Genomic DNA, 115343 nt, shown 5'->3' on the forward strand with positions numbered 1-115343 from the left:
GTCATGAGGGCTCCAAATTTAGATATTAAGGTAAGACTTGAGCATGATACCAAAGGATCACTATCCAAGTGAGGCAAAAATTCTACGCGTCGTCTCGATTAACGTAAATGGGCTACGTTCTTCTGTGACCAAAGGTCTGCTGGACTGGCTAGAACAGTCCGATGCTGATGTGGTCTGCATTCAGGAAAGTCGTATTACTCATGCCCAATGGACAGACAAATTTAAACCAGAAGGCTGGCATACGCATCTCTTTCCAGCAGAACGTGCAGGTTATGCAGGTACAGCAATCTATAGCCGACTCCCCTTTCTCTCGGTTCGAGATGGTCTGGGCTTTGAACTGGCAGATTCACAAGGGCGTTTTATTTGTGCCGAATTTGATTTAGGACTAGAGCAACCTGTACATATTGCATCGTTGTATTTACCTTCAGGTTCTTCAGGTGAAGAAGCGCAAATCCGTAAGGATCAGTTTTTAGATGAATACAAAAAAATCCTGAAGCAATGGCGTGATGAGAATAAATCCATCATTGTCTGTGGCGACTACAACATCGTACATAAACGGATTGACATTAAAAACTGGTCAGGCAATCAAAAAGCTTCAGGCTGCCTCCCTCATGAACGTGCATGGCTTGACCATATTTATGATGAACTGGGCTATGTCGATACCTTCCGTGTGGTGCGCCCTGAACCAGAACTGTATTCCTGGTGGTCAAATCGCGGACAAGCTCGTGCGAAAAATGTCGGTTGGCGAATTGACTATCAGGCGTGTTCACCTGACTGGAAAACGCGCACAATGAACGCATGGGTCTATAAAGACCAATGGTTTAGTGACCATGCACCTGTTATTATTGATTATCAGCTTAATTAATTTCTGTGAACACATGTTCACAAAACTACTAAAAATAACTTACATCCATTGTCGCCTAAAATGCTTTTTTCTGACATCACTTTGTAGCAATATACACGCACGGCACAGGGACATGTCAGGATGACAGCAAAAGGATAGGACGCCGTAGGATGAAGTAAAAATAAACTAAGTTTCTTAGATTATTTTTCAAGGATGTGACATCGGACGTTGTAAATGAGACCCGCATAATCAGGATGATCTAATGCGGGTTTTCTCTATTTGAAATACCCACTTTTCCCAACAAGATAAGCATAGCCGAAAACAGATTTTTTGGTTAAGCTCATTTGTCATATTGATAGATGAGTAATGAATATGCTGAAAATTTACGGTATCAAAAACTGTAATTCCATGAAAAAAGCCTTCGATCTGCTGAATGAATTAGGTTTAAGCTACGAGTTTAATGACTATAAAAAGCAAGGCATTGATACAACAACAGTCAAACAATGGCTAGATACCTGTGGGCAAGACCAGATCTTAAACAAAAAAGGCACCACATGGCGTAAACTCAGCGAAGCTGAACAACAGCAAGCGCTTGCGAACGAAGACAATCTGATTCAGGCACTCATCACACATACCAGTTTAATTAAACGCCCTGTGCTGCAAACTGCTCAAGGCTTCGTTGTTGGCTTCGATGAGGCTGCTTACCGCAACTTAAAGTAAAAAATAAAGCCTAGAGCAACACGTGCCTAGGCTTCACCTTTTTAAATATCAGGTGTTAGTGAATACGGTTCCAGGTCTGGTTACGTCCAAGCGCAGAAAAGCCCAAATACCCCCGAATTTTAAGCTGCTTGCCGCCGTTAATTAACTGACCTTTTAGGCTATAGGTTTTGCCATTTTTCGGATCAAGGATTGAACCATTATCGTACTGATTACCCCCCACATTTTTTAGACCACGTACAATCGTCACCCCATGTAATGGTTTGTTTTTGTAGGGACCTTCGCAGTTGGTACAGCTATTTTCTTCCCCAGGGGTCAGTACTTTTTGAATACTTGCAGACAATGTGCCATTTTTTTGCTCGGTAAAGACAACAATCGCTTTAGGCTTTTTGGTTTCATCATCAATAGTTTGCCAAACTGTTCCATTGAGCTGATCTGCTGCATGTGCAGCCATCGCGGCACCAAATAGTCCAAACGCAAGTAACATTTTTTTCATTATTTCTTCCCTAATCATCTGTAGTATTGCCAATCTTCAGTATTCAAAATACACCGCGAATTTGCAATTTCTCAGTGTGACCGTTTAGTGTTGCCTTGTAACAATATTTACAAGATCATCCTATATTGTGCTGTTCTCTTGCAAGAGGAAATATCAAGCAAGACCACATCAGATAAAAAGCCTAATAGACCTTAACCGTTTAAATGGAGCATTTTGCACTCCAATCACTGCGTTTTTTGTGTAAGTTGCTGCAAACGCTGAAGCAGTGCAGCCATTTTAAATTCACCTGTTAAACGCAAACTACGTTGTTCCTGATGTTGAATGTCTAAAAACAAATAGGTTGGTGGACCCAAAATATCCCATTGACTCAATAATGCCTGATGCGAAGCATCATACTGACTCAAATTCAGCTTGATCAGATAAAATGGCACAAGTGCCTGTTGTACCTGCGGTTGTGGCAAAATCTGATGTTCAATGGGCTGACATGCCACACACCAGTCAGCATAGACATCGACCACAATAGCTTGCCCTTGAGGCGCTTGTGCAAGCAACGCCTGAAATTCGACAGCAGTCTTGGCAACATGCCATTGCGCCTGAGTAGAGGTCCCAACAGTATTTTGACCTTGCCACCACTGGTATTGCTGGTAAGCGTATGCAGGCACCAGACTCAGCAGTAAAACTGCATACAGCCATTTTAGACCGCGCACATGTTTCACTGTGCCATAGAGCAAATAAGCAATAAAACTCACCAGCAGCAATACATTCAGGAGTTGCCACGCACTGCTATTCAAGACAGGGCGAATAAAATACAGCGCCAGCCCCAGCATAATAAATGCAAAGACTACCTTAACTTGCATCATCCATAGCCCCGCTTTGGGCAAGGCTCTGGAACCGAGCAAACTGACCAGCAGCATTGGGATTCCCATTCCCATGCCTAAGCTAAACAGTAAAACTGCACCATGCCATGGATTTTGGGTCTGAGAAATAAACAGTAAGGCGCCTGCAAGAGGTGCTGTCATACACGGCCCGACCAGCAAAGCAGAAATCACCCCCATGACTGAGGCGCCAAGTAAGGACCCCCCTTTTTGCATAGACTGTGCCCGATCTAAGTGATGTGTCCATGTCTGTGGCAACTTGATTTCAAACAGACCAAACAGGTTCAGCGCAAAGACCACAAATAACAAGCTAAATGCCATTAAAATGCTCGGCTGCTGTAACCAGCGCTGAAAGCTCAAGCCAAATGAAGATGCCACCACACCCAAAACTGCGTAAACCGATGCCATACTGCATACAAAGACCAGTGCAATACTCCATGCTTTTAAACCCTTATGCTCCCGAATCAAGAGCGAAGTCAAAATAGGAATCATCGGTAAAGAACATGGAGTAAAAGCCAGCAAAATGCCCAAGCCTAAGAACAACAGTAACCCATACACAAAAGAATGTTGACTGAGGCGCTGTGACCAGACTTCATCATCGGCAGTTAAAGCTGTTGCTGACTGGCTAGAATTGTCTGCCTTTGCTACTGGAGTAGTATTTAAAGTATTGGAACTGAGTGATGTAGATTGCTGCTGTGAAAGTTCAAGCAAACTAGACTGGGTATGCACCTGATCTTGCATACTGATCAGGCCATCGGCATCGGTGCGAATGGTGAGTTTTTGTGGTGGATAACACAAACGGTCTTTGGCACAACCCTGCCATGTCACCTGATAGCTCTGATTGGGTTGTGTTGGAATACTAAAACTGACCTGATTAAAGTACACCCAGCTTTGCCCAAAATTATCATCGTGCTGGGGCACGGCTTGCGGAAATTTAAGTGCGAGTTGCTGTTGTCCCTGCTGTACCGTAAATTTTTGCTGATACAGATAATAATGCGGCTGGATTTTCCAAGACAGTTGTGCCTGATGATCAGAGAGAGATTCCGCCGAAAACTGAAATGCCTGTTCAGCGGGCAACAACTCGTCGGCATGACTGAATACAGGAAAAGATACGATCAATAATAGGCAATATTGTAAGGCTAGCCACAATATTGCCGTTTTTTTGACATGCAACCGCATCGGCAGATCTGCTCATTGAATTTAGAACAGGTAGGATACGCCAAAACCGCCACTGTAGTCAGGTACATCGCCGCTCAAACCTACGCCAAAACTGGCATCGAATTGTGTGCGATTGTTAAGCTTGTAAACTAAACCTGTTGCCAACGAAGTCTGCTCAGCCTGGCTTTCCTGTTTACGATAAACAAACTGCGAAAAACCTGACCAGTTGCCAGCAATCTTATAACTTAAAGTCGGAATAGCCGTCCATGACCAGCGACCATCCTGCATTTCATAGAACATGGTGATACTGGTGTTCAGCAACTCATTTTGCTGATAAGCCACTGTTGAACCTAAAGTATAGGTATCTTGGTTTTCTCTAAAACCTCGATTACCTGTCGCAAAGGAGACTTTACCTAAAACCGCCATAGTCATTTGGTCATCTTGTAAATCAATGGCTTTTTTGATGCCTACAGATACATCTCCCAAACCATTATCATTGATTTTTTGACCTGCACGACGGATTTGTGTCCAAGCTGGCCCTTGCCAACCCAACTGCAATTCCATACTGTCGGTTAGCCCCGTACGAAAAAGCATGTCGGTCTGAATTATTGTAGTTTTCTCATAACCGTCAGCCGTACCCTGCTTTGTATAAGATACACTTGGCAAGCTCTGTTCCCATGCCAGTTGCCCGACTGGGGTAATACTTGTCCCAAAGCCTGAACCTGGACGGTCAAAAGAAAAATCAGTCGCTAGACTATGCATACTCACTGTTGAAGCAAGTGCGAATGCCGTGGTTTGCCATAGTTTCATAGATATTCTCAAGGATTAAGCGTTAAGTTAATTCTTTTGTCATTTTTGCACCATGCTCACGAAGCAACTGCAAAGTCTGCTTTTGCTCTGGCAAGGTTTGTGACCAATCGATTTCATCATAGTCACATTCAAAAAATAATTGGCTAATTGATGATAACACGGTTAAATCTTCATCATCCAACGTATTTGGGTTGACTTTTTCATCTAGCAACCGCTGCACTGCAGGAACACATGCTGCGCTGGCTGCATCCCAAAGTGGTCCATAAAATTCTTCCGCATCCCACAAATGCACATTGGCTTTCGCCTGAATCAAGGCATCTAAAATTTCAAGATGGGGCTGTAGTAGCTGCTGTTTTTGTTGTTCTGACAGAGGTTGTCCTGCCTCACAAGCATCACACAACGTTTCCCACCACTGGAACAAGCCATCACAGACCACGGTAATTGGCAAGCCTTTTTGAGGATCCATAAAATTAGGATCAAGCCCTTGAGATAACAGGTCTTGTACTTTGGCTGGGTCAAGTTGTTCAATGGCATCAATCAAGGCATGTTGTGATGTCGTTAGCATGATGGGTTCTCAATGGCAATGTGCTCAAGCCAGTTTAACAAGAAATCCAATATCAAAGGCAATAAAAAAAGCTCCCGAAGGAGCTTTTTTGGAAAAATCAGTCACTTAAGCTTCGTCTTCTTCTTCTTCAATTTCAAGCGGTTTAGCGCGAGGATTGTCTTTTTTCTCAATCACATGTTCTAGGCTACGTTTTAGGCGTTCGATTGCCCCATGAATTGCAGCATCCACAGTACCTGCTTTATGTGATACAGCAATCGGTTTCAATCCTGCTAGGCGTGCTTCAATCATGCAACGTAGGTCGTCATCTCCGCCCTTATCTCCATTTTCATCACTCAAATGTACTGAAAAGTGAGTAATACGTTCACTGTGACGTTGAAATTCATTCGTAAGTTCTGCACGTATATAGCCAATTAGACGTTCACTATTTTGGATATTTTTATCTGTACGGATTTCAATATTCATAAATTAATCCTCTCTTATTTCATCGATCTGCGCTGTGCAAAACAAAACAACCATCCATGTAAATGCACCTGAAACCTAATGATGCACGATGGTAAAAACACTTAAATTTATAAGCTTTTACATCTTCCTAAACAGAAGATGTTGTCACCATTTTTGCATATTGTTTCGGTGTCCTTATGTTTTAAATATCAGGCTATACTCGAAAATATGCAAGCATATTTTGCAAAAAAACGATCAAAAGGAAACCAACCGTGACAACTTCTTACTTGCGTGGTCAGGCACTCATCGATTGTATTCGTTCCACCCCCTACTCTCGTGACTTAATTGGCTATCATGGATCCCCTCCTCAAGCTCACTGGCCACATCAAGCCAAAATTGCGGTGCAATTCGTACTGAATTATGAGGAGGGATCTGAAAACCATATTGAGCATGGCGATGCAGGCTCAGAGCAATTTTTATCAGACATTATTGGGGCAGCCAGTTTTCCTGCCAAACACATGTCGATGGATTCCATGTACGAATATGGTTCGCGTGCAGGTTTCTGGCGTATCCATGAGGAGTTTCAGCGACGTAATTTACCCATGACCATTTTTGGTGTCGGTATGGCACTGATTCGTAATCCTTATGTGGTCGAAGCAATCAAGTCGGCGGGCTACGATGTGGCATCGCATGGGCAGCGCTGGATTCATTATCAAGACATGCCACTTGAACAAGAACGCCAATATATGGATCAGGCGATCAGCGTACTGGAAACGCTTTTTGGTGAAGCCCCAGTCGGTTGGTACACAGGGCGCGATAGCCAGAATACTCGCCAATTTTTAGCTGAATTTCCACAAATTCAATATGATAGTGATTATTATGGTGATGACCTGCCCTTTTGGACCACCCTGACCAACTCAGTAGGTGAAAGCCGACCACATCTGATTATTCCGTATACCTTAGAGTCCAATGATATGAAGTTTTGCTCGTCAGGTGGCTTCAACAGTGGTGAGCAGTTTTATCAGTATTTAAAAGATGCTTTTGATGTGTTGTATGCGGAAGGAGATACTGTACCGAAAATGCTGTCCATTGGGATGCACTGTCGAATTTTAGGCAAGCCTGGGCGCTTTAAGGCATTACAACGCTTTTTGGATTATATCCAGTCCCATGAACGGGTATGGATTTGTCGCCGTCAGGATATTGCCGAGCATTGGTATCAACATCATTATCCAAAGTAAAAAAATCTGTGTTGGCTCTTGCTTTTTAAGCCATGATTGCACATGTTTAAATAATTAAAAGCAACAATAAACTGGACATAATTATGCAACTCTCAGAATTCAACCAACTCTCCGAGACACAGGCGCAAGAATTTTTAAAACACTGTGTTCATATTTCTTCTTGGGTAAGAACACTTTCTGAACAACGCCCCTATCCAAGCAAGCACACCCTGATCAATGCAGCCGAGATGCAAACGGAAACATGGACATGGTCAGATATTAAAGCCGCACTAGATGCTCATCCACGCATTGGGGAACAACAGGCAAAACAGACCTTGTCAGCACAAGAGCAAGCTTTTTCACAACAAGAACAGGCTCTCGTTTATCAAGGTGTCGAGACTACTGATGCGCTGTATGAGGCCAATCTGGCTTATGAACAAAAATTTGGTTTTATCTTTTTAATTAAAGCCGTTGGTCTGACGCATATGGATATTTTTGAAGCCTTACAGCAACGTTTGCAAAATGACCTAGAGACTGAAAAACAGGTGGTTCATGAGCAGCTTGCGGGGATTGCTCTGCATCGTCTGGAACTGGGAATCGAAAGTGATTAGTACCCATATTTTAGATACGCATTTAGGCAAACCTGCTGCGGCTGTAACCGTGAAGTTATTTGAAGCAACCAAGCATACATTACTTGGGCAAGGACAAACCGATGCCGATGGTCGCCTGAAAGATTTTGGTTTGACTGCAATCGCAGCAGGCGAATATCAGCTTGAATATGAAATTTTACCTTACTTCGCATCTAAACAACTTGAGACTTTTTTCCCTAAAGTCTGTATCCAGTTTTATGTCGCAGATCCACAAGAACATTATCATGTGCCTTTACTGATTAGCCCATTCGCTTACTCTACCTATCGGGGGAGTTAAGCAGCAAATTGCTGACGACAAGGTATGATTCTGCCAAGCCGCAGGATTATACCAGTCAGACCAAATGGTCAAAATTAATTCATTTTCTGCACTAAATCCAAGCAGGATACTATGTAAAACCCTACTTTTTGCCGTGAGTTTTTTAATGGTGTTTTTACAGATGAATTATTAAAAAGCACATCACTCCTATTGTTCTCTCACACTTTCTCGGCTTTTCTGTCGTTTTTCTCAACGATCTGCTGTCGATTTGTCTAATCAATAGCTACATCCAAGCGAAATTTGTTTAAAATTGGTTAGTTTTTTGCATCTTGCTTGCAAACCAGTTTATTTTCGTGGGGAAGTCTACAATGAGCAACATTCGCCTTAAAAAAGCGCTTCTATTATGTGGTATTAGCAGCTTATGTTCTTCAGTTTTTGCATTGCCATTATCTAGCGATGACGCTTGTAAGGCCGCGAATGTCAGCGATTTTTCACAAATGTTTAGCTGTGGTACGGTTGAAGGTAGCTTACGTTTGGCTTCTTACTCAACCAACAATGCCTATTTTAGTAATATCAGCCAAGATACTACCTCTGCGGGTGGATATGTAAATTATAAAACAGCCCGTTACAATGGCTTCCAGGCAGTTGTCGGGATTGAAGGTCAAAATCGTCTTTCACATGGCTCTCATGATATCTCTGAATTGTCTGATGGCACCTTTGGCATTGGTGAAGCTTACTTAAACTGGACACAAGACAAATTCTCGGTGACGGTGGGTAATCAAAAACTTGACCTGCCATTTGTGGGTGATTACTCCTTCTATCGTGTGCAACCGTTCTTATATCAAGGCGTTGACATGAAGTACGGTGATGTCGATAACTTCGTTCGCGCTACCTATATTAATAAATACAAAAGCTACGGCGATGACAACTTTGCTCACCGTGACCGTTACAACGATGACCCATACTCAGCCGCAAAAAACACACGTCTTGATCATGTCGCCAGCTTTGGTCTGGGTAAAAAATTTAACTTGGATGATAAATACCTAAAAACTCAGGCTTGGGTAGAAAGCTATGAAGATTCATTCAACTTGTATTATGGCGAAGCCAATCTTGGTTTTAACAAAGTCAAATGGACACCTGAAGTCAGCGTGCAAGCCGCTTATGCCAATGACATTGGTGATGCGCAATTTGGTAAAGTTGACAGCACATCGCTCGGTGCTCAGTTGAAACTTAAACCAACAGAGAAACTGACTTGGCGTATTGGCTATGACCACGTATTCAAGAAAAATAATGCTTGGGGTCTAGGTAGTTTGCCAACACCTTATGCTCACAACACGTCTTCTGATCCGTACTTTGCACAGCCGTTCTTTACCAGTACTCAGGACTTAGGGCCTGGTGATTTCTACACTACAGAGCTTTCTTCTCCATTTGGTCAGAATGCTTTTGTCGGTACACGTTTAAGCTATGTTGCAGTGAACGATAGCTACAAAAAACTGAGCAGCCTCAACAATGACATGTATGAAGTAATGTTCTATGGTTTCTATAATTTCACAGGCTCTCTCAAAGGCTTGAGCCTGTCTGAATTTGTTGGCTTCCAAAAACTCCAAGGCGATGCCAACCTGTTCTTGCAAAACCGCTTTGGAATCACTTACAACTTCTAAGTGTCTTGGTATAACTACTGTTTCAACGGTAGTGCAATCTGACCAAGTTGTTAAAAAAGATGCCTCAAGGCATCTTTTTTATTGGTTTGCTGTTATTGTTTCAAATCAGGTTTAATCCAGTACATTTCCCACGATGTTATTGATAATCCCCTGCATAATATGTGGTCCCTGCTCCTGACGCAGTTCGCTATACCAAGCTTGTGTAGTTGCTTGATCTTTCATATGCGTCACATCACAGCGCTTGCGGGCACGTAACACCATTTCCTTGGTACGCTCATTACGTTTTTCTTGATAGCGTGACAAGGCATCTTGAATACCCAAAGTATTGATCTGTAAAGCACGCGCCAAATAAATCGCGTCTTCCATCGCCTGACAGCCCCCTTGCCCAATATCAGGAGTCGTACTATGCGCGGCATCACCCACCAACACCACACGACCTTTATAAAACTGTAGAAAGGGTTCAATGTCGTGGATTTCTACCCGATTGGTTTTTTGCGGATCCAGTCGTTCAATCAGGGTTTGCACTGGTGGGCACCAGTTTTGAAAATATTGTTTTAACTGGCTTTGATACTGGCTACGGTCATTCTCCAGACCCGCAGGTAATGGCACATCCAAAAAGAAATAAAAACGCTGATCTGCCACAGGCATCAGTGATGCTCGCTTCCCCTCACCGACATAAGTTGTCCATTGTTCAGCAGGCGCTAAATCCTCAGAAATATCCACCAGTCCATTCCAGTTGACGTAGCCTGCATAACGGCGCTGTACCTGCTCTCCAAGCACGTAAGCACGTGTTAATGAGTGTGTTCCATCCGCTCCAATCAAAAGCTCGGTTTTAGCCTCACTCCCATCAGCAAACTGAATTTTTACTCTATGTTCTTGTTGTTCTAAAGCCAGCATGCGCTTGCCCAAATGAATGTCCTCGCGACCAAATTCATCCATCAGCATATTTTGTAAGTCGGCACGCGAGACAGGATAAGGACGCTGCCCAACTTCCTGAATGAGCGGCTGCAAGCTGAACTGGGTCATGGTTTCCCCTGTCAGCCCATCGACATAAGCCAAATCATTCATTTGTCCGCCCAGTTTGGCGATTTTGTCTGATAATCCCAGATAGTTCAGACATTTAACCCCATTTGACCATAGCGAAATGGCGGCACCAACGGGAAGAATTTTTTCTGTTTGTTCATAAATGATTACTTTATGTCCGAACTTTTTTAGTGCAATTCCTGTGGTCAATCCTCCCATACCAGCACCGATAATCACAATGTCCATCTATAGCTCCTTTATATTTATAGCATTTGTTTAATTTTTGATGCCAAAAGCGTGCCATACGCGATATTTTGCGCTGAATGTGTTCAGTTACCGTAAAAACTGCCACATTTTTGCCAGTCTTCCCTAAGTAAACAACAATGCTAGTATAGGTAAAGGACTCATTTCAGTGACTAAAATAACAGCATACAGGAACCCTACATGGCAACCTTACTCGCCCCTGCTTTTGAACTTCCTACACATCTGGCGCATTTAACCAACCTTGCCGATGTGCGTATTGGTGCCCAAATTATTGACTGCTCCGATGAGTTCTTTGCAGAAGCGAAACGCATGCTCAATGCGGATGCCCCGATTTTTGCCGAAGACAAGTTTGATGATCATGGCAAATGGATGGATGGTTGGGAAACCCGCCGTAAACGTCATGCAGGCTACGACTGGTGTATCGTCAAACTTGGCGTGGCGGGCAAGATTTATGGGCTAGACATCGATACCACTTTCTTTACAGGTAACTATCCTGCTTCGGCTGCACTGGAAGCCTGCTATGCACCTGATGATCAGCTTGATCAGGCCGAATGGCATAGTCTGTTACCCAACAGTATTTTGGGTTCAAGCCAGCATCACTTTTTTGATATTGACTCAGATCAGGTCTTTACTCATATTCGCCTGAACATTTTTCCAGATGGTGGTGTAGCACGTTTACGTGTCTATGGTGAAGTGCAAATTCAGCTCCAAGACAACAACCAGACACTGGATTTACTGGCACTGGAAAATGGCGGACGAGTGATCGCCTATAGTGATGCACACTATGGTCATCCGCGTAATATGATTAACCCAGGTCGTGGTGTCAATATGGGTGACGGTTGGGAAACCAAACGTCGTCGTGCTCCTGGTTTTGACTGGTGTGTGCTGGCTTTGGGGCAAGCAGGTAGGATTGAAAAAATCGAGATTGATACTGCACATTTTAAAGGTAACTTCCCTGCCCAAGTGTCGATTCAGGCGGTGTATGTACAAGATGCCACTGACCCGCAACTGATTCCACAAAGCATGTTCTGGCCATTTTTACTCGAAGCGCAAGACATGCAAATGGATCATATACATAGCTATATCAATGAAATCTTGGCACATGAAAAAATCTCGCACATTCGCGTCAACATGATTCCAGATGGCGGCATTAGCCGCATTCGTTTATGGGGTAAGGTCACAAGATGAGTCAACTCAATATTCAGCTTGAACCATTAACCATCGAAAACTTCGCCGAATTCGGTGAAGTGATCGGTTGTACAGGGCATGATTTCTTTTATATTAATGAGGCGCATACCGAACGTTATCATGCCTTGGCACACACTGAAACCGATGTGGCAGGCAAGATCGGTATCAGTATTTTTCGTAATATCAAGACCACACTTTTGCCATTCAAGATTGATATTCTGGAACGGCATCCGATTGGTTCACAAGCATTTATTCCGATGCAGGGACAAAAATTCCTGATCGTAGTTGCGTCCAATTTAAATGCTGATCAACCTGACCTAAAGCGCCTTCGGGCATTTATTTCAGATGGCACACAAGGCGTGAATTACCGTGCAGGGACATGGCATCATCCCCTTCTGACGCTGGAAAGCCCAAGCGATTTTGCTGTGATTGATAGGCTTGGCACAGGGCACAACTGTGATGTGTTTGAGTTTGCTGAGCCTGTACTGATTCAAGAATAAAACCCTGAACAGGCTGTTTCGGTAGCCTGTTGCTAAATAACTGGAAAACATCAATTCTTTTGCTTTATGATCTTAAAATAACACAACATGACACTAGATCAAACATGGCAAAATTCTTAAATACCAGTGCAACCAATTTCTACCTTGAAGAACTGATTAAAAATGCCAAAGAGCGTTTAATTCTGATTAGCCCTTATTTACGTTTGAACGATCGTATTAAAGAATTACTGGAAGATAAAAACCGTCTGAAAATCGACATTCGGATTGTCTACGGCAAAAGTGATTTACATCCTGATGAAATTAAATGGATGCAGCGCCTCGACTATATTCGGGTCAGCTTCTGCAAAAACCTGCATGCAAAATGCTATATGAATGAGAATACCTGCATTATTAGCAGTTTGAATTTATATGAATTTAGCCAGATCAATAATAATGAGATGGGTATCTTAATTGAAAAACAACATGATGAGTCTGTGTTTCAAGATGCTTATGAAGAAGCACAACGGATTATTCGGATCAGCGAAGAAGTCCGCATTTCACTGGATGAAGTTCATAACCAAACCCAAGACGCAGAAGTCATAACTCAGGACAATGATGATGCTCAACAGAAACTAACGTCATCCAAACTGGCTGCCAAATACAAGTTAAAAACCCAAGATTTGCTAGATCTCTTTGTGGAGAAAGGCTTCCTGATTTTAAATGATCGTGGCAAGCATCAACTGACTGCACAAGGAAAATCTGTGGGCGGTGAATTTAAAACAAACCAGTACGGTGGCTATTTCCTTTGGCATACCGATATGCCGATTGAATAACATGTTTCTACATTTTCTCTACTTAGTCTTTGCAAAAGCATAAAACTTCTGCAATCTCGATTGGCTATAGTAGAAAACTTGTTTAGTGTGCCAACTTTTGTCCGTACCATGATGAAAAAATTGATTTTACTGAGCCTTGCTACCACAACGGCATTTTTAGCAGCCTGTAGCAGCAACCCTTCGGAAAAACAACTGGCGATGGCAAACCCTGCCAGTAAATACTGCCTAGAACAAGGCGGTAAACTGCGCCATCTAAAAGATGCCTTTGGCAATGAATCGTCCAACTGCAAATTACCCAATGGACAAGAGCAAGATGAATGGGATTTGTACCGAAAAACTCATCCATAAAAAAGAGGGCAATCGCCCTCTTTTTTATTCTATGCATTCGACTTCTTTCATACCCCTTTTTATTTCTCCCTATGGGAGAAAAATAAAGAGGGTGTAAAAAACTTTGACAGAAGCCTATTAAACCACCAAATCTGCCAGATTGCCTTTTTGCTCCAGCCAGTGCTTACGGTCAGCCGAGCGCTTTTTGGCAAGCAACTTGTCCAGCAAACTTGCCGTGAACTGCACATCATCCAGATCTAACTGCACCAAGCGGCGAGTGTTGGGATCCATCGTGGTTTCACGAAGCTGACTCGCATTCATTTCACCCAAGCCTTTAAAGCGGGTGATTTGCGGATTTTTAGTTTTAATCTTGGCTAAAATACTTTCTAACTCATCATCATCCAGTGCATAAAACACATCTTTGCCCGCATCGACACGGAACAACGGTGGCATAGCGACAAATAAATGCCCCTCTTCTACCAACGCAGGAAAGTGCTTCACAAATAAGGCACACAACAAAGTCGCAATGTGCAAACCGTCTGAGTCAGCATCGGCAAGAATACAGATTTTGCCATAGCGCAGTTCCGATAAGTCATCACTGCCAGGGTCAACCCCGATGGCAATCGCGATATCATGCACTTCTTGCGAAGCCAAAACTTCATCGGAAGAGACTTCCCATGTATTCAGGATTTTTCCGCGAATCGGCATAATCGCCTGAAAATTCTTGTCACGGGCTTGCTTGGCACTACCACCTGCTGAGTCCCCTTCAACAATAAACAATTCACTTTCTTCACGGGTTTGCCCAACGCAGTCTGCCAGTTTCCCAGGCAATGCTGGCCCTGCTACGATACGTTTACGCTCTACTTTTTTGGCGGCTTTTAGACGTCGACCGGCTTTGGCAATTGCCATTTCCGCGAGTTGGGTTGCGGTTTCAGCATTCTGGTTAAACCACAAGGCAAAGGCATCTTTGGCAATATTCTGCACAATGCCCGAAGCTTCACGGCTCGACAGGCGCTCTTTGGTTTGTCCTGAAAATTGTGGTTCCTGGAGCTTGAGTGACAAAATATAGTTCACTCCGTCCCAGACATCTTCTGCCGAGAGTTTCATGTTACGTGGCAACAAATTGCGCAGTTCACAAAACTCACGTAGCGCATCGGTCACACCTGCACGTAAACCATTGACATGCGTACCGCCTTGCGCAGTCGGAATCAGGTTGACATAGCTTTCCTGAATCTGCTCGCCACCTTCGACATTCCAGCACACAGCAAACTCACAACTGGCACGTTCAGCATCACCACGCGATACAAAAGCAGGCTGCGGCAAAATCTCGCGATCTTGCAGTTCATCCATCAAATAGTCGACCAGACCATTTTCAAACTGCCATTCGATTTTTTCGTTATTAATCTTGTCGATATAGCAAATTTTTAAGCCTGCCGCTAAAACAGCTTTGGCTTTCAGGTTATGTTTTAAGGCTTTTAAAGCAAATTTTGGATTGTCAAAATATTTACTGTCTGGCCAGAAGCGTACCAGTGTCCCTGTCGCACGTTTCGGTGCTTTGCCTTCAAGCACTTCCAGTGGCGTAACAGGCTCACCATGCTCAAATGCCATTTGGTATAAGTTACCCTGACGCTGTACCTCAACCTCAACACGATTCGACAGTGCATTGACCACAGAAATGCCGACCCCGTGCAATCCCCCCGAAAACTGATAGTTGTCGGTACTGAATTTGCCACCGGCATGCAGTTTGGTCAAAATAATTTCAATACCGCTTTGTCCATATTCAGGGTGAATATCGACAGGCATCCCGCGCCCGTTGTCCTGAACGGATAAAGAGCCATCCTCATAGACCGTGACACTAATCTGGTTGGCATGCCCTGCCAAAGCCTCATCCACCGCATTGTCGATTACTTCTTGCGCAAGATGGTTTGGACGTGTGGTATCGGTATACATTCCCGGACGGCGACGTACAGGATCTAGACCAGATAAAACTTCAAGGGATTGAGCCGTATATTGTGACACGTGATTATTTTTCCTTTGTAATCGATAAGGCTAAAAAGGTCAGTAGCATGGGAATTTTATCAGCAAAATTTTCCATGGCATGGTTTCCCCCCATTTCAGTCATGATCATGCTGGGGATTTGCGCCTGATTATAATAGCGTTGTGCTTCCCGATAATCCAAGACTTCATCACCTTGTTGCAATAACACCAACAATTTGCTGGCATCTTGAACAATAGGCACATCCATCGCTGCCAATTGCTGCAACTGAGACCGATCCAGTGTCCAGTCTGGTGTCACCTGTAGCGGAATCTGTCCCTGTCCAAACAGCCGCATAAACAAGGCGTAAGGATGTACCGCAGGATTGATCAACACTGCAGGACAAGCATATTGCAATGCCAGATGAGTTGCGTAAAACCCGCCCAAACTGCTCCCCACCAGCACGACATTTTCAAGTGCCTGAATATAACCTGCAACCTGTGCCAGCGCTTCCAGTGGCGGCATGTTCAGATCAGGCAAGTGTACACTATAGCTTGGACAATGGGCTTGGCAGTATCGTTTCAACTGCTGCCCTTTGACCGAATAAGCATTGCTGCGAAAACCATGTAAATAAATAATATTCATACGAATCAGCCATCAATTTTGTATTAAATCTACGTCATTCACTGCATGACTCCCTCGTGATGATTTAAACTGGTCTTGTAGGACAAAAGCAGGTTCAATCTAGGTAAAAATTGCATATGTTAAGCAAAGCAAAACCATAAATTATTGCCGTAGTATCAGACAATACTTGGTTAGCACAGTTATAGAGAGATCAAAGACTATGCCAAGTTTAACGCCACTACACGAAACTTATTGTCGTTGGGACGATACTCCACCAAGTCAAGCCGACTTGCTGGAGGGTTTTGCGCAATTTCTGACTACACCGAAACAAAACCTGTATGGTTTAATGCATAACATTCAGACAGAACTGTTGTCGAGTGTTTTAGGTTTAAGTGAAGAACATGTTCAACGCTTACAACGGATGCGTCTGATCAATCGGTTTAACCATACTGTTTACGAAGTCATGAGACAGTCTGGTAGTCACGTTATTGCACCTAGTCTACGAAAAATTCTGCAATATAATCCACAGCTTCGACAAAAATCACTCAGCCCGATTGCGCAGGAAGCTCTGAGTATACTCAATGGGATTGCAGGGGATTATTTCTTGCTCCAGCAAAATCCGCTGGCACTGCCCATGGTGCTCTATGATCATTATGGCGCGATACAACGAGGCGATGTTGGTGGGCGTGTCGTGATTTTTGTGCATGGTTTATGTATGAGCCACCGCTACTGGTCAAACCATCGTTATGAAGGCATTGGTGAGCGCTTACTGGCACAGCGTGATTACAATACCATGCTGTATCTCAACTACAATACAGGACGGCGCATTTCGGCGAATGGTCGAAGCCTGTCCAATTTGCTTGAAGATTTAATCGAACGTAACCCACGCATTCATTCCATTGATCTCATTGGGCATAGCATGGGGGGCTTGGTCTGCCGTAGCGCACTATTTTATGGTAAACAAGAACAAAAACACTGGTTTCATCGCACCCAAAATCTGGTGTGTATTGGCTCACCGCATCATGGCGCAGCATTGGAACGCTTTGGCTTTCGTTTACAGGAAAGTCTGGGGCGTTTTCCTTTGGTCAAAATTGCCCGTCATGTGGTCAATCTGCGGAGCAATGGCATTTTAGATTTGCGCTATGGCAGCGTGCGGGATGATGACTGGGAACACATGTCTGCACGTATCGGCTCCATGAATGATAGCCGAAAACCAGCACCACTCCCCTCACATATCAATACCTTTTTCATTGCAGGTACAATGGAATTTAAAAAAATAAAAACCAAAACCATGGCTGTGATTGGCGACTATCTGGTCAGTGTCAAAAGCGCGCTGGGCGAACACCCGAATCCGCGCTTTAACCTGAATCTACCCGACTCGCACAAAGCTGTATTTTATGGTTTAAACCATTTTAATATTCCGTATCATCCGAGTGTCGCCGAGCAGATTACCCGCTGGTTATATCCAAACCCTGAATTACCAGAACAAAACTTCTTGCATCGTCATGTGGTGGATTTGGGAATCTATGAACTTGATACCTTACTTGAAATGCAAAGTGAAGATTAAACGGAACGCAAGTGACTTGACGCATTTTTCTTCTGTGCCAGTGCAATCCCACACAAAATCATGATACCGCCCAATGTATGATACATCGTCCATTGTTCATGCAACCAGATCAACGCGATAATCGCAGTAAATACAGGCATCAGATTCATAAAAATACTGGTACGATTTGGCCCTAAATGCTGCACGGCCAGCATCCATAAAATTGGGGCACAGAGTGATGGAAAAATCCCTGCATACAGAACGCTCAACGCATTTTGACTGTTTAAGCCATCCAATCCCAAATAAACAATAAACGGCAGATGAAACAGCAAAGCAAAGGCAATCTGGATATACACACTGACCATGAGTGGCAGATTCAAACGCCATTTCTTTAAAAATACGCCATAAAATGCATAGAAAAATACGGCAACCACCATCAGCGCATCACCAAAATGATGCCCCGTAGTCAGCAAGGCTGCAAAATTGCCTTGTCCAATCACATATAACAACCCAAAAAATGACAAGGCACTGCCAATCAAGGCAAAGCGGTTGGGCATATCCCGAAGCAGTAGCATTGAGACAAAAATGGTGAACACGGGAATAAAGGCATTAATAATGCCCATATTGGTCGCCGAGGTGTAATGCGATGCGGTATAGGCAATCCCCTGATACAGCACCATGCCAAATGCCCCCAAAACCGCCAGTTGACCAATATGCTGACGGATCTGTTGGCGTGCCTGCCACACCCGATGCAGCATAAACGGTGTGAGCAATACAAAAGCAATCAGCCAGCGATAAAAACTGATACTGACAGGTGAAATGAAGTCAGAAACATAACGGGTCACGACAATATTCAATGACCAGATCAGCACGGCCAATAAAGGCAAAGCCAATGCCCACCACGGTGTTTTCTGATGCTGTTGCATAGCATTCTCTTGATCATGAATTAAAGGAATATTCTGACCATCGGCGGATTGAATTGAAATCCTGAAAATCCGACATCAATATAGTAAAGACGACACCTGAACCTAAAACAAATCCCAAACCCGCATGGCATGTTCAATCACTTTGTGCAGCTGTTCCTGTGTTGCACCATCACGCGCTTGTAAGGTTAAACCCTGAATCACCGTGGTATAAAAATCAGTCATTTCTTCAATCGGTGTGGTTGGTGCCAAATCGCCATCAACAATCCCCTGCTGCAAACGCTGCAACAGTTTTTGTTTCTCTTTTAAGCGTTTTTCCAGAACTTTTTGCTGGACATCATGCGTCTGTTCGGAACAATTGACCGCGGCAACAATCAGCATACAGCCCGCAGGTTTATTGGGCTGGAGTAAGCGCTGAATATGGTTATACAGATAAATTTCAAATGCGACCTTTGCTGTTTTCGCCTGCTCAAAAATCGGAATGATCGGACAGGCTTCATGCTCCAGATAATAGTCAATACAGCGATAAAACAATGACGCTTTATCCCCAAAACAGCTATACAAACTTGGTGCGGTAATTTGTAAAGCATGGGTTAAATCATTGATGGATGTTGCTTCATAACCATGTTCCCAAAACAACAGCATGGCTTTTTCCAGCGCCTGCTGTTCATCAAAACATTTTGGACGCCCACGTTTCTTTTTCATTGGCATATCTGCCTGTTGTACCGCCAAATCTGCTGTGTGTTCTGTCATACAGGGAACAACCATTTTTATAGCAATCGCTAATAAATTAATTGACGATTGGATTTTCTTCAACTATTTTATTTTATAGTGATCACTACATAATTAATTTTTACTTTGAAAACAGGATGCCTTTATGCCCACTTCCGTGGTCTCGGAACATCAATCTCCTTCAACTCAAGGCAGTTGGCTTGCCATTTTGACAGTTGCAATTGCTGCCTTTGTACTGGTCACCAGTGAATTTTTACCTGTAGGCGTACTCAATAATGTCGCCAGTGATTTACAGATTTCAACGGGTACAGCAGGTTTGGTCATTACCTTGCCTGGCGTCATGGCAGCGCTGGCAGCACCGCTATTGCCTGTCTGGTTTAAACAGCTTGATCGACGTTATGTGCTCATTGTATTGACTGCGATTATGGTAATTGCCAACAGCATTACCGCATTTGCCAGTAATTTTCATATTTTGCTGCTCAGCCGTCTGGTTTTAGGTATTGCCATTGGCGGATTCTGGGCAACGGCGATTGCCTTGAGTGGCAAACTTGCACCTGCCCAACTCCCGATTGCCAAAGCCACGGCGGTGGTCATGACAGGCGTGACTTTTGCAACGGTGCTAGGCGTACCGATTGGCACATGGCTGAGTAGTTTATATGGCTGGCGCAGTGCGTTTGCCATCAATGCGGGAATTGGTTTTTTGGTGTTGATTTTACAGATGCTGTGCTTACCTAAACTTTTACCTGAATCTGCGATTCGTTTTGCTGACTTGCCTGCGCTGCTACGTGTCAGTAAGGCGCGCCGCGGGATTGTGATTATTCTATTAATTGGTCTGGCACACTTTTGTGCTTATAGCTATCTGGCGCCATTTTTTAAACACATTGCAGGTTTTAACAGCGCGACGATTGGCAGCCTGTTATTGCTATACGGCATTGCAGGGATTTTTGGCAATGCTTTTGCAGGCTATAGTGGCAATCTCAATATTCGCTATACCCTTGCCTTTGTCGGTTTGTGTTTTGCCATCGTATTTTTTAGCTTTCCTGTATTTGCCGTACATCTGTCTGGCGCATTGGTCTTGACTGCGCTATGGGGCTTTGCCTTTGGTGCATTTCCGACGACAGCCAACATCTGGATGTTCTTGCATGCAGGTGATGCGGTAGAAAAAGGCATGCCGTTATTTGTCGGGATGTTTCAGGTCATGATTGCCGTGGGTTCATTATTTGGCGGAATGGTGGTTGACCACTATAATGAAACTACGCTGATTTACAGTGTCCTGAGTTTCATCGTCTTGGCACTGATTGCCTTATTTACCCTGACTCGAGGGTTGAATAATCCTAAAATGACTTGCGAATCCTAAAATATTGCCATGAACAATGCATCAAATCTCATTCAACTCAATGACATGGTTGAAATTCATGAGTTTTTCTTCCAAGCCAATGACCAGATTTCGATGCATTGCTGTTTATGGGGTGACTTTAACTTTAGCCTTGATGGTATTTTGCAACTCCAGATTGGCGATGCGCTGTATTTAGCTCCGCCAAATTATGGTTTGTGGCTTCCACCTCAAACCGAACATGACTCTATTGCCATCGACAAGCAGGTTACGCATTTTATTTGTATCCGCATTCATCCCTATTTAGCCAACAAGCTTAGCCCAGACACTCAAACGTTGGTCACCCGACCTTTCTTTCATGCATTGGTGAAAGAAGCCTTACGCATTCGGCATAGCCATCCACAGCAATATCAGCATTTACTGCAAGTTATTTATGACCAGATCTGCATGGCCGACTGTTATGATCATTACTTGCCACAAACCAGTCATCCTGTATTGCAACCCATTCTGGCGCAGCTCAATGATGTCTCAAATTTTCAGTACTCCATTCAGCAGATTCTTGCTGAATTTCGTATCAGTGAACGACATCTCTTACGCCTGAGTCAGCAAGAACTTAAACTGCCCATTTCCGAATGGCGTAACCGTGCCAAAATTGTTCATGCCATTTCTTTACTGAAACAGGGGCTTGCGATTAAACAAATTGCCTACCTGCTGGGGTTTCGGCATAGCTCCAGTTTTATTACATTCTTTAAGCGCTATTTAGGTAAAACACCTGCGGAAATGCGCCTTGAACATTAGTCACGCAAATCTACTTGTCTTTCATAAAAAATCATTTTAAAACATAACTCTACTTTTTAAGGATATGATGATGAGCCAGTCAATTTTGGATATTCCTGTAAATACCATTACAGGCGAAGAAACTACGCTTGCAACTTACCAAGGCAAGGTACTTTTAGTAGTCAATGTTGCCTCAAAATGCGGCTTAACCCCACAATATGAAGGTCTGGAAAAACTGTATCAGGCGAAAAAAGCTGAAGGTTTAGAGATTTTAGGTTTCCCTGCCAACAACTTCTTGGCACAAGAGCCAGGCAGTAACGAAGAAATTCAAAAATTCTGTTCTCTAAACTATCATGTGGATTTTCCACTGTTTGCCAAAATTTCAGTTGCAGGTGAAGACAAACATCCTTTGTATCAGGCCCTGATTTCGGCACAGCCTGAACGTATTGGCGAAGGTCCTTGGTGGAAAGATTTGGTCGACTACGGCCTAACACCGAACCCAAAACCTGAAATTTTATGGAACTTTGAAAAATTCCTGATTGGCAAAAATGGTGACGTTGTAGCACGTTTCGCGCCAGATATTACTGCGGATGACCCGCGTATTGTTAGTGCGATTGAAGCTGAACTTGCCAAATAAAAGATTCAGATCGAGTAAATCCATGATGGGTTTACTCGATGTTTTATTGATTTATGTTTTCACAAATACTAAGTAATTTATCTAAGTTTACATTTCACAGGCAAGTTTTCATGGTCTGTTCATGGTTTTAAAATTGTTCCAACAAAATCTTCATTCGCACCTACCATAAACCTGTTTAAATAAAATTATCGAAACAACAGCAATAACAAGTGGAGAATTTTATGAAACGTCTAGCCCAAGGAATTGTTTTATCTTTAGCTGCAACTTTAGCTGCAGGGTCAGTATTTGCTCAACCAAATGACCCGCACTATGTCAAACAAACCGTTACAACAACTGAGTGGCGCGTCGGTCATGCTGTACCGCCAGAGCATTTCAGACGTGCACATGCTGTAGATTATCGTCACTATAAAAGATTACATCACCCTGCACGCCATCAACAATGGTATCAAGTCAACCCGCATAAATACGTTTTGGTAAACACTGACAACCATCGTGTGATTAAAGTCGTTCATCGTTAATTTCAGACATAAAAAAGAGGGCATCTGCCCTCTTTTTTATTGCTTCTGATTTATAAAGCTAAATCAATCACAATGCGTCCATCAATCTTGCCATGTTCCATGCGCTCAAAAATATCATTAATATTTTCAAGCGGTTCAACACTAATATGTGCTTTGACTTTGCCACGCGCGGCAATATCTAGCGCTTCTTTTAAATCCAAACGCGTTCCCACAATCGAACCGCGCACAGTAATTCCCTCCAGTACCATATCAAAAATAGACAAATCAAATTTACCTGGTGGCAGACCGTTCAAGACCATTGTGCCGCCACGACGTACAATCGAAACTGCCTGTTCAAAGGCTTTCGGAGAAACTGCCGTTACCAACACACCATGACAACCCTCCCCTGAAGCTTTTAGAACCTCCTCTTTGACATTCACTTTCAGGGCATTAATTCCCACATCTGCACCCAGCTCTTTTGCCAATTCAAGTTTTGAATCATCTACATCAATCGCAATCACATTGAAGCCCATGGTTTTGGCATATTGAATCGCAACATGACCCAAGCCACCAATCCCTGAAATGGCAACCCAATCTCCTGTTTTGGCTTCAGTCATTTTCAAGCCTTTGTACACTGTCACACCTGCACACAAGATTGGCGCGATTTCAAACGGATCGACACCTTCAGGAATCACGCCAACATAATCACCATCGGCAAGGCAATATTCTGCAAAACTGCCATTTACCGAATAACCTGAATTTTGCTGTTTCTTACACAAGGTTTCCCAACCTGCATAACAATGATCACAATGCCCACAAGCCGAATACAACCACGGAATTCCTACTTTATCGCCCACTTTCAAATGAGTAATACCTTCACCGACTTCTACAATCTCTCCCACACCTTCATGCCCAGGAATAAACGGAACTGTTGGTTTGATTGGCCAGTCACCATGCATAGCATGCAGATCAGTATGGCAAACACCCGTCGCAATGACTTTGACCAAGACTTTACCTGCACTCACTTTCGGAATCGGAACCTCTTGAATTTCTAGGGGTTGATTAAATGCTGTCACTACAGCGGCCTTCATTGTACTTCCCATGTTATTCTCCTTATTATTTCTATTGGTGAAAATGACTATTATGATAGGTGCTAAATTTAAGAATCATTCTCATCCATAAAATAAAATGACATAGGTAGGTGCTTGGTAGGTTTTATGTAATTCAAAATTATGTTTTGAGAATTAATTTAACCAGCGAAAGCCCTTTTGAAATAGCCAGTTAGAAGATTAACTCCAAAATAGTGACGTTGATCTCCTCATTTTTCGACATGTAAATCATATGCAACTTATTCTTTTTATTGGGATTCAGGCGGCTGGGAAATCTACATTTTATCAACAATATTTTTATCGCACGCATTTGCGTATCAATCTGGACATGCTTAAAACCCGTCATCGGGAAAATATCATTTTTGAAGCTTGTCTTGCCTCAAAAACCAAATGTGTGGTTGATAACACCAACGTCAGCATCGAAGATCGTGCCCGTTATATTCAACGCGCACAGCAGGCAGGATTTCAGATTTTAGCTTATTATTTTGAAACGGCATTGAGTCATGCCTTGGAACGTAATGCCGAGCGCCAAGGCAAAGCCAGAATACCCGATCAAGGCGTGCATGCTACACATCGACGTTTACAAATCCCGCAGCTTAGTGAAGGATTTGATGAAATTTATAAGATAAAAATCAGTACACAAGGGCAATTTTCCATTCAATTGATTGCTGATCAATCGCAAGTTTAATCGGACTTTTGTGCTTCGCGCCATTGTTTAAATGCTGCAAAGATCGCTGCCTTTTCTGTAGTTGTCGCTTCATGCTGTTGCATAAAAGAAAAATCACCACGAAAAACTGCTGCAACAACCTGCTTAGCCAACTCAACAATACTGTCTCGCCCCTGTCGTTGATACGCTTCGATCTGCTGTGCAGTTAAATGCAAATCCCAGTTATAAGTGACTGCACTATTATCCACGCTCACACTCAAATACAGTTGTTGTTGGTCTTGGTACAATTCCCAAAAATGCGGTTCTATTTCAATGAGTTTCATAAAGTTCTACCTGACAGCGCTCATTTCTTTTATAACATAAAAAAGAGCAAATACAGGCACGACCTTGGCATAGCATCGGATGATTCAAAAGTAGTATAAAACATGACCAACAGAGTATTAGCATGGGATTTACCGAACGAGATACACATGGCACTACCATGAAACTGCCCATACTTTTTCGCTCATGCAGAGCAACGTACTGTTCTGTTGAAATGGCAAAAGCCTTACGTGATTCGCCCAAGAGATTTAGTCATTTGAAGGTTTATTTTATTCTAAATTTCAGGGCTTAAGACTGAGCTATATTTTTTAAAATTATCAATAAATTAAATATCTATGCTTAAATTTTCATAAAAAAAGCCACTCTTTCGAGTGGCTTTTTTTATCTCAAACCGTCTCTTATTGAGCGCGGTTTTTGATTTTACGGATAGTTTCAAGCTGAGCCGCAGTTTCTGCAAGAGCAGCCAATGCAGCAGCAGAGTCCAAATCACTTTTTTGGTTGGCAAGCAATTGTTCAGCTTTTTTACGTGCTTCCATAATTGCAGCTTCATCCAAGTTATCAGCACGGATTGCAGTATCTGCAAGAACCGTAATGACATGTGGTTGAACTTCTAACACACCACCTGATACATAGACAATTTCTTCTGTACCATTTTCCAACTGAACACGAATCGGTCCTGGTTGAAGCAAAGTTACAAGCGGAGCATGACCAGGCATAATACCCAATTCACCGCCTGCACCTTTCGCGATAAGCATAGTCACAGCGCCAGAGTAAATAGACTCTTTAACACTTACGACATCACATTGCATAGTCGCCATGAGATGATCTCCTTAAATTAGAGTTTCTCGGCTTTCGCAATCACTTCGTCAATACCACCAACCATATAGAACGCTTGTTCTGGAATGTGGTCGTATTCACCAGCTAGAAGACCTTTAAAGCCACGAATTGTTTCTTTAAGTGGTACAAGTTTACCAGGAGCACCAGTAAACACTTCAGCTACGTGGAATGGTTGAGAGAAGAAACGTTGGATTTTACGCGCACGGTAAACAACCAATTTATCTTCTTCAGCCAATTCGTCCATACCCAAGATCGCGATGATGTCTTTAAGCTCTTTATAACGTTGCAATACGTTCTGTACAGAACGTGCAATTTCATAGTGCTCTTGACCAACAACTAATGGGTCTAACTGACGTGAAGTTGAGTCAAGTGGATCGATCGCTGGATAGATACCAGAAGATGCGATGTCACGGCTCAATACTACTGTTGCATCTAAGTGAGCAAATGTAGTTGCAGGCGATGGGTCAGTTAAGTCATCGGCAGGTACGTATACCGCTTGGATCGAAGTGATCGAACCAGACTTAGTAGACGTAATACGCTCTTGAAGAACACCCATTTCTTCTGCAAGTGTAGGTTGGTAACCTACCGCAGATGGCATACGACCTAGAAGTGCAGACACTTCGGTACCTGCCAATGTGTAACGGTAAATGTTGTCAACGAACAACAATACGTCACGGCCTTTACCGTTTTCGTCTTTCTCGTCACGGAAGTATTCAGCCATAGTTAAACCAGTTAACGCTACGCGTAAACGGTTACCAGGTGGCTCGTTCATCTGACCGTAGACCATTGCTACTTTGTCAAGAACGTTAGAATCTTTCATTTCGTGATAGAAGTCGTTACCTTCACGAGTACGCTCACCAACACCAGCAAACACAGACAAACCTGAGTGAGCTTTCGCGATGTTGTTGATCAATTCCATCATGTTTACGGTTTTACCAACACCCGCACCACCGAACAGACCAACTTTACCACCTTTAGCAAACGGGCAAAGTAAGTCGATGACTTTAATACCAGTTTCTAAAAGGTCAGTAGAAGCCGCTTGTTCAGCATAAGAAGGTGCTTGACGGTGAATTGGCAAACGCGCTTCAGTCGCTACAGGACCAGCTTCGTCGATCGGGCGACCAAGTACGTCCATGATACGACCCAAACATGCTGTACCAACAGGTACAGAAATTGGTGCACCAGAGTTAGTTACGTTAAGGCCACGTTTAAGACCTTCGGTAGAACCCATTGCGATGGTACGAACTACGCCATCACCAAGTTGTTGCTGAACTTCCAAAGTAGTTTCAGTACCGTCAACTTGGAGAGCGTCATAGATCTTAGGAACGCTATTACGTTCAAACTCGACGTCGATAACCGCGCCGATGATCTGAATGATACGACCGCTACTCATTGCTGTCTCCTCAATTCAAACTAATAATGTTAAACGGCAGCGGCACCACCAACGATTTCAGAAATTTCCTGAGTAATCGCGGCTTGACGCAGCTTGTTATAAATAAGTTGTAGGCTCTTGATAAGGTCACCCGCGTTGTCGGTTGCAGCTTTCATTGCGACCATACGTGCAGATTGCTCACAAGCGATGTTCTCAATCACACCTTGATAAACCATAGACTCGATATAGCGAACCAATAAACCATTTAATAGCTCTTCAGCTTCTGGTTCATAGATATAGTCCCAACCGTATTGACGGTTCAGGCTCTCATCCGTATCAGCCGCAGCTAAAGGAACAAGTTGTTCAACTTTTTGATTTTGAGTCATGGCATTGACAAAGCCATTGGATACAAGATAAATACGATCTAATTCGCCTTTATCAAACGCATCTAACATCACCTGTACAGAACCAGATAACTGTTCAAGACTTGGCGCATCACCTACGTTCGTAGTAGCACCAAGCACTTTACCGCCGTAGTTTTTAAAAAACGAAACCGCTTTTTGACCAATTAAAGCAAATTGAACTTCAATTGACTGCTCTTGTTGTTGTTGTACGTGTTTAACAACTTTTTTGAACAAGTTAATGTTCAAACCACCTGCCAAACCACGATCTGAAGACACAATGATATAGCCAACGCGTTTTACTGGACGTTCAACCATATAACGGTGTTTATATTCAGGATTCGCTTGTACCAAATGAGCAATTACACGGTGCATATTTTCGGCATACGGACGGCCTTGAGCCATGCGCTCTTGCGCACGACGCATCTTAGAAGCTGCTACCATTTGCATCGCGCGAGTAATCTTTTGCGTGCTCTTGATACTAGCTACTTTGGCGCGAATTTCTTTTAAATTTGCCATACGCTTAACCTAGTATTCGAAAGCTCTTTCGAGCTTCCGAAGGTTGATCCGTGAACCAAACCTGACTAAGACTTAACTTAGTAAGTTTGAGTCGCTTTAAAGCTTTCAATACCTGCTTTGATTGCAGCTTCGATGTCTTTGTTATAATCACCAGTTTCATCGATTTTTTGCATTAACGCAGCATGTTCTGAACGGAAGTAAGCAATAAGCGCAGCATCAAATGCAACGATTTTCTTCACTTCAACGTCAGCCATATAGCCTTCGTTAGATGCATAAATTGAAACAGCTTGGTCAGCAATTGAGTAAGGAGCATATTGTTTTTGCTTCATTAACTCAGTTACACGTTGACCATGTTCAAGTTGCTTACGAGTTGCTTCGTCAAGATCAGAAGCGAACTGAGCAAATGCTGCCAATTCACGGTATTGCGCCAAAGCAGTACGGATACCACCAGACAATTTTTTGATGATTTTAGTTTGAGCAGAACCACCAACACGCGATACAGAAATACCCGCGTTCACCGCAGGACGAATACCCGCGTTGAATAATGAAGTTTCTAAGAAGATCTGACCATCTGTAATAGAAATTACGTTCGTTGGTACGAATGCAGATACGTCACCGGCTTGAGTTTCAATAATCGGCAATGCAGTTAATGAACCAGTTTGGCCTTTAACTTCACCTTTAGTGAATTGCTCAACGTAGTCAGCAGATACACGAGAAGCACGTTCAAGAAGACGTGAGTGTAAATAGAATACGTCACCAGGATATGCTTCACGACCTGGTGGGCGGCGTAAAAGCAATGAAATTTGACGATACGCAACAGCTTGTTTAGACAAGTCATCATAAATGATTAACGCATCTTCACCGCGGTCACGGAAATATTCGCCCATTGTACAGCCAGAATATGGAGCCAAATACAACATTGCTGCTGGATCGGCTGCCGCAGCTGCGACAACAGTCGTATACGCCATAGCACCAGTTTCTTCAAGCTTGCGCACAACGTTAGCGATAGTCGATTGCTTTTGACCAATAGCTACGTATACACATTTAATGCCAGAATGTTTCTGAGCGATGATCGCATCGATCGCCATTGCTGTTTTACCAGTTTGACGGTCACCAATGATCAACTCACGTTGACCACGACCTACAGGGATCATTGTATCTACTGATTTATAACCAGTTTGTACAGGTTGATCCACTGATTGACGCCAAATTACACCTGGTGCTACTTTTTCAACAGCATCAGTTAATTTTGCATCAATTGGGCCTTTACCATCAATTGGGTTACCCAAAGCATCTACGACACGACCTAAAAGTTCTGGGCCAACCGGAACTTCTAATACACGGCCTGTACAACGAGCTTTTTGACCTTCTTGAAGGCCTAAGTAGTTACCTAAAACAACGACGCCCACTGAATCCTGTTCTAGGTTCAGTGCCATACCAAATAAGCCGCCGTCGAATTCGATCATTTCACCGTACATTGCATCAGCAAGGCCGTGAATACGCACAATACCGTCGGATACCATAACAATGGTACCTTCGTTTTTAGCGGTCGCGCTGGTGTCCAGATCGCCGATACGCTGTTTAATGAGCGCACTGATCTCGGATGGATTCAGTTGTTGCATTGCGCTATACCTCAATCTTTAATTAGTTCAGTCTTCTATGCAATTAAGCAAGAAGACGTGTCCGCATTTTTTCAAGCTTGTTAAGCGCAGAATCATCTATCACTTGGTCGCCTGCACGAATAACCACACCTGCAATTAATGCAGGATTGACTTCTACAGTTACATCTACTGCTGCTTCAAAGCGTTTTTCTAACGCATGAGCTAGTAATTGTTCTTGTACAGAAGTCAACGGGAATGCTGATTCAATCACAACATCCACAGTATTGTTATTCTGTGATTTGAGTTGTTCGTATTCTGCAGCAATTTCAGGAAGCAAAGCCAAACGACTGTTTTCAGCCAGCAATGTCAAAAAGTTTGACACTGCCACAGTTTGGTCTTCGCCTAAAATTTTTGCAAAAAGACTAACCTGCTCAGCAGGTGTAAGCTCAGGGCGATTTAAGTAAGCTGAAAATGCTTCATCTTGCACCGCAGCACTGAGCAAATTTAGTGCATTTGACCAATTGTCAGTTGCACTTTGCTCAGAAGCGTAAGCAAATGCTGCTTTAGCGTATGGGCGTGCTAACGTCAAGAATTCAGCCATAATCTGCCTCTCTTAAAGTTTAGCAGCCAGCTGAGTCAGCATGGCATTGTGAGCTTCTGCGTCAACTTGCTGGTTCAGGATTTTTTCTGCACCAGTAACTGCAAGAGCAGCAACTTGTTGACGTAATTCTTCGCGCGCAGAATTGATTTCTGTATCAACAGCTTCTTTCGCTTGTTGACGAATACGCTCACCTTCAGCAGATGCCTGAATACGCGCTTCTTCGACCAATTGTGCTGCACGACGGTTCGCTTGTTCGATCAATTGAGCCGCTTGTGCTTTTGCTGCGTCTAACTCTTGCTTTACTTGTGCTTGCGCATCAGCAAGGTCAGCTTTCGCTTTTTCTGCAGCATTTAAGCCATCAGCGATTTTACGCTGACGCTCACTAATCGCATTGATTAGTGGTGGCCATACAAATTTCATGCAGAATGCGACAAACATCGCAAATGCAATTGCTTGACCAATCAATGTGAGGTTGATATTCATTGCTATTCCTCAATAGTTTAATTTAGGAATTAAGCTGATTAACCTACAAATGGATTAGCGAAGATGAAGAACAAGCCAATACCAACACCGATCATAGGCACAGCATCAAGAAGACCTGCGATTAAGAACATACGAGTTTGAAGTTGTGGAGCCAATTCTGGTTGACGAGCAACAGCTTCCAAGAAGCGACCACCTAAAAGACCAAAACCAATTGCAGTACCCAAAGCACCAAAAGCGATCAAAATAGCAGCAGCAATTGCAACTAAACCTGGAACGATAGACATGAAAAATTCCTCAGAGGTTAGGTTTATACCAATTAAATTAAAAAATTTTATGCCTAACCACCCTGTGATAGTTAGGCGTTACCATTAATGTTTTTCGCTTGCCATGCTCAAGTAAACGATTGTCAGCATCATAAAGATAAATGCTTGCAATGTAATTACAAGAATGTGGAAGATAGCCCAAGGCACAGACAATGCCCATTGGATCCAGAACGGTAATAATGCGATAAGGATAAAGATTAATTCACCCGCATACATGTTACCGAATAGTCGTAGAGCCAATGAAACTGGTCGTGCAAGGAAGGTTACTAATTCCAAGATTAAGTTCACAGGAATTAGACACGCTTTTGCAATTGGATTACTTGGGTTAAATGGGTTAAGCGCCAACTCGCCAACAAAACCACCAATGCCTTTCTCACGAATGCTATAGAACAAGATCAGTACAAATACAGACAATGACATACCGAGGGTAATGTTCGGGTCTGTAGAAGGAACAACCTTAAAGTAAACGTGATGAGGATCCATACCAAATACGCTTGCACCAATGTGTTGAGCTAAATATGGAATCCAGTCAACAGGGATCAAGTCCATTAAGTTCATGAGGAAAATCCACACGAAAATGGTCAGTGAAAGTGGTGCGATTAAACGAGATTTACCATGGAAGGTATCGCGAACGCTTGAGTCAACAAACTCGATCACCATTTCAATTGCTGCTTGGAATTTCGTAGGCACACCAGAATTGGCAGCTTTCGCAACAGACCAAAAAAGCAAACAGAAAATCAGACCTAAGCCGATTGACCAACCCATTGAGTCCAAGTGAATAGCAGAAAAACCCATTTCATGAGCTTCTTTCGCATTCTCAGCCAATTTCCATGTACCGTCTGGCATTTTGCCATAGGCCAAATTGGTCAAGTGATGCTTAATATACTCTGTCGAAGTAAGGGCATGTTCTTCAGCAGCCATAAATCACACCTGGTCAATGTCAATTAATAAAAAGAGAGATGAATATCGCACGCTGCTAGATATCTCATCTTGCTCTATATATTCAATTTTTTATGCGCCTATACTCGTTTTTGTTGACGTGATACCCACCAAGGAGCAACCCACGACATGGCTTGAACGAGAATAAAACCACAAAACAATGCCACCGATGACAACGGCTTGACATTGCTTAAAATCAAAATCAGTCCAACGATCACAATAGCAAACTTGCCCATCATGCCTCGATACATATTTGAAAGCACTTGCTTTGAAGCACGCGCTCCCGCAACCCGAAAAGATTGCCAGGCAAAGTAACAATGTGCCAGCCAACAAACCAGTCCGCCTAGGGCGACGCTTTTGGCTACCACGATGTCTTTAAGCACCCACGCAATCAAAGTTGCAACAGGTATCGTCAATGCTTGCAAGAAGACCAAAGCTTTCGCCAATCGTCGGTCAATCATGCGACTTGGTCGGCTCATTATTATCCACTCACAGCATAAAAGCTTGACAAGTTAACCTGATGATCGTTTTTAATCGGTGGCATTATAGAGTCCCCCCCCTAAACATGCAATCTTTTCCCGACTTAAGACGTATGATTTTCAAATAATCTATATATTTTTAATTTCCTATTAAGATTCTCTTGATTTGATTATTTTCGTATGTTTCTTGCGCAATTTTGAATATTTTTTGCTAAATCCGTCCAACCCTGAACAAAGTCATTTTCTGCGCTCATACTTTCGTCTACTGCCTGAAAACGCACAGGCTGCAAGATTTGATATTGGCTATTTGCCTGCCCTTCTGCCAACAAGCACATTTGTGGATACGGACGATGATCATTTAGATACTTAATTTGAGTGACCGTAGCAGGAATGTGCGGGTCGGTACTTAAAGCACCTGCAAGATGTAAATTGAGTGCATGTTCCAGATACTGATAAGCATCATGATATGACCAATAGTCAACCGTGTTTTTATAAGTACCGACTTGCTTACTTCTCAGCAATAGCTGCTGAGCAAAAGTTTTCGCATTTGCCCAATATTGAGCTTTATGTTCAGGGTGTTGCTGCGAACGTAATGCAGCAATAAAAAAGCCAATTCGAACCGCATTATTCGGGTCTAGCCAAACATGTGTATCGATGGTATTGGCAATCGGTTTTCCCTGTACATCTCGCACTGGAAAAGTTCCTAAAATCTTAGAGTTCAGCAGCGAGATTGCTCGGGGATTATGCCCCAGTAGCCTATCCAGTGGCGCCTCATGGGCTTTACCCAGCCAGATCACCAGCTCTGCATCTTGGACTGCTTTTCGGTTGTCTGGTGTCAGCTGTACATCATGCCCAGATTGATTTCCCAATAATAAAGTTGGCGTCTCAACACCTTTGGTCACTTCTTTAGCGATTAAGTATAAAGGGTGAATGGATATAACCAAGCCCTGTGCCCATAAACTGCCACTCATACACAGCAAGACACACGCTGCAAAAAAACGCGCCATCATGTTCAAACGATCTCTATATATCATCACTTGGGATTTAATGTTACACTATAACACCAAAAATAGTGATATTGTTATAAAAGAGTTAACTTATCTGTTTTGATGCACCATAGGTGAGATATTTATGAGTTCATGTTCGCATTCACATGCCAATACCTTACATGAGGTACATGACCACGGCGATATTCAAGTCCGCCTAGAGCAAGCAGAGGCATTGTGTCTAGCGACTGGTGCACGTCTTACACCGTTGCGTAAGGAAGTTCTGCATTTAATTTTAAATGCTTCTGGACCGATTGGTGCATATGATATTCTGGCAAAAATAAAAAACACCTCAGATAAACCTGCTGCACCACCAACCGTTTACCGTAGCTTGGACTTTTTACTGGATAAAGGCTTGATTCATCGTCTAAGTTCAATTAATGCCTTTATTCCTTGCTGCCACCCTCGTGAAGGTCATCAGGCAGCATTTTTAATCTGTGTGAGCTGCAAAGCCGTTAAAGAAGCTTCTGCCGATGCCTTAATGGCACATCTCAATGCATTAGCACATTCGGATGAATTTAATATTCATCACACCATTATTGAAATTTCAGGAAAATGCCAACAGTGCACACAACGTCACTAACGCCTGCGCTCATTTCATTACAGAAAATTTATGTCCGAATGGATGACCGTGAGATTCTCAAACAGGTCGACTTTGAGTTACATTCCAATGAAATTGTGACACTGATTGGACCAAATGGTGCAGGAAAATCTACGCTCATTAAAGTCCTTTTGGGTATTGTCAAACCCACATCCGGCAAGATTCTAAAAGATAGCGGTTTAAAATTTGCTTATGTTCCGCAGAAGTTTAACCCATCGCACAGTTTGCCGTTACGTGTTCGGGATTTACTGGCATTAGAAGCGTGTGATACCACAACCAAACAGCAAATTATTGCGGAAACAGGCATTGAAAAATTGCAAGATGCCAAAGTTCAGCAACTTTCTGGTGGCGAACGCCAACGGGTACTTCTGGCACGGGCATTACTGCGCAAACCACAGGTTTTAGTGCTTGATGAACCGATGCAAGGTCTGGATATTCAGTCTGAAGCCGAGCTATATGAATATGTCCGCAGCCTGCCTGAGCGTTATGGCTGTGCAGTACTCATGGTTTCACATGACCTGCAATGGGTGATGCAAGGGACACATCGTGTAGTTTGCCTGAACAAACATATCTGCTGTAGCGGGTCTCCAGAAAATGTGCAGCAACATCCTGAGTATCAAGCCATTTTCGGGACACAACGAGCATTCTATCAGCATCATCATGACCACTGCGCACATGGTGACAGTCCGACAGCAAACTGTGAACATGACAGTCACCCCCATATTCACCCTGAACCGGAAGCTTAACGCATGATGGAATGGTTTCAACTTTTGCTCCCTGCATGGGTTATGGGTGCTTTACTGATTATTTTAACTGCGCCACTCGGCTGCCTCATGCTTTGGCGTCGTATGTCTTTTTTTGCAGACACCATGTCTCATGGCACGTTACTCGGCGTCGCAGTCGCTGGGGTTTTGCAGTTACCGATGTGGGTTGGTGTCGCAAGCTTAGCGATTTTACTGGTTTGTATTTTATGGATTTTGCACGATCGGCGTTTGCCTAACGATGCACTACTGGCGTTATGTGCGGCCACCTTGCTCTGTTCAGGTTTAATGCTGATTCAAAACCTCCCTGCCCTACGCCCTGAATTACTCAGTTATCTGTTTGGGGATCTACTCACCATTAGTTGGTCAGATCTGCCTATTTTTGCGGTCATTATTGTGGTGTCTGTCAGTATTTTATGGAAATTCTGGTCAGCACAAATTCAGATTGCAATTGACCCAGACATTGCGATCAGTGAAGGGGTTAACGCTAAATTACAGCGTTTTATCTTCATGCTGCTTTTGGCGTTATTTACAGTATTGGCACTACGTGCAGTCGGCTCACTGTTGATGGGCGCACTCTTGGTCATTCCAGCATTGGCAGCACGCCTCTTGGCAGACTCTCCTAAACAAATGGTGCTGTATGCTTTTATTATTGGTCAAATTGCTTTGGGTATTGGCTTATGGGCCAGCGCTCTACTCAACATTGCCAGTGGTTTAAGTATTGTACTGACCATGTCGAGTATTTTCTTTGCCCTATTTTGCTGGCAAAAAATTCGTAGCGCTTTATAAAAACGGATTTTCAACTTCCTGCTCGGGTTGATGTGCAATCTTCTCGGGCAAGTTGTCTTGTTGCTCTAATACTTCAACGACCTGATTAATCAAGCTTTGCAGTGCTTTTGCAGCCGCAAGCCCCTGCTGATCTTTGGTAATTTGCAGATTGCCATACAGATTGATGCAATCTAGCTGATTTTCTAAGGTTAAGTCATAAATTGCAGAGGATGACTGGTCTTCAGCAAATGGTTTAAACATATTCAGCTCCCTGAAACGGGGTTAAGATTTAAACAACTTTAATAAAAATTCCAATATACTATCAAGCAATGCTTTGAATAACTTTTTAATAAAGTTATCTTTCTCTTGATTCACAGTTTTTTCAATATCTTGCGTTACTTGTTGCACAGCATTACCAAAAGATTGCTGTAATGAACGAATGTCCGATGATGCTGATGGCGTAGCACATTGGCTATTTTGATCTGTTCCAACCAGCGCAAGAACACGACCTGCCTGAACATCACTGGTGGTGAGTGGCAAATCATAAATTTTGCGTTTAGTTTCTACAGAAAGCTGTGGAAATAAATTTAAGCCTGTTTGCTGTTCAATCTGACAAACACTGACAACCTGCACTTCTTGAGAGTTATTATTTGGAGCATAGTAAGCACTGATCACGCCTGTCTTCGGCATATATACCGCTTTAAACACCACACTCGGGACAATCACTTTGCCCTTTCCAATCGTTTTTAGGCGTTGACCTGCAAAGATCGGCCCTGTCACCACATAGGCATCCTGTTTTTGTTTTTTGACCAAGCTGCGGGTGGCTTCTTCAAGCTTACGCCAAACTTCCTGATTATTTTTTGGCGCTTGTGGCACCATATTGGCTAAAGAAAAACTGTCATGCTGCGAAGCTTTATCTGACATGTCCGCATTTGGGGACATATGCCCACGGTCATAACCTGAAGCGCGGTAATCCGCTAACGTAGAACGAAACTGCTCTGGAATTTGTTCTTCTTCATGAAACTGATCTTCACGTTTAATTTTCTGGCTTAAACGTGCTGCGGTTAGATGCTCAGCGCTCCATAAAGGTGTTTTAGATACGCCAGAATAGACCAAAGCAAAACCATTGAAACACAAAGGAAAAGTATTTTTATTCAAACTTTGCTTAACCAGTGCAGGAGGGGTCTGCTGATAAAATTGAGATAAGCATGAGTCTTGTGCAAAAACAGTGCTTGTCGCAGCAGCTGCACATAACAAAACGAGTCCTTGGATACTATGGTTAAGTTTTTGAGTCATATTGATTATCCTTGAGCACTAAAAACAGCTTAGCAAGCTCATTTTAGAAAGTATATGTGGTTTCTTTCAAATGACTAATCCTTATACTCATCAGATTGTCAGTTGCTTTTTACGTAACAGTTTGTTGTGGTTATACCACACTTATACCTATAATTTATTGATATTCCGTATACTTAGTTGCGGGTAATCCCAATCTATGGGATTGTTAATTCAGATTAAAAATCACACAATTTTTTAGTATTGGAGTTCGGGTATGCGTAATATTTTCGTTAGCATTGGGTTATTTATGGGAATGTTCACAGCAACTGCTGCGTTTGCAGAGCCTGCTGTACAACCAGGCGAGACTCTAGAAAGCCTGTCTCAAGTTAAAGTCAATACAACTGTAAATGGTCAACCAGGATCATTAGCAGACTTAATGAGCAGTGGCAAATATACACCTGTTCCTACGCCACAACCTACAGCAGATCATAACAATAGCCCTGCCGCAACTCCAGATACACCTGTATCTACACCAGCCCAATAAGTAATTAAAAAATAAAAAAACCAAGGTTTGAACCTTGGTTTTTTTATGGCTAGATTTCGATTTGCCCACCTAACTCAACCACGCGATTGGTTGGAATTTGGTAGAAATCACTGACGGGGCTGGTATTGCGTTGCATAGAAATAAATATCTTTTCTCGCCAAGGAGACATGCCATCTCCAACTTTATGCACCACACGATCTCGCGAAATAAAGAAGCTAATCTGCATGAGATCATACTCAAAGCCAAGTTCTTCATAGGCTTGTTTCAAATCACGTGGTACATTCGGCTCATCTTTAAAACCATAGAAAACTTGAATACGGTAAAAATGCTCAGTTAGAGTTTCAACTAAAATACGTTCTTTCTGGGCAACATATGGGACATCCTGAACCATCACAGTGATCAGGATGTTACGTTCATGCAGTACTTTATTGTGCTTAATATTATGCAGCATGGCATGCGGCACAACATTTGGGGTTCCAGTCAGGAATACGGCATCACCCTGTACCCAATGCACAGTATCTGAACCGATACTTTTAACAAATAAATCAATCGGTAAAGTATCATGCTCGAGTTTAGCAAACATTAATTCACGACCACGTTTCCAGGTCATCAAAATGCCAAAGGCAATCCCACCAATCAACAATGGAACCCAACCACCTGATATAATTTTCAGCGAAGTTGCAGCAACCAGCACAACATCCAAAACCAGAAATGGCGTGATCAGCAACAGTAGTTTTGGTGCACTCCATTTCCACGCATAAAAGATAAATACGCCAATCAGCAAAGTATCGCACAGCATAGTCAGAGTTACTGCCAAACCGTAAGCACTTGCAAGGTTCGAACTGGTTTTAAAAATCAGAATCAGAATAATGATGGCTGCCAGCAATAACCAGTTCAGAAAAGGTACATAAATCTGCCCTTCTTCTGATTCGGAAGTGTGCTTAATGCCAAACCGCGGTAAATATCCCAGTTGCACAGCCTGACGTGCCAAAGAAAACACACCTGAAATTACCGCTTGAGAAGCAATGACAGCTGCAATAGCGGCCAAGATAATCATTGGGTACAATGCCCACGAAGGTACAAGCAAGAAAAATGGGTTCTCAATTGCACTTGGATTACGCAGCAATAAGGCCCCTTGACCTGCATAATTCAACAATAGACAGGGTAAAACTACACCAAACCACGCGAAGCGAATTGGCGTACGACCAAAGTGCCCCATATCTGCATATAAGGCTTCGCCACCTGTCACGGTCAATACCACTGCACCCATAACAAAAAAAGACATCACTGGGTTGGTAAAAATGAATTCAACTGCCCAATGTGGACTAAACATTCCCAAGACAAGCGGTGTTTTGGCAATACTCATGATCCCAAAAATACCAATAGCCAGAAACCAAATCAGAGTGAGCGGTCCAAAAAGTTTACCAACAAATGCTGTGCCGTGTTTTTGGACTAAAAACAGTATCACCACAATCACAATTGCAATGGGCATAATATAAGGGTCAAAAACATCAGTTGCGATGGATAAACCCTCTACTGCCGAAAGCACTGAAATGGCTGGGGTAATAATTCCATCACCAAAAAATAGGGATGCCCCAACAAAACCAATTGCAATAAGATAGATTTTTTTATTATCAGCAATTTTTGCTTTACGCAGGTTCAAAGCAAGCAATGCCATAATGCCGCCTTCACCATTGTTATCGACGCGCATTACGATTGCTACATATTTAATGCTAATAATCAGCGTTAAACACCAAAAAATGATCGACAAAATACCCAAGACATTTGCAGGGCTAATGCCAAGTCCATGTGCCTCATGAAAAGATTCTTTTAGGGCATAGAGTGGGCTGGTACCAATGTCACCAAAAACGACTCCGAGCGCTGCGAGAGCCATCGCAGGCAATCTTGCCTTTTGGGTCATAGTTTGCATTGCATAATTAAACCAAGATGATTTTTGATGCAATCTTAGCATTTAAATAAAATTTTTTCTGTAAAGCGGCGATTAAATCTTGGCAGCCTGCTTTTTTTTAGTTACTATCGCACGCCTTGGTGAGGTGTCCGAGTGGCTGAAGGAGCACGCCTGGAAAGTGTGTATACGTTTGCGCGTATCGAGGGTTCGAATCCCTCTCTCACCGCCAAGATTCATTCCAGAATCATCCACTGGAATATAAAAAAAGGCTTAAATTTTTCAATTTAAGCCTTTTTTGTTAATCGCCAGTTTAACAAAATAATCAGGTTGCTGACTCTAAACGATAATAATGGTATTCCACATCTTTCTCTCTATAAACGGCATAGCTGTTTTGGCGAAAATCCGAGATCCACTCTGAACCTGTATAGCCTGCTATATGTCCATAAGTATGGTTACTGGTCGCATCAATAATATAAATATCGCCTTTCTTCGGTTTATTAAATGCAGGTTTAATTTGCTTATAGCCATTTTTCTCTAAAGTACGCCCCCAGTTTGCTGCTGCAATTGGGTGATTCGATACATTCGCTCCTGCTGTTTCCAAGGCAATACGTACATTACGCGCACATTTCTCTGAACTTCGTCTTGCTGAAATGCTTTCAAGTTTATGAGAAAATTTAGATAGATTAATACGTTGTGCCGCTAAATCCACATTATGATTAATATGTTGCTTTGTCATTTTAACATGATGTACTTTACGCTGCGGCTGCACATGCTGTACTTTCTTGGTCGCCACTCGTCTGTGTGCATGTCGGACGTGAACCTGAACAGAATGCGCATCGGTGTCATGCGCGTGAACTGCATGGTGAGCATGAATCATGACAAAAACCTATTTTTTACATCAAAACTTCAACAGCGTGCCATTGTAGAAGGAAATGTTTTCAGATGTGCTACAGGGTTGTAACAAATTTTAGACAGCTCTGCATTTTACACAGTGCTTATTGTGTAGGTAGGTTAGCTATATTTTTGATTTAAAAACGATATAACATATCAACCAAGATTTTAAACACCCAGTTTTGGTTGGTTATTTTTTAATCAAAAACAATCCATCGTAACCAACTTAAGCTAGCTTAAATATATATTAACAAAAAACATAATATTCATTTTTTAACCACAAAATATACCGTTTATCACAAATTATACCTACCTTATTGATAAAAATGTTTTTAACCTAATTAGCAATAACGGCATGCCAATATGTTAAAAACTAAAAAGGATGATGACTGGTTATGAAAATATGGCTTAAAAAATATGATCGGATTTTTTTGAGTGCTGGTGTACTCAAAGTGAGCTTGTTATTGGCGATTGTGCTCTCAGGTGGGCACATGCGCCCAGACTTATAAATCAAAAAAGCTGAACCCCTTTCGAGATTCAGCTTTTATTTATTGTTTATGCTTAAATGCTTAAGCCGCAACAGGGTTTGAGATTACGCGTTGTTTAATCACCGCATAACTAATTCCTGTCACAAAACTCCCCACTGCAATTGCCAGCAGGTATTGCAAAGGGTGATTAATCGCATTTGGAATAATCAAAGCAATGATTCCGCCATGTGGTGTCACCAATTGGCATTTAAACATGGCAACCAGTGCGCCTGTCACTGCACCACCCGCAATAGTACATGGAATCACACGAATCGGATCTTTGGCCGCAAAAGGGATTGCCCCTTCCGAGATAAAACACAAGCCCAAGACAACCGCAGCTTTACCTGCATCTTGCTCAGCTTTCGCAAATTTATTTTTTGCCAAAAAGGTCGCAATCGCCATACCCAAAGGTGGCACCATACCTGCAGCCATGGTAATTGCCATCGGTTCATAAGTTTGCGAAGTCAACAACCCCACCGTAAAGGCATATGCTGCTTTATTGATCGGCCCACCTAAATCAATACACATCATGCTGCCCAAGACTATGCCCATAATCATGGCATTGGTGGTGCCCATATTCGCTAGAAATATTTTTAACAATTCAAAGAGATGTGCAACAGGTTGCCCAACGATATAAATCATGATCAGACCGACTGCCAAACTGGCCAGTAAAGGAATAATCAGAATGGGTTTTAAGGCTTCAAGGCTCGATGGTAATTTGACTTTTTTGGCAAGAAACAACGCGATATAACCCGCCAGGAAACCTGCCACAAGCCCACCTAAAAAGCCTGCCTGTAGCTGCGCTGCCAATAAACCACCGATCAAACCTGGGGTTAAACCAGGGCGATCGGCAATTGAGTAGGCAATATAACCTGCAAGCATCGGAACCATCAGGGTAAATGCAGCCACCCCAATTTGTTTCAGTGATGCGGCAAAACTGCCATCGACAGGATTTAGACCAAAAATAAACGAAATCGCAATGATCAGACCGCCTGCCACGACCATTGGCAACATGTAGGACACACCTGTCAGCAAGTGTTTATAGATCCCAATTTTTTCTTTTTTCTCGGCAGATTCACTCGCGCCTGCCTGTTGTTTTCCTGACTCTAGAACTTTAGCTTCCTGAATCGCACTGGCAAAGGCTTTATCAGTCTGCTTCAACGCAAAGCCTGTACCACAACGATACACGCGCTTGCCAACAAAACGGTCAGTATTGACTTCAATATCGGTGGCTAAAATCACGATATCTGCGTCAGCAATCGCCTCAGGCGACAAAATATTTTTTGCCCCAACTGAACCTTGAGTTTCAACATGAATCTCATAGCCCAGTTTATCAGCACCATGTTGTAAGGCTTCAGCCGCCATAAAGGTATGGGCAACACCTGTTGGACACGCAGTAATCGCCACAAATTTGCGTGCTTCTGTCGAGGTTTGTGTAGGTTGTTGTGACCATTGTGCTGGTGTCTTGGCTGAATCTAGCGCTTGTTGTAAGGCTTGTACAGCATTCTGTTGGGCTTGTTCCAAAGACAACAAAGCAACTTTTTGTGCTGCAATATTGTGTAATGCAGGGAGTTTATCACCTAGTACAACAATGAGGTCTGTAGAGGTGCCTAGCGCTGACTCAAGATTTTCTACAACTTGGGCTTGATACCCTGCTTGACCTGCAACCTGTGCGAGTTTTTTTGCCAAAATCAACGCATTGATCGACTGTTCAGGGCTATGCGGAACAAATAAAATCTGGTGAATTTCTGACATCATATTAACTCAATGAATTGATGGCGATTTGTTGCTTCAAATCTTCAATGACCGATAAATCTGGCACATGAAAACCAATATGGGTCACAGCATGGCTGGCAATCGCTGTTGCTGTTTTTAGCGTTTCTTCAGGGCTATTGTGACTCAACAAGCCATGAATCATACCCGCAACCAGTGAATCACCTGCACCTACAGTGCTTTTCACCTGAACATGCGGCGCTTGAGCATGCAGTGGGTGTGTCGGGTGCAGCCAGTTCACACCTTGCTCGCCCATTGACACAATAATATGCTGAATCTGCATATGCCCCAGTGATTGAAACAATTGCTGCTGTTCAGCAAAACTGTTTGCCGGCAAATGATAGGTTTCTGTTAACTCATCACTGTTGGGCTTGATCAGCCACGGGTTGGCTGCAATTGCAGCGCGCAATGCAGAACCACTGGTATCTACTGCGACTTTTTTATCCTCTCGATTGAGAAACTCAATTAAGGCGCGTAGTTCGCTTGGCTCAAAACCTTGTGGCAAACTGCCAGCAATCACCACCATATCCATATCAGCAATCATGGCTTGAATTTTTTCACGCAACTGCAGCTTAGCATTGGCATCAATATAAAGACCCTGACCATTAATATCGGTCATACGACCTGATGCTTCCGCAATTTTAATATTTTGGCGAGTTTCACCTTGAATATAAACAAACTGGTTGTCAAAGTGTTCTTTGGCAAAATGCGCATCAAAAATCTGACGATTCGCTTCACCTAAAAAACCTGTCACCACCACATCATGTCCCAAATCTTTGAGGACTTGTGCGACATTTAAGCCTTTACCCGCAGCATGGGTTTCTACAGTATGATGGCGGTTGACTTCACCCACATGTAGCACGTCAAGTTGCAACGTGACATCGATTGCGGGGTTGAGCGTCACTGTTAAAATTTTTGCCATAGAACTTACTCAACTAAATCACGGACTGCGGTTGCACTGTCACACAACAATGCACGTTGTGCCAATTGCTGACAATCGGCAAAATTTAACTGGCGTATTTGTGCTTTGACTAAAGGAATACGCGTGCTCGACATACTCAGTTCATCCACCCCAAGCCCCATTAAGATAGGAACAGCTTTCGGATCACCTGCCAATTCACCACAAATGCCGACCCATTTGCCATGCTGATGTGCGGCGCGTACGGTCTGATCAATCAACAATAAAATACTGGGGTGCAAACCATCTGCCTCGGCAGACAACACAGGATGACCACGGTCAATTGCCATGGTGTACTGGGTCAGGTCATTGGTTCCAATACTGAAAAAATCAACTTCCTGCGCCAAAATTGGTGAAAGTAATGCTGCTGCAGGGACTTCAACCATGATGCCCACTTCCAAATGTTCACACGGATGTGCTGCACGCACTTCATCTAAAATGGCTTTGGCTTCACGCCATTCTTCTACACGCCCAATCATTGGGAACATAATCCGTAATGGGCGGTTATCAGCTGCTTTGAGCAATGCCACCAATTGCTGACGTAGCAATTCGGGCTGACGCAAAGTCAAGCGAATACCACGTAAGCCCAAGAACGGGTTTTCTTCAGGTTCCATCGGCAAATATGGCAATGGCTTGTCACCACCGACATCGAGGGTACGCACGACCAGTGGGCGACCTGCCAAGGCATCAAACACCACGCGGTAATCCGCTTCTTGAACGGCTTCATTTGGCGCACTGTTATGCGACATAAACACCAATTCTGTTCGCAATAAGCCAATCGCTTCTGCACCTTGCTCAACCGCTTGGGTCGTGGCGTGGACTTTACCAATATTTGCCGCAATCTCGACAGCATGCTGATCTAGCGTAATCGCAGGTTCCAGACAATCTTGCTCCGCTTGCTCACGAAGTTGGCGTTGACGCTCCCGCTCGGCAATTGCCTGTTCAATGCGCTGTGCTTCGGGTTTCACCACAAATTCACCCGTATCACCATTGATCAAGACCACACTATGATTTGTAATATTGAGTACAGCCGCTCCTGCCCCAACCACAGCAGGAATACCCAGCGCACGTGCCACAATCGCGCTATGTGCGCTGGCACCACCAACAGCAGTTAAAATGCCAGCAACGCGGTCTTTATTTAAGCGAGCCACATCACTTGGCCCAACGTCGTGCATCACAAGAATATAGGGTTCTTGTGGTTCGGTAATTTCTGGTGCACTACATAACACTGCCAATACACGCTCACCAATATCACGCAAGTCAGCAGCACGTTCTGCCAACAAACGATCATTTAAAGACTCTTGGGCTTTGGCAGCTTCTTCAATATGCTCATGCCATGCAGCTGCGGCAGATAAATTCTGCTTCAACCCTCGTTGTACACTCTGGATCAGATCTGGATCATCCAGCATTTCCAGATGTGCCATAAAAATCTGTTTAATCGTATCAATCGAACTTTGGGCAATAAACTGGCGAATACTGTTTTTGACCTGATGAATGGCGATATCAAACTTTTCGCTTTCGATTTTAACACTCGAACCAAAGCGTTCATATTGGAACTGGCGTGGCTTGACCACATGTGCAGGGCCAAATGCCAGACCTGATGAAGCAGCAATACCATGACTCTGATCTGGGACAGTCAGCGCCGATACCATGGAATTTGTAGGTTCAGGCGCGACAACTGGGTCAGCCTCGTCTTGAATGGGTTCAACATCTTCACCCAAACCTTGTTTCACGGCGGCAACCACCGCACTTAGACCAGCGACTGCATCGGTTTCAGGTTCAGCAATAAAGGTCAGGGTTTGCCCACGTTTACAGCCGAGTGACAACAGCTTGGTTAAGCTTTTGGCAGATACAAATTGCCCACCATCGACAGACACCTGTATCTCACCTTGAAATGCTTTACAGGTATTGACCAACTGCGTGGCAGGTCGCGCATGTAAGCCGTGCGCATTGGCCAGTATCACGCGCTGTGATACCCAGTCAGGAATCACATCTGCACCAATCAATTGGGCCAGATGTTGAGCATTTTGCTGTTGGCTCAGCGCTTGTAACTGTTCAGGATCAAAGAAAATATCCATGAGTCGGTTAAACTGGGTCATATCGAGCTGCGGATTGCTGGCAATACACAACAAGGTTCCAAGCTGTTGACCTTGGTACTGAATCGGCTGTTCAGCTTTAATGATACTCACCGCAGGGCTGAGCACATGCTGATTGGCGCTGATTGACCAAATATCTTCACCCAGATGAATCATGTTTTTGGGTTGTAACTGGCTTAAAAAGCCACATTCCACCATTTTTTGTTGTTTCAGCAACTGGCTAGCTTGCCAGAAAAAATCATCAATATCAGTAACAACTGCTTGTGTTGAAATCAGATTTTCATGCAAATTCAAAGAAGGTGGTTGTGCTTGTAATAATTCAATAATTTGCTGAGCAGATTGAGCATTTTGCACACGCTCAGAGACATCATCGAGCAATGCTCGGGTCAGAATTTGTAAAACTTGTAAATGTTCATCTGACTTTGCAGCAATGACCACTGCTAAATAAATCTTGTTTTCACCATCCCAGACTACACCTTCAGGGAAGTGAGCCAAACGCACGCCTGTTTCTAAAATGTACTGGCGTGACTGTGGTGTCCCATGAGGAATCGCAATTCCCTGTCCTAAATAAGTTGCACTTTGCTGTTCACGCCCAATCAGACCTTGAATATATTCAGGTTGAACCAGTTGATCTTCAACCAAAATATCCACTAGACATTGCAACGCCTGAGCCTTATCGACAGCATGCTGATTCATCCGAACATGTTGTGTATCTAGCGCTAACATAAGAATTCCTTGAAAAACATCATAAGTCGAGTTGAGGCGGTGCCTTTCTAGAAAAAAAAGAAAGGCGGATTCTACTCGGGTTTGCACTGAAAATCAGTTTTTTGATCATCATAACTTGGGTTTTTTGTGGCGCAAAATCATAGCTTTTAAATATTAATTGAGAATTAAGCTATTACGTCTAAAGATTAGACAAATCAGAGCTTACAAATGGCATGGTCATCGCGCATTTATTCAGCAAACCCACAGATGTTATCGGCTTAACACAGCAGTATCATGCCTAAAAAGCTTTTATAATACCTGTTGTATATTTGCATCAGAGATGGATATGACCCCTGCCTGTAAGTTGCTTCAATCGAAAAAAATTTCATTTAGCCTGCATGAATATGAACACGATGCCAATGCCAAAAGTTTCGGTCTAGAGGCCGCAAAAAAGCTCAATCTGGCTGTCCATGAAGTCTTTAAAACCTTATTGGTTACAGATGATAAAAATCATTATGTTGCGGTGCTTCCTGTCAACCATCAGTTAAACCTGAAAAAAGTCGCGACTGCACTGGGCTGTAAAAAACTACACATGGCAGACCCGAAAGATGCAGAACGTCTGACAGGTTATCTGGTCGGTGGCATTAGCCCATTAGGTCAAAAAAAACGCCTGAAAACTGTGATTGATGCCAGTGCCGAGGCTTTAGCCAAACTTTATGTCAGTGGCGGAAAACGCGGACTGGATGTCGGTTTATCACCGCAAGATTTGGCACAACTGCTTGGCGCTCACTTTGCCGATATCATTGATGTATAAAAACGGATGCATCAAATAAAAAAAGACCTCACATGGAGGTCTTTTTTATGCAAATCGACAGATTAAACGAACCGCAAGAACAGCCAGTAAAGTGATGCTGAAAGTACCATCGCACATGGCAAGGTCAACACCCATGCCATCAAAATGCTTTTCACGGTTGCCCACTGCAACCCTGATTTATTTGCGGTCATGGTACCCGCTACCGCACTGTTGAGTACATGTGTGGTACTAACAGGTAAACCAAACTTGTCTGCGGCAATAATCGTTCCCATCGCAACAAGCTCTGCTGACATGCCTTGACCATAAGTCAAATGGGTCTTCCCTATACGCTCACCAACAGTCACGACAATACGCTTCCAACCGACCATGGTTCCCAGCCCCAAAGCCAATGCAACAGCCACTTTGACCCAGGTTGGAATATACTGAGTCGCTTTGTCGAGGTTTTGACGATAATCGTCTACAGTTGCTTTTTGTGCAGGCGATAACTGTGTTAAATGATTGCCTTTATCCAACTCTTTTAAACTTGCATTGCTGAGATACATGTCATTACGCAAATTAACAGTCGCTTTCTCAGGTACTTTTGCCATGCTGCCATAACTGGCAACAGCATCACCCAAATGATTTGACAAACTTGCTACAGCAGGCATGACCTGCGGATTATATTGATGCGTTTGAATAAATTTAGTTAACACATCCCGTGCTTGTAATTCAGGCATCGCTGGCTGATGATCAACCGCCAAGATATGCGCCGTTTTCTCAGACAAAGCAGCAAATGACTGTACCTGCGCAGGATCCATCGTTTTATTTAAAGAATAAGCCAATGGCACAATCCCGATCAAAATCAGCATGATCAAGCCCATACCTTTTTGACCATCATTTGAACCATGAGCAAAACTCACCCCTGTACAGGTACAAATCAACAAAGTGCGTACCAAAAATGAAGGCGGCTTATTGCCTTCTGGGGCAGCAAACAATTCTTTTTGACGCTTTTTCATCACCAGTTTTAACAACAGGAAGGCAGCAGCAGCCAAACCAAAACCAATCAAAGGTGAAAAGAACAAGGCTTTGGCAACTTTTAGAACCTGCCCCATATCCACACCGCTAACACCATTGGTTGCCGAGTGTAACAACTGGTTCATGATGCCCACACCAATAATTGAACCAATCATGGTATGTGAACTTGATGCAGGAATACCAAAAAACCATGTCCCCAAATTCCAGAGAATCGCAGCCAGTAACAAGGCAAACACCATTGCAAACCCTGCACCACTGTCAACATGTAAAATCAGCTCGACAGGTAATAACGCAATAATGCCGTAAGCCACCGCACCGCTGGCAGTCAGAACACCCAAAAAGTTAAAAAAGCCCGACCACATCACTGCAACAGGGGCAGGCATGGCATTGGTATAAATCACCGTGGCGACAGCATTGGCAGTGTCATGAAAACCGTTCACGAACTCAAACCCCAAAGCGATCACCAATGCCATTCCCAACATGATGAAAGAAAACACACTCAGCGGTGGAACTTGTGACAAATCAAAAGTCAGTTGCACGCCAATATAAGTTAAGGACGCCAATACCACTAAGGCAAAGACATATTTAAACCACTGCGGCGCAGGAAGATGAATATTTTTAGGAGAAGAATTTGTTGTGGTTTGGGCAATTGCTGGCGCTGGATGCGCTTCAGTAACAATTGATACCTGATGATTCATGTGATTTGTGAAATACCATAAAATTGTGTAAATTTTGAGACCAATTTATGACAGTTAAATGACATTTTAAATTTCAGGTGCTTCAATTTATAATCGAGGTTTTTACAGTACCAAAAACGACTAAGCTAAAATATAAAACTGCCAAACCCAATCAGCATTTGTCAAAAACTGGATACAAGAAATTGTCATCCATCACTGCTTGAGTCGAGACCTCATTACAATCACCTTTATTATTTTAGTCAGCCTCTCATTTTTAAATGCTTTAATTTGGTCGATGATCAGGGTTTTAATACACTTTTCTAAAGACTGAATCATAGATCGCCAACACATTTCCCTGTAAGCAAACAAAATAAACCCGAAAAAATTTGCTCAATCAGCATGTCAAGAGTCATGGGATTTCCATTTCCCTCAAAAAATAAATAAAATTAAATAAACACCAGCTTAACTAAAAAAAACTCAATTAGGTTTCATTATGCTCGATAGCAAACAATGCCAAGCGTTTCTCGCTGTCGCGGAAACTGGCAGCTTTGAACACGCCAGTTTACAGTTACATTTAACCGCTTCGGCAGTATCACTGCGTGTACAGGCACTCGAGCGGCAGCTTGGACAAATGTTATTGATTCGTGGGCGACCTTGCCAAACCACACCCGCAGGTGAGCAATTGTTGCAATATTTGCAGCGGCAGCGTTTTATGGAACAGAATTTTCTGCAAAATCTACAGGGCAAACAGGCAAATTCTGAGTTTATTAAAGTAGTTATCGCCAGTAATGCCGATTCACTCGCAACATGGTTACTTCCCAGCCTACAAAATATTGTTATTCAACAACAAATTGCCCTAGAAATTCGCATAGATGACCAGTCTTTGACTCATGCTCTCCTCGAAGCAGGGCAAGTCCACGCGTGTATTTCAGTAGAAGCTCAACCTTTACGGGGTTGTTCCGCCAAAGCCTTGGGGTATATGCGTTACAAGATGGTCGCAACACCCACTTTTATTGCCCGCTGGTTTAAGCACGGCGTCTCTCGCCAAAGCCTGATGCAGGCACCTGCGGTTATTTTCAATCAAAAAGATCACATGCATCAAAATGTATTGCTGAAACTGCATGGTTTGACTGCAAACAGTTACCCCTATCATTTCATTCCATCATCCGAAGCCTTTGTACACGCCATTCATCGTGGTTTAGGTTATGGTCTTGTACCTGATTTACAGCTCGGCGCAGCGTTGGAGCTTGGTGAATTAGTTGAAATTTTACCTGAAGCACAAACCGATATTTTGCTGTACTGGCATCATTGGCAACAACAATCCACACCATTACAACAGCTAACCCAGCAGATTTGCCAGAACAGCCAGCGTTTTTTACATCCAGTTTAATGACCAGTCAAAATGAACTGTATGCTGCCTTGTACACTGTGCAACAAAACATCTCAATACATTCATTTTTACCGCGTTATCCTATTGTATTGTACGCGTGGGTCATAAGGAGAGATCTATGAACAAGGTAAAAGTGATCTTGGGAAGCTTAGCGGTTCTTTCAATATTGAGCTTGTCAGGTTGTCTATACGATCCTTTCTGGTGGGGTGATGGTCCTCATCATGAAGGTGGGCACTACGAACGAGGCGGTTATGGCGAAGGTCACGGCGGTGGTCGTGGTGAAGGTCGTGGCGGTTGGTAAACCCTTCTCATCTGTAGTCGCTATTGGGTCTGTACTTGAGTTGGCCCAATAGCGACTCATTTTCGACAACAGTACCGTCTCGGTATGGTTTTTCGTATTTTTTGAAAAAATTTTTAGTATTTTCACAATGAATTATTACAAATGATCCTGAAATAAAAAATGATCTGTCAAATTATAAATATAAGATATTGAAATATAAAAATTTAATTAAATCAATAAATTTAATTCACTGCAAATAAACCCATATATCTTGTAAGCCTTTAGTGCCAATTTTCACCATAGCTTTACACATTGGCTCTTTCCCTATATCTAAAAATGGCTCTCGTTTCTTTGCTCTCCAAACGACAAATTAAAGTTACTGGAAGTATGCATACACGACTGTTGCTATTGATGTTGTTGTAACAAAAGCCTATTCGAGTTGAGTTCGACACACGATCTAGCAGCATTTTTGCAGGACATTTGCACATCAAGCTGCATTTGAAAATGCAAAATCCCAAGTCATGAATTAAGGAAAATCGTATGGCAACACATCAGGCTGTTTATGTGAATACCGCTCAAAGCGGTCGCCATTTTAGTGGTCTCAGTCTTCGTGACCCAAAGATCATTTTTTTCAATAAAAGGGAAAATTGGTATCAGCCATTGATCAGGCTGATCCAATACGGCTGTCAGGGCTACATTTCTTAGCGTATTCAGCACACCTAAAAGCAATCCTTTTCGTCTTACTTGCAGAGTAGCTCGGCTTGTCCTTGCTGCGGAAGGTGCACGCTTTTTTCAGGCATTGCTCGCTCAATTAGATTCATTTTTTCTTTTTTGTGAAGGTTTTTTATGACGCAGACCCATGAGAGCAACTCCTCCTCTCAAGATTTAAAACACGGACTTAAGTCACGTCATCTTACAATGATCTCAATTGCAGGTGTGATTGGAGGGTCATTATTTATAGGTTCAGGAAGTGTCATTTACTCTGCTGGTCCAGCCGCAATTTTAGCTTATGGATTGGGTGGATTACTGATTCTGTTTATTATGCGTATGCTGGGTGAGATGGCTGTTCTCAACCCAGATAGTGGTTCATTTTCCACCTATGCTGACCGTGCAATTGGGCGTTGGGCTGGTTTTACCATTGGCTGGTTGTATTGGTGTTCATGGGCATTACTCATGGGCTGGGAAGCTTATGTTGCGGGTAAAATTTTAAATAGCTGGTTTCCGCTGATTCCAATCTGGATCTATATGCTCACGGTAATCACTGCGTTAGTCTTGGTGAACCTACAAAACGTGAAAAATTACGGTGAATTTGAGTTCTGGTTTGCTTTAATCAAAGTGATCGCCATTATTATTTTCCTGGTGATTGGTAGTTTAGCCATTTTACATCTCTGGCCATGGGCTACACCGTCGGCTCAGGGCTTTACTAACCTTACGTCTCAAGGCTTTATGCCAAATGGTTTTTCATCCATCATCACGGCTTTACTTGGGGTGATGTTTGCCTATATCGGTGCGGAAATTGTCACGGTTGCTGCGGCTGAATCGGATAACCCTGCACGAGAAATTCGTAAAGCATCCAATTCGATTGTTTGGCGAATCATGCTGTTTTATGTTGGCTCAATGTTCATTACTGTGTGCCTGATTCCACACAACAATCCACTTTTAAAAGATGCAACTTGGGGAACATACAGTGTGACTTTAACGGCGCTGGGCGTACCTGAAGCACGTCATATTGTGAACTTTGTGGTACTCACTTCGGTATGTAGCTGCTTTAACTCGGCACTATACACCTGCTCACGCATGTTGTTCTCTCTGTCAAAACGTGGTGATGCACCAAAAAGTTTTGGTTCAATCAACAGTAAAGGTAGCCCTTGGATGGGTGTCTTGGTCTCTTGTAGCTTTGCCGTATTTGCTGCCATTTTGACTGCAACGGGCAGTATGGATGTCTATGATATTTTCATGCTGGCAACAGGTACAGCAGCACTGTATGTTTATCTCACCATTGCCTGCTCACAACTTCGCTTACGCAAGAAACTTGAAGCAGAAGGTCAGAAAATTGACTTTAAAATGTGGCTTTTCCCTGGCTTAACCTATGCCGTGATTTTCACCATCGTCGGTGCCATTATTATGATGCTGATTGAAGGCACTTACTTCAAAGAAGTCATCTACACCTCAGGTTTGGCGCTGTTTATTGTCATTCTTGGTTTATGTGCTCAGAAATTTAACTGGGGCAAAGAACAACAACCCGAACTTGATCAAGAAAAAATACCAGGTTAAATCTATCACTGATGCTACCGAAGAACCCACCCTGTGTGGGTTTTTTTTCTTGATCGGTCATGCTGTTCTAGCCAATTTAGCAATCTTGTTTAAAGATGATTTTTCCTGATTGTTATATTTACAACTCAGTCGCTCTAGTGAGTTCGGAATTGAAATCAAAAGAGAAATATATCTCTCAAATATGCTTCACCAACATCAACCTCAAAACCACCTCATCAGACAGTCAAATACTCTTGTCATGATCCATATTTTTGCAATTGCTGTTTTAATATTTCGCATCTCTTGACCAAATAGAGAGATTCGAATCGCTTATTTTATATATTTCTAAAAATTCCAAGCCATAATTGCCAAAAAGTGATTTTGGTTGATGGGCAAATGTCATATTTCTGCAAAAAAAATTTCGTATTTTGAAATCTATTTTTATTCGATTTTTACAGATAATTAAATGCACAATATAGCGTGATTAGTTTTGTATATTCACATGAAAAATATAAGAATTAAAAAAACCATTTGATAAAAATATGCGATAAATATCACATTTTATTTAAGATAAGTTACTCATTTTTCAATTAAATTACGCAATTGGCTCTTTCCGCATATCAGGAAATGGCTCTCGTTTATTAGTTGGCGACCCATCAAATTAAAGTTACTGGAAGTATGCATACACAAATGGTGTTGTTTACCAGATCGCTTTTTTCTCTATGCAATCTGGTAACAACTCAACAAATTTGTAGGGCATTTGTATTTGATTATGCAATGCCCTAAGTCATGAATTAAGGAAAATCATATGGCAACACATCAAGCTGTTTATGTGCATGCCGCCTCAAGCGGTCGCCATCATATCGCTAGTGACCGTCAGGGTCAGACAGGTTCTTTTTCACATTTTGGGGTCATTGGTATTTTTGCCAATGCAGTTGCAATGCCTGATTTGGGCAAAGCACATTTACTCTCTCTTTCCTTGCAGAGTAGTTAGGTTCGTCCTTGCTGCGTAACCCACAGTGCCTTCGGGCAAATGGGCGTTCGATATAAATCCATTTTTTCTTTTTTGAAGGTTTTTTATGACGCAAGCAAATCAAGCCTCACTCTCTCAAGGCTTAAAAAACCGCCATGTCACCATGCTGTCTATTGCAGGTGCTATTGGCGCAGGTTTATTCGTCGGTTCAGGACATGCCATTGCTTCCGCAGGTCCTGCAGCTATTTTGGCTTATTTCATCGCAGGGACACTGGTAGTTCTGGTCATGCGTATGCTTGGTGAAATGGCTGTTTCACAACCCGACAGTGGTTCGTTTTCAACTTATGCCGATCGTTCGATTGGTAAATGGGCTGGGTTTACTATCGGCTGGTTGTACTGGTGGTTTTGGGTCTTGGTTATTCCATTTGAAGCCAATGCCGCAGCCGCGATTATTAACTCTTGGATTCCTGGCGCACCGATCTGGTTGCTCGCCTTCCTGATTACCGCCGCACTGACTGTAACTAACCTGTTTAGCGTAAAAAATTACGGTGAATTCGAGTTCTGGTTTGCATTAATCAAAGTAGTGTCGATTATCGCGTTCATTATTTTTGGTTGTGCTGCTGTGTTTGGTTTCTCTCCGAACCCAGAAGTCAGCGGGGTTAAACACCTATGGGATCATGGTGGTTTTATGCCAAATGGTTGGGGGCCAGTCTTGGCTGCGTTACTAACCACCATGTTCTCATTTATGGGTTCTGAAATTGTCACGATTGCTGCAAGTGAGTCAAAAGACCCTGAACATCAAATTACCAAAGCAACCAACTCGGTCATTTGGCGTATTGCATTGTTCTATATCGTGTCAATTTTCATTGTGATTGCACTTGTGCCTTGGAATGACCCTAACTTACCAAGTATGGGGTCATATCAAACTGTATTGTCTGTATTGCACGTACCACATGCAAAATTGATGGTTGATATTGTGGTATTGACCTCTGTGGCCAGCTGTTTGAACTCGGCACTCTATACCGCTTCACGTATGGTGTACTCTTTAGGAGTACGTGGCGATGCGCCTTCGTTTACCAAAAAAGTAAACTCGCAGCATACGCCTGTATATGCGGTTTTACTGTCAACAGCAGTTGCGTTTATCTGTACTTTTGCCAACTATGCTGCACCAAAAGCCGTCTTTAACTTCTTGCTTGACAGCTCTGGTGCAATTGCGTTGCTGGTTTATCTGGTGATTGCATTCTCGCAATTGGCAATGCGCAAAAAACTGGTGGCTGAAGGTAAACAGCTCACCATGAAAATGTGGTGCTTCCCGTACCTGACTTGGGCAGTGATTGTCTTTATCATCGCGGCACTTGCGACCATGGCATTTGATCCAGCGCATACACATGAAATTACTTCAACGGCGATTCTAAGTGTGTTCGTGGTCATCTCTGGTTTGATTGTAACTAAGCGCCGTAGTGAAAAAGCACCTTCTGCCATAGTAGAAAGCAAATAATCAAATTTAATACAGGCATAAACCTATGCCTGTATTCACAGGTTGATGCTGAAGAAAAAGTAAATTGGTCAGGTTATTTAGATTACTGTGTCTGGCATGGACATACTAATACTACTCTCCCAAATCCCTGACTTTGTGAGCGCTAACACAATTTACTTTTTCGACAGCATCACGTTGGTCTAGCGACCAAAGGAAACAAGGAGATTTGGCGATCTCCTTGTTTTTTTTATTGGTGGATTTTAATTCAGTGTTGGCACACCCGCTTCACGCAAGCACTGCAACAGCACGCCAAATGCCATCACCATATCTTTTTCATCGACACAGGCAAAACCCATCAACAAACCACGCTGTGCACGCGCATGCGACTGCATATAGTATTGTGACAGTGGACGTACCTTCACTCCACGTTCTAGTGCCTTGGCGGCAATCGCCACATCATCACAGTAGGTTGGCAGTTTCATCACCAAATGCAACCCCGAAGCTTCATCGTATTCATGCAAAAAGTCTTTGCCCAAATACCGGTAAATCAAATCAATCAGGAAAGAACGGCGCTTGCCGTAGAGTAAGCGCATACGGCGAATATGTGCTTCATAGTGCCCTTCGCGAATAAACTCCGCCAATGCCTTTTGCACCAGCAAATGCCCACCGCGATACAGTTCGGCTGCAACAATACGTAACGGTGAAAACAATGGCTTTGGCACCACCAGATAACCAATGCGTAACGCTGGATAAATGGTTTTACTAAAGGTTCCCATATAAATCACAGGTGCTTCGGGTTCTAAACCTTGCAAAGATGGATATGGCTGTCCTGAAAAACGGAACTCACTATCGTAGTCATCTTCAATAATCCAGCTGCCATGCTGACGTGCAATATTTAATAATTGTTTACGACGTGCCAGACTCAAATGCGAACCGAGCGGATATTGATGCGATGGGGTCACAAAAATCAGTTTAGGCGCTTGTTTGGGGTTATCTTCTGGAATAATGCCTTCAATATCGACAGGCATAGGACGCAAATGCAGCCCGTTAATCCGCAAAGTATTGCGCATACCCCAATAGGCAGGATCTTCAATCCAGACATGGTCACCAATATCACTCAGTGCCCGTGACACCAAATCTATGCCTTGGTGAATGCCTTCGGTAATAATAATCTGATCGACATCACATTGCACTGAACGCGCTACACGCAAATAATCTGCCAAGGCGCTGCGCAGCTCGACACAACCACCTGCATTACTATAAATCAGGCGATTAATGTCTGGTTCACGGCTTAAACGCGCCTGAATTCGGCTAAAAATATGATGAGGAAATTCAGTTACATCGGGTGCACCTGGCACAAAAGCACCCCACTGATGTGGAGATGCAGCGGCATAACCCATCAGGCTCGCCCCACGATTCGACAACGTATAATCACGTCGTAGTGGTTGCAAATGTGGCTGAGCTTTCTTTTTCTGGCTGTTTAAAAATGCTTCAGGCAATTTCTCGGCAACCCATGTGCCATGCCCTGTACGCGCTTCAACATAACCTTCCGCTTGCAGCTGTTCATAAGCCGTCAGTACAGTATTTCTCGACACATGAATTTCACCTGCCAGATCACGCGATGCAGGTAATCGAGTCTTCGGTTGTAATACGCCTTCCACAATGGCACTACGCAAGCAACGAAATAACCGTTGATGTAGCGTACCCTCGGCGTCTTGTTGTAATCGTTGCAACAAATGATCTCCAAGCAGGCTACGCAATTGGCTCTCTCCTTCTGTATTAAAGTGGCTCTCGTTAGTTGCCGCCTAAAGCGCGAAATTATAGCGATACACAGTGATTGTAAACCATCATAATCCATGATGATGCTATACATACGTACAAGCTGTAACCGATGACAAAAATGAGGGATTAACATGAGCGATAAACATACTGCACTGAACGAGCGCAAACAGCAAGCAACTCCACGTGGCGTAGGTGTAATGTGTCAGTGGTATGCAGAAAAAGCTGAAAACTCAACTCTTTGGGATGCTGAAGGCAACCAATTTATCGACTTCGCTGGTGGTATCGCAGTATTGAATACTGGTCACCGTCACCCGAAAGTGATTGCTGCTGTGACTGAACAGTTAACTAAATTCACGCACACTGCTTACCAAGTTGTCCCTTACGAAAGTTATGTAGCTTTGGCTGAACGTATTAACGAACGTGCGCCAATCGCAGGCCCTGCAAAAACAACCTTCTTCTCTACAGGTGCAGAAGCTGTAGAAAATGCAGTAAAAATTGCACGCGCTTACACAGGTCGTCACGGCATCATTACTTTTGGTAACGGTTTCCACGGTCGTTCTTTCATGACTATGGCAATGACAGGTAAAACTGCACCTTACAAACGTGACTTCGGTGTTATGCCTGCTGGCGTATTCCATGCACGTTACCCAGTTCCTGCAAAAGGCGTGTCAATTGAAGACGCGATCGAAAGCATCGAAAACATTTTCAGTGAAGACGTTGCTGCACATGACGTTGCTGCAATCGTTCTTGAACCAGTTCAAGGTGAAGGCGGTTTCAACGTTGTTCCTGCTGAATTCTTAAAACGCCTTCGCGCACTTTGCGACAAACACGGTATCTTGTTAGTTGCTGACGAAGTTCAGTCTGGTTTTGCACGTACTGGTAAATTGTTCGCAATGAACTACTTTGAAACTAAAGCAGACTTGATCACTATGGCGAAAAGCTTAGGTGGCGGCTTCCCGATTTCTGGTGTTGTTGGTCGTGCCGAAGTCATGGACGCTCCAAACCCAGGCGGCTTAGGTGGTACTTATGCAGGTAGCCCAATCGCCGTTGCTGCAGCTCATGCCGTGATCGATGTCATCGAAGGTGAAAACCTGTGCGAACGTGCCAATGAATTGGGTGCTGAGCTTGTTGCAACTTTAGAAAGCATCAAAGCAGCATCTGGCGACGTTGTTACTCACATCCGTGCCTTAGGTTCTATGGTTGCTGTTGAACTTGAAACTGCTGAACAAGCAAAAACTGTACAACAATATGCAATGGACAACGGTCTATTGATCCTGACTTGTGGTAAATATGGTAACGTGATCCGTTTCTTGTATCCATTGACTATTCCTGTTGAACAATTCCGTCAAGGTCTAGACATCTTGAAACAAGGTTTTGCAACTTTAAATACCACAACAAATTCTGCGGAGCAATCTGCATGATCCAAACTAACTTGCAGTATTTGCTAAAACACCCAGATATTGCGTTTGAAGCACCTGCTTCAGACGACTATATCGAAGTGAATGACGCTGCTACAGGTGAAACGCTGGCGTGGGTAAAAACCCACGACAGCGCAGCTGTTGAAGCAGCCATTTTACGTTCTGAAAAAGCACAGGCAGCTTGGAAAAAACAAACTGTGACTGCGCGTGCCGACGTATTGTGGGCATGGTACAACCTCATGCTGGCTCACAAAGAAGATTTGGCACAAATCTTAACGGCTGAGCAAGGCAAACCACTGGCGGAAGCACGTGGCGAGATTGGTTACGCAGCTTCTTTCATTCGTTGGTTTGCTGAACAAGCACGTCGTATTGATGGTGAAGTTTTACCTTCAGTGCAACCACAACAACGCTTACTTGTGATTAAACAAGGCATTGGTGTGACTGCGGCGATTACCCCTTGGAACTTCCCAGCGGCAATGATCACCCGTAAAGCAGCGCCAGCGATTGCAGCAGGTTGTTCTATGTTGGTTAAACCAGCAGAACAAACCCCTTTAACAGCTTACGCACTTGAAGTACTTGCACTACAAGCAGGCTTACCTGTTGATGTTCTCATTAACATCAGTGGTGATGCTGCAGAAGTCGGCAAAACTTTATGTGACAGCGACATCGTACGTAAACTCAGCTTCACAGGTTCAACCCAAGTAGGTCGTATCCTGATGCAACAATGTGCACCAACCATCAAGAAACTTTCTCTTGAACTGGGCGGTAATGCACCTGTGCTGATTTTTGATGATGCGAATCTGGATCAAGCCGTTCAGGGCATCATGGCAAGTAAATACCGTAACAGCGGTCAAACTTGTGTCTGCGCAAACCGTATCTATGTTCAGGACGGCATCTATGATGCATTGGCTGAACGTCTGGTTGAAACTGTAGCGAAACAGTTGAAAGTTGGTGACGGTCGTCACGAAGGTTCAACTCAAGGGCCGCTAATCGATGAAAAAGCAGTCGCTAAAGTTCAATCACACATTGATGATGCCGTAGCAAAAGGCGCGCAAATCCGTATTGGTGGTAAGCGTTCTGAACTAGGTGCAACATTCTTTGAACCAACCGTGTTGACTGGCGTGACACAAGACATGAAAGTTGCCAAAGAAGAAACTTTTGGCCCGCTTGCTCCACTGTTCCGCTTCAAAACTGAAGACGAAGCTGTGGCAATGGCAAACGACACTGAGTTCGGCTTGGCAGCGTACTTGTTCACTCAAAATACAGCACGTCAATGGCGTGTTGGTGAAGCACTCGAATACGGTATGGTCGGCATCAACACTGGTGCGATCTCCAATGAAATTGCACCATTTGGTGGTGTAAAACAATCAGGTCTTGGACGTGAAGGTTCGAAGTTCGGCATCGAAGAGTATCTCGAAATGAAATACTTGTGTGTTGATCTTTCTGAATAATCATTCAGACAACCCATTAAAAAAACCAGTCTCGCCCATTCGATGACTGGTTTTTTTATGCCTGCTGTCTATCTTGATTTTATGACTGACCTTGATGTTGTTTACGCTCTGCCACCATTGCCCAGTAACTGGCAAGTGCAGGCCCTGAAATGTTATGCCACAAACTAAAAATGGCACTGGGCAATGCAGTTAATGGTGATGCAGCAAAATGCACGGCTGCCAGTGCCACGCCCAGCCCCGAGTTTTGCATCCCTACCTCTATCGCCACCGCTTTACTGTCAAAATAAGACAATCCCAAAATACGGCTTGCCCAAAAACCCAATAAAAACCCCAAACCATTATGTAGTGCCACAATCAGCAAGACCAGCAAACCCGACTGCAATAATGCCGTTTTGCTGGCCGCAATAATCGCCGCCACAATCAGCACAATCGCCACCACAGAAATTAAAGGCATCACTTCAATATAAGTATTGATCTTATTTTTCAGAAGTATACGCATCACCAAGCCCAAGGCTATTGGGAACAATACCACCTGTAAAATCGACAGCAGCATGGAACTGGCATGAATCTCAATCCATTGACTGGCAAGCAGATAGAAAATTGCAGGGGTTAAAATGGGCGCAAGTAAAGTCGATACTGAAGTACACGCGACCGACAACGCAGTATTGCCTTTTGCCATAAAGGTAATCACGTTAGAGGCTGTTCCTCCAGGGCAACAACCGACAAGAATCACGCCAATTGCCAATTCGGGCGGTAACTGAAACAACTTGCACAGCAAATAGGCCAGACTTGGCATCACCACAAAATGTGCCGCTACACCAATCAATACCGCTTTGGGGTTGTGCACCACACTTTTTAAACTCACCCACCGTCATGGTCATCCCCATACCGAACATGATCACGCCAAGCATGAGTGGAATATAATGGGTTAGCCAAACAAATCCTTGTGGCAAATACAATGCAATCCCTGCAAACAGTACCACCCACAGCGCAAAACTTTTCTGGACGAACTGAATCATCGATAAAAATAATTTCATGAAATCACACGTCAAATGAGGCTTATAGCAGCATCTCAAAAATGAATAAACCTGAGTCCAATATAAAATACGTAGAAATTATAGGATAGATAGAAACGTCAGTTGCATGTTTGAGATCGGAACTATTTTTCAACATATTGTTTTTAAATACATTAAAATTTAAATAGTATCTGACCAAGTTTGCAACTGGCAAATGGTTTTGCCCTTGTGCAGCGATGCTGCTCATCACGAAAACCTTGCGAGACAGCACCTCTCAGCTCGAACCTGAACGAGATTAAAATATATTTCAATCGACGTGCAAGACATCATGATTTAATCCTGAAATACGAGTCAAAACTAACTGCAAGGCCAATTCATTATGATTCACTTATTTTCAACATCTTGAGTGAAAATTTACCGACTTCTTAGTCTCAAAATATCCCTAGAGCTGGCTAGACTGTAAACGAATCACACCCAACGCCTGCATCGCTTCCCACGCCTGTTGTAAAGAGCCGTTTAAGTCGATTGGCGCAGTCGCATCTTCAATCACATAAGTATTAAATCCCAATTTTACAGCATCCATTGCAGTCCATGCCACGCAAAAATCGGTCGCGATTCCAACAACATATACTGTCGTAATTCCAGCTTCTCTTAAATAGCCTGCTAAACCTGTTGTGGTTTTCTGGTCTGCCTCTAAAAATGCCGAATAGCTATCAATTTCAGCATGCCATCCTTTACGGATAATGAGTTGTGCATGTGGAATATTCAGGTTCGGATGCAGTTCAGCATCGTGTGTACCTTGCACACAATGGCTTGGCCAAAGCACTTGTGTGCCATAATCGAGCTGAATGGTCTCAAAAGCCTGTTTGCCCGCATGATTTTCAGCAAAAGAAATATGGTCGTCAGGATGCCAATCTTGAGTCAGCACCACATGCTGAAATTTTTGAGCCAATTGATTAACTAATGGAATAATCTGGTCGCTGTCTGCCACCGCCAAGTGACCACCTGGGGTAAAGCCATTTTGAATATCAACCACGATCAGGGCACTCTGCTCCAGATTCATTTTTATTCTCCTATCAATTTACTGATTGCTGATATCAGATGAAAATTTATAAAACCAAACCTGAATAATGCAGTTCAAGCCAATATTTTTTTCAATTTATCCACTCAAAGTATTTATACCCAAGCTGTTTAAAAAATGCCTTAAAAGTTTTGACTGCTTTAACGAAAGTATATTGTTCTTCATACCATGTTCAGTCATAATTTGAGTAAGCAACATTCAGCGTTACCACTATATTACGTTGACTTTTCCGCTTAAATTCAAAATACAGTAACCATCCTTTTTAAAACTTTACGGATGGTCAAATAGGATATTTTTTCAAAATGACTCAGCAAGCTCAGAATATTCAAGGCTCAATTGTCGCATTAGTCACCCCTATGTTTGAAGATGGCAGCGTAGATTGGAAGAGCCTTGAAAAGCTCGTTGAGTGGCACGTTGAACAAGGTACTAATGCAATTGTTGCGGTCGGCACAACAGGTGAGCCTTCTACGCTGAGCATGTCTGAACACACACAAGTGATTAAAGAAATCATTCGTGTCGTGAACAAACGTATTCCTGTAATTGCTGGTACTGGTGCAAACTCAACCCATGAAGCGATCGAACTCACCCAAGAAGCTCAAACCCTTGGTGCAGATGCTGCTCTTCTAGTCACACCTTATTACAACAAGCCGACTCAAGAAGGTTTATACCAGCATTTTAAAGCCATTGCTGAAACTGTCGATTTACCGATTATTGTATATAATGTCCCAGGACGTACTGGCGTCGACATGCTCAATGAAACCGTACTTCGTCTTGCCGATATTCCCAATATCATTGCAGTAAAAGATGCGACTGGTAACACTGAACGGGGCAAAGAATTGATCGACGCCTTGAAGGGTCGTATGGCGGTTTTCTCAGGCGATGATGCCACTGCTGCTGAATTGATTCGTCTTGGCGCGCAAGGCAATATTTCGGTAACTGCCAATGTCGTTCCAAAATTGATGAGCGAATTATGTGCTGCAGCGTTGCAAGGCAACCAAGAAGTTGCTGAGCAAATTAATAATAAGATTGCAAATTTAAACAATATTTTGTTTTGCGAATCCAACCCGATTCCTGTGAAATGGGCATTGCATGAAATGGGGAAAATTGGTTCAGGCATTCGTCTGCCACTCACCCCACTTGCAGAGCAATATCGCACACCATTGCGTGACGCGCTAAAAGACGTAGGTATTATTTAAAGAGCACAACATTATGCAGTTACGTTTAGGTTTAACCCTTGCACTTTCAGTTTTAAGTTTGGCTGGTTGTAGCACCTTGAGTAATAAGCTCAGTATCAACAACGGTTCTTTAAACTATAAAAAGTCGACCACCGACATTGAGCCCTTAAAATATCCTGAAGGTTCAACGGCTCGACCTGCAACGCCACTGTACCCTGCGCCAATTATCGACTCACTCGCATTACAACACGCGCCTGATTTTGAAAATCAAAAAGGTAATCGTTTTGCAATGCCTCGCCCAGATGAAGTCGTTCCAAACCGTACTTTGGCTGAAGCCAATAATAATTATCCGAAACCTGTAGTTTTAGTTGACGGAAACCAAAATCCGTTACTGAAAGTTACTGGTAAATCTGATACAATTTGGCAGTACACGCTTGCAACACTAAGCAGTCTAAATTACAGCGTGATTAGCCAAAGTCAAACACGGTATGAAGCGACAATTAAAGTCGATGATCACACCTATGTCTTAAAGCTCTCCGCTGTTGGTAAAACCAATACCCTCGTTTTATTTAATCCTGATAACAGTTTTGCTGATCAGGCTAAAGCGAAAGCATTGTTAGACCAGATTTCTCAAAATTGGCCAGCCTAGTACCCTAGGTATATTTTTGAAAACAGGTTCATCCCATGTTAAAACAAACCTTGCTCTATACAGGTAAAGCAAAATCTGTTTATGAAACAGATAGTCCAGACCACTTGATTTTAGTTTTTCGTGACGATGCTTCGGCGTTCAACGGCGAAAAAATCGCGCAACTAGATCGTAAAGGCAAGGTGAACAACCGTTTTAACGCCTTTATTATGGAAAAACTGGCTGCTGCTGGTATTGAAACCCATTTTGAGAAATTGCTTACACCAACAGAAGTGTTAGTGAAAAAGCTAAAAATGATTCCTGTAGAGTGCGTTATTCGTAACTATGCAGCAGGTTCTTTATGCCGTCGTTTGGGTATTGAAGAAGGTAAAGAATTGAACCCGCCTACGTTCGAATTGTTCTTCAAAGATGACGCACTTGGCGATCCAATGGTGAACGAATCTCAAGCAATTGCTTTAGGTTGGGCAACTGCTGAACAACTCGAAAACATGAAAGAACTCACTTACAAAGTAAATGATGTTCTTAAAGATTTGTTCGACAAAGGCAACATGTTGCTAGTTGACTTCAAACTTGAGTTTGGCGTATTCCATGATCGTATCGTACTCGGTGATGAATTCTCTCCAGACGGTTGCCGTTTGTGGGATAAAGAAACCAAGAAAAAACTCGACAAAGACCGCTTCCGTCAAGGTTTAGGTGGTGTTGTTGAAGCTTATGAAGAAGTTGCAGCACGCTTAGGCATTAACTTAGAAGATATCTAAGTTTTTACCTTGTAAAAACCGAGTCATTTGGCTCGGTTTTTTATTATTCACGATAAGTATAATTTTTAATTTTCATCGCTCTATAACTTTTACATCACAATATTCTTTAAATCATTCATCCATAAAACAATGAAAAATTATTTTTTAAAATCTCTATTCACTAGCCTAACTCTGATCGTTTGCCTGACAGGTTGTCAAAGCGTTTCCAAGGCTACCCATAAAGTCGGGAACATAGTTGGACTCAGTAAAGAAGAAGTGCCTCAAGCCAACAAAAAAGGCGTGGTCGATGTCAGTGACATTAATAACCAGTTAGAGCAATTGACTGAAAATTTACCTGCCGAACAATGGTCTTATATTGAAAATAAAAAACAGGGCATGTATAGCCTGAAAAATAAGTCCAAAACAGGAGATATACTGTCACTCAAACTCAACTGCAATGTCGCAAGCCAAAAGCCGACCTTCTCGATTGAAAATACTGACGGGCAAGTGCTACTCAAAGCCTATGATCAACAGGCAGGGCAAATCCAGTTCCTGCTCGACAATAAAAACTATGGCAATATTTTTGCATTAGGTCAGGTGAAACAACTGGCTGCGTTTAAAAACCAAGTTATACATGCCAAAGTCATTAAAATTTATAATCAAGGCAAACTTTACAGCTTTAGTAACAACAAAGCCGAGTTACTCAACAAGCCCGTTTCTTGCAAAGCCAATTAATCCTTGAAATGTTCAATAAGACTGCCAAGTGATCTTGGCAGTTGGTTTTATTGCTGTTGTTGTTCCTGCTGCCAGCGGCGTTGTTGCAACCGCTCACCTTCGACTTCACGTTTATTGCGTGCTGACTCATACAGTTTTGTACCTTTCAACTCAGGCGGAAAATATTCCTGCAATACAAAATTTTCAGGATAATCATGTGGATAAAGATAATCCACTCCATAACCCTGCTGTTTCATCAACTTGGTTGGTGCGTTACGCAAATGTAACGGCACAGACAGGTTTGCAGTTTTCTCCGCCAGTTCCATCGCACGGTTAATAGCCAAATACGTACTGTTACTTTTGGCACTGGTCGCCAAGTAGACTGCACATTGTCCCAAAATAATGCGGGCTTCAGGCATACCAATCACCTGTACCGAGCGGAAGCATTCGCCTGCCAGCAACAGCGCATTCGGATTGGAATTACCAATATCTTCAGAAGCAGCAATCAGCATGCGCCGTGCAATAAACAGCGGATCTTCCCCACCTTTGAGCATGCGTGCCATCCAGTACAGTGCTGCATCTGGGTCACTGCCACGAATGGATTTAATAAATGCCGAAACCAAATCATAATGCTGCTCGCCTGACTTGTCATAACGGGCGATATTCTGCTGGGCAACGCGTACTACCAGCGCATTGTTAACGTGATTGTCTTGTTCAGGCTCAAAAGTACTGGCAATTAAATCCAGTAAATTAAGTGCCTTACGAGCATCGCCTGCTGCAAACTGAATCAGGGCATCAAACTCATCGATATAAATCTGACGTTCCTGTAAAAAACGATCTTGCTGTAAGGCTTTGTTTAATAAACTTTCAATGGCTTCATTTGACAGAGCATTTAAGCTATAGACCTGACAACGCGACAATAAGGCACTGTTGACCTCAAAAGACGGGTTTTCTGTGGTCGCACCAATTAAGGTAATTTTGCCTTTTTCTACTGCACCGAGTAAGGCATCTTGCTGGGACTTGTTAAAGCGATGAATTTCATCAATAAAAACTACAGGTGTCAGTAAGTCACCGCTTTCAGCAATCACTTCCCGCAGTTCTTTGACCCCAGTATTGAGTGCTGACAAACTGATAAATGGTCGATCCACTGCTTGCGCCAACAACAAAGCAATCGTCGTTTTACCCACGCCAGGTGGTCCCCAAAAAATAATTGAGGGTAAATGTCCCTGATCAATCATTTGCCGTAATGGCGCACCTTCTCCCAATAAATGTTCCTGTCCAATAATTTCAGACAGATCACGTGGGCGTAGACGCTCGGGTAATGGAATTTGACTCTCTGACATGCGGTTTTAATTCATTGCTTGGGCTTGGCTATAGTCTACAAGATTGAAATGCCCATTCAATAGCGTTGTTCTGTGATTACATCTGTTGAATCAATTCATACAAGTCCGCTTTGGCATCTTCATCCCCCTGCTCGGCGGCTTTACCCAGCCACTTCATAGCTTGTTTTTTATCTACGGCTACACCTTTGCCATCGCGATACAAACAACCCAAATTATATTGCGCTGTCGGGTTGTCTAGCTCTGCTGCTTTTTGATAATAATCAAAAGCTTTTTTAAAGTTTTGTGCGACACCGCGACCATTAAAATACATGACCCCGATATTGTTCAAGGCTTCGCGATGATTGAGTCGTGCAGCTTGGCTGTACCATGTAAAAGCTTTGGCGTAATTTGGCGGATCTTGTTCATATTCATACGTATAGCCAAGATTATACATGGCATCGGCTGAACCATGTGTAGCCGCTTTGGTATAGTAAGCCAAGGCTTTTTTCGGATCCTGCTCTACACCTTCACCGTGGTCATACATCACACCCAGACTATATTCAGCATCCGCATTGCCTTGCTGGGCAGCTTTTTCATACCAAAAGCGTGCCTGATCAAAATCCTGCTCAGTGTCATTGCTGCCATAGTAGTACACGTCACCGATTTTATACTGCGCTTCGGCCTGACCTTTTTGAGCAATTGCCAGAACCTGTACATCACTCATATCATCAAAGTTGGCAGCAAATGCAGGTGTGGTAATCACACCCACCAGTAAGCAACCGACCAATACGTTACGAATTTTTTTCATAAATTATCCAATTTTTAAATAATACTATGCTTTATTTTTAAGTTGTTTTAAGTCAGTTTTTTATTCGACAATCAAAAAATCTGCATCGGTTAAGTTTACTGCAATTTCAACAAAGCTGCATTCTCACCATCTTCAATCACCCATAAATCTCCCTGAGGTGTTTGCAATAGTCCTCGTATGCGCTGCCCCATCTCAATTCGTTCCAGTTCTTTAATCGGTTGATGCTGAATATCCACCACAATAATCGACTCGGATGACAAACCGCCAATCAACGCCTTACCTGTCCATTGGGGAATCCGTTTACCCTGATAAATAATCAGGCTTGAAGGAGCAATTGCAGGTGTCCAACTTAGAGCAGGTGCTTGAAATCCTGGTCGGGTATCATGCTGTGGAATTTTTAAACCTGAATTTGAATAATGATCATCACTGGAAACCAAAGGGTAACCATAATTACGCCCTCTATAAATCTGATTCAATTCATCACCACCTTTAGGGCCCTGTTCCACTTCCCAAAGCTGTCCTTTGCTATCAAAAGCAATGCCTAAAGGGTTTCGATGTCCCCATGACCAAAGCTGAGCAGCAACGCCACCTTGAGCATAAAGTGGGTTATCGGTGGGTGTGGTACCATCAGCATTGAGTCGTATCATTTTACCCAAATGGCTATGCAAGTTTTGTGCGGGATTAACCTGCTGGCGTTCCCCCGAGCTGATCCAGAGTTTGCCATCACGGTCAAATAACAACCGATAGGCAAAATGCTTATTACCTTTTACTTTAGGTTGTTGTGTCCAGATTCTTTGACGGTTGAGCAGTCTTGGCTGGCCAGCGTGTGAGAGATCCAGCTGGGCACGATCAACGGCTGCGCCTGTAGTGTTCTGCCCAGAGGCTTCTACATAGCTGAAATACACCCAGTGATTTTGGTTAAAATCAGGATGCAAGACAATATCACCAAGACCACCCTGCCCCGCGTAAACTACTGGTGGCACACCTGCTACAGACCATGACTGCTGACTCACAGGGTCAAACAACTTGATTGCCCCTGCTTGCTCAGTAATCAGCAACCGACCATCAGGTAATGCGACCAGCGCCCACGGTGAATTAAAAGTGCCGACTGTTTGAAAGTGTAATAGTGCAAACTTTGAGGTGCGTTGGTTCATAAACTGATCAAAATATTGCTCGATCTGTTTAAAACAATCTGACGAACTACAAGCTGTTAAACTTAAAACTGACATTAATAAAAAAAGAAGATGCTGAAATCTTCGCATAAACACACCATCCGTAACATTCATGCATCCTGAAAAGACAGGAGTTTATAGTTTTTTACCTTTTATTCAGCATCCAACTGATGTAAGGTTTTTACAATATTACAATCCTGAATACAGGCTTGAGAATTACAGCTCTGGCGTAGCTGCTGTAATTGCTGGCTAAATTTCTGCAATTGCTGGATTTTATCCTGAATATGCCCCAAATGGGTTTCCACCAGTGTATCCACGACAGTACAATTGTCTTGTGGATGCAGCATCAGTGCATTCATCTCTTGAATTTCCTTAAGGGACATTCCCAATTCGCGACAATGTCGAATAAAAATTAACTGTTGCAATGCCTGATCATCATAATAGCGATAATTATTATTCGCACGCTTTGGTGCAGTGATGAGCTGTTTTTTCTCATAAAAACGGATCGTATCCGCAGAAATTTTGGATTTTTTAGCCAATTCACCAATTGAAAAAAACATATGCACCTCACTTGACCTTAGAGTAACTCTAAGCTTTTAAATCCGTGTATGCAAATTAAAACAGGATTTTCAAATGGCAGGTTGTCAATGTGAACACCACACATCAAATCATAGCATTTCAAAAAAATTTCGTAATGCACTGTGGATTGCCTTATTTCTCAATTTAAGTCTGTTTATTATTGAAGTGATTGCAGGAGCACATGCAGGCTCTGCTGCGCTTTGGGCAGACTCTCTTGACTTTGCTGGTGATGCTTTTAACTATGCCATTTCAATTATGGCATTGGGACTCAGTTTGTATTGGCGTGCCAGTATCGCCCTGATTAAAGGCTATACCATGCTGTGTTTTGCGATTTTGATCTTGGTCAAAGTAGTTTGGGCGTACTGGACAGGCGTGCAACCCGAAGCCATGACGATGGGCGTGATTGGTATAATTGCCCTGATCGCTAATGTGATCAGTGCCCTTGTGCTCTATACCTTCCGTGATGGAGATGCCAACATGACCTCGGTCTGGTTATGTAGCCGCAATGACGCGATTGGTAATATTGCAGTAATTTTGGCAGCGATTGGCGTCTTTGGCACACATAATGCCATTCCTGACCTGATTGTCGCTGCAGTGATGGCAAGTTTAGGCTTTAGCTCAGGTTATCATGTGGTTAAAAAATCACGTGCTGAGCGTCAAGCCAATAAAACAGGACATTTAGCGTAATGCACCAATATAATGATGTGGCACTTCTTCTTTTTGCGCTGGGCTTGGCAGATCATCCATAACAGGTGTCATTGCGCTTACTGGAGCCACAAACTTCACGCTTGCAATCTGGGTAGGTGCTGTACCATGAGATAGCACTGCATCCAGACGAGATCCTAAACGGTGCAACTCCGCATCGCCTGAAGTCAAGGCAAGCTTGACCACTTCTTGAGCGTACTCCAGATTATGTTCCAGATACACCACATCAATCACCCGCCCTGCCACACGTCTTAAACGAACATATAACTGTGTGGCGAGGTCAAAGATCTCTTTTTCAACTTTTTTATCTTTGCTCAACATCGTCTTCATACTTTTCTCCACAGTTGTGGTTCAAGCCCAACTTGAACCAATTTTTTTACAACACATCAAGGTACATGCTCGCCGTGTTGTGCTAAATCCAAACCAATTTGTTCCTGTTCTGCATCGACTCGCAGACCAATCACTTTATTAATCACAAATAAAATCACGACAGAAATGATTGCGCTGTAGAGGAAGGTCGTCACTGCACCTATCACCTGTATCAGCAAACTGGCATCCAAACCCGAAATATGTTTTTGTGCAAACACGCCTGTCAGAATCGCACCAACAATCCCGCCTACACCATGAATCCCGAAAACATCCAATGAGTCATCAGCTTTGAGTAGAATTTTGAGCTGAGTTGCACCCCAGTAACAACACACCCCAGCAATCAAGCCAATCAGCAAAGCACCTGTCATATCCACAAAACCAGATGCAGGGGTAATCGCAACCAAACCTGCAACCGCACCCGAACATGCACCAAGCAGCGTCACTTTACGGCGGCTGATATATTCCACCAGTAACCATGTCAATGCTGCCGCTGCTGTTGCAAGCTGAGTAACCAGCATTGCCATGCCCGCACGCCCATCGGCTGCACCTGCTGAACCCGCGTTAAAACCAAACCAGCCGACCCACAGCAATGCTGCACCAATAAAGGTATAAATCAGGTTATTTGGAAAAAATGGCTCTTTGCCATAACCATTGCGCTGACCCAGCATATAAGCACATGCCAGACCTGCAGCACCGGCATTAATATGCACAACCGTGCCACCTGCAAAGTCCAGAGCACCTTTGGCTGCCAACCAGCCTGTTGGTTCCCAGACCCAGTGTGCAACAGGGACATACACCAGTAAAATCCAGAAAAACATAAACCAAAACATCGCTGAAAAACGCATACGCTCAGCAAATGCGCCAGTAATTAAAGCAGGTGTAATAATGGCAAAGGTCATCTGAAACATAATCCAGACGGTTTCAGGAATACTGGAAGCCATATGGCTCACGGAAATTTTGCCATCAATGGCATCGAACACCACACCTTGCAGCATGATGCGATCAAAACCACCAATAAAGGCATTATTGGGTGTAAACGCCAGACTGTACCCGACGACAACCCACAGCACGCTCGCCAGACACACAATCACTAAACTTTGTAAGGCAGTGGCAATTAAGTTTTTTTTACGCACCATTCCTGCATAAAACAAAGCAATTCCTGGAATGGTCATGAGTAACACCAGTGCAGTGGAGGTCAGCATCCACGCGGTATTCCCCGTATTGATTTGTTCTAGATTGGTGATATAAGGCGTCGTTGCTGCACATGCCATACCCGAACTGGCAAAAAAGCCAAGTAAGATGAGTACAAGATTGTTGATATAGCTATTTTTATACATTCTCCCCCCATAACAGCATTGCTTAAAAGTAATTGAAATTTCACCCATTTTTTATGCGTAAAGATCAAGCAAAATTTAAGCCAAAAATGAAGGGAGTTATATTTTATTTTTTATATGATTGTTTTTAAATAATTTTCATCTCACCCAACGCACGATATACTCATCAATATCATCTTCGCTCACAGATTCCTCTGAAATACAGCGTCCTGCTACCGATTTTTTGGCTTTAATCACACTCTGCCGTGAGCCTGTATTTAAATAATGCCATGAGGGTAAGTTTTTGCCTTCATCAATACGTCGGTAGGCACAGCTTGACGGTAACCACTGGATTTTTTGTAAGCTTTCTAAAGTTAATTGAATACAATCAGGGACATGCTGCTGACGCTGACTGTAATCCGAGCATTGTCCTGTTGTACAGTTGAGTAACTTACACGCCACTTTTGTATAAGCCACTTCATGCGTGTCTTCATCTTCAAGTTTGAGTAAACAGCACAAGCCACAGCCATCGCACAAAGCTTCCCATTCTTCGCTTGAGAGTTGATCTAATGGATATTTTTTCCAGAATTGTGGACGCAGCGCCATGAATTTCTCAGTCTAAAAACAACAAAGTCAGCATTATAACATGCCCAACTCCAGCTTAATTTTTACAAACCGCACTTACATAGCATGATGAAAACGCTGCATAAAGTGCACATTTTATGCACAAAGCAAAAACAGTCATGCCAATTTACAGTGCTAAACTAAACATCAAAATAAAAAATGCAGGAGAATCATCATGTTTCGTTGGGCGATTATTTTTGCAGTGATTGCACTAATTGCTAGCTTACTCGGATTCGGTGGCGTCGCTGGTCTATCACAACAATTTGCTGTGATCTTGCTAGTCGTTGCCTTGATTTTGGCCGTGATTGGTTTTTTTTCAAGAGGCCATTAACAGATTCTCAAACAAAAAGAGAAGCTTACGCTTCTCTTCTTTAGTATTTCCAGGTTTGCAACCGATTTAACCAAACGCTCAGTTGCTGGTAACCTGCCGGGAAAAAACGCTGTAGCAAATCTAAAACCTTGGCATCAGTACCAATCAGGACTCGCCGCTGGTTTCGGCGAATGGCTTTCAGAATTTTCTGGGCAGCCTTTTCAGGTGGGGTCCGCAGCAGTTTCTCAAAGTCCTGCTGTGTACCATCGGTTTCAATCCCCAAACTTTGTAAACTTTGATTAGAACGCGCCGATTTGGCAATATTGGTTCGCACCCCTCCAGGGTGTACACATAAGGCACTCACCCCACAGCGCTGAATATCCAGTTCCTGACGCAATGACTCAGTAAACCCACGTACTGCAAACTTGCTGGCATTGTATGCGGACTGGGTCGGCTGTGCTGCAATTCCAAAAATACTGGAAATATTGACAATATGACCATCTTGGGTTTGCTTAATATAAGGCAAGAACTCTTTGGTTCCATACACCACGCCCCAAAAGTTGATATTGGTAATCCAAGCCAGATCTTCATAACTTGCACCTTCAACTGTCGATGCCAGCGCCACCCCCGCATTATTAAAAATCAGATTAACCTGACCATGTTCACGTACGGTCTGTTCTGCCCAATATTGCACCTGCTCACGCTCAGCAACATTAACCAAATGTGTCGAGACCTGCACTTTATAGGCCTGAAGTAAGCTTTGCGTCTGTGCTAAACCTTGCAAATCAATATCACTCAAGGATAAATGGCAGCCCTGCTGTGCTAAAAGCAATGCCAACTGTTGCCCAATACCTGAGCCTGCTCCTGAAATTGCTGCTACTTTTCCTTGAAAACTTTTCATTACCATCTCGATCTTGCATCTTGACCATCATATGCGTCATCATTTAGTCATATGACGATCAAGATTTTGTCACAAATATTTTTTAAAATTGCAGATACCTAAATCTACTGCAATGATACTGTCATAATTAGTCTTTGTAATACTGGACTATAAACAAATAAAGCAGTGATAGGATTTGACCTTGTGAAAGAGGATTATATTTTAATCGTCGATGACGAATTACCCATTCGCGAGATGATTCATACTTCGCTCGATATGGCAGGTTTCCAATGTTTGCAAGCCGAAGATGCCAAACAAGCCCACCAAATGATTGTTGATCAACGTCCTTCGCTTATTTTACTCGATTGGATGCTTCCTGGTGGAATTAGTGGCGTTGATTTGTGCCGCCGCCTAAAACGCGATGAGAACCTTTCGGAAATTCCTGTGATTATGCTCACTGCACGTGGCGAAGAAGATCATAAAGTTCAAGGTCTTGACGCAGGTGCCGATGACTATATGACTAAACCGTTCTCAACGCGCGAACTGGTATCACGGATTAAAGCCGTCTTACGTCGCTCTAATGCCTTGAGCGGGGAAAAATCTATTGATGCCAATGGCTTAATTCTGGATCCTGTAAGTCAACGCGTCAGCTTTGCCGACAATATTTTAGATATGGGCCCAACCGAATACCGCCTATTGGCATTTTTCATGACCCACCCAGAACGTGCCTATACTCGTGCACAACTGCTTGATCAGGTTTGGGGTGGCAATGTTTATATTGAAGACCGAACAATTGACGTCCACATCCGCCGCCTACGCAAAGTACTTGAACCATTTGGAGTGGATCGTTTCGTACAGACCGTACGAGGTACAGGCTACCGTTTTTCAACGCGCGCCGATGCTTTAAGTTAGTTAGATCACTTTTATGTATGAACCTTACCCAACCCCAGAAATTAGCCTAGAACATAAGCGTTATCGTTATAGCAGTTTATGGGATTACGCCAAACAAGATCTACGGATCTTGTTGTTTTTCATAACAATTGCTAGTTTAATTGGCTTGGGAATAGGTCATTTTTGGATTTGTCTTGCAATTGCATTTGCTGTGTTTATTGTCATGCAACTGCGCGCACTGTATTTGGTCAACGACTGGATCGCCAATCGACCTTATGATGTACCGCCAAACCTGAACGGGATTTGGGGCGCACTGCTGTTCAATATTTATCGGTCACAACGTCAGGAACGTGTGGTTCAAGCCGAAATGGTCGGGTTGATTGACCGTGCCCAGTCTTCACTGGTGGCTCTTGCTGAAGCGGTGATTCTGACCGATGAACTACATCAAATTGAATGGTGGAACCCTGCGGCAGAGAAACTGCTGGGCGTTCAGGAACTGGATCGTGGACGCAATATTTTGGGTATTTTGCGCCAGCCTGCTTTTGTTGAATATTTTAATAATATGGAACAGCAGCCTGACGGGATTAAACTAAAATCTTCGATTCATGAAGATCGCTATGTGCAAATCAAGCTCACACGCTTTGGTCTAGAAAGCCGCCTTGTCGTGGCATACGATGTAACTCGGGTTCATAATCTCGAACAGATGCGTAAAGACTTTGTCGATAATATCTCGCATGAATTACGTACTCCCCTCACAGTGCTCAGCGGCTATCTGGAAACCTTTACTGATCAGGAAGATTTCAATCCACGCTGGAAACGCCCTTTTGAACAAATGCAGGCACAAACTCGGCGCATGAATGCTCTCGTCAATGACCTGCTGCTACTATCGCGCTTGGAAAATGACAAACAACTGGCAAAAAACCAGATTGTCGATATGCCGAGTCTGATGAACCAGTTGTTTGACGATGCGCAAGCCTATAACTCCGAATACGGACATATTTTAAATCTCGACATTGACAGTCACTGTGACCTGCTTGGCTCGGATATGGAACTTGCCAGTGCTTTTGGCAACCTGATTACCAATGCCATTAAATACACGCCTAAAGGTGGAGTGATTACCATTGGCTGGCATGATGATCAGGAACATGGTTACTTTACCGTGCAGGACAACGGGATTGGGATTGACCCAAAACATTTACCACGCCTTACCGAACGGTTTTACCGTGTGGATAGCGCACGTAGCCGCCAAACAGGGGGAACAGGTTTAGGGCTGGCGATTGTCAAACATGTGCTCATGCAACATGGAGCGCACTTAGAAGTTGAATCACAAATCAATCAAGGTTCATGCTTCAAAGCTGTTTTTCCAAAAGAACGCCTCTGTCAAGCAGAAGCCTAAAGCCCTACACTTAACGTATGAAAAATTTTTATCTCATACTTGGCAGCCTATGCGCTGCCTTTATTATCTTTCTGATCGTGAAAGCACAGCAACCCGATACCGATGAAATCGCTCGATATCAAGCCATCTTGTGTTTTGTGATTCGACAACCCGATGCGCCACATAATGTTCAGCAGCTTCGTGAAAAAATGCGACAAGTCCAACAAGGCAGTATTCCTGACTATGCATTCAAGCAACCCCATTTTCGCGAAACCTTAGCCAATCAGTGGATTGAAGCCTATTTCAGTTTATCAACCGCCCAGCAAGTGCAGGCGCGGCTATCCTACGAACAATGCACTGCGGTATTTAACAAACACCCTAAAGCAAAAAACGCAACCTGAAGGTTGCGTTTTTCATTGGGTCGGTCTGCAAGTTAAAGTACTTGCCCTAAACGCTCACCCATGACCACAACAGATTCCGCTTTGAATTTTGCATCCCAAGCCATCTTATTTGGTTCAAACAACACAATTGCCGTTGAACCCAAATAAAAACGCCCAAGCTCATCGCCTTTTTGCAGTTCAAGCTGATGTTGCTGCAAGTCTAGGCGACCATTCGGTTTGACTTTACCTGTGGCAACTGTTTCGATCCCCGCCACAATCATGGCGCCAACCAGCACCACAGCCATACGACCAATCTCAGTATCAAACAAACAAACCATACGCTCATTACGCGCAAACAGGTTCGGAACATTTTCTGCCGTGACCTGATTGACCGAAAATAATTCGCCTGGCACATATAGCGTTTCAGTCAGTGTGCCTGAAAATGGCATATGGACCCGATGGTAATCACGTGGTGACAGATAAACCGTTGCAAATTGCCCTTGTTTAAATGGCGCAGCCAGTTTAGGATCACCCACCAACTGTTCAACGGAAAAGCTCTGTCCTTTCGCCTGAAATACATCACCATCGGTAATTTGACCAATTTGTGAAATTGCACCATCGGCTGGGCTGACAATACTACGACTGTCGGCGTCAATCTGACGTACACCCTGCTTTAAAGCGCGAGTAAAGAATTCATTAAATGACTTGTATTGCAATGGATTATTTTGTTCGGCAACCGACAAATCAATCTGATATTTGCTCTTAAATGCCTGAATGACAATATTTTTAACAATCGGGTTTTCACTGGCAGCAACTTTACCCACCACACGACTCAGCTGATGCTGCGGTACAATACGTTGGGCTTGTAAAAAAAGTTGTTTCTTCAGTTGTGATGTGAGGCTCAAAACGGCTTCTCTCCCGTAACAATTGGACTCTCGGGGCGATTTCCCCACTCACTCCATGCACCATCGTATGCGCGAATATTCAAATTGAGCAAACGACCTAAAATATAAGCCAGGCCTGAGCGATGATGCGACTGGCAGTACACTACCACAGGCTGCTTAAAGTCGACCCCTAATTGCTGCAAACTTTGTTGTATGTGTTCTAAAGGGCGTAATTTTAAATGATTTTCACGATTAAGGGCAGTACTCCATTCGTAATGAATCGCATGGGGAATATGCCCACCCCGTCGCGCTGCCAAACGTAGCCCTGTATATTCATCTTCAGTACGGCAATCCCAAAGTTGGATGGCATTCTTTTTAACCAGTTCCAGCAATTCGGCATATTCAATCCGTACTTGAGCTGCTTGTTCCAGATTCACGGGAATCAGTTGGTCTGTCACAGCCACATCTTGCACATCAACCGAAGTAGGTAAGCCTGCCCCCAGCCAAGCGTGAATACCGCCATTGAGTAAACTGGTTTGGGTAAAGCCCAAGCAATGTAGATTCCACAAGAAGCGCCCTGCCCATGCCCCACCTTCATCATCATAAGCCACCACATGATGTTGCGGTGAAAGCTGCAAGTATTCAACCAGTCGCTGTAAACCCTCTACATCGGGCAGCATGCCTGATGCCAGCTCTTGCTGGCGCACCAACTGTTGGGGTTTAACATGCACTGCATGGGGAATATGCAGCTGTTCGTACACCGACAAGCGGCTCAAATCGACAATCCTTAAATTTGGATTGCCTAAATGCGGCACAAGATCTTCGGCATCGATTAATAATGGAAAATTTAATTCAGAAGTGGCTGTCATTTTTTATTGGGCTCAAGACGTGCTGAAACTCGATCATGCTTGATCATAACATAGGCTTTTCATGCCGATTTATGATTTTTTACGCAAGCATTGTGCCAAAGATTCACAAGACAAAAACTAAAAACCGACTCTTATGAGTCGGTCTCGATTCAACTTAAACAGCTTCAACCTGAAACACCTGCCGTAAATAGGCCAGGAAAGTATCGTTATCAGTCATGGTTTTACCTGGGCTGTCCGAGATTTTTGCTACAGACTGTCCATTACATTCCACCAGTTTCAGCACAATATTGAGAGGCTTCAAGCCCATATCATTGGTCAGATTGGTACCGATTCCGAAACTGACTTTGAAACGGTCTTTAAAGTACTGATGCAAATTCCACGCACGCTCTAAATCCAGCCCATCACTAAAAGTTAGCATTTTGGTTTTACTGTCAATTTTAAGCTTTTGGTAATGTGCGTAGGCTTTATCCCCCCAGACATACGGGTCGCCACTATCATGACGCAAACCATCAAACAGCTTGGCAAAGTACAGATCAAAATCACGCAGGAAAGCATCCATCCCGACTACATCGGTCAGGGCAATGCCTAAATCGCCACGATATTCCTGTACCCATGCTTCAAGTGCTGCTTTCTGGAAATTGCGCAAACGCACATCCAGTGCCTGAAATGCCTGCAAAAACTCATGTGCCATGGTGCCAATTGGTGTAATGCCAAGCTCTTTTGCCAACATGACATTACTGGTACCACGAAATACATCTGGAGCAGCGCGGTAAAATTCTTCCACGATATGCCGATGCCACGTCAGACTATAACGGCGACGCGTACCAAAATCAGACACCAAAAATGGATTTTCATCTGCTTGCTGCTGCTCGTATTGTTTTAATAACTGCAATTTGGCTTGTAAACGGCGTTCACCTTCAGCAAGAACTTCTTCAGAATGAATCCGTCTGAAATATAGCTCATTGACAATCGACAGCACAAAAATTTCAAACATCAGGGCTTGTACCATCGGCCCTTCAATATGAATATCGAGGCGCCCCTGATCATCAATGCTTGCACGAATAAAACGGCGTTTAAGCTGGAATAATTCTAAATAATCAACAAAGTCACTTTTGATAAAACGTAAATTGCGTAAATACTGCAACTCATCGTCCTGAAAACGCAGCTCACATAAGTAATCCAGTTGCTGGTTCAGGTCATCCAGAATATCCGTCAATGGATACACCGTATCTTCCAGATTACGGCAGCGGAATTGATACGCACTATGAGTCTGTGGAAACTTGTGTAACACCACTTGCAGCATCGTAAATTTATATAAATCCGTATCAAGCAAGGATCGTATGATTGGTTCCATATCGGTTAGATCTTTTTTAGCTCAAGGCATTAAACCACACTTTTATACGCAACTCAGCGAGTGTTTTAGCAAATAATGATAAAAACCTATCCAAATTAGTAGTTTTTTGCTGAATTTATAATCACCACATCTTCATAAAAAAGATTTTAAAGCTGGTTTGAAATGTTTATAGTCTGTACTTTTATGAGTAGTCTTAAACATGCGTGCCCTATTACAACGCGTAAAATCCGCCAAAGTTGTTGTAGATGAACAAATTACGGGTGAAATTCAACATGGTCTTTTGGTTTTTTTAGGTCTGGCACAGCAAGATGATCTTGCCATAGGCAAAAAATTGATCGACAAAATCCTGAAATACCGCATTTTTGATGATGAACAAGGCAAAATGGGCTGGAATGTCGCTCAGGCTCAAGGTGGAATTTTACTGGTTTCACAATTTACCCTGATGGCACAAACCCAAAAAGGCTTACGCCCGGATTTTGCCCCTGCCATGCCACCTGCTGCGGCAAAAGCATTGTATGAGCAACTGGTCGACTACGCCAAAACTCAATATCCACAAGTAGAAACAGGAATTTTTGCTGCAGATATGCAAGTTCATCTGGTCAATGATGGACCTGTCACGTTTAACCTTGAAGTGGTTTAAATAAAAAAAACTCTCAAATCTGAGAGCTTTTTTTATGGTTTAGAATTTATTTGCCTGTTTTTTGACGAATAAACTGACGAACCTGTTTTACTTTAGCCTGTACCGGTTTTGGTAATTGTGGTGGCAACAAACGTGCAACCTTGTTAAACCAGACCAGCAAGCTAAAGTCACCTTCCATTTTAATGCTGCCGTTTTGCATACCTGTCATAAATGCAGAAGGTTCACCTTTGATCAAGGTTTTTACAGCTTGGTTGCTATCAGCAAACTGCAAGGTAAAATCAGCCGGTTGAGGCGCACCAGCAACGGTATCCACTTTGCCATTATTGACCAGAATCTGACGGGCAAAACCTGCATCGGTTGCAATCTGGATGCGAATTTGGCGATCATGCGATAATTCAATAAATTTCGGCGAGGTTTTCGCAAGCTGTTTCATTCGTAAAACCATGCTGACCACCAACAAATCCAGTGGGTCTGTACTTACATTCAGCAAAGGTAACTTTACGACAGGAATAGCAGAAAGATTCATGTGCATTTAGCCTATTGTCATTTTATTCATCTTTAAAGCATCCTATCATAACTTGCCAAATGAATAACTAAGCTTTGTATAACAATTTTTAAGAAAAAAAAGTGCATTTTTCAATGCACCCGAGTTGAGTAACTAATGATTAAACGGCTTTATTGTTCTTCTTCATAAACTGGGGTGTGTTCAATCAACTGTCGGTTGGCAAGCGCCTTTTGCGCAACATGATCTGCTCTTAATAACAGCACGGTAATTCCCATCATGACAAGGCTAAGTGCAGTTAAATAACTATAGGTCATTGGCCAATGAAAGGCAGACTGCACACCTAAACGAATCGCCTCTACAACACCCCAAAACGCCATACCTGCAAACATAAACCCGAGCCAATGCCGAAAAGGTGAAAAGAAAACAGCGATAAGCGCAATGGCAATCAAGCCGATCCCCACCATAGTGGCAACATTTGCTGTTAACATAAAACCTCCGTCTATCACATTTTGTGACTGCAACCCTGATCAATTTGAGCATGTTCTGATTAAGCGCTTACGTATTTTTCAGATGACTGTGTGCATGCTCATAATGGCATTATGCAAAGTTTTTTCAGAAAAAAAAGGGACTTTTTCCAGCAAAGCGACACACTTTGTCGCCAAATACCAATGTCATTACAAAACGATTTTTTGTGAAAATTCGGCGAGTAAAGGAAATATATAGGATTGCGTGTCATTACAATGCACTTCAGACCTTTTTATGCTTAATATCATTTTTTTATAAAAATTTTTAATCCTGTAAAAAACGTAAATTCATTGAAACAAATATTTAATTCATATGAAAAAAGCACAATTTTAAAATTGTGCTTTTTTATTTAAAAACAAAAACTTAATTCACAGGATGCATATCTTTATCGTGTACACCCAACAAATACAAAACACCATCCAGACCAATGCTTGAAATTGCGTGATTAGCATTTTGGCGTACCAGAGGTTTCGCTCTAAATGCCACGCCTAAACCTGCAATTGAAAGCATTGGCAAATCATTGGCACCATCGCCCACTGCAATCACTTGTTCAAGTGAAATACCCATTTCATCGGCCAAGCGGCGAAGCAGTTCAGCTTTACGCGCACCATCGACAATCGTACCTTTGACTTCACCTGTCACAAAGCCATCTTGTACATCTAAAATATTGGCATGGACTTCATCAATCCCCAGTTTTTTCTGTAAATATTCAGCAAAATACTGGAAACCGCCCGATAAGATGGCTGTTCTGTATCCCAAAAGCTTAAGCGTTGAGATCAGACGTTCTGCACCTTCGGTAATGGTCAAATGTTCTGCAATTTTTGGCAACACGGAAGCGTCTAAACCTTTGAGCAAGGCAACGCGTGCACGGAAACTTTGCTGGAAATCCAGTTCGCCCTGCATGGCACGCTCTGTAATTTCTGCGACTTGTGCTCCAATCCCTGCTTCGCGCGCCAGCTCATCAATCACTTCCTGTTCAATCAGGGTTGAGTCCATATCAAAACAGACCAAACGGCGATTTCGGCGGTAAACATTATCTTCTTGTACCGCAATATCAATGTTCAGTTCAGTTGATAAGTGCAGGCATGCTGCACGCATTCCTTGTGCATCGAACATTTTCCCTTTTAAACCAAACTCTACGCAGGCACGACGACGCCCTGTATTTGGGGTATCGAGTAGCAAACGCTCTGATAAACGGGTCACTGTTTCAATGTTAAATCCCTGACCCGATACAATTTGTGTGACAGCTTGCAAATCTGCTGCCTTCAGTTCAGGTGCGAACGCCGTCACAATATAACGGGTTGCTCCACCTTCACTGACCCATTGATTATATTCTGCGTTAGAGATTGGTTTAAATCGCACAGTTAAGCCAATATCATGTGCTAAAATTAGAATCTCTTTCATTGCCAAAGCGGTTGCGGTCTGATCTTCAGATGCAACCACGATGCCAAGGGTCAGCTGATTATGAATCACGGCCTGACCCACATCTAAGATTTGCAATGAATGAGAGGACAAAACTTGCATCAATCGAGTGAACTGATTGGGTTGGTCGGGTCCTAAAAATGAAATAAGAATGATTTCTTGCATGGATTGACTCAGTTTGAGCTACAACTATGATTAGAATCATAATCGAAAATGAATCGAATTGCCTTGGAAGTTTACCTTGAATGCACCTAGACAAGGGCTATTTGCTAGCCTACTGATTGTAAGTTTTGCATTGCAGACCTTTTTACTGGTCATTGCAACCACGCATCAACTCAAAGAAAACCGTGCCAGCCAAGGTCAACTGCTGACCACACAACTGGTTACGGACAGCTTGCATGAATTAGACCCAGCAAATCGCGTGTCTTTGGCGCTTCTAGTCGATCGCTATAAAACCAATCCAAGTATTGCCTCTATTCGCATTCTCGATGCATCCAATCAGGTTCTGGCAACAGATGGCTTATATAAAACCCGCGAAGGTGAAGTCTTTAGCCGTGATGCACTACAAAACGAAAAGAAAGTCGGTAGTGTCGAAGTCACGCTGATCAAACCGAGCATTGGCGAAATTTTGCGTAGTGAATGGCTTGCGATTTTAGCTTCCCTGATTTTGCATTTGGTTTTATGGATTGCCTATCGAGCGATTGCTCGCCCAAGCCGTAGTGAATATCTGGCACGCATTAACAAGGAAATGCATCTCAAGCATGAAATTCAGGCACTCACTCAAGCTCTTGAACAGGAAAAACACAACAGTGCTGTGGTCATTGCACAAGCTCAGCAACAACCTAAAAAACAGGCGATTCCGAACCGACTGTTCAATAGCGAGAAAACTGATGTGAATCCAAACCCACATGCTTTGGCACTGAATATTCAGTTTTATGATCCGAAACAACTCTTGAGCACGGTCAGTCAGTCCGTTTCTGTACCTTACTTCAATCTGTGTCAGTTATTCTTGAAAAAAAGCATTGATTTATGTGTACAGCATTATCATCTTTCTCAAGCAGATATTAACGTACAACAAAGCTTCCAAGCAGATGGAGCGACCATTACCATTGATGCCGAACGCCCGAAAGCGGTCGAATGTCTGCTCATGGTTGGCATGGTCTTTCAGTTACTCTCTGACGTACTGTATAAACGCTACCGTGAAGAAAAACGCTTTGTACTGCAAACTCGCTGCGCGATTGCCAACGCAGTTGAAGACATGCAACTCAATGCAGCACAAGCGGCAGCTCGCCTGACACACAACTTAACGGCGAAAGAAAGCGCACTGTATTTGCAAGAACAATATCTGAAACTGATCAGTGAACATTTTCAACTCGTGGCGTTACCTAACCCAAGCAATGTACTGACCCGTCACGCGTTTATGATCAATGGCATGAACAGTGAATGTGCTGAACTGGCACAAAATCTGCGTACCGAGATCTTAAAAAGTAAAAAATCACGTTCTGAAACCACTTAAATTATTGTCTAGTTTTCAACCTCGCCTGAATGGCGAGGTTTTTTTATCATGATTTTGCCTTGACATCATCAGCTTTAGCAGCATTATAGAAATACACATCAGAAAAGCTGCTGTGGATCTTGAGGGAAACATAGGCAATACTGCCTAAAAATTGCTAATATAAACAACTGCGATAATCGATTGCATTGTAAATTCAGGGTTAAGGTAGGACAGGATGGCACTCAATACTGTTGAAGAGCTTGTCGAAGATATTCGTGCTGGCAAAATGGTCATCCTTATGGATGATGAAGATCGTGAAAATGAGGGTGACCTCATCATGGCAGCAACCCATGTGCGTGCCGAAGACATCAATTTCATGATTACCCATGCCCGTGGTCTCGTTTGTCTGACCTTGAGCAAAGATCGCTGTCAACAACTGAACTTACCTCTCATGGTCGATCAGAATGGCGCACAGCATGGCACTAACTTTACCTTATCCATAGAAGCAGCTGACGGAATTACCACAGGCATTTCTGCGGCAGAGCGCGCGCATACCATCCGCACTGCGGTGGCAGCGGCAGCCAAACCGTCCGATATTGTACAACCTGGGCATATTTTCCCGCTCATGGCACAACCTGGTGGTGTTTTACACCGAGCTGGACATACCGAAGCAGGCTCGGATCTCTCACGTTTGGCAGGTTTAGAACCTGCATCTGTGATCTGTGAGATCATTAAAGAAGACGGCACCATGGCACGCCGTCCAGATTTAGAAATATTTGCTGAAAAACATGGCTTAAAAATTGGTACAATTGCCGACTTAATTCATTACCGTATGACCAATGAACAAACGGTCGAGCGTTTAAGCCAGCAAAGCATTGAAACTGAATATGGCACATTGCAACTGTATCGTTATCAGGAGCAAGGTAGCCCAGACATTCATTTGGCTTTGGTGAAAGGTGAACCGAAACAAGGTGTCACTACTGTTCGTGTTCATGGGTTCAACCCAACGCGTGATTTATTAAAATTGAAAAAACAATCGGGCGAATCTGCATGGACAATTGACCATGCACTACAAACGATTGCCAACAGTGAACGTGGTGTTCTGGTTTGGATTGGTCAAAAAAGCTTACCTGACTTAGGCTTAGCTTTAGATGCATTAACTGCACCAACGCCAGTCAAATCCAATTCGGCATTGTCACATCAATATCAGACTATTGGGGTCGGTGCGCAAATTTTACGCGACTTAGGAGTGGAAAAAATGAAACTTCTCAGTTCGCCATTACGCTTCAATGCCCTTTCTGGTTTTAACTTAGAAGTGGTGGAATATATTTCTGCCGATCAATCTTTTGGAAAATAATCGAGGTTGCTATGGCGATTCGCCGTATAGAAGGTTTATTACATCTCGCGAGCGAAGGCCGTTACGCGATTTTGGTTGCTCGTTTCAATAGCTTTGTGGTTGAACATCTGCTTGAAGGCGCGATTGACACATTAAAACGTCATGGCGTTGCAGAAGAAAATATCACCGTTATTCATGCACCAGGTGCATGGGAACTGCCTGTTGTTGCGAAAAAACTCGCGAATTCTGCACAGTTTGATGCGATTATTGCATTGGGTGCGGTCATTCGTGGTAGCACGCCACACTTTGACTTTGTTGCTGGTGAATGTGCTAAAGGTTTAGGTGTTGTTGGTTTAGAATCAAGTTTGCCTGTCATTAATGGCGTTTTAACGACCGACAGTATTGAACAAGCCATTGAACGCTCAGGCACCAAAGCGGGCAACAAAGGCAGTGAAGCTGCTTTGACGGCTATTGAAATGGTGAATTTGTTAAAGGCAATTTAATTCATGTCACAAACTTTACAAGCAATTTATGCAGCAAAACGCAAAGCACGTCGTTTTGCTGTACAAGGCGTCTATGAATGGCAAATGAGCCATAACCCTGTTCATGAAATCGAAGCGCGTACCCGTGCTGAAAATGCCATGCACAAGGTTGACTTAAACTACTATCACGAATTGTTAACCCAAATCGTGGCAGAGCATGAAACTCTGGATGAATTGCTCATTCCTGTACTTGACCGTGAAATTGATGCGCTTGACGGTGTCGAGCTCGCGACTTTACGTCTGGGTGCATACGAGTTACGCCATCATGCAGAAATTCCTTATCGTGTGGTGCTGGATGAAGCGATTGAACTGGCTAAACACTTCGGTGGGGCAGACAGTCACAAATACATCAATGGTGTATTGGATCGTTTAGCACATGTGCTACGCGAAGCTGAAAAACAACAAGGCTAATTGTTGTCAAACGCTATGGCCGAATTCTCAATTATTGATCGCTATTTCAAAACTGCTGCATCTGCACAGGTCGACTTAGGTATTGGAGATGATTCGGCTATCGTTTCCCCACCCGTGGGGCAACAACTGGTCATCTGTACCGATACCCTCATCGCAGGGCGGCACTTCCCTCTTTCTACATCTGCACATGCCATCGGCTGGAAAAGCGTTGCGGTTAACCTTTCCGACCTAGCAGCCATGGGTGCAACTCCTCACAGTATTTTACTCGCGCTAAGCCTGCCACAGGTCGATGATGCTTGGTTACAGGATTTTAGCCAAGGCTTATTTGACTGCTGTGCCCCTTATAATGTACATCTGATTGGTGGCGATACCACCCAAAGCCCACATCTGACCATCAGTGTCACGGCTCTCGGCTGGATTCCAACTGCTCAGGGCATTACTCGTTCTGGCGCACAAGTGGGTGACTACGTAGTGGTCAGTGGACAAGTGGGCGATGCGGCATTTGCCCTACAGCATCTTGGACATCCATTACAACAACGCTTGGACTACCCTTCTCCACGCTGTGAACTTGGACAAAGTTTACGTGGTCTGGCATCGAGCATGATTGATGTTTCAGATGGTCTGGCTCAAGATTTGGGGCATATTCTTAAAGCCTCGCATGTGGGTGCGACTTTATGGCTTGACCAACTACCTGTCGATCCTGCTTTACACGTATTACCTCACGCCGAGCAATGGCAATACGCACTCGCAGGTGGCGATGACTACGAACTGTGCTTTACCATTTCTAAAGACAACTATCAGCGCCTGTGTCAACTTAACCCAGTAACGCCATTTACGATTATTGGCTGTATTCAGGCGGATTTCAGTTTAAAATTTGAATATCAGGGCGAGCCCCAATTCTTACAGCTAAGCGGATATCAACACTTTGCATAAACCACCTATTAAATTCCAAGAAATGTCCTGGTTTGATCGTTGCGTCGTGTTTTGTGGCGTAGGCTTGGGCTCAGGTCTCGCACCCAAGGCACCTGGCACATTTGGTTCAGCCTTTGCCTTATTATTCATTCCCATTTGGCTATTTCTGGGCTTTTATGCTTCAGTACTTGCCATTATTATTATGTCCTTAGTCGGGATCTGGATTTGCGGGCATACCGCAAAAGTCATTGGCGTACATGATGATGGGCGAATTGTCTGGGATGAGTTTGCAGGACAATCCATTACTTTATTGCCTTTAATCTTTTTTAATGTAATGCATATACAATGGGCGCTGATTGGCTTTGGATTATTCCGTCTGTTTGATATCTGGAAACCTTGGCCGATTCGTGTTGCTGACCAAAAGGTTGCAGGTGGCTTCGGTATCATGCTCGATGACATTATTGCAGGGCTTTGGGCTGCATTATGTATTACCATATATTTATTACTTTCAGGTGCTTAACGCCATTTAAGTAGGTTATTATGTCAACTACCGTGATTATTCTTGCAGCAGGTAAAGGCACGCGCATGCGCTCCAAGTTGCCAAAAGTGCTTCAACCACTCGCAGGACAACCTTTACTCGGTCATGTGATTCACACTGCTAAACAACTCCATGCTCAAAATATTATTACGATTTATGGGCATGGCGGTGATTTGGTCAAAAATTCATTCCAGCATGAACATATTCAATGGGTCGAGCAAGCTGAGCAACTTGGTACAGGTCATGCTGTTCAAGTCACTTTACCTGTATTAGCGCAAGACGGTATTTCCCTTATTTTATATGGTGATGTCCCTCTAGTACGTCAGCAGACTCTTGAGCAACTCGTTGCGGTTTCTAGTGAAACAGGCATTGGCATGATTACCCTCACGGTAGACAATCCAACAGGTTATGGGCGAATTGTACGTGACAATGGTAAAATTCAAGCCATTGTTGAACATAAAGATGCCTCGGATGAGCAACGTCAGATTCAAGAAATTAACACGGGTATTTACTGTGTTAGCAATGCCAAACTGCATGAATGGCTACCCAAACTTTCCAACAATAACGCGCAAGGCGAATATTACCTGACCGACATTGTGGCAATGGCAGTGGCTGAAGGTTTAGAAATTGCATCAATTCAGCCTGAACAAGCCTTTGAAGTTGAAGGAGTGAATGACCGCATTCAACTGGCTGCTTTAGAACGTGAATTTCAAGCCCAGCAAGCTTTAGAACTCATGCGTCAGGGCGTAACGCTGACTGATCCGAAGCGTTTCGATTTACGTGGTAACCTCAAAGTTGGACACGATGTTCGCATTGACATCAATGTCATTATTGAAGGTGACTGTGAACTGGGCGATGGCGTTGAAATTGGTGCAGGCTGTGTGCTGAAAAATACCAAAATTGCCGCAGGAACTAAAGTTCAGCCTTACAGCATTTTCGATGGCGCAATTGTAGGTGAAGATACGCAAATTGGTCCATTTGCCCGTTTACGTCCAGGTGCAAAACTCGCCAATGAAGTCCACATCGGTAACTTTGTTGAAGTCAAAAATACAAGTATTGGTTTAGGCTCTAAAGCCAACCACTTTACCTATTTAGGCGATGCTGAAGTGGGTGCAGGTTCAAACATTGGCGCAGGAACTATTACCTGTAACTACGATGGCGCAAACAAACACAAAACCCTGATTGGCGATGCCGTATTTATTGGCTCAAACAGCTCACTGGTTGCTCCCGTCAAAGTCGGCAATGGTGCAACTGTAGGTGCAGGTTCTGTAATTACTCGCGATGTTGCGGAAAATGCGCTGGCATTTGAACGCGCGCAGCAAGTTGAAAAAGCAAATTATCAACGTCCTCAAAAGACTAAGAAATAAAAGGTAAATTCTATGTGTGGTATTGTTGGTGGCGTTGCAGAACGAAATATCAGCGAGATTTTGATTGAAGGTCTCAAGCGTCTTGAATACCGTGGTTACGACTCGGCAGGACTGGCACTCATTAGTCATGGACAAGTCCTTCGCGAGCGCCGCGTTGGTAAAGTGGTTAACCTTGAAGAAGCGGTGAAATCCCATCAGGTTGCAGGAACTTTGGGAATTGCACATACGCGCTGGGCAACCCATGGTAAACCGACTGAAATCAATGCTCATCCGCATATTTCAGGTAAAGTGGCTGTAGTACATAACGGTATTATTGAAAACTATGCTGAGCTGAAAGCCGATTTACAGGCACTGGGTTATGTATTTAGTTCTCAAACCGATACAGAAGTGGTCGCACACTTGGTGGCTGAAGCCCTAAAAACTGCCGATTCATTGCTAGTAGCGGTACAAAGCATTGTGTCAAAACTCAAAGGCGCTTATGCACTCGGGATTGTTCATGCAGACTACCCAGATGAACTGATTACTGTACGTGAAGGTTCTCCACTGGTGATTGGTGTCGGGATTGGTGAAAACTTTATTGGTTCAGACCAGTTGGCATTGTTACCAATTACCAACCGCTTTATTTACCTTGAAGAAGGTGATATTGCTCGCCTAACCCGTAGCAGTATTGAAATTTATGCACATGGTACTCAAGCCATTCAACGTCCTGTTAAAGAGCTTGATGCAACGGTGAGTAATTCATCTAAAGGTGAATACAAACACTACATGCTCAAAGAAATTTATGAGCAACCTGAAGCTTTGCAGCAAACTATTTCTCAAGCACTCAATGGCAATGCTTTACGTGAAGATTTCCTTGCTGATGCAGAAGTCAACTTTCGTAATATTGAGCAAATCCAGATTATTGCCTGTGGTACCAGTTACCATGCAGGTATGATTGCCAAATATTGGGCAGAACAACTGATTGATGTGCCTTGTCAGGTCGAAATTGCCAGTGAATTCCGCTATCGCTCGCCTGTGATTATTAATCGTACCTTGTACGTGTGTATCTCACAGTCAGGTGAAACTGCCGATACACTTGCTGCACTACGCGACACGCAAAAACGTGCTGCAGCGAAAGGCTTAAATATTGCCACCATGACCATCTGTAACGTCGCAACTTCATCGATGGTACGCGAAACTGACCATCATTTATTGACGTTGGCAGGCCCTGAAATTGGTGTAGCTTCGACCAAGGCCTTTACGACGCAGTTGGCAGCATTAATGCTGTTATTACTGAAAATTGGTCAGGTCAAACAACGGATTTCTGCTGAGCAGATGACTGAAATTACAAATGCGCTTTGGCATTGCCCGAAAGTCATTCTAGATACGTTGCAACACAATGCTGAAATTCTGCGCTTGTCTGAATTGTTTGTTGAAAAGCAGCACTGCCTGTTCTTGGGTCGTGGAACGCATTTCCCAATCGCATTGGAAGGTGCGCTAAAACTTAAAGAGATTTCTTATATTCATGCTGAAGGTTATGCTGCAGGTGAATTGAAACATGGCCCGTTGGCACTAGTTGACAATGATATGCCTGTGGTCATTCTTGCTCCGCAAGATGACATGCTCGACAAACTCAAGTCCAATATGGAAGAAGTTCAGGCACGTGGTGGTGAGTTGTTTATTTTTGCCGATGAGCAAAGTGGAATTACTGAAAAAGACCGCCAGCATGTAGTCAATATTCCAAGTGTGAACACATGGTTAGCACCGATTGTTTACAGTGTGCCTGTACAATTGCTGTCGTACCATGTTGCGGTACTTCGTGGTACAGACGTTGACCAGCCACGTAACCTCGCCAAGAGTGTTACAGTCGAATAAGGTTTCTGTAAAAAGAGTAGAAAAACTCTCTGTACCCATACATCCAAACCGCCAATGATTTTTAAATCACTGGCGGTTTTTCTTTCTGTTCAAAATAAAATTTTTTTAGCCATCCCAATATTTTTTTAGTTTTACTGCTTTAAAAGTCTCTAAAAATCATAATGCTGAAAATTTCATTTTTACTGAGTTGATCATGTCAGCATTTTTTTATGGTCTGAGTACTGGGTTTTCTTTACTGCTCGCGATTGGGGCGCAAAATGCATTTGTTCTCAAGCAAGGGCTGAAACAGCAATATCTGTTTTGGGTTGCCCTGATTTGTGCCCTCTCCGATTCTCTTTTGATTTTTCTTGGGGTTAAGGGTTTTTCACATGTGGTTGTTCAATTCCCACACATCCCGATGATTGCACAATACGTTGGAGCAGTATTTTTATTTGGCTATGGCTTACGCAGTTTTTATCAAGCCCTTTATAGCAATGTTGCCTTGGCTTCCAGTCAGCACGAACCTGAAAGCCGATTGAAAATTATCGGGATATGTCTGGCGTTAACATGGCTCAACCCGCATGTATATTTAGATACCATGTTGCTGGTCAGTTCGGTTTCTACACAATTTGCCCCCGAAACCCATCTGTTTGCCTGTGGTGCAATCCTCGCATCATGGCTGTTTTTCTTTAGTCTGGCTTATGGTGCCAAAATATTGCTGCCTATATTTCAGCGCCCGCAATCATGGAAAATTCTGGATACTGTCATTGGCTGTATGATGTGGGGAATTGCGTTGCACTTAGCCATGGGCTAAAACCCTAAAATTGACTGCATATTCTGGCAATGTGTAGTTTTTTAATGTGCCATTTACACTCAAGTGATGACTTTACAAATCACAGTGTCGCGCCCCTGCACTTTCATCCAAATAAAAAACTGATTTGATCCGACCTTTTAAGCATGATTCATCACAAATTTTAAACTTTTCAGGTATTTATAAATATAACTAAACAATCACCAATATTTAAATTTATTTATATTTTTTATTACTTTATATATAAATATAATTGTTTCTTGAAAGAAAATGAACAATTTTTAAAATTTAAATAAACACAAGTATTTGAATATAAATATTTTTTAAATAAAAATAAATCGATCATTTATATTTAAAAAAACTTTCTATTAATATATCTACACAATTGTTATACTAAAGTCTTATTTTGTTCGATCTCTGTTCTCGCTTCTTAAATATCCTGTTTTATTTTTTAGCACCTTTTGAACACTTTTTATGTCGATCTTTTTGCCGATTTTTCTGGCAAGTCATTTAATTTTTAAGGTCAATTGAATGCGTAAGTTTTTAAAAGCTTTATTAATACTGCTCTTGGTATTGATAATTCTTGCTGTGATATTTTTGTTTAGACCGATTGCGTCTAAAAAAATTAATACAACCCAAGATGAACCTGTTGTTGATGTTGTGCTGATTGGTGGCGGCATCATGAGTGCGACACTTGGGACTTATCTGAATGAATTACAGCCAAACTGGCAAATTCGTATGTATGAGCGCCTCGATAACGTTGCACTCGAAAGCTCAAACGGCTTTAACAACGCAGGTACGGGTCACTCAGGCTTCATGGAAATGAACTATACCGAAGAAAAAGACGGTAAAATGGACATTTCTAAAGCAGAAAAAGTAGCGTCGCAGTTTGAAGTCGCAAAACAATTCTGGGCATACCAAGTCAAACAAGGCGTTTTGGGCACATCAACCAGCTTTATTAATCCTGTACCCCACCATGCTTTTGTGATGGATGACAACGTTCAATTCCTTGAAAAACGTTATGCAGCGATGATCAAAAGCTCATTCTTCCAAGGTATGAAGTTTACTGAAGACCCAAATCAGATTAAGCAATGGGCTCCTTTGGTCATGGAAGGACGTGACCCGAAACAGAAAGTTGCGGCAACCCGTATGGAAATTGGTTCTGATGTGAACTATGGTTCAATCACGCGCCAATTGGTTGGTCATTTGGAAAAATCGCCAAACTTCAAATTGCAAACCTCGACCGAAGTGACGGGTATTAGCCCAAATGATGACAAAACTTGGTCTGTTGCATTTAAAGATTTAAAAACAGGCCAAGTAAATCATGTCAAAACTCGCTTTGTGTTTATTGGCGCAGGCGGTGCGGCAATTAAAATGTTGCAAATGACTGGCTTACCAGAAGCGAAGCAATATGCTGGTTTCCCTGTTGGCGGTGAATTCCTGATCACCGACAATCCAAAAGTGGCTGCTGAGCATACGGCGAAACTATATGGTCGCGCAGATTTTGGTGCGCCACCAATGTCAGTACCGCATATCGATACCCGTTATATTGATGGTAAGAAATATGTGTTGTTTGGCCCATTTGCAACTTACTCAAACAAGTTCCTGAAAAATGGTTCGCAGCTTGATCTGATTGCCAATACCAACAAAAACAACGTTTTGCCAATGACTGCAATCGGTATGGAAAACATGGACTTGGTGAAATATCTGATTAGCCAAGTAATGATGTCCGATGAAGACCGCTTTCGTGAGTTGAAACGCTACTATCCAAATGCCAACCCGAAAGACTGGCACTTAAGCCAAGGTGGTCAGCGCGTACAGATCATTAAGAAAGAACCAGACAAACCTGCAAAATTGCAGTTTGGTACTGAAGTCTTTGTTTCCAAAGATCATGCAATTGCAGCATTGATGGGCGCTTCTCCAGGTGCATCCACTTCGCCATACATCATTTTGAATGTTCTGGAAAAAGCCTTCCCGACACAAACCAAAGGTGCATGGAACGGCAAGTTGCATGAAATTATTCGCTCTTATCAACAGGACTTGGGCGAAAACCCAGCGTTGTTAGATCAGGTGCGTCAATACACCAGTTCAATACTGGGCTTACATTACACGCCTGTTGCCGAGCAAGCGCACAAGTAATTTAAATCATCAAAAGCAGAAGGGATGAAGCCATTCATCCCTTTTGTCATTTTTAAGCCCGAACCTATTTTTTGATTTTCAATATCCCTAATGTCTGACACGATTTCACCTTTTGCTGCCCTGGCTTGTCGCGATTTCTCGTTGCTGACGATCAATCAGTGCTGCCTGACGCTGGCGATTTTGATTCAGGAAGTAGTGCTGGGTTTTTATTTATATCAACTCACTCATAATCCCATGATGCTCGGTTTGGTCGGACTAGCAGAGTTTGCCCCCTTTGTGCTGCTATCGCTTTGGGGCGGTTATATTGCTGACCGTTTTAACCGACAACGGATTTTACAACTCAGTTTTAGCAGTTCGATTCCATTATCGGCTCTGCTGTGGCTATGTTTTTGTAGCCATCAACAACAGCTTTTATCCGATACACTGTTTTTAGTGGGTGTTTACGGAATCATCTTTTTATTTGGCTGTATTCGCGGAGTTTATAGCCCGTGTTTTAATTCGCTACGCCCGTTTCTGGTTCCTGAAAAGCTGTATAGCAATGCCGCAACATGGACGGCGTTATGCTGGCAAATCAATGCGGTGCTTGCTCCTGTTTTGGCTGGATTACTGCTGGCACATGCAGGTTTAAATACAACTTTTACGCTGATTGTACTGCTATTTATGCTCGGCAGTCTGGCACTTTGGCAGCTCAAAGCGCGAGATTTTCCACCGCTTGCCAAAGGCTCAGTCTGGTCAAGCCTGAAAGATGCCATGACATTTTTACTGCAAAGTCGGGTGCTGTTCTGGGCAATGTTACTGGATGTCACCTCGGTATTTTTTGGCGGTGTGATCGCATTACTACCGATGTTTGCTCAAGATGTGCTGTATCTTGACGCCGATGGTTTTGGGTTGCTGCGCGCTACCCCTGCCTGTGGTTCGTTGCTGATGATGAGCGCATTGGTGAAGTTCCCGCCCCAACAGCAACTTTGGCACAAAATGCTGTGTGCTGTTACAGGGTTTGCCTGCTGTGGTTTTGCCTTTGCCCTAAGTCGGCATCTCTACCTTGCAGTACTGATTTTGCTGCTGATGGGCGCATGTGACAGTTATAGCATCGTAATTCGGCAGACTTTATTACAACTGATTCCACCCAAAGCCATGCTGGGTCGTATCGCTGCGATTAATGGGATTTTTGTTACCTCAGGCAATCAACTCGGTGCGTTACAGTCCAGTATTCTGGCACGTTTATTTGGGATTATTCCCGCGATGCTACTCGGTTCAAGTTTATCTTTACTGACTGTGCTGCTGAGTTATCGACAAACCCGTGATCAGGCTTCTGATCGTTCTTTTTCCAATGAAACCTAAGTGTATTTGTCGTTTATGTCTTGGTCAAAATTGAGTCTCTGTCTTCTATATAGTTTATTTGGCTTGGTCATTTTGCATGCCTGCTATATTGCAATTTTAGGTGGCACAGCGATTTTCTTTTGGCTCGACCTCAGCTTAGTTGTTGTTTATCAATTGCAACTCAAACAAAGTTTGTTACGCAGTTGTAGCTTGCTGATTTTACCGATTTGTCTGTTGTTATCGCTGTATCTGCATTTGTCTTTTATTGGGCTGCTGTTACCGCATTTGAGTCTGTCCGCCTATTATTTTTCTGGTCGCTCTAAACAGCTCACTAAATGTCAGCATTTACTCTTGGCGAGCCTGCTGAGTGTATGTTTGCTGATTTTTTTGAGCGTGCAGATCACTTATTTGCACCACTTGCAACAGCACTATGCTGAATTTCATACAGATGAGTCATGGCAACAGTTTGGCGCTTTATAAACGGTTAAGAATATCTGCTCAGCTTCATGATTTTACTGAATATGGTTATCAGAAACTCAATTAACCGACAAATAAGCTTTTGCGTATACTAGAGCGCTTTTCGTAAAACTTTAGAAGAATTGTATGATGAAAATTTTAGATGGTGGTGTAGGACGTGAATTGGCACGTCGTGGTGCACCATTTCGTCAACCAGAGTGGTCTGCACTTGCCCTTTGGGAAGCTCCCGAAATTGTCAAAGATGTACATCTCGACTTTATTCAGTCAGGTGCAGAAGTCATTACCACCAATAACTATGCAGTTGTTCCTTTTCATATAGGTCAGGAACGTTTTGATGCTGAAGTCCGTCAACTGGTTCAAGTCGCGGTTGATCAAGCCAAACAGGCGGTTCAGGAAAGTGGTCGCAATGTCCAGATTGCAGGTTGCTTGCCACCATTATTTGGTTCGTACCGCGCCGATTTATTCAAAGAAGATCATGTGCGTGAACTGGCTTTGCCGATTATTGAAACATTGGCAGATCAAGTCGATTTTTGGTTGGCTGAAACCCAGTCCAGTCTGAAAGAAGTAGAAATGGTACACAACCTGCTTCCAAAAGATGGCAAAGCGTACTGGGTCTCTTTCACCTTGCAAGATGTGTTGCAACAAGACCGTGCTTACTTACGTTCGGGTGAAAACCTTGCACAAGCGGTTGAAGTGATTCGTCGTATCGGTGCAAAAGCCGTGCTATTTAACTGCTGTCAGCCTGAAGTAATTTTGCAAGCGATTCAGGAAATCAAACAACTTGCTCCTGAGTTGACCATTGGTGCATATGCCAATGCTTTCCCACCACAAGATGAATCAGCCACTGCTAACGATGGTTTGGATGAAGTGCGTCAAGATCTTGACCCAACGGCTTACTTAAGCTTTGCCAAACAGTGGCAAGATGCAGGTGCATCTTTAATTGGCGGTTGCTGTGGCATTACGCCTGCGCACATTGCCGAGCTTTCTGCATTTTTTAAAGAAGAATAATCATGTCTTCTGCAAAAATTGGTTTACTGTCGCTGACTGCACTGGTGTTTAGCTCCATGGTTGGCTCTGGGGTGTTTAGCTTGCCGCAGAACATGGCAGCCGTCGCCAATGGTTCAGCCCTGCTGCTTGCATGGTTGATTACAGGCGTCGGCATTTTATTTTTGGCATTTTCATTGTTGTATTTATCGCGGCAGTATCCTGAACTGGATGGCGGAATTTATAACTATGCCCGTGCAGGTTTTGGCGAGCTGATTGGCTTCTGCTCGGCATGGGGCTACTGGCTGTGTACCACGATCGGCATTGTCGGTTATGTGGTGATTGTATTTTCAAGTCTCGGCACATTTGTGGATACGAAGGAGCATGTAATCTTTGGTGATGGCAATACCCTTTATGCCCTGATCGGTTCATCGATCTTTGTCTGGCTAGTACACTGGCTGGTCAGTCGCGGGATTAAAGAAGCAGCCGTGGTCAACTTGATCGCCACGATTGCCAAAATCGTACCGATGGTGGTGTTTATTGCCTGTAGTTTGGTCGCATTTAAACTGGATGTATTCAAACTCAACTTGCATGATTTCTCCCTGAAAATGCCACTTTGGGAACAGGTCAAAGACCTGATGCTGATTACCTTATGGGTCTTTACAGGTATTGAGGGTGCAGTGGTGCTGTCTTCTCGGGCACGCAACCGTCATGACATTGGTAAAGCCACTGTGTTTGGAGTGTTACTGGCTCTCGCCTTTTATGTGATGGTCACGGTTTTGTCTTACGGCGTAACGAGTCGTGCTGAAATTGCAGGTATGCATAATCCATCTATGGCAACCCTTTTGACCCAGTTGATTGGTTTACCAGGCACGATTGTGATTACCGTAGGTCTAATGATTTCGGTGGCATCCTCTTATTTAAGCTGGACATTGTTCGCCACGGAAATCCCTTTCTTGGCTGCGAAGAATGGCGCTTTCCCTGCAACCTTCCTCAAGACTAACGCCAATAACGTGCCAATTTCATCGCTGTGGCTGACTTCGATTGTGGTACAAGCCGCATTGATTGGCGTGTATTTTTTCAATAAAAACTACACATGGTTATTGATGATTTCTTCCGTGATGATTCTGTTGCCGTATTTGTTGGTTTCGGCTTTTTATCTAAAAGAATCAGGCAAAAATAAACAGCCGAAACACATCCTGATTGCTCTCGTTGCGACAGTTTATGCAGTGTGGTTATTGTATGCAGCAGATCTGTCTTTACTGTGGGATTCGGTACAACTGTACATCATCGGTTTGCTCATTTTTGGCTATAGCTATTTCAAACATAAAAAACATCTTACCATGGATGACCAATCATTCACATAAATCAATCTGACATAAAAAAACGGCTCTGATGAGCCGTTTTTTTATCTGCCACAAATCATCTTATTTGTAAGATGCTTCATAAGCTTTTGCTTTGTCTTCGTCGAATTGCTTCTGCCATTTACTGATGACCAGTACAGCCAAAGCATTACCAACCACGTTAAGTGCAGTACGTGCCATATCTAAAATACGGTCAACACCTGCAATAAACGCCAGACCTTCCAGTGGAATACCGACTGAACCCAAAGTTGCCAATAACACCACGAAAGATACGCCAGGAACACCTGCGATCCCTTTAGATGTCACCATGAGGGTCAAGACCAGCACGATTTCTTGGGCAATCGATAAATCTTTACCATAAAGCTGAGCAATAAAGATCGCTGCGATACTTTGATACAGTGTTGAACCATCAAGGTTGAATGAATAACCTGTCGGTACCACAAAGCTCGCAATCGCTTTTGGTGCACCGTAAGCTTCCATTTTTTCCATGATACGTGGCAAAACAGTTTCAGAGCTTGCCGTTGAGTACGCCAAAATCAATTCGTCTTTGAGAATCTTGATCAGGGTAAAAATGTTCAAACCGCAAATTTTTGCCACCAGACCGAGTACACCGATACCGAAGAACAAAATTGCACCATAAACCAAAATCACCAGTTTTGCCAAAGGCACTAAAGATGCAAAACCGAAAGTTGCTACAGTCGCCGTAATCAGTGCAAATACACCCACAGGCGCATAGAGCATGATCATGTGTGTGACTTTAAACATTGATTCAGAAACTGCTTTCAACACATTCAGTAATGGTTGTTTGGTTTCTACAGGAAGAGCAGCTAAACCAATCCCGAACATTACCGAGAAGAAAATAATCGGTAACATCTGCCCACTTGCCATCGCACTGAAGATGTTCGATGGAATAAGGGACAAGATCGTTTGCATCAAACCATGAGATTGCGATTTTACTTCTTCAGTCGTATGTTCATATTGGGAAATATCCACTTTATGAAGCAACGACATGTCAACGCCTGTACCAGGATGGAAGACATTGGCACACAAGATACCGACAACAATCGCAATTGTGGTAATAATTTCAAAGTAAAGAATGGTTTTTACACCCAAGATCCCAAGCTTTTTGGAATCTCCAACCCCGGCAATACCCAAGATTAAAGTTGAAATCACAATCGGTACAACGATCATCTTGATCAAGTTAATAAAAATTTGACCGGCTGGTTTCAAAAAGTTATTCACAACATTTTGCTGAATATCGGGTTGGTTGTGTAAAATTGTTCCCACAACAATACCCAAAATCAATGCAATTAAGATTTGCCAGGCAAGACTAATCTTGAATTTGTTCATAGGCTGAGACCTTATACGATCCAGTTAGTTGTCCACAGTAATGGGCAGACATTAACGACGGAAGATGGAAAAGAATAAAGCATATAAGTCGAAATCCAATTTCGAGGCCGCTCCAAAATGCGACTACTCTACTCATGGGTTATTCTCTCGTCAACATAAAAAACTTACAAACAACGAACAAAAAAAACCTGCAATAAAAAATATTTATTTAATTCAAAATGTTATTTTTACTTTTAAATTTATTTTTTTATTAAGAATTTATTAACAATTCATTAAAACATCTTACTCTATATGAATAAAATATCAAAAACATAACTATAAGTTATTATTTTTCATATATTTAATTTCTATTTTTTTATAAAAACCTACAATATTAATTGGAAAAATGTCTAATTGCTTAAAATTCTAATTTATGCTTTAAAAGTTTATGGTTTCAAGGTCATCTGTTGTATTCATACGTATAAACACCCCCCTAAAGCCCGCTATAATATGCGGGTCAAATAACCATATTATTCCTCTGTAAATCATGACTAAACTCAGCTGTTTTAAAGCCTACGACATTCGAGGCAAACTCGAAACTGAACTTAATGAAGAAATTGCCTATAAAATTGGTCGTGCTTACGGTCAAATCTATCAACCTAAAACCGTTGCAGTAGGCTGCGATGTGCGTCTTAGTAGTGAAAGCCTCAAACAGGCCACGATTCGCGGTTTAAACGATGCAGGAGTCAATGTGCTTGACTTGGGCATGACAGGCACAGAAGAAGTCTACTTTGCAGCTTTTCATCTCGATGTTCAGGGTGGGATTGAAGTGACCGCAAGTCACAACCCGATGGACTATAACGGCATGAAACTGGTGAGGGAAAATGCCCGCCCGATCAGTGCCGATACGGGCTTAAAAGAAATTCAGGCATTGGCTGAAACGGCTGCATTTACTGAAGTGAGTCAGAAAGGCACCACTCAAAGCTATAATATTCTGGCTGAGTTTGTGCAACATCTTTTGACTTACATTCAACCTGAAAAAATTCGCCCACTGAAACTGGTGGTCAATGCAGGTAATGGCGCAGCAGGTCATGTGATTGATGCGATTGAAACACAATTTAAAGCGCTGAATGTTCCTGTTGAATTTATCAAGGTTCATCATGAAGCTGATGGTACATTCCCAAATGGTATTCCTAACCCATTGCTGATTGAAAACCGTGACAGCACTTCACAAGCCGTGATTGCACATCAAGCCGATATGGGGATCGCATGGGATGGCGACTTTGACCGCTGCTTCCTGTTCGATGAAAAAGGTCAGTTTATTGAAGGCTACTATATTGTTGGTTTACTGGCACAAGCCTTCTTGTTGCAACATCCAAATGAAAAAATTGTGCATGACCCACGTCTAGTCTGGAACACACAAGATCTTGTCGAGAAATACCAAGGGCAAACGATACAGTCCAAATCAGGTCATGCTTTTATTAAGCAAATCATGCGTGAAGAAAATGCGATTTATGGCGGTGAAATGAGTGCCCACCACTATTTCCGTGATTTCGCCTACTGTGATAGCGGCATGATTCCATGGCTATTGGTCGCGAACCTGTTGTCTGAAACCCAACAATCTTTGTCGAGCCTGGTTGAAGACATGATTGCCAAGTTCCCGTGCAGCGGTGAAATCAACTTTAAGGTCGCTGACAGCCAAGCAACGATTCAGAAAATTTTTGATCATTATGCCGATCAAAACCCAATCATTGACCGTACCGATGGCGTGAGTCTGGACTTTGGCGCATGGCGTGTCAATGTTCGTTCTTCCAATACTGAGCCGCTCTTACGCTTAAACATTGAAAGTCGTCGTGATAAACAACCTCGCCCAATGCAAAGCTATGTGGATGAACTTTCAGCCATGATCCAAAGTTAATCACGGTTGATCATTCAGTAATTAAAAAAGCTCGGCAGTTGACCGAGCTTTTTTAATGCTTAATTGACTATTTGAGGTTTGAGCAACTGATAAGTAAAGTTTTGTCCATTTAACGTATCATTATTTAAGGCTTTATATTGATCCAGCAATTGTGCTTTATCAAACTGACACGAGGCTTTTTCATGAATAAATTTCTGATGGATCGCATCATAGCATCGTGAAACACGCTCAATAAACTGATAGTACGGTGGCAACGGCAAATTCGCCAGATGCAAAATTTTCGGTGCTAAAAAACTGGTTGATATATACGGCTGTGCCAGTATTTTGCGCTGTACAGGATAATTACTCCACAATAGCAACGGCGTTTGGTAAGCATTCAGCTCCTCACGATTCGGATCATTCTCAAAATAATGATATTCATCATAGACATTTTGTAAATTGGGCAAATGATCTCCAAAAGCAACCACAATGGTTGGGCGATCTAGGGTTTTGACAAATTCAGTCAAATCCCGAATATGCTGATCGGCACGTGCCACCCCTGCACTATAGGTTGCCATTTTCTGTTGCGCGCTTTCTGACAGGTTCGGATTGAGTTTATACGACTGTGTCCCATAACGATCATCCGAATACATCGGATGGTTTTCGACCGTAATCGCATAAATAAATTTCGGCTGATCGCTCGCTAAATTCAACTCGGTTTTAATCGAATCAAAAATCACATCATCATTCGCCCAACCTGCCTGATTAAACAACGTGGCATGATTGGATGAATTCATCATATTTTCCAGAGACACAAACTTGTTAAAGCCCATCTGCTGATAAACACGGTTACGGTTGTAGTAATAACGCCAGTTGTTGTGCATGGCAATGGTGTCATAACCCAAGCTGTTCAAATACAGTGGCAATGAATAAATCGGTTTACGGATTTTTGCCACATAAACCAGCTCGTTACGAAAGAAAATGGTGTTTAAACTGGTGAGTGCCTCAAATTCGACATTGGCAGTTCCACCACCAAACGATGGAGACAAGAGTGCCGACACCCGATTTTGACTGGTAAATGGGGTGAGATTTTTGGGCAATTTTTTATCGAGTAGTCTTGGATTCCACATCGACTCATCCATGACCACCACAATATTCGGTTGCACTGTGGTCGAAGATATCGGGGGATTTGTTGCAACAGGTGTTTCTAAAGGTTTAAAAATCTGTTGGATGGTTTCACGTGAAACCATCTCATGCGGTAAAAAAGCTTCAGTTAAGCTATCCAAAATTTTCGACATGAAAAATGTGGTAAAACCAAAATTCTGGATTTTACGAAAATCGCCCATCCAGTCACTTCGGGTATTGGGAAAGCCCGACATATTTAAACAAATACTGGGATAATCAGATTTACTGCATGCCCCTATCGGGCTTTTGATATAGTTTAAATAAATTGCTGAACAGAACATCACCACACTCAGTGTAATCTGTAGCAAATAAGTTTTGAGTAATGTCGTTTTTTCTTTTTTAAAACAGAAAATTAGCACTGCAAAAAATATGGCAATAAAGGCAAAAAAAGCAATTTTAAGTGCCAGAGGTGCAGCCTTGAAGGCTTCTGAAAACAATAAAATATCGTCAGGGCTAAAGTTGGTGGAGAGATATTTTTCTTTTTTAAAATTAATAAATTCAATCAAACCGACAAAAATCTGACTGAGTACCAACGCAGTATATTGTCGTCTCAAAACCGCCGCAAACAGCAAAATCAGGCTGTAATTAAATACACAGGATATCAACGTCTTGGCAAGGCGATCTACTGAGAAACCCTCAAGGAAGAAATTCCAGTTAGAAGCAAGATAGATTGAAAAAAATGTAGAAAAACAAGCCACAAGCAAAAATAGTATTTGCTGGCGTAAGGTGTTCATAAGGCAGGAGCAAGGAGATTAATCAAACAGATGGTAAATTATAGCAAAAGATTGTCAGCCCTACGGGAAAGCGCCAATAAAAATGGCACATTCAGCGCCATCTCTATTCTATCATTGTATGAATTATCGATAACCCTGTGGATTCTGTTTTTGCCAGTTCCAGCTATGTTTCAGCATATCCTCTAACTGATACTGTGGCTGCCAGCCCAATTCCACAATCGCGCGCGCATTATCCGCAAAACAGGTGGCAATATCACCTGCACGGCGTGAAGCGAATTCAAAGGCAATCGTCACACCATTAATCTGTTCAAAACTGTTTTTGATTTCAAGAACCGAAAAACCCCGTCCTGTACCAATATTCCATGCTCGACAACCCTGCTGTTGCAAACGGTTTTTCAGCGCGCAAACATGAGCATTAGCCAAGTCCACCACATGAATATAGTCCCGCACCCCTGTGCCATCAGGCGTGTCATAATCATTGCCAAAGATCGACAATTTTTCGCGTTTACCCACAGCAACCTGTGTGATATACGGCATCAAATTGTTGGGAATGCCTTGTGGATCTTCACCGATATGTCCTGTTGGGTGTGCACCGACAGGGTTAAAATAGCGTAATAAAGCAAATGACCAGCGCTCATCAGACGCTGCCAGTTTTTCCAGCATTTGCTCAACAACTAGCTTGGTATAACCATAGTTATTATTCGGCATTGCGGTTGGCATGTTTTCATTTAAAGGCGATGCATGCGCATCGCCATATACCGTTGCAGACGAGCTAAAGACCAGACGAAATACTCCTGCCCGCTGCATTGCCTGTACCAAGTTGATACTGCCAGAAATATTATGATCAAAATAAGTGAGCGGGATCTGCTGGCTTTCACCTACAGCTTTTAACCCTGCAAAATGGATCACCGCATCAATCGCCTGCTCGGCAAAAATCTGATCCAGTACTTGGCTATCACGAATATCACCTTCGACAAATTTCAGCGATTTTCCTGCAATCTGTTGTACGCGCTGCAAGGCTTCAGGTGAACTGTTACTGAGATTATCCAGGACCAGTACTTCATAACCTGCTGCCAGCAAGGCGATACAGGTATGTGAACCAATATACCCAGCTCCGCCCGTGACTAAAATCGTTGCCATGTTTATTTTCCTAACAGAATCGTGAGTAAGCCTTGTGTCGATGCATCCAGTTGCAACTCATCTTGTTGCTGACCATTTAAAATCGGCAATAGCTGATTGGCAATTTCCTTGCCTTTTTCCACGCCCCACTGGTCAAATGGATTAATGTTCCAAATCACAGACTGTACAAAAACTTTATGTTCGTAACAGGCGATCAGCATTCCCAAACTATATGGATTGAGTTCATCCACCAACAGAGTTGAACTGCCCTGATTTCCTGCATACTGTTTATAAATTGGTAAATGATCCAGCTCACTTTTATCCAAAGCTTGATTACCAAATGCCAGTAAACGTGATTGTGCCAAACAGTTCGAAAGTGCCAGATGATGCTGCTCGATCAGGGCACTGGCATTTTCCACATAAGTAAATTGCTTAGCATTGTAACGTTGTACAGGAGCAAGAAAATCACAACTGACTGCATGTGTACCCTGATGTAGCAACTGGTAAAATGCATGCTGGGCATTTGGGCCAACTTCACCCCAAACAATCGGGCAGGTTTTCATGCTCACTTTTTGCCCATTGCGCTGAATCGATTTACCATTCGATTCCATTTCCAGTTGCTGCAAATACGCCGCAAAATACTTTAAGCGACCATCGTAAGGTAAAATCGCATGGGTCTGCACATCGAGAAAATTGGTATTCCAAACGCCAAGTAGCCCCATGAGCACTGGAATATTCTCTGCAAAATCAGCCGAGCGAAAATGCTGATCAATCGCATGCGCCCCTGCTAAAAACTGCTGAAAACCTTTAACTCCAATGGTTAAAGCAATCGGTAGGCCAATACATGACCATAGTGAATAACGACCACCCACCCAGTCCCAAAGCAAAAACTGCTTGTCAGGTGCAATACCCCATGCCGTCATCTTATCTGCTTTGGTCGATACACCAATAAAATGACTTTTCGTCACCTTATCTTGCTGTCCCAAAGCTTTTTCAAGCCACAAACGCGCAGTTTGTGCATTAGACAGTGTATCAATCGTACCAAAAGATTTAGATGAAATAATAAACAGTGTCGTCTCAGGTCGTAGCTGATGCAGTAAATCTGAAAGCTGGCTGCCATCCATGGTCGACACAAAATGCACATGCAGTGATTTTGCTGTATTGACTTTAAAATCCGACAAAGCATGTGTCGCCATCAGTGGCCCTAAGTCAGACCCACCGACTCCGATATTGACCACATCCTGAATCACTTCACCTGTTGCACCGCGATATTGCCCTGCATGAATTTTCTCGACCAAAGCATACATACGCTGTAATTGCTGCTGGACTTGATCAGAAAATGCAGGAAACTCAGCTGACTGCGCAGGCAACCGCAGTGCCCAATGCATCGCTGCGCGCTGTTCAGTATAGTTAATCCGCTGCTCGGAAAATAAAGTTTGAATCCATTCCTTCAGCTGTTGTTGCTCAGCCAAACGGACCAGCTGCTGGATAATCCGCTGGTCAATACGTTGTTTGCTATAATCCAGAAACAGCTGCTCAAATCGCAATGAAAACTGCTGAAAACGCTCAGCATCCAGCTCGAATAACTCTGTCAGATGTAACTGTGACATCGTGTCAGCCAAACTGCTGAGTTGTTGCTGAGCCAAACTGGTTTGGTGTTTGGGGAAATGGGTAATATTTTCTTCTGTCATTGTCGACCAACCCCTGCATAGGCAAAACCTTGTGCCTTCACATAATCAGGATCATAAATATTGCGTCCATCCAAAATTAAAGGATGCTGCATCAACTGATGCAAAAGACGATAATCTAAACTTAAATACTGTTTCCATGCCGTAAGCAAACACAATGCTGCTGCACCTTGTGTGGCTTCATACTGATCTTCACACAACACCAAATCAGCACGGTTTCCATATTGCTCGGCAATCAGTGGCAAGGCCTGTGGATCATGTAATTGCACGATTGCACCTTGTGCCCAAAGCGCTTGCAACATGGTATGAATCGGAGAGTAATCCGTGCGTGGTGTATCCTCTTTAAACGAAGCACCCCAAATTGCAATGACTTTGCCTTTCAGGTCACACTGATAATAATTCCAAAGCTTGCGGAACAGGATTTCTTTTTGTTGTTCATTAATTTCCCAGACCTGCTCCAACAACTGACCTTTCACCCCTGCGTCGGCGATGGTTTTAGACAGCGTTAAAATATCGTGGGAAAAGTTTGCGCCGCCAAAGCCTGCGCCTGCTGCCAAATAACTCGAACCGATTCGATTATCTGCACCAAGACCTAAGCGAACATTGGCAATATCAATATTGAGTTTTTCTGCAACCTGAGCCAGATCATTCATATAACTAATGCGGGTTGCCAACATGCCTGAAATACTGAGTTTAGTGAACTCAGCATCCAGAATTGGCATAAAGACATAATGATGATTTGCGCGATAAAAAGGCCGTAAAATCTCTTTAATTTGTGGCTTCACATCCAGATGATCAATACCAATCACCACATGAGAAACTTGTAAGACACTATTAATGGCATTCCCTTCTTGCACCATATCTGGCAAATAACACCAATAATCTTGAGGCAATTTTTGTTTTAAGGCGGTTGTTCCATTTAAACCAAAGCTAGACCCATTAATCATTAACTTCGGATGAATAATCGGCTGTTGTTGTAAACAATTTAAAATAAAATCAACTTGTTGTTCTTCATTACTATTAAAAGCGAAAAAATAAGCATCTATGTGTAAAGGGATCTCTGCTAAATCACATATTGATAATCTTTTTGTCTGTGCCTGAGTAGAGATGAGCTGATTAACCGTTTTATCTTGATATTGGATAGAACTCGTTTGATCGTCACTTGAATATGGACTCCAAAAAACCTGGTGTCCATATTCTGCAAATAACCCAGCCATAACGCCCGCATTCAATGTCGCTCCATAAACTGCGATTTTCATGGCATTTCGTCTCTCTTAAAGTTTCAGTTCCTGAATGAGTTCAATAAATTTTTCACCCAATTTAGGATGCTCAACAGCATAATGTAATACTGCCTTGAGGTAACCGAGCTTGCTGCCACAGTCAAATGTGACACCAGACATACGATAGGCTTCGACCACATCAGTGTGTTGCAGCATGGCAATCGCATCGGTCAGCTGGATTTCATTGCCTGCACCTTTCGGTGTCTGCTGTAATAACTGCATGATTTTGGCAGGTAAAATATAACGCCCGACCACAGACAAATTGCTTGGTGCAGTGCCTACAGCAGGTTTTTCAATAATGCCCTGCATGACTATACTTTGCCCTTCAACAAGGACTGTATTCACATCAACAATGCCATATTGATCGACCAAATGGTCAGGCACTGCTTCAACCATAATTTGCGCAGCTTGTACCTGTTGGTAACGCGCTGCCATTTGTGCCAAATCATTTTGCTCAGTTTGGCTTTTGACCAAAACATCAGGCAACAATACAGCAAATGGCTCATCACCAATCAATGACTTGGCACACAATACTGCATGCCCCAAACCCAAAGGCTGCGGCTGGCGCACACTCACAATGCTGACATGCTCAGGGACAATCTGGCGAATCTCTGCCAACAAATCCCATTTTTGTTTTTGTTCTAATGTGGTTTCAAGTTCAAAATTACGGTCAAAATAGTTTTCAATCGAGGCTTTTGAAGAATGTGTCACCAAAATAATCTGTTCGATACCTGCTTCAACCGCTTCACGTACCACATATTCAATTGCAGGGCGATCAACCACAGTGACCATTTCTTTTGGAATTGACTTGCTGGCAGGTAAAAACCGTGTTCCCAAGCCTGCAACAGGCAAAATCGCTTTTTTAATCATTCATTCATTCACTATTATCAGGTTTTAGTTTGTTTCGATGCGTCAGGATCACTACCTGTAAATAGCGATGGTCCCACATGTCCAGGCGCATTAATGCCTTCTTTTTTCATCATCACTGATACGGTCTTGAACATGATTTTGAAGTCCACCCAGACATTATGATGATCGACATACCAAACATCACATTTAAAACGCTCTTCATAATCGAGCTCGTTGCGCCCGCTAATCTGTGCCAGTCCTGTCATGCCTGGGCGCACTTCCAGACGGCGTGCCTGTTCAGGTGTATAGTGTTCGACAAACTCTTTAAGCATCGGGCGAGGACCGACTACACTCATATCGCCTTTAATGACGTTGAGCAATTGTGGCATTTCATCCAAACTGGTTGAACGTAGCTTCTGACCAAACGGCGTCATGCGCTGATCGTCTGGGAGTGGGTTGCCATGCTGATCAAGTGCGTCTTTCATAGAGCGAAACTTCATCATTTTAAACAGCTTGCCATCTTTCCCTGGACGTTCTTGGTAGAAGAAAATGGGTGAACCCAGATTCTTTTTGACCTTGAAGGCAACATAAATAAACACAGGCAACAAAATCGTAAATGCAATAGAAGCAATAATGATATCGACAAGTCTTTTGAGCATGATTATTTCATCCACAAACCGGAATCATATCGCATAGCGATAGTAGACATTTAATTGAACCTTGTTGAAACTCTGGTCTGCCGAAATGGTAGATCAACTTTTAAAAGCGTATTTTATCAACTCTTGGGCTAAACTGCCATGCATCTGCAAGCTCAACACCACAATCAATCTGTCACAAATTGCATCGCCTGTAACATTTGTTGATTGACTCGTTTTACATCATAACGCTGCTGTACCAATGCCAAGGACTGAGCCGCCATCTGTTCGATCTGTGCAGGCTGTTCGATCAGACGCTGCATCGCTTGAGCCAGTGCATCCACATCGCGGACAGGGACTTTAAAACCATTTTGCCCTTCAATCACCGTTTCCTTACAGCCTGGTGCATCGGTGGTGATAATCGCACGGCGCATTGCCATGGCTTCGAGTACCGAACGCGGAATGCCTTCACGGTAGGACGGCAACACAAAAATATTGGCTTGGCAAATCGCCTGACGGACATCACTGAGTTTGCCCCAATACTGAATCAAACCCGATGCCATCCATGCTTCTAGATCATCCTGAGCAATTGCCGCAGGGTTCTCATCAATCCAGCCGACCAGATGAAAATGTGCCGCAGGATAACGCTGCTTGATTTGCTTGGCTGCAGCAATGTATTCATACACACCTTTGTCTTTCAACAAACGTGCCACCATCAAAAAGATCGGCTGCGGTTGCCCTTTCTCATCCAGTAATAACGGCTGTGGGGCAAATTTTTCGGTATTCACGCCTGAGCCATTCACAATATAGGTCGGAATCCGCACGGGCAGATGCTTAAGCTCACGCACCAAAGCCAGATCATCGGCATTTTGAAAAATCACTGCACTAGCTTTACGCAGTGCAAAACGGAAAATCTGGTTAAATAGACGTTTCACATATTTAAAACGACCCGCCGACTGATCATTCTGAAAGGCAAAGCCCAAACCACTGAGTAAAATATAGCGCTCAGGTACTTTTGCCAGATACGCTGCAATCGTGCCATACAGAATCGGTTTAATGGTATAACTCAGCACTTTATTGGGACGTATGGCTTTAAGCTGCTGGTAAATTGCCAACAAGGTTTTCGAGTCTGCAACAGGATTGGTACCCATTTTTTGTAATGGATAACTGTGTAAAGCAAATCCCAACTTCTGAAAATATGCCTGATCTTCAGGATACAGTTCGATATTCGGCGCAAGGATGTGAATGGCATAGCCTTTCGCTGCAATGCTATTGAGCAAGTCACCCCGAAAATTTCGGACAGTATGTAGGTCATTGGAAATAATGCAGAACTTCATAGATTATTTTGCCGAACCGTGTAAATGCTGTACATACCATGGCATGGCTTGCTCAATGCCCTGCGCAATATTGAACTGCGGCTGATAGCCGAGCAAAGTCTGAATTTTGGAAATATCGGCTTGCGAATGGCGCACATCGCCTGCTCGGAAATCCCGATAGACAGCAGCCTGAGTATAATCCACTGCATTTTTCGCCAAGGTTTCAGTTAGCATATTAAACAGTTGATTTAAATCAGTTCGTCCACCAACCGCAACATTATAAATTTGATTGAGTGCAGCAGTGTTTTCAGTGGTGGCTGCCAACAGGTTTGCCTGTACCGCATTGGCGATATAGTTAAAATCACGGCTGGTTGAGCCATCACCATTGATATACACGGTATCACCCTGAATCATGGCAGCCGTCCATTTAGGAATTACTGCTGCATAAGCACCATCTGGAGTCTGGCGTTTGCCAAAAATATTAAAATAACGCAGACCTATCGAATTAAAGCCATAACAACGCTGGAACACGCTGGCATACAGTTCGTTGACGTATTTGGTCACGGCATATGGCGACAATGGATTGCCAATAATCTCTTCTTTTTTAGGCAAGGCAGGATGATCACCATAAGTCGAACTACTGGCAGCATAGACAAAGTTTTTTACTTGGGCATCTTTGGCAGCTACCAACATATTCACAAAGCCCGAGATGTTGGAAGCATTGGTCGCAATCGGATTTTCAATCGAACGTGGCACTGAACCAAGTGCCGCCTGATGCAACACATAATCCACACCTGCACAAGCCGTTTGGCAGTATTCAAGGTTGCAAATATCACCCTGAATAAACTTAAAATTCTGCCATTGCTCAGCCGACACGATAGCCTGCACTTCATCGAGATTGTGCTGAAAACCTGTCGAAAAGTTATCTAAGCCGACCACACGCTGACCCAGCAACAACAGTTGTTCCAGCAAATTTGAACCAATAAATCCCGCGACGCCTGTGACTAACCATGTTTTGGGTTGCTGTTGCAGTTGTTCACAACATTGTTGATATTGGCTCATGATGCTGTTCTCTCAGTGCTGAGGTGATAAAGTGCCAACCATTGTTGCAGCATACTCTGGATGGAATAATGCTGCTGAATGCGCTGGCGGTGCTGCTGCCCCAATTGGGCTTTTTGTTCTGTCGACAATTGTAACGCTTGGACAAGTTTTTTGCTGAGCATTTCTGCGTTTTGTGGCGGAATGAGCCACTCAGGCTCACCCAAAACTTCTTTTACGCCACCGCAGTCGGTTGCTACCACCACCCGTTCACAGCTCATGGCTTCTGCCACTACCAAACCAAAACCTTCCCAAGCCGAGGACAGCACAAAAACATCTGCTGCAGACAATAGTTCGGCAACATCATGACGCACACCGAGAAAACGGATGTGATCCACCAAACCCAACTGCTGCACCTGCTGTTCCAGTTCAGCCCGTTGTACCCCATCCCCCACAATCAATAACTGAGCTTTCGGCTGAGTTTGTTGTAGTAAGCGAAATGCCTGAATCAGGTTGGGATAATCTTTGGCTTGCATCAAACGCCCGACCGCCATCAATACAGGTATCTCTGCTGAATAGCCTAGTTGTTGACGAAGCTGCTGACGTGCTGATGCGGAAAATTGAAATTTTTGTGTATCAATGCCGTTGCTGACCGCGGTGCTTTTGGCTGCACTAAAGGCTTTTTGTGCAATAAAAAAATCGGTGGCTTCCTGACTGACATTGGTATTCAGATCACTATAACGGTCGGTCAGACGGTACAACCACTGCCGTGCTTTGCCCCCAATTGCCTTACTGTGCGCCGTGCAAATCAAATACGGAATCTGTGCCGAACGATGTAGCAAACGAGCAAATAAAATCGCATGGAACATATGTGCATGTACCACATCGGACTGAAACTGGTGCATGATCTGGGCAAAACGCTGGGCGCTTTGTGAGAAGTTCGCCAGTGAATTTAAACCCAGTTGAATCAGTTCAATCTCGGCATGTTGTGGTCGAACCTCAATCTCACCACGCAAATAGGCGATTTTGACCTGATGCCCTGCTTCAAACAGTTGATCGGCAAGACTAGTCACGACTTTTTCCGCACCGCCCAAACCCAACCCTGTGATCAGCAACAAAATTTTCATCTTCAACTCACTCAGGCTTGAGCAAACAGATCGAGCCACTGTGCCACAATCTGCTCACTAGAATACTGTTGCACATACTGCTGATTTTGCTTGGCAATTGTTTGATAACCCTTAGTATCCAGATCCATCATCTGCGCTAATTGGTCACTCAACTGCTGTACATTTTCAGGGGCAACCAATCGGTTTGGCGTGTTGGCTAAAATCTCACGTGGGCCAATCGGACAATCAAAAGCCACAATCGGCAAACCAAAGCTCAGAGCTTCAAGCAGCACCATACCAAAACCTTCAAAACGTGAGCTTAAACAGTAAATCGATGCCTGTGCATAATACTGAGCAATTTCAGGCGTTGCAGCGACCCAATCCACAGAGTGTTCAATACCAAGTTGAATTGCATGTTGTTTGAGCGCCTGTTCCTGCTCACCACTCCCCACTATCCGCAGCGTCCAGTCAAGATACTTTGAGCTGAGCAATTGCCATGCCTCAAGCAGCAAATCAAAGCCTTTTTCAGAACGTAAGCGTCCCACCGCAAGCACCGTTTTATGGCTTTGACTCGGTAACTGTGTAGTGATCTTAAAAGGTGACGGATTCGCAATGGCTTGAAGCTTCGCTGAGATTTTAGCAATGCCCTGCTGCCACAACTGTCGGTCATGCTCAGTTAAAGTCACAACTGCATCAGCATGACGCGCTGCCCAGACCCGCCCGACACGGCGCAGACGTAAACCTAAATCCACTTCAAAATTAAAATGTTCCCAGCAAATATGCTGTACCTTCAAACCGAACAAGGCTGGTACAGTAAAAATACAGGAAATGCTGTCCACCACCACTAGATGCTGAATCTGTTGCTGCTGCACAAAACGGCGGATTTTCCAAATTGTCCACAGTAAATGACTTTTCATCGACACAGGCTGTGGATAAAGTGCATGGTTTTCCACACGGGCATCCAAGGCAAAAAATGGGCGCTCTCCCTGTGACAGGTTCAGAATACAGACTTGCTGCCCCTGTGCGGCTAAGGCATTGGCAACCAGTGTGGTGACGCGCTCAGTTCCACCTGCAAGGTTGAGATTACCAATCAGAAAGCAAATTTTGCCGATCATTTTTTCAGGCCCAAACGGCGTAAAGTGCGGTCAAATAACAAAAAGGCCACGCCATATTGGAAAAACAGACGGTTACCGCGATTACGGATCATCTCTTCACGTAGCGGATGCTGACGCATTTGCTGTTTTAAGGTTTTCCAGCGCTGCTGTGCCGCGCTGATCCCATCGGCATTCAGTACATCCATAATATGTGACTGGCTAATCGCAATCATGGTTGCCACCAGTTCAGGATGCTGCTCAATACGTTCTAAATAAAACAGCGGCACGCCACCCAAATCATCAATATTTTTACGGGATTTGGTCGCGGTAATGCCTTGCGGATTGATGCGGTAATTGATCAATACTTCAGGGCTGAAATAAGCGGTTTTTGCTGCGAAAAATAACAACGGCGTGGTGTAGGCATCTTCATAGTTTTTGCCCACAGGAAAGCGAATGTCCTTAAATAACTCGCGTTTATACACTCGCAGCCATGCAAACCAAGCCGAACGGTTGGACAGTTCCAGTAAAATGTCCTGATTCAGGGTTTGCAAACCCTGCTTCGACATACGGTGTAAAAACGGAATGGTATTGCCTTGGTCATCCACGCGTTGCACCGCAAACTGGATGATGTCAGCGCCCGTTTCAATACCTTTGAACACTTCAGCAAAATACTGCGGATTGAGATAATCATCCGAATCCAGAAATGCCACGTACTCGCCTTGCGCCTCTCCAATCCCTGTATTACGCGCCCCACTCAAACCCTGATTTTTTTGGCGGATAATCCGAAATTGCTGCTGTACCGCTTCAGACTGCTGTGCCAAAAACTGCTGCGCTTTGGCAACCGACTGGTCTGGGCTGCCATCATCGACCACAATCACCTCGACCTCAGGCTCAGGCAGCTGCTGGCAGATACTGGTCAGGCATTGTTCAATGTACTTTTCGACATTATAAACGGGGATGATCAAGCTCAGCTTCATCGGGTATTCTCAGCGTTTGAAATAGGTGGACGGTTTAAAGATACGAATATGCGTATCTAAAATTAAACCCTGCTTATAAAAGTAATTAAACAACGTTAAAGACAAAATTTCTGTGGCGAGAATCGCAAAAATTGCGCCGTAAAGGGCAAAATAATGAATCGCCAAGAAGGTCACGATGACATTAAATGCCACCAGAGTCATGGTTTTATGATGCAAATAATCATAGGCATTGAACTTGATCAGATACTTTTCAGCCACCGTCGACATGCCTGAAAACAGGGTGACGAACACCGCAATAATCAGAATATCATTGACCTGCTGATAGGCCGCGCCATACAACCACTGGATAATCCAGTGCCCAAACAGCGCGAAAAATACCGCAGCCGAGGAGGCAATCACGATGACCATCAAGTTTAAACGTGCCACCATATTCTGGCTGCGTTCAAAGTCTTTTTCCGCATAAATCTGGGTGAGAAATGAGGAAATAAAAGCATTTAAAACAAAGTAAAAACTGCTGCCCAAAGTCATCGCGACCGAATAAATCCCCAGATCGTGCTGCGATTTCATCCCCAAAAACAGTTGTGAGGTCTTGGTAAAAATCGCAATCGACAAGGTGTACAGCACCAGTTTGCGTCCGACTTTCAACACATAACTGCGATACTGCTGTAAATGATCGGCAATGCGCTGTGGTGTGCTGAGTTTTTTACGTGCAAAAATCGCCCGACGCATCAGAAAAGGAACGAGGGTCACCAACACGATCGGAATACTTAAATAGCTGACAGGTAAATGAAATTCGGCAATTCCATAACGCACAATCAGGCTCACCAAAATCGCGGTGACATTACATATGGTATTAAAACGTGACTGCAAGGTGGCATTGAAGTAAATGCTATAAGCGGTGTCATGCAGGGAAAAATACACCCCAATACACGCCGCCACCGAAAAAATAAAGGTCAGTGGATCAACAGTTAAATACAGATATAACAGCACCAGACTGGCAAAAACTGCAAAGAACAGATTGCGTAACGTCCGCGTGGCAAAAATAATGTGCTCACCGGTTTTGCGGTTTTGACTGGTTTTTTGGAAAATCAGGTTGTCTGAACCAAACAATGACACCGTTTGCACAATCGCAAAAATTGAGGTGGCAAAAGTCAGCTTACCGAAATTGGCAGGCCCGATATAACGTGCCACAAACGAGGTAACGAAGATCAATCCAAAAATGGACAATAGCTTTTCAGCCATCATCCACAGTGAATTGAGATAGACTTTTTTACTCATGAGGTCGCTTACAGACGGATGTCCACACAGTCTTTATCGAGCACATATTTCAAGTCATACAACACAAAATTGGCTTTACACATTTTGGCAATGTCATCACGAGTCAATGC

The 115343-nt window shown here is 43.2% G+C and carries 112 protein-coding genes, 1 tRNA gene and 3 pseudogenes (2 of these 116 cut by a window edge); 54 read left to right on the plus strand and 62 right to left on the minus strand.

Annotated elements, in window-relative coordinates:
* Positions 1-5, minus strand: partial view of an orotate phosphoribosyltransferase gene (gene pyrE, locus ACX1N5_RS07190; protein ID WP_458801196.1) — the 5' end (the start) only. 646 nt of this gene lie to the left of the window's left edge; the window shows 5 of its 651 coding nt (coding positions 1-5); the start codon lies at positions 3-5; its stop codon lies off the left edge, out of view.
* A 38-nt stretch (positions 6-43) separates the two neighbouring features.
* On the opposite strand from pyrE, the gene ACX1N5_RS07195 reads away from it, so the two are divergent.
* Positions 44-865 (plus strand): exodeoxyribonuclease III, encoded by an 822-nt coding sequence (locus ACX1N5_RS07195; protein WP_004750008.1) that lies wholly within the window; start codon positions 44-46, stop codon positions 863-865.
* A gap of 351 nt (positions 866-1216) precedes the next feature.
* Complete coding sequence (locus tag ACX1N5_RS07200; RefSeq protein WP_458801194.1) at positions 1217-1564, plus strand: Spx/MgsR family RNA polymerase-binding regulatory protein; 348 nt, start codon at positions 1217-1219, stop codon at positions 1562-1564.
* 55 nt (positions 1565-1619) lie between these two features.
* On the opposite strand, the gene ACX1N5_RS07205 is transcribed toward ACX1N5_RS07200, so the two are convergent.
* From ACX1N5_RS07205 to ACX1N5_RS07225, 5 genes are all read right to left on the minus strand, one after another.
* A complete protein-coding gene (locus ACX1N5_RS07205; RefSeq protein WP_458801192.1) occupies positions 1620-2057 on the minus strand; it encodes a DUF2147 domain-containing protein in 438 nt (145 codons plus the stop codon).
* 224 nt (positions 2058-2281) lie between these two features.
* The gene (gene dsbD / locus ACX1N5_RS07210; protein ID WP_458801190.1) at positions 2282-4111 is read right to left on the minus strand and encodes a protein-disulfide reductase DsbD; all 1830 of its coding nucleotides are present in this window, start codon (positions 4109-4111) and stop codon (positions 2282-2284) included.
* A gap of 21 nt (positions 4112-4132) precedes the next feature.
* Positions 4133-4900 (minus strand): transporter, encoded by a 768-nt coding sequence (locus tag ACX1N5_RS07215; protein WP_458801188.1) that lies wholly within the window; start codon positions 4898-4900, stop codon positions 4133-4135.
* A gap of 22 nt (positions 4901-4922) precedes the next feature.
* Positions 4923-5465, minus strand: a complete 543-nt coding sequence (locus ACX1N5_RS07220) for an ankyrin repeat domain-containing protein (protein WP_131381756.1) — start codon at positions 5463-5465, stop codon at positions 4923-4925.
* Positions 5466-5570: 105 nt separating this feature from the next.
* A complete protein-coding gene (locus ACX1N5_RS07225) occupies positions 5571-5927 on the minus strand; it encodes an HPF/RaiA family ribosome-associated protein (RefSeq protein ID WP_004750017.1) in 357 nt (118 codons plus the stop codon).
* Positions 5928-6178: 251 nt separating this feature from the next.
* Here ACX1N5_RS07225 and puuE point away from each other — a divergent pair, with 251 nt between their 5' ends.
* The 4 genes from puuE to ACX1N5_RS07245 all read left to right on the plus strand — a co-directional run bounded on the left by puuE (position 6179) and on the right by ACX1N5_RS07245 (position 9690).
* Positions 6179-7144, plus strand: a complete 966-nt coding sequence (gene puuE / locus ACX1N5_RS07230) for an allantoinase PuuE (RefSeq protein ID WP_458801185.1) — start codon at positions 6179-6181, stop codon at positions 7142-7144.
* A gap of 83 nt (positions 7145-7227) precedes the next feature.
* Positions 7228-7734 (plus strand): 2-oxo-4-hydroxy-4-carboxy-5-ureidoimidazoline decarboxylase, encoded by a 507-nt coding sequence (gene uraD, locus ACX1N5_RS07235; RefSeq protein WP_458801183.1) that lies wholly within the window; start codon positions 7228-7230, stop codon positions 7732-7734.
* Positions 7727-8050 carry a hydroxyisourate hydrolase gene (uraH, locus tag ACX1N5_RS07240; protein ID WP_458801181.1) on the plus strand — a complete coding sequence of 108 codons (324 nt, stop codon included), beginning with the start codon at positions 7727-7729 and terminating at the stop codon, positions 8048-8050. Before uraD ends, uraH begins: the two co-directional genes overlap by 8 nt.
* A 347-nt stretch (positions 8051-8397) precedes the next feature.
* Positions 8398-9690 carry a hypothetical protein gene (locus ACX1N5_RS07245; RefSeq protein WP_458801179.1) on the plus strand — a complete coding sequence of 431 codons (1293 nt, stop codon included), beginning with the start codon at positions 8398-8400 and terminating at the stop codon, positions 9688-9690.
* A gap of 111 nt (positions 9691-9801) precedes the next feature.
* On the opposite strand, the gene hpxO is transcribed toward ACX1N5_RS07245, so the two are convergent.
* On the minus strand, positions 9802-10959 hold the full coding sequence (hpxO, locus tag ACX1N5_RS07250; protein ID WP_458801177.1) for an FAD-dependent urate hydroxylase HpxO: 1158 nt from the start codon (positions 10957-10959) through the stop codon (positions 9802-9804).
* Between the two features lie 198 nt (positions 10960-11157).
* On the opposite strand from hpxO, the gene alc reads away from it, so the two are divergent.
* The 4 genes from alc to ACX1N5_RS07270 all read left to right on the plus strand — a co-directional run bounded on the left by alc (position 11158) and on the right by ACX1N5_RS07270 (position 13825).
* Complete coding sequence (alc, locus tag ACX1N5_RS07255) at positions 11158-12165, plus strand: allantoicase (protein WP_458801175.1); 1008 nt, start codon at positions 11158-11160, stop codon at positions 12163-12165.
* Complete coding sequence (locus ACX1N5_RS07260; protein WP_458801173.1) at positions 12162-12665, plus strand: ureidoglycolate lyase; 504 nt, start codon at positions 12162-12164, stop codon at positions 12663-12665. Before alc ends, ACX1N5_RS07260 begins: the two co-directional genes overlap by 4 nt.
* Positions 12666-12769: 104 nt before the next feature.
* Positions 12770-13477: a phospholipase D family protein gene (locus tag ACX1N5_RS07265; RefSeq protein WP_458801171.1), complete on the plus strand. Its 708-nt coding sequence runs from the start codon at positions 12770-12772 to the stop codon at positions 13475-13477.
* A gap of 60 nt (positions 13478-13537) precedes the next feature.
* Positions 13538-13825: a putative hemolysin gene (locus ACX1N5_RS07270; protein WP_458801169.1), complete on the plus strand. Its 288-nt coding sequence runs from the start codon at positions 13538-13540 to the stop codon at positions 13823-13825.
* A 117-nt stretch (positions 13826-13942) separates the two neighbouring features.
* On the opposite strand, the gene parE is transcribed toward ACX1N5_RS07270, so the two are convergent.
* On the minus strand, positions 13943-15823 hold the full coding sequence (gene parE / locus ACX1N5_RS07275) for a DNA topoisomerase IV subunit B (RefSeq protein ID WP_131381765.1): 1881 nt from the start codon (positions 15821-15823) through the stop codon (positions 13943-13945).
* 4 nt (positions 15824-15827) lie between these two features.
* A complete protein-coding gene (locus ACX1N5_RS07280) occupies positions 15828-16424 on the minus strand; it encodes a YqiA/YcfP family alpha/beta fold hydrolase (protein ID WP_458801167.1) in 597 nt (198 codons plus the stop codon).
* Positions 16425-16623: 199 nt separating this feature from the next.
* Between ACX1N5_RS07280 and ACX1N5_RS07285 the strand changes: the two genes are divergently transcribed.
* Entirely contained in the window at positions 16624-17970 is a 1347-nt protein-coding gene (locus ACX1N5_RS07285) for an alpha/beta fold hydrolase (protein WP_458801165.1), read from the plus strand.
* Here the strand turns inward: ACX1N5_RS07285 and ACX1N5_RS07290 are convergent.
* Both ACX1N5_RS07290 and ACX1N5_RS07295 read right to left on the minus strand, forming a co-directional pair.
* Entirely contained in the window at positions 17967-18875 is a 909-nt protein-coding gene (locus ACX1N5_RS07290) for a DMT family transporter (protein ID WP_458801163.1), read from the minus strand. The genes ACX1N5_RS07285 and ACX1N5_RS07290 overlap by 4 nt on opposite strands.
* Before the next feature lie 102 nt (positions 18876-18977).
* Positions 18978-19625 carry a TetR/AcrR family transcriptional regulator gene (locus ACX1N5_RS07295; RefSeq protein ID WP_458801161.1) on the minus strand — a complete coding sequence of 216 codons (648 nt, stop codon included), beginning with the start codon at positions 19623-19625 and terminating at the stop codon, positions 18978-18980.
* 124 nt (positions 19626-19749) lie between these two features.
* On the opposite strand from ACX1N5_RS07295, the gene ACX1N5_RS07300 reads away from it, so the two are divergent.
* From ACX1N5_RS07300 to ACX1N5_RS07315, 4 genes are all read left to right on the plus strand, one after another.
* On the plus strand, positions 19750-20961 hold the full coding sequence (locus tag ACX1N5_RS07300; RefSeq protein ID WP_458801159.1) for an MFS transporter: 1212 nt from the start codon (positions 19750-19752) through the stop codon (positions 20959-20961).
* Between the two features lie 9 nt (positions 20962-20970).
* On the plus strand, positions 20971-21735 hold the full coding sequence (locus tag ACX1N5_RS07305; protein WP_458801158.1) for an AraC family transcriptional regulator: 765 nt from the start codon (positions 20971-20973) through the stop codon (positions 21733-21735).
* 70 nt (positions 21736-21805) lie between these two features.
* Positions 21806-22351: a glutathione peroxidase gene (locus ACX1N5_RS07310; RefSeq protein WP_004750036.1), complete on the plus strand. Its 546-nt coding sequence runs from the start codon at positions 21806-21808 to the stop codon at positions 22349-22351.
* A gap of 221 nt (positions 22352-22572) precedes the next feature.
* A complete protein-coding gene (locus tag ACX1N5_RS07315) occupies positions 22573-22869 on the plus strand; it encodes an RcnB family protein (protein ID WP_004750037.1) in 297 nt (98 codons plus the stop codon).
* Between the two features lie 50 nt (positions 22870-22919).
* Here ACX1N5_RS07315 and adhP read toward each other — a convergent pair whose 3' ends face one another.
* Complete coding sequence (gene adhP / locus ACX1N5_RS07320; RefSeq protein ID WP_458801155.1) at positions 22920-23951, minus strand: alcohol dehydrogenase AdhP; 1032 nt, start codon at positions 23949-23951, stop codon at positions 22920-22922.
* Between the two features lie 238 nt (positions 23952-24189).
* Between adhP and ACX1N5_RS07325 the strand changes: the two genes are divergently transcribed.
* Positions 24190-24645 carry an AAA family ATPase gene (locus ACX1N5_RS07325; protein WP_458801153.1) on the plus strand — a complete coding sequence of 152 codons (456 nt, stop codon included), beginning with the start codon at positions 24190-24192 and terminating at the stop codon, positions 24643-24645.
* Here the strand turns inward: ACX1N5_RS07325 and ACX1N5_RS07330 are convergent.
* The 11 genes from ACX1N5_RS07330 to ACX1N5_RS07380 all read right to left on the minus strand — a co-directional run bounded on the left by ACX1N5_RS07330 (position 24642) and on the right by ACX1N5_RS07380 (position 33507).
* Positions 24642-24947: a hypothetical protein gene (locus ACX1N5_RS07330; RefSeq protein WP_131381772.1), complete on the minus strand. Its 306-nt coding sequence runs from the start codon at positions 24945-24947 to the stop codon at positions 24642-24644. The genes ACX1N5_RS07325 and ACX1N5_RS07330 overlap by 4 nt on opposite strands.
* A 396-nt stretch (positions 24948-25343) precedes the next feature.
* Positions 25344-25763 carry a F0F1 ATP synthase subunit epsilon gene (locus ACX1N5_RS07335; protein ID WP_458801151.1) on the minus strand — a complete coding sequence of 140 codons (420 nt, stop codon included), beginning with the start codon at positions 25761-25763 and terminating at the stop codon, positions 25344-25346.
* 17 nt (positions 25764-25780) lie between these two features.
* The gene (gene atpD / locus ACX1N5_RS07340; protein ID WP_004750043.1) at positions 25781-27175 is read right to left on the minus strand and encodes a F0F1 ATP synthase subunit beta; all 1395 of its coding nucleotides are present in this window, start codon (positions 27173-27175) and stop codon (positions 25781-25783) included.
* 29 nt (positions 27176-27204) lie between these two features.
* The gene (gene atpG / locus ACX1N5_RS07345; protein ID WP_004750045.1) at positions 27205-28074 is read right to left on the minus strand and encodes a F0F1 ATP synthase subunit gamma; all 870 of its coding nucleotides are present in this window, start codon (positions 28072-28074) and stop codon (positions 27205-27207) included.
* 77 nt (positions 28075-28151) lie between these two features.
* Positions 28152-29696, minus strand: coding sequence for a F0F1 ATP synthase subunit alpha (gene atpA / locus ACX1N5_RS07350; protein ID WP_004750046.1), 1545 nt, complete (start codon positions 29694-29696; stop codon positions 28152-28154).
* A 43-nt stretch (positions 29697-29739) separates the two neighbouring features.
* On the minus strand, positions 29740-30276 hold the full coding sequence (locus tag ACX1N5_RS07355; protein ID WP_004750048.1) for a F0F1 ATP synthase subunit delta: 537 nt from the start codon (positions 30274-30276) through the stop codon (positions 29740-29742).
* Between the two features lie 12 nt (positions 30277-30288).
* On the minus strand, positions 30289-30759 hold the full coding sequence (locus ACX1N5_RS07360) for a F0F1 ATP synthase subunit B (RefSeq protein WP_004750050.1): 471 nt from the start codon (positions 30757-30759) through the stop codon (positions 30289-30291).
* Between the two features lie 38 nt (positions 30760-30797).
* Complete coding sequence (gene atpE / locus ACX1N5_RS07365) at positions 30798-31043, minus strand: F0F1 ATP synthase subunit C (protein WP_004750052.1); 246 nt, start codon at positions 31041-31043, stop codon at positions 30798-30800.
* 84 nt (positions 31044-31127) lie between these two features.
* Complete coding sequence (atpB, locus tag ACX1N5_RS07370; protein WP_004750054.1) at positions 31128-32003, minus strand: F0F1 ATP synthase subunit A; 876 nt, start codon at positions 32001-32003, stop codon at positions 31128-31130.
* Between the two features lie 98 nt (positions 32004-32101).
* Positions 32102-32500, minus strand: coding sequence for an ATP synthase subunit I (locus ACX1N5_RS07375; protein WP_004750055.1), 399 nt, complete (start codon positions 32498-32500; stop codon positions 32102-32104).
* A 170-nt stretch (positions 32501-32670) separates the two neighbouring features.
* Positions 32671-33507, minus strand: a complete 837-nt coding sequence (locus tag ACX1N5_RS07380) for a metal ABC transporter solute-binding protein, Zn/Mn family (protein ID WP_458801321.1) — start codon at positions 33505-33507, stop codon at positions 32671-32673.
* Between the two features lie 124 nt (positions 33508-33631).
* Here ACX1N5_RS07380 and ACX1N5_RS07385 point away from each other — a divergent pair, with 124 nt between their 5' ends.
* From ACX1N5_RS07385 to znuB, 3 genes are read left to right on the plus strand one after another with little or no spacing between them, the layout of a single operon-like run.
* Positions 33632-34129, plus strand: a complete 498-nt coding sequence (locus ACX1N5_RS07385) for a transcriptional repressor (RefSeq protein WP_004750058.1) — start codon at positions 33632-33634, stop codon at positions 34127-34129.
* Positions 34102-34893: a zinc ABC transporter ATP-binding protein ZnuC gene (gene znuC / locus ACX1N5_RS07390; protein WP_458801146.1), complete on the plus strand. Its 792-nt coding sequence runs from the start codon at positions 34102-34104 to the stop codon at positions 34891-34893. The genes ACX1N5_RS07385 and znuC overlap by 28 nt, the downstream gene beginning before the upstream one ends.
* Before the next feature lie 3 nt (positions 34894-34896).
* Positions 34897-35697, plus strand: a complete 801-nt coding sequence (gene znuB / locus ACX1N5_RS07395) for a zinc ABC transporter permease subunit ZnuB (protein ID WP_458801144.1) — start codon at positions 34897-34899, stop codon at positions 35695-35697.
* Here the strand turns inward: znuB and ACX1N5_RS07400 are convergent.
* Together ACX1N5_RS07400 and ACX1N5_RS07405 are read right to left on the minus strand one after the other, a co-directional pair.
* Positions 35692-35937, minus strand: a complete 246-nt coding sequence (locus ACX1N5_RS07400; protein WP_004750061.1) for a hypothetical protein — start codon at positions 35935-35937, stop codon at positions 35692-35694. The two genes, znuB and ACX1N5_RS07400, sit on opposite strands and share 6 nt — an antisense overlap.
* 21 nt (positions 35938-35958) lie before the next feature.
* A complete protein-coding gene (locus ACX1N5_RS07405) occupies positions 35959-36972 on the minus strand; it encodes a DNA/RNA non-specific endonuclease (RefSeq protein ID WP_458801142.1) in 1014 nt (337 codons plus the stop codon).
* Positions 36973-37225: 253 nt separating this feature from the next.
* Here ACX1N5_RS07405 and ACX1N5_RS07410 point away from each other — a divergent pair.
* Positions 37226-37400: pseudogene (locus ACX1N5_RS07410) on the plus strand (hypothetical protein); the annotation flags it as partial.
* Positions 37401-37544: 144 nt separating this feature from the next.
* On the opposite strand, the gene ACX1N5_RS07415 reads toward ACX1N5_RS07410, so the two are convergent.
* Positions 37545-39425 carry a potassium transporter Kup gene (locus tag ACX1N5_RS07415; protein ID WP_458801140.1) on the minus strand — a complete coding sequence of 627 codons (1881 nt, stop codon included), beginning with the start codon at positions 39423-39425 and terminating at the stop codon, positions 37545-37547.
* A gap of 118 nt (positions 39426-39543) precedes the next feature.
* Between ACX1N5_RS07415 and ACX1N5_RS07420 the strand changes: the two genes are divergently transcribed.
* Positions 39544-39633, plus strand: a tRNA-Ser gene (locus tag ACX1N5_RS07420).
* Positions 39634-39726: 93 nt separating this feature from the next.
* Here ACX1N5_RS07420 and ACX1N5_RS07425 read toward each other — a convergent pair.
* The 4 genes and pseudogenes from ACX1N5_RS07425 to ptsP all read right to left on the minus strand — a co-directional run.
* Positions 39727-40098: pseudogene (locus tag ACX1N5_RS07425) on the minus strand (peptidoglycan amidohydrolase family protein); the annotation flags it as partial.
* Between the two features lie 766 nt (positions 40099-40864).
* Positions 40865-42577 carry a fructose-specific PTS transporter subunit EIIC gene (locus tag ACX1N5_RS07430; protein WP_458801319.1) on the minus strand — a complete coding sequence of 571 codons (1713 nt, stop codon included), beginning with the start codon at positions 42575-42577 and terminating at the stop codon, positions 40865-40867.
* Positions 42578-42581: 4 nt separating this feature from the next.
* Positions 42582-43517, minus strand: a complete 936-nt coding sequence (gene pfkB, locus ACX1N5_RS07435; RefSeq protein WP_458801138.1) for a 1-phosphofructokinase — start codon at positions 43515-43517, stop codon at positions 42582-42584.
* A gap of 5 nt (positions 43518-43522) precedes the next feature.
* Positions 43523-46375 carry a phosphoenolpyruvate--protein phosphotransferase gene (ptsP, locus tag ACX1N5_RS07440; RefSeq protein ID WP_458801137.1) on the minus strand — a complete coding sequence of 951 codons (2853 nt, stop codon included), beginning with the start codon at positions 46373-46375 and terminating at the stop codon, positions 43523-43525.
* A gap of 325 nt (positions 46376-46700) precedes the next feature.
* Between ptsP and ybaK the strand changes: the two genes are divergently transcribed.
* Positions 46701-47168 carry a Cys-tRNA(Pro) deacylase gene (gene ybaK / locus ACX1N5_RS07445; RefSeq protein ID WP_458801317.1) on the plus strand — a complete coding sequence of 156 codons (468 nt, stop codon included), beginning with the start codon at positions 46701-46703 and terminating at the stop codon, positions 47166-47168.
* A 62-nt stretch (positions 47169-47230) separates the two neighbouring features.
* On the opposite strand, the gene ACX1N5_RS07450 is transcribed toward ybaK, so the two are convergent.
* Positions 47231-48880: an inorganic phosphate transporter gene (locus ACX1N5_RS07450; protein ID WP_458801135.1), complete on the minus strand. Its 1650-nt coding sequence runs from the start codon at positions 48878-48880 to the stop codon at positions 47231-47233.
* Positions 48881-49352: 472 nt separating this feature from the next.
* On the opposite strand from ACX1N5_RS07450, the gene ACX1N5_RS07455 reads away from it, so the two are divergent.
* From ACX1N5_RS07455 to gabP, 5 genes are all read left to right on the plus strand, one after another.
* On the plus strand, positions 49353-50249 hold the full coding sequence (locus ACX1N5_RS07455; protein ID WP_458801133.1) for a LysR family transcriptional regulator ArgP: 897 nt from the start codon (positions 49353-49355) through the stop codon (positions 50247-50249).
* A 118-nt stretch (positions 50250-50367) separates the two neighbouring features.
* Positions 50368-50550 (plus strand): hypothetical protein, encoded by a 183-nt coding sequence (locus ACX1N5_RS07460; protein WP_131381806.1) that lies wholly within the window; start codon positions 50368-50370, stop codon positions 50548-50550.
* A gap of 825 nt (positions 50551-51375) precedes the next feature.
* A complete protein-coding gene (locus ACX1N5_RS07465) occupies positions 51376-52803 on the plus strand; it encodes an amino acid permease (protein WP_458801130.1) in 1428 nt (475 codons plus the stop codon).
* Between the two features lie 787 nt (positions 52804-53590).
* Positions 53591-53776 carry a hypothetical protein gene (locus ACX1N5_RS07470; protein ID WP_458801128.1) on the plus strand — a complete coding sequence of 62 codons (186 nt, stop codon included), beginning with the start codon at positions 53591-53593 and terminating at the stop codon, positions 53774-53776.
* A gap of 85 nt (positions 53777-53861) precedes the next feature.
* Positions 53862-55253: a GABA permease gene (gene gabP, locus ACX1N5_RS07475; RefSeq protein ID WP_131381809.1), complete on the plus strand. Its 1392-nt coding sequence runs from the start codon at positions 53862-53864 to the stop codon at positions 55251-55253.
* 239 nt (positions 55254-55492) lie between these two features.
* On the opposite strand, the gene pdxR is transcribed toward gabP, so the two are convergent.
* The gene (pdxR, locus tag ACX1N5_RS07480; protein ID WP_458801126.1) at positions 55493-56992 is read right to left on the minus strand and encodes a MocR-like pyridoxine biosynthesis transcription factor PdxR; all 1500 of its coding nucleotides are present in this window, start codon (positions 56990-56992) and stop codon (positions 55493-55495) included.
* A gap of 153 nt (positions 56993-57145) precedes the next feature.
* Between pdxR and gabT the strand changes: the two genes are divergently transcribed.
* Together gabT and ACX1N5_RS07490 are read left to right on the plus strand one after the other, a co-directional pair.
* Positions 57146-58435: a 4-aminobutyrate--2-oxoglutarate transaminase gene (gabT, locus tag ACX1N5_RS07485; protein WP_004750128.1), complete on the plus strand. Its 1290-nt coding sequence runs from the start codon at positions 57146-57148 to the stop codon at positions 58433-58435.
* A complete protein-coding gene (locus ACX1N5_RS07490) occupies positions 58432-59883 on the plus strand; it encodes an NAD-dependent succinate-semialdehyde dehydrogenase (RefSeq protein ID WP_131381811.1) in 1452 nt (483 codons plus the stop codon). Before gabT ends, ACX1N5_RS07490 begins: the two co-directional genes overlap by 4 nt.
* 79 nt (positions 59884-59962) lie before the next feature.
* On the opposite strand, the pseudogene ACX1N5_RS07495 reads toward ACX1N5_RS07490, so the two are convergent.
* Both ACX1N5_RS07495 and pncA read right to left on the minus strand, forming a co-directional pair.
* A pseudogene (locus ACX1N5_RS07495) lies at positions 59963-60920 on the minus strand (bile acid:sodium symporter family protein).
* A gap of 421 nt (positions 60921-61341) precedes the next feature.
* Complete coding sequence (pncA, locus tag ACX1N5_RS07500; protein ID WP_458801123.1) at positions 61342-61962, minus strand: bifunctional nicotinamidase/pyrazinamidase; 621 nt, start codon at positions 61960-61962, stop codon at positions 61342-61344.
* A gap of 320 nt (positions 61963-62282) precedes the next feature.
* Here pncA and dapA point away from each other — a divergent pair, with 320 nt between their 5' ends.
* From dapA to ACX1N5_RS07520, 4 genes are all read left to right on the plus strand, one after another.
* Entirely contained in the window at positions 62283-63176 is an 894-nt protein-coding gene (dapA, locus tag ACX1N5_RS07505; RefSeq protein WP_004750136.1) for a 4-hydroxy-tetrahydrodipicolinate synthase, read from the plus strand.
* A gap of 13 nt (positions 63177-63189) precedes the next feature.
* Positions 63190-63804 carry a lipoprotein-34 precursor (NlpB) gene (locus ACX1N5_RS07510; protein ID WP_458801121.1) on the plus strand — a complete coding sequence of 205 codons (615 nt, stop codon included), beginning with the start codon at positions 63190-63192 and terminating at the stop codon, positions 63802-63804.
* A 35-nt stretch (positions 63805-63839) separates the two neighbouring features.
* On the plus strand, positions 63840-64559 hold the full coding sequence (gene purC, locus ACX1N5_RS07515) for a phosphoribosylaminoimidazolesuccinocarboxamide synthase (RefSeq protein ID WP_131312514.1): 720 nt from the start codon (positions 63840-63842) through the stop codon (positions 64557-64559).
* A gap of 129 nt (positions 64560-64688) precedes the next feature.
* Entirely contained in the window at positions 64689-65273 is a 585-nt protein-coding gene (locus tag ACX1N5_RS07520) for a hypothetical protein (protein ID WP_458801119.1), read from the plus strand.
* A 47-nt stretch (positions 65274-65320) separates the two neighbouring features.
* Here ACX1N5_RS07520 and ACX1N5_RS07525 read toward each other — a convergent pair whose 3' ends face one another.
* The 4 genes from ACX1N5_RS07525 to ACX1N5_RS07540 all read right to left on the minus strand — a co-directional run bounded on the left by ACX1N5_RS07525 (position 65321) and on the right by ACX1N5_RS07540 (position 69114).
* Positions 65321-66595, minus strand: coding sequence for a replication-associated recombination protein A (locus tag ACX1N5_RS07525; protein ID WP_458801117.1), 1275 nt, complete (start codon positions 66593-66595; stop codon positions 65321-65323).
* A gap of 76 nt (positions 66596-66671) precedes the next feature.
* Entirely contained in the window at positions 66672-67382 is a 711-nt protein-coding gene (locus ACX1N5_RS07530) for a tetratricopeptide repeat protein (protein ID WP_458801115.1), read from the minus strand.
* A gap of 95 nt (positions 67383-67477) precedes the next feature.
* Complete coding sequence (locus ACX1N5_RS07535) at positions 67478-68644, minus strand: PQQ-dependent sugar dehydrogenase (protein ID WP_458801113.1); 1167 nt, start codon at positions 68642-68644, stop codon at positions 67478-67480.
* A 62-nt stretch (positions 68645-68706) separates the two neighbouring features.
* Complete coding sequence (locus ACX1N5_RS07540; protein ID WP_004750149.1) at positions 68707-69114, minus strand: MerR family transcriptional regulator; 408 nt, start codon at positions 69112-69114, stop codon at positions 68707-68709.
* A 73-nt stretch (positions 69115-69187) separates the two neighbouring features.
* On the opposite strand from ACX1N5_RS07540, the gene ACX1N5_RS07545 reads away from it, so the two are divergent.
* Complete coding sequence (locus ACX1N5_RS07545; RefSeq protein WP_458801111.1) at positions 69188-69820, plus strand: cation transporter; 633 nt, start codon at positions 69188-69190, stop codon at positions 69818-69820.
* On the opposite strand, the gene ACX1N5_RS07550 is transcribed toward ACX1N5_RS07545, so the two are convergent.
* The 3 genes from ACX1N5_RS07550 to ACX1N5_RS07560 form a co-directional block, all read right to left on the minus strand.
* Positions 69812-70168, minus strand: a complete 357-nt coding sequence (locus ACX1N5_RS07550; RefSeq protein WP_458801109.1) for a hypothetical protein — start codon at positions 70166-70168, stop codon at positions 69812-69814. The two genes, ACX1N5_RS07545 and ACX1N5_RS07550, sit on opposite strands and share 9 nt — an antisense overlap.
* 56 nt (positions 70169-70224) lie before the next feature.
* Positions 70225-71478, minus strand: a complete 1254-nt coding sequence (locus ACX1N5_RS07555; RefSeq protein ID WP_207788376.1) for an ammonium transporter — start codon at positions 71476-71478, stop codon at positions 70225-70227.
* A 201-nt stretch (positions 71479-71679) separates the two neighbouring features.
* A complete protein-coding gene (locus ACX1N5_RS07560) occupies positions 71680-72126 on the minus strand; it encodes a YcgN family cysteine cluster protein (RefSeq protein WP_131381823.1) in 447 nt (148 codons plus the stop codon).
* A gap of 193 nt (positions 72127-72319) precedes the next feature.
* On the opposite strand from ACX1N5_RS07560, the gene ACX1N5_RS07565 reads away from it, so the two are divergent.
* Complete coding sequence (locus tag ACX1N5_RS07565; RefSeq protein WP_004902798.1) at positions 72320-72475, plus strand: DUF1328 domain-containing protein; 156 nt, start codon at positions 72320-72322, stop codon at positions 72473-72475.
* A gap of 40 nt (positions 72476-72515) precedes the next feature.
* On the opposite strand, the gene ACX1N5_RS07570 is transcribed toward ACX1N5_RS07565, so the two are convergent.
* The gene (locus tag ACX1N5_RS07570) at positions 72516-73355 is read right to left on the minus strand and encodes an SDR family NAD(P)-dependent oxidoreductase (protein ID WP_131381824.1); all 840 of its coding nucleotides are present in this window, start codon (positions 73353-73355) and stop codon (positions 72516-72518) included.
* Between the two features lie 183 nt (positions 73356-73538).
* On the opposite strand from ACX1N5_RS07570, the gene phoB reads away from it, so the two are divergent.
* The 3 genes from phoB to ACX1N5_RS07585 are packed head-to-tail and all read left to right on the plus strand — an operon-like array spanning position 73539 to position 76001.
* Positions 73539-74246, plus strand: coding sequence for a phosphate regulon transcriptional regulator PhoB (gene phoB, locus ACX1N5_RS07575; RefSeq protein ID WP_004750165.1), 708 nt, complete (start codon positions 73539-73541; stop codon positions 74244-74246).
* Positions 74247-74259: 13 nt separating this feature from the next.
* Positions 74260-75621 carry a phosphate regulon sensor histidine kinase PhoR gene (gene phoR, locus ACX1N5_RS07580; RefSeq protein WP_458801106.1) on the plus strand — a complete coding sequence of 454 codons (1362 nt, stop codon included), beginning with the start codon at positions 74260-74262 and terminating at the stop codon, positions 75619-75621.
* Positions 75622-75638: 17 nt separating this feature from the next.
* Entirely contained in the window at positions 75639-76001 is a 363-nt protein-coding gene (locus ACX1N5_RS07585) for a hypothetical protein (protein WP_458801104.1), read from the plus strand.
* 32 nt (positions 76002-76033) lie between these two features.
* Here ACX1N5_RS07585 and asd read toward each other — a convergent pair whose 3' ends face one another.
* The 3 genes from asd to pncB all read right to left on the minus strand — a co-directional run bounded on the left by asd (position 76034) and on the right by pncB (position 79087).
* Positions 76034-76885 carry an archaetidylserine decarboxylase gene (gene asd / locus ACX1N5_RS07590; protein WP_458801102.1) on the minus strand — a complete coding sequence of 284 codons (852 nt, stop codon included), beginning with the start codon at positions 76883-76885 and terminating at the stop codon, positions 76034-76036.
* Positions 76882-77733: a sulfurtransferase gene (locus ACX1N5_RS07595; RefSeq protein WP_458801100.1), complete on the minus strand. Its 852-nt coding sequence runs from the start codon at positions 77731-77733 to the stop codon at positions 76882-76884. The genes asd and ACX1N5_RS07595 overlap by 4 nt, the downstream gene beginning before the upstream one ends.
* Positions 77734-77887: 154 nt before the next feature.
* Positions 77888-79087, minus strand: coding sequence for a nicotinate phosphoribosyltransferase (gene pncB, locus ACX1N5_RS07600; protein ID WP_116727878.1), 1200 nt, complete (start codon positions 79085-79087; stop codon positions 77888-77890).
* A 199-nt stretch (positions 79088-79286) separates the two neighbouring features.
* On the opposite strand from pncB, the gene dtd reads away from it, so the two are divergent.
* Positions 79287-79727 (plus strand): D-aminoacyl-tRNA deacylase, encoded by a 441-nt coding sequence (dtd, locus tag ACX1N5_RS07605; protein ID WP_458801099.1) that lies wholly within the window; start codon positions 79287-79289, stop codon positions 79725-79727.
* A 46-nt stretch (positions 79728-79773) separates the two neighbouring features.
* Here dtd and ACX1N5_RS07610 read toward each other — a convergent pair whose 3' ends face one another.
* The 3 genes from ACX1N5_RS07610 to serB all read right to left on the minus strand — a co-directional run bounded on the left by ACX1N5_RS07610 (position 79774) and on the right by serB (position 82344).
* Entirely contained in the window at positions 79774-80253 is a 480-nt protein-coding gene (locus ACX1N5_RS07610) for an SCP2 sterol-binding domain-containing protein (RefSeq protein WP_004750178.1), read from the minus strand.
* Between the two features lie 149 nt (positions 80254-80402).
* Positions 80403-80720, minus strand: a complete 318-nt coding sequence (gene aciT / locus ACX1N5_RS07615; RefSeq protein ID WP_004902814.1) for an AciT family ciprofloxacin tolerance protein — start codon at positions 80718-80720, stop codon at positions 80403-80405.
* Between the two features lie 400 nt (positions 80721-81120).
* Positions 81121-82344: a phosphoserine phosphatase SerB gene (gene serB / locus ACX1N5_RS07620; protein ID WP_458801096.1), complete on the minus strand. Its 1224-nt coding sequence runs from the start codon at positions 82342-82344 to the stop codon at positions 81121-81123.
* Positions 82345-82420: 76 nt separating this feature from the next.
* On the opposite strand from serB, the gene ACX1N5_RS07625 reads away from it, so the two are divergent.
* The 14 genes from ACX1N5_RS07625 to ACX1N5_RS07690 all read left to right on the plus strand — a co-directional run bounded on the left by ACX1N5_RS07625 (position 82421) and on the right by ACX1N5_RS07690 (position 97711).
* Positions 82421-83695 (plus strand): hypothetical protein, encoded by a 1275-nt coding sequence (locus tag ACX1N5_RS07625; RefSeq protein WP_458801094.1) that lies wholly within the window; start codon positions 82421-82423, stop codon positions 83693-83695.
* 214 nt (positions 83696-83909) lie between these two features.
* On the plus strand, positions 83910-85031 hold the full coding sequence (gene ribBA / locus ACX1N5_RS07630) for a bifunctional 3,4-dihydroxy-2-butanone-4-phosphate synthase/GTP cyclohydrolase II (RefSeq protein ID WP_458801092.1): 1122 nt from the start codon (positions 83910-83912) through the stop codon (positions 85029-85031).
* A gap of 11 nt (positions 85032-85042) precedes the next feature.
* Positions 85043-85513 (plus strand): 6,7-dimethyl-8-ribityllumazine synthase, encoded by a 471-nt coding sequence (gene ribH, locus ACX1N5_RS07635; RefSeq protein ID WP_004750191.1) that lies wholly within the window; start codon positions 85043-85045, stop codon positions 85511-85513.
* Between the two features lie 3 nt (positions 85514-85516).
* Positions 85517-85963 (plus strand): transcription antitermination factor NusB, encoded by a 447-nt coding sequence (nusB, locus tag ACX1N5_RS07640; RefSeq protein WP_004750194.1) that lies wholly within the window; start codon positions 85517-85519, stop codon positions 85961-85963.
* Positions 85964-85978: 15 nt separating this feature from the next.
* A complete protein-coding gene (gene thiL, locus ACX1N5_RS07645; RefSeq protein ID WP_458801089.1) occupies positions 85979-86896 on the plus strand; it encodes a thiamine-phosphate kinase in 918 nt (305 codons plus the stop codon).
* Between the two features lie 22 nt (positions 86897-86918).
* The gene (locus ACX1N5_RS07650; protein ID WP_004902825.1) at positions 86919-87395 is read left to right on the plus strand and encodes a phosphatidylglycerophosphatase A family protein; all 477 of its coding nucleotides are present in this window, start codon (positions 86919-86921) and stop codon (positions 87393-87395) included.
* Between the two features lie 20 nt (positions 87396-87415).
* On the plus strand, positions 87416-88780 hold the full coding sequence (gene glmU / locus ACX1N5_RS07655) for a bifunctional UDP-N-acetylglucosamine diphosphorylase/glucosamine-1-phosphate N-acetyltransferase GlmU (protein ID WP_458801087.1): 1365 nt from the start codon (positions 87416-87418) through the stop codon (positions 88778-88780).
* A 12-nt stretch (positions 88781-88792) separates the two neighbouring features.
* Positions 88793-90634 carry a glutamine--fructose-6-phosphate transaminase (isomerizing) gene (gene glmS / locus ACX1N5_RS07660; protein ID WP_458801086.1) on the plus strand — a complete coding sequence of 614 codons (1842 nt, stop codon included), beginning with the start codon at positions 88793-88795 and terminating at the stop codon, positions 90632-90634.
* Between the two features lie 193 nt (positions 90635-90827).
* Complete coding sequence (locus tag ACX1N5_RS07665) at positions 90828-91427, plus strand: LysE/ArgO family amino acid transporter (RefSeq protein ID WP_458801084.1); 600 nt, start codon at positions 90828-90830, stop codon at positions 91425-91427.
* A gap of 528 nt (positions 91428-91955) precedes the next feature.
* The gene (gene mqo, locus ACX1N5_RS07670) at positions 91956-93563 is read left to right on the plus strand and encodes a malate dehydrogenase (quinone) (RefSeq protein ID WP_458801082.1); all 1608 of its coding nucleotides are present in this window, start codon (positions 91956-91958) and stop codon (positions 93561-93563) included.
* Between the two features lie 90 nt (positions 93564-93653).
* Positions 93654-94904: an MFS transporter gene (locus ACX1N5_RS07675; RefSeq protein WP_458801080.1), complete on the plus strand. Its 1251-nt coding sequence runs from the start codon at positions 93654-93656 to the stop codon at positions 94902-94904.
* A 15-nt stretch (positions 94905-94919) separates the two neighbouring features.
* Positions 94920-95363: a hypothetical protein gene (locus tag ACX1N5_RS07680; RefSeq protein ID WP_458801078.1), complete on the plus strand. Its 444-nt coding sequence runs from the start codon at positions 94920-94922 to the stop codon at positions 95361-95363.
* Positions 95364-95489: 126 nt separating this feature from the next.
* Positions 95490-96368, plus strand: coding sequence for a homocysteine S-methyltransferase family protein (locus ACX1N5_RS07685; protein WP_458801315.1), 879 nt, complete (start codon positions 95490-95492; stop codon positions 96366-96368).
* A gap of 2 nt (positions 96369-96370) precedes the next feature.
* Positions 96371-97711: a basic amino acid/polyamine antiporter gene (locus ACX1N5_RS07690; protein ID WP_458801076.1), complete on the plus strand. Its 1341-nt coding sequence runs from the start codon at positions 96371-96373 to the stop codon at positions 97709-97711.
* A gap of 60 nt (positions 97712-97771) precedes the next feature.
* Here ACX1N5_RS07690 and gltP read toward each other — a convergent pair whose 3' ends face one another.
* On the minus strand, positions 97772-99058 hold the full coding sequence (gene gltP / locus ACX1N5_RS07695; protein WP_458801074.1) for a glutamate/aspartate:proton symporter GltP: 1287 nt from the start codon (positions 99056-99058) through the stop codon (positions 97772-97774).
* Positions 99059-99584: 526 nt separating this feature from the next.
* On the opposite strand from gltP, the gene ACX1N5_RS07700 reads away from it, so the two are divergent.
* Positions 99585-100955, plus strand: coding sequence for a phosphohexomutase domain-containing protein (locus ACX1N5_RS07700; RefSeq protein ID WP_458801072.1), 1371 nt, complete (start codon positions 99585-99587; stop codon positions 100953-100955).
* Positions 100956-101014: 59 nt separating this feature from the next.
* Here ACX1N5_RS07700 and ACX1N5_RS07705 read toward each other — a convergent pair whose 3' ends face one another.
* The 13 genes from ACX1N5_RS07705 to tviB form a co-directional block, all read right to left on the minus strand.
* Positions 101015-102853, minus strand: a complete 1839-nt coding sequence (locus ACX1N5_RS07705) for an LTA synthase family protein (protein ID WP_458801070.1) — start codon at positions 102851-102853, stop codon at positions 101015-101017.
* Positions 102854-102976: 123 nt separating this feature from the next.
* Positions 102977-103993 carry a UDP-glucose 4-epimerase GalE gene (gene galE, locus ACX1N5_RS07710; RefSeq protein ID WP_458801069.1) on the minus strand — a complete coding sequence of 339 codons (1017 nt, stop codon included), beginning with the start codon at positions 103991-103993 and terminating at the stop codon, positions 102977-102979.
* 2 nt (positions 103994-103995) lie between these two features.
* Positions 103996-105663 (minus strand): glucose-6-phosphate isomerase, encoded by a 1668-nt coding sequence (pgi, locus tag ACX1N5_RS07715; protein ID WP_131389247.1) that lies wholly within the window; start codon positions 105661-105663, stop codon positions 103996-103998.
* On the minus strand, positions 105660-106919 hold the full coding sequence (locus tag ACX1N5_RS07720) for a UDP binding domain-containing protein (protein ID WP_458801067.1): 1260 nt from the start codon (positions 106917-106919) through the stop codon (positions 105660-105662). Before ACX1N5_RS07720 ends, pgi begins: the two co-directional genes overlap by 4 nt.
* 15 nt (positions 106920-106934) lie before the next feature.
* Entirely contained in the window at positions 106935-107810 is an 876-nt protein-coding gene (galU, locus tag ACX1N5_RS07725) for a UTP--glucose-1-phosphate uridylyltransferase GalU (protein ID WP_458801065.1), read from the minus strand.
* A gap of 17 nt (positions 107811-107827) precedes the next feature.
* Positions 107828-108448 carry a sugar transferase gene (locus ACX1N5_RS07730; protein ID WP_004750228.1) on the minus strand — a complete coding sequence of 207 codons (621 nt, stop codon included), beginning with the start codon at positions 108446-108448 and terminating at the stop codon, positions 107828-107830.
* A 164-nt stretch (positions 108449-108612) separates the two neighbouring features.
* Positions 108613-109761, minus strand: coding sequence for a glycosyltransferase family 4 protein (locus ACX1N5_RS07735; RefSeq protein WP_458801063.1), 1149 nt, complete (start codon positions 109759-109761; stop codon positions 108613-108615).
* Between the two features lie 3 nt (positions 109762-109764).
* Complete coding sequence (locus tag ACX1N5_RS07740) at positions 109765-110802, minus strand: NAD-dependent epimerase/dehydratase family protein (protein WP_458801061.1); 1038 nt, start codon at positions 110800-110802, stop codon at positions 109765-109767.
* On the minus strand, positions 110799-111905 hold the full coding sequence (locus ACX1N5_RS07745) for a glycosyltransferase (protein ID WP_458801059.1): 1107 nt from the start codon (positions 111903-111905) through the stop codon (positions 110799-110801). The genes ACX1N5_RS07740 and ACX1N5_RS07745 overlap by 4 nt, the downstream gene beginning before the upstream one ends.
* 11 nt (positions 111906-111916) lie before the next feature.
* Positions 111917-112999, minus strand: a complete 1083-nt coding sequence (locus tag ACX1N5_RS07750) for a glycosyltransferase family 4 protein (RefSeq protein ID WP_458801057.1) — start codon at positions 112997-112999, stop codon at positions 111917-111919.
* The gene (locus ACX1N5_RS07755; protein ID WP_458801055.1) at positions 112996-113955 is read right to left on the minus strand and encodes a glycosyltransferase family 2 protein; all 960 of its coding nucleotides are present in this window, start codon (positions 113953-113955) and stop codon (positions 112996-112998) included. The genes ACX1N5_RS07750 and ACX1N5_RS07755 overlap by 4 nt, the downstream gene beginning before the upstream one ends.
* 9 nt (positions 113956-113964) lie before the next feature.
* Complete coding sequence (locus ACX1N5_RS07760) at positions 113965-115233, minus strand: oligosaccharide flippase family protein (RefSeq protein ID WP_458801053.1); 1269 nt, start codon at positions 115231-115233, stop codon at positions 113965-113967.
* 8 nt (positions 115234-115241) lie between these two features.
* On the minus strand, positions 115242-115343 hold the end of the coding sequence (tviB, locus tag ACX1N5_RS07765) for a Vi polysaccharide biosynthesis UDP-N-acetylglucosamine C-6 dehydrogenase TviB (protein ID WP_458801051.1). It continues 1176 nt past the right edge of the window; the window shows 102 of its 1278 coding nt (coding positions 1177-1278); its start codon lies off the right edge, out of view; its stop codon occupies positions 115242-115244.

This window comes from Acinetobacter sp. ANC 4636 (genome assembly GCF_054454555.1).

What these genes read in the sequence shown, in the direction of transcription:
- ACX1N5_RS07195 (WP_004750008.1), top strand. Translation starts at nt 44, where the DNA reads ATGATACCAAAGGATCACTATCCAAGTGAGGCAAAAATTCTACGCGTC.
- ACX1N5_RS07200 (WP_458801194.1), top strand. Translation starts at nt 1,217, where the DNA reads ATGCTGAAAATTTACGGTATCAAAAACTGTAATTCCATGAAAAAAGCC.
- ACX1N5_RS07205 (WP_458801192.1), bottom strand. Translation starts at nt 2,057, where the DNA reads ATGAAAAAAATGTTACTTGCGTTTGGACTATTTGGTGCCGCGATGGCT.
- dsbD (WP_458801190.1), bottom strand. Translation starts at nt 4,111, where the DNA reads ATGCGGTTGCATGTCAAAAAAACGGCAATATTGTGGCTAGCCTTACAA.
- ACX1N5_RS07215 (WP_458801188.1), bottom strand. Translation starts at nt 4,900, where the DNA reads ATGAAACTATGGCAAACCACGGCATTCGCACTTGCTTCAACAGTGAGT.
- ACX1N5_RS07220 (WP_131381756.1), bottom strand. Translation starts at nt 5,465, where the DNA reads ATGCTAACGACATCACAACATGCCTTGATTGATGCCATTGAACAACTT.
- ACX1N5_RS07225 (WP_004750017.1), bottom strand. Translation starts at nt 5,927, where the DNA reads ATGAATATTGAAATCCGTACAGATAAAAATATCCAAAATAGTGAACGT.
- uraD (WP_458801183.1), top strand. Translation starts at nt 7,228, where the DNA reads ATGCAACTCTCAGAATTCAACCAACTCTCCGAGACACAGGCGCAAGAA.
- ACX1N5_RS07245 (WP_458801179.1), top strand. Translation starts at nt 8,398, where the DNA reads ATGAGCAACATTCGCCTTAAAAAAGCGCTTCTATTATGTGGTATTAGC.
- hpxO (WP_458801177.1), bottom strand. Translation starts at nt 10,959, where the DNA reads ATGGACATTGTGATTATCGGTGCTGGTATGGGAGGATTGACCACAGGA.
- alc (WP_458801175.1), top strand. Translation starts at nt 11,158, where the DNA reads ATGGCAACCTTACTCGCCCCTGCTTTTGAACTTCCTACACATCTGGCG.
- ACX1N5_RS07260 (WP_458801173.1), top strand. Translation starts at nt 12,162, where the DNA reads ATGAGTCAACTCAATATTCAGCTTGAACCATTAACCATCGAAAACTTC.
- ACX1N5_RS07265 (WP_458801171.1), top strand. Translation starts at nt 12,770, where the DNA reads ATGGCAAAATTCTTAAATACCAGTGCAACCAATTTCTACCTTGAAGAA.
- ACX1N5_RS07280 (WP_458801167.1), bottom strand. Translation starts at nt 16,424, where the DNA reads ATGAATATTATTTATTTACATGGTTTTCGCAGCAATGCTTATTCGGTC.
- ACX1N5_RS07285 (WP_458801165.1), top strand. Translation starts at nt 16,624, where the DNA reads ATGCCAAGTTTAACGCCACTACACGAAACTTATTGTCGTTGGGACGAT.
- ACX1N5_RS07290 (WP_458801163.1), bottom strand. Translation starts at nt 18,875, where the DNA reads ATGCAACAGCATCAGAAAACACCGTGGTGGGCATTGGCTTTGCCTTTA.
- ACX1N5_RS07295 (WP_458801161.1), bottom strand. Translation starts at nt 19,625, where the DNA reads ATGACAGAACACACAGCAGATTTGGCGGTACAACAGGCAGATATGCCA.
- ACX1N5_RS07300 (WP_458801159.1), top strand. Translation starts at nt 19,750, where the DNA reads ATGCCCACTTCCGTGGTCTCGGAACATCAATCTCCTTCAACTCAAGGC.
- ACX1N5_RS07305 (WP_458801158.1), top strand. Translation starts at nt 20,971, where the DNA reads ATGAACAATGCATCAAATCTCATTCAACTCAATGACATGGTTGAAATT.
- ACX1N5_RS07310 (WP_004750036.1), top strand. Translation starts at nt 21,806, where the DNA reads ATGAGCCAGTCAATTTTGGATATTCCTGTAAATACCATTACAGGCGAA.
- ACX1N5_RS07315 (WP_004750037.1), top strand. Translation starts at nt 22,573, where the DNA reads ATGAAACGTCTAGCCCAAGGAATTGTTTTATCTTTAGCTGCAACTTTA.
- adhP (WP_458801155.1), bottom strand. Translation starts at nt 23,951, where the DNA reads ATGGGAAGTACAATGAAGGCCGCTGTAGTGACAGCATTTAATCAACCC.
- ACX1N5_RS07325 (WP_458801153.1), top strand. Translation starts at nt 24,190, where the DNA reads ATGCAACTTATTCTTTTTATTGGGATTCAGGCGGCTGGGAAATCTACA.
- ACX1N5_RS07330 (WP_131381772.1), bottom strand. Translation starts at nt 24,947, where the DNA reads ATGAAACTCATTGAAATAGAACCGCATTTTTGGGAATTGTACCAAGAC.
- ACX1N5_RS07335 (WP_458801151.1), bottom strand. Translation starts at nt 25,763, where the DNA reads ATGGCGACTATGCAATGTGATGTCGTAAGTGTTAAAGAGTCTATTTAC.
- atpD (WP_004750043.1), bottom strand. Translation starts at nt 27,175, where the DNA reads ATGAGTAGCGGTCGTATCATTCAGATCATCGGCGCGGTTATCGACGTC.
- atpG (WP_004750045.1), bottom strand. Translation starts at nt 28,074, where the DNA reads ATGGCAAATTTAAAAGAAATTCGCGCCAAAGTAGCTAGTATCAAGAGC.
- atpA (WP_004750046.1), bottom strand. Translation starts at nt 29,696, where the DNA reads ATGCAACAACTGAATCCATCCGAGATCAGTGCGCTCATTAAACAGCGT.
- ACX1N5_RS07355 (WP_004750048.1), bottom strand. Translation starts at nt 30,276, where the DNA reads ATGGCTGAATTCTTGACGTTAGCACGCCCATACGCTAAAGCAGCATTT.
- ACX1N5_RS07360 (WP_004750050.1), bottom strand. Translation starts at nt 30,759, where the DNA reads ATGAATATCAACCTCACATTGATTGGTCAAGCAATTGCATTTGCGATG.
- atpE (WP_004750052.1), bottom strand. Translation starts at nt 31,043, where the DNA reads ATGTCTATCGTTCCAGGTTTAGTTGCAATTGCTGCTGCTATTTTGATC.
- atpB (WP_004750054.1), bottom strand. Translation starts at nt 32,003, where the DNA reads ATGGCTGCTGAAGAACATGCCCTTACTTCGACAGAGTATATTAAGCAT.
- ACX1N5_RS07375 (WP_004750055.1), bottom strand. Translation starts at nt 32,500, where the DNA reads ATGAGCCGACCAAGTCGCATGATTGACCGACGATTGGCGAAAGCTTTG.
- ACX1N5_RS07380 (WP_458801321.1), bottom strand. Translation starts at nt 33,507, where the DNA reads ATGGCGCGTTTTTTTGCAGCGTGTGTCTTGCTGTGTATGAGTGGCAGT.
- ACX1N5_RS07385 (WP_004750058.1), top strand. Translation starts at nt 33,632, where the DNA reads ATGAGTTCATGTTCGCATTCACATGCCAATACCTTACATGAGGTACAT.
- znuC (WP_458801146.1), top strand. Translation starts at nt 34,102, where the DNA reads ATGCCAACAGTGCACACAACGTCACTAACGCCTGCGCTCATTTCATTA.
- znuB (WP_458801144.1), top strand. Translation starts at nt 34,897, where the DNA reads ATGATGGAATGGTTTCAACTTTTGCTCCCTGCATGGGTTATGGGTGCT.
- ACX1N5_RS07400 (WP_004750061.1), bottom strand. Translation starts at nt 35,937, where the DNA reads ATGTTTAAACCATTTGCTGAAGACCAGTCATCCTCTGCAATTTATGAC.
- ACX1N5_RS07405 (WP_458801142.1), bottom strand. Translation starts at nt 36,972, where the DNA reads ATGACTCAAAAACTTAACCATAGTATCCAAGGACTCGTTTTGTTATGT.
- ACX1N5_RS07415 (WP_458801140.1), bottom strand. Translation starts at nt 39,425, where the DNA reads ATGCAAACTATGACCCAAAAGGCAAGATTGCCTGCGATGGCTCTCGCA.
- ACX1N5_RS07430 (WP_458801319.1), bottom strand. Translation starts at nt 42,577, where the DNA reads ATGTCAGAAATTCACCAGATTTTATTTGTTCCGCATAGCCCTGAACAG.
- pfkB (WP_458801138.1), bottom strand. Translation starts at nt 43,517, where the DNA reads ATGGCAAAAATTTTAACAGTGACGCTCAACCCCGCAATCGATGTCACG.
- ptsP (WP_458801137.1), bottom strand. Translation starts at nt 46,375, where the DNA reads ATGTTAGCGCTAGATACACAACATGTTCGGATGAATCAGCATGCTGTC.
- ybaK (WP_458801317.1), top strand. Translation starts at nt 46,701, where the DNA reads ATGACCCCTGCCTGTAAGTTGCTTCAATCGAAAAAAATTTCATTTAGC.
- ACX1N5_RS07450 (WP_458801135.1), bottom strand. Translation starts at nt 48,880, where the DNA reads ATGAATCATCAGGTATCAATTGTTACTGAAGCGCATCCAGCGCCAGCA.
- ACX1N5_RS07455 (WP_458801133.1), top strand. Translation starts at nt 49,353, where the DNA reads ATGCTCGATAGCAAACAATGCCAAGCGTTTCTCGCTGTCGCGGAAACT.
- ACX1N5_RS07460 (WP_131381806.1), top strand. Translation starts at nt 50,368, where the DNA reads ATGAACAAGGTAAAAGTGATCTTGGGAAGCTTAGCGGTTCTTTCAATA.
- ACX1N5_RS07465 (WP_458801130.1), top strand. Translation starts at nt 51,376, where the DNA reads ATGACGCAGACCCATGAGAGCAACTCCTCCTCTCAAGATTTAAAACAC.
- ACX1N5_RS07470 (WP_458801128.1), top strand. Translation starts at nt 53,591, where the DNA reads ATGGCAACACATCAAGCTGTTTATGTGCATGCCGCCTCAAGCGGTCGC.
- gabP (WP_131381809.1), top strand. Translation starts at nt 53,862, where the DNA reads ATGACGCAAGCAAATCAAGCCTCACTCTCTCAAGGCTTAAAAAACCGC.
- gabT (WP_004750128.1), top strand. Translation starts at nt 57,146, where the DNA reads ATGAGCGATAAACATACTGCACTGAACGAGCGCAAACAGCAAGCAACT.
- ACX1N5_RS07490 (WP_131381811.1), top strand. Translation starts at nt 58,432, where the DNA reads ATGATCCAAACTAACTTGCAGTATTTGCTAAAACACCCAGATATTGCG.
- pncA (WP_458801123.1), bottom strand. Translation starts at nt 61,962, where the DNA reads ATGAATCTGGAGCAGAGTGCCCTGATCGTGGTTGATATTCAAAATGGC.
- dapA (WP_004750136.1), top strand. Translation starts at nt 62,283, where the DNA reads ATGACTCAGCAAGCTCAGAATATTCAAGGCTCAATTGTCGCATTAGTC.
- ACX1N5_RS07510 (WP_458801121.1), top strand. Translation starts at nt 63,190, where the DNA reads ATGCAGTTACGTTTAGGTTTAACCCTTGCACTTTCAGTTTTAAGTTTG.
- purC (WP_131312514.1), top strand. Translation starts at nt 63,840, where the DNA reads ATGTTAAAACAAACCTTGCTCTATACAGGTAAAGCAAAATCTGTTTAT.
- ACX1N5_RS07520 (WP_458801119.1), top strand. Translation starts at nt 64,689, where the DNA reads ATGAAAAATTATTTTTTAAAATCTCTATTCACTAGCCTAACTCTGATC.
- ACX1N5_RS07525 (WP_458801117.1), bottom strand. Translation starts at nt 66,595, where the DNA reads ATGTCAGAGAGTCAAATTCCATTACCCGAGCGTCTACGCCCACGTGAT.
- ACX1N5_RS07530 (WP_458801115.1), bottom strand. Translation starts at nt 67,382, where the DNA reads ATGAAAAAAATTCGTAACGTATTGGTCGGTTGCTTACTGGTGGGTGTG.
- ACX1N5_RS07535 (WP_458801113.1), bottom strand. Translation starts at nt 68,644, where the DNA reads ATGCGAAGATTTCAGCATCTTCTTTTTTTATTAATGTCAGTTTTAAGT.
- ACX1N5_RS07540 (WP_004750149.1), bottom strand. Translation starts at nt 69,114, where the DNA reads ATGTTTTTTTCAATTGGTGAATTGGCTAAAAAATCCAAAATTTCTGCG.
- ACX1N5_RS07545 (WP_458801111.1), top strand. Translation starts at nt 69,188, where the DNA reads ATGGCAGGTTGTCAATGTGAACACCACACATCAAATCATAGCATTTCA.
- ACX1N5_RS07550 (WP_458801109.1), bottom strand. Translation starts at nt 70,168, where the DNA reads ATGAAGACGATGTTGAGCAAAGATAAAAAAGTTGAAAAAGAGATCTTT.
- ACX1N5_RS07555 (WP_207788376.1), bottom strand. Translation starts at nt 71,478, where the DNA reads ATGGCATGTGCAGCAACGACGCCTTATATCACCAATCTAGAACAAATC.
- ACX1N5_RS07560 (WP_131381823.1), bottom strand. Translation starts at nt 72,126, where the DNA reads ATGGCGCTGCGTCCACAATTCTGGAAAAAATATCCATTAGATCAACTC.
- ACX1N5_RS07565 (WP_004902798.1), top strand. Translation starts at nt 72,320, where the DNA reads ATGTTTCGTTGGGCGATTATTTTTGCAGTGATTGCACTAATTGCTAGC.
- ACX1N5_RS07570 (WP_131381824.1), bottom strand. Translation starts at nt 73,355, where the DNA reads ATGAAAAGTTTTCAAGGAAAAGTAGCAGCAATTTCAGGAGCAGGCTCA.
- phoR (WP_458801106.1), top strand. Translation starts at nt 74,260, where the DNA reads ATGTATGAACCTTACCCAACCCCAGAAATTAGCCTAGAACATAAGCGT.
- ACX1N5_RS07585 (WP_458801104.1), top strand. Translation starts at nt 75,639, where the DNA reads ATGAAAAATTTTTATCTCATACTTGGCAGCCTATGCGCTGCCTTTATT.
- ACX1N5_RS07595 (WP_458801100.1), bottom strand. Translation starts at nt 77,733, where the DNA reads ATGACAGCCACTTCTGAATTAAATTTTCCATTATTAATCGATGCCGAA.
- pncB (WP_116727878.1), bottom strand. Translation starts at nt 79,087, where the DNA reads ATGGAACCAATCATACGATCCTTGCTTGATACGGATTTATATAAATTT.
- dtd (WP_458801099.1), top strand. Translation starts at nt 79,287, where the DNA reads ATGCGTGCCCTATTACAACGCGTAAAATCCGCCAAAGTTGTTGTAGAT.
- ACX1N5_RS07610 (WP_004750178.1), bottom strand. Translation starts at nt 80,253, where the DNA reads ATGAATCTTTCTGCTATTCCTGTCGTAAAGTTACCTTTGCTGAATGTA.
- aciT (WP_004902814.1), bottom strand. Translation starts at nt 80,720, where the DNA reads ATGTTAACAGCAAATGTTGCCACTATGGTGGGGATCGGCTTGATTGCC.
- serB (WP_458801096.1), bottom strand. Translation starts at nt 82,344, where the DNA reads ATGCAAGAAATCATTCTTATTTCATTTTTAGGACCCGACCAACCCAAT.
- ribBA (WP_458801092.1), top strand. Translation starts at nt 83,910, where the DNA reads ATGGCACTCAATACTGTTGAAGAGCTTGTCGAAGATATTCGTGCTGGC.
- ribH (WP_004750191.1), top strand. Translation starts at nt 85,043, where the DNA reads ATGGCGATTCGCCGTATAGAAGGTTTATTACATCTCGCGAGCGAAGGC.
- nusB (WP_004750194.1), top strand. Translation starts at nt 85,517, where the DNA reads ATGTCACAAACTTTACAAGCAATTTATGCAGCAAAACGCAAAGCACGT.
- thiL (WP_458801089.1), top strand. Translation starts at nt 85,979, where the DNA reads ATGGCCGAATTCTCAATTATTGATCGCTATTTCAAAACTGCTGCATCT.
- ACX1N5_RS07650 (WP_004902825.1), top strand. Translation starts at nt 86,919, where the DNA reads ATGTCCTGGTTTGATCGTTGCGTCGTGTTTTGTGGCGTAGGCTTGGGC.
- glmU (WP_458801087.1), top strand. Translation starts at nt 87,416, where the DNA reads ATGTCAACTACCGTGATTATTCTTGCAGCAGGTAAAGGCACGCGCATG.
- glmS (WP_458801086.1), top strand. Translation starts at nt 88,793, where the DNA reads ATGTGTGGTATTGTTGGTGGCGTTGCAGAACGAAATATCAGCGAGATT.
- ACX1N5_RS07665 (WP_458801084.1), top strand. Translation starts at nt 90,828, where the DNA reads ATGTCAGCATTTTTTTATGGTCTGAGTACTGGGTTTTCTTTACTGCTC.
- mqo (WP_458801082.1), top strand. Translation starts at nt 91,956, where the DNA reads ATGCGTAAGTTTTTAAAAGCTTTATTAATACTGCTCTTGGTATTGATA.
- ACX1N5_RS07675 (WP_458801080.1), top strand. Translation starts at nt 93,654, where the DNA reads ATGTCTGACACGATTTCACCTTTTGCTGCCCTGGCTTGTCGCGATTTC.
- ACX1N5_RS07680 (WP_458801078.1), top strand. Translation starts at nt 94,920, where the DNA reads ATGTCTTGGTCAAAATTGAGTCTCTGTCTTCTATATAGTTTATTTGGC.
- ACX1N5_RS07685 (WP_458801315.1), top strand. Translation starts at nt 95,490, where the DNA reads ATGAAAATTTTAGATGGTGGTGTAGGACGTGAATTGGCACGTCGTGGT.
- ACX1N5_RS07690 (WP_458801076.1), top strand. Translation starts at nt 96,371, where the DNA reads ATGTCTTCTGCAAAAATTGGTTTACTGTCGCTGACTGCACTGGTGTTT.
- gltP (WP_458801074.1), bottom strand. Translation starts at nt 99,058, where the DNA reads ATGAACAAATTCAAGATTAGTCTTGCCTGGCAAATCTTAATTGCATTG.
- ACX1N5_RS07700 (WP_458801072.1), top strand. Translation starts at nt 99,585, where the DNA reads ATGACTAAACTCAGCTGTTTTAAAGCCTACGACATTCGAGGCAAACTC.
- ACX1N5_RS07705 (WP_458801070.1), bottom strand. Translation starts at nt 102,853, where the DNA reads ATGAACACCTTACGCCAGCAAATACTATTTTTGCTTGTGGCTTGTTTT.
- galE (WP_458801069.1), bottom strand. Translation starts at nt 103,993, where the DNA reads ATGGCAACGATTTTAGTCACGGGCGGAGCTGGGTATATTGGTTCACAT.
- pgi (WP_131389247.1), bottom strand. Translation starts at nt 105,663, where the DNA reads ATGACAGAAGAAAATATTACCCATTTCCCCAAACACCAAACCAGTTTG.
- ACX1N5_RS07720 (WP_458801067.1), bottom strand. Translation starts at nt 106,919, where the DNA reads ATGAAAATCGCAGTTTATGGAGCGACATTGAATGCGGGCGTTATGGCT.
- galU (WP_458801065.1), bottom strand. Translation starts at nt 107,810, where the DNA reads ATGATTAAAAAAGCGATTTTGCCTGTTGCAGGCTTGGGAACACGGTTT.
- ACX1N5_RS07730 (WP_004750228.1), bottom strand. Translation starts at nt 108,448, where the DNA reads ATGCTCAAAAGACTTGTCGATATCATTATTGCTTCTATTGCATTTACG.
- ACX1N5_RS07735 (WP_458801063.1), bottom strand. Translation starts at nt 109,761, where the DNA reads ATGAAGTTCTGCATTATTTCCAATGACCTACATACTGTCCGAAATTTT.
- ACX1N5_RS07740 (WP_458801061.1), bottom strand. Translation starts at nt 110,802, where the DNA reads ATGAGCCAATATCAACAATGTTGTGAACAACTGCAACAGCAACCCAAA.
- ACX1N5_RS07745 (WP_458801059.1), bottom strand. Translation starts at nt 111,905, where the DNA reads ATGAAAATTTTGTTGCTGATCACAGGGTTGGGTTTGGGCGGTGCGGAA.
- ACX1N5_RS07750 (WP_458801057.1), bottom strand. Translation starts at nt 112,999, where the DNA reads ATGATCGGCAAAATTTGCTTTCTGATTGGTAATCTCAACCTTGCAGGT.
- ACX1N5_RS07755 (WP_458801055.1), bottom strand. Translation starts at nt 113,955, where the DNA reads ATGAAGCTGAGCTTGATCATCCCCGTTTATAATGTCGAAAAGTACATT.
- ACX1N5_RS07760 (WP_458801053.1), bottom strand. Translation starts at nt 115,233, where the DNA reads ATGAGTAAAAAAGTCTATCTCAATTCACTGTGGATGATGGCTGAAAAG.